This window comes from Acinetobacter lactucae, assembly GCF_001605885.1.
GTDB classification, from domain to species: Bacteria; Pseudomonadota; Gammaproteobacteria; order Pseudomonadales; family Moraxellaceae; genus Acinetobacter; species Acinetobacter lactucae.
In genome coordinates, this window is sequence record NZ_LRPE01000002.1 from 1 (window position 1) to 95652 (window position 95652).

Annotated in this window: 87 protein-coding genes and 2 pseudogenes; 63 read left to right on the forward strand and 26 right to left on the reverse strand. The window is 37.3% G+C overall.

Going from position 1 to position 95652, the window contains the following annotated elements:
- Positions 1–327: 327 nt before the first annotated feature.
- Both gmtZ and gmtX read left to right on the forward strand, forming a co-directional pair.
- The gene (gene gmtZ / locus AWW73_RS18270; RefSeq protein ID WP_205630317.1) at positions 328–4221 is read left to right on the forward strand and encodes a gamma-mobile-trio integrase GmtZ; all 3894 of its coding nucleotides are present in this window, start codon (positions 328–330) and stop codon (positions 4219–4221) included.
- Between the two features lie 2 nt (positions 4222–4223).
- The gene (gmtX, locus tag AWW73_RS00550; RefSeq protein ID WP_062848422.1) at positions 4224–4892 is read left to right on the forward strand and encodes a gamma-mobile-trio protein GmtX; all 669 of its coding nucleotides are present in this window, start codon (positions 4224–4226) and stop codon (positions 4890–4892) included.
- 110 nt (positions 4893–5002) lie between these two features.
- Here gmtX and AWW73_RS00555 read toward each other — a convergent pair whose 3' ends face one another.
- A complete protein-coding gene (locus AWW73_RS00555; RefSeq protein WP_062848423.1) occupies positions 5003–5851 on the reverse strand; it encodes an acetoacetate decarboxylase family protein in 849 nt (282 codons plus the stop codon).
- 329 nt (positions 5852–6180) lie between these two features.
- On the opposite strand from AWW73_RS00555, the gene AWW73_RS00560 reads away from it, so the two are divergent.
- The 3 genes from AWW73_RS00560 to AWW73_RS00570 all read left to right on the forward strand — a co-directional run bounded on the left by AWW73_RS00560 (position 6181) and on the right by AWW73_RS00570 (position 9495).
- Positions 6181–7011 carry an alpha/beta fold hydrolase gene (locus AWW73_RS00560; RefSeq protein ID WP_062848424.1) on the forward strand — a complete coding sequence of 277 codons (831 nt, stop codon included), beginning with the start codon at positions 6181–6183 and terminating at the stop codon, positions 7009–7011.
- Between the two features lie 162 nt (positions 7012–7173).
- Entirely contained in the window at positions 7174–8412 is a 1239-nt protein-coding gene (locus AWW73_RS00565; protein ID WP_062848425.1) for an NADH:flavin oxidoreductase/NADH oxidase family protein, read from the forward strand.
- A gap of 15 nt (positions 8413–8427) precedes the next feature.
- Complete coding sequence (locus AWW73_RS00570) at positions 8428–9495, forward strand: saccharopine dehydrogenase family protein (protein ID WP_062848426.1); 1068 nt, start codon at positions 8428–8430, stop codon at positions 9493–9495.
- A 62-nt stretch (positions 9496–9557) separates the two neighbouring features.
- Here AWW73_RS00570 and AWW73_RS00575 read toward each other — a convergent pair whose 3' ends face one another.
- Together AWW73_RS00575 and AWW73_RS00580 are read right to left on the reverse strand one after the other, a co-directional pair.
- Positions 9558–10364: a type 1 glutamine amidotransferase domain-containing protein gene (locus AWW73_RS00575; protein WP_062848427.1), complete on the reverse strand. Its 807-nt coding sequence runs from the start codon at positions 10362–10364 to the stop codon at positions 9558–9560.
- Between the two features lie 76 nt (positions 10365–10440).
- Positions 10441–10857 (reverse strand): MerR family transcriptional regulator, encoded by a 417-nt coding sequence (locus tag AWW73_RS00580; RefSeq protein ID WP_062848428.1) that lies wholly within the window; start codon positions 10855–10857, stop codon positions 10441–10443.
- Positions 10858–11013: 156 nt separating this feature from the next.
- Here AWW73_RS00580 and AWW73_RS00585 point away from each other — a divergent pair, with 156 nt between their 5' ends.
- Complete coding sequence (locus AWW73_RS00585; RefSeq protein ID WP_062848429.1) at positions 11014–11706, forward strand: type 1 glutamine amidotransferase domain-containing protein; 693 nt, start codon at positions 11014–11016, stop codon at positions 11704–11706.
- A gap of 93 nt (positions 11707–11799) precedes the next feature.
- On the opposite strand, the gene AWW73_RS00590 is transcribed toward AWW73_RS00585, so the two are convergent.
- A complete protein-coding gene (locus AWW73_RS00590) occupies positions 11800–13005 on the reverse strand; it encodes an NAD(P)/FAD-dependent oxidoreductase (RefSeq protein ID WP_062848430.1) in 1206 nt (401 codons plus the stop codon).
- A gap of 158 nt (positions 13006–13163) precedes the next feature.
- Positions 13164–13712 carry an RrF2 family transcriptional regulator gene (locus tag AWW73_RS00595; RefSeq protein ID WP_062848431.1) on the reverse strand — a complete coding sequence of 183 codons (549 nt, stop codon included), beginning with the start codon at positions 13710–13712 and terminating at the stop codon, positions 13164–13166.
- Between the two features lie 402 nt (positions 13713–14114).
- Between AWW73_RS00595 and AWW73_RS00600 the strand changes: the two genes are divergently transcribed.
- The gene (locus tag AWW73_RS00600) at positions 14115–14483 is read left to right on the forward strand and encodes a hypothetical protein (RefSeq protein WP_031948407.1); all 369 of its coding nucleotides are present in this window, start codon (positions 14115–14117) and stop codon (positions 14481–14483) included.
- Positions 14484–14546: 63 nt separating this feature from the next.
- Here AWW73_RS00600 and AWW73_RS00605 read toward each other — a convergent pair whose 3' ends face one another.
- The 6 genes from AWW73_RS00605 to AWW73_RS00630 form a co-directional block, all read right to left on the reverse strand.
- Positions 14547–15566 (reverse strand): MBL fold metallo-hydrolase, encoded by a 1020-nt coding sequence (locus AWW73_RS00605; RefSeq protein ID WP_062848433.1) that lies wholly within the window; start codon positions 15564–15566, stop codon positions 14547–14549.
- Positions 15567–15707: 141 nt separating this feature from the next.
- On the reverse strand, positions 15708–16277 hold the full coding sequence (locus AWW73_RS00610) for a TetR/AcrR family transcriptional regulator (protein ID WP_062848434.1): 570 nt from the start codon (positions 16275–16277) through the stop codon (positions 15708–15710).
- Between the two features lie 100 nt (positions 16278–16377).
- Entirely contained in the window at positions 16378–17376 is a 999-nt protein-coding gene (locus tag AWW73_RS00615) for an NADP-dependent oxidoreductase (RefSeq protein WP_062848435.1), read from the reverse strand.
- A gap of 42 nt (positions 17377–17418) precedes the next feature.
- On the reverse strand, positions 17419–18222 hold the full coding sequence (locus tag AWW73_RS00620) for an oxidoreductase (RefSeq protein WP_062848436.1): 804 nt from the start codon (positions 18220–18222) through the stop codon (positions 17419–17421).
- 349 nt (positions 18223–18571) lie between these two features.
- A complete protein-coding gene (locus AWW73_RS00625) occupies positions 18572–19006 on the reverse strand; it encodes a winged helix-turn-helix transcriptional regulator (RefSeq protein ID WP_031948403.1) in 435 nt (144 codons plus the stop codon).
- 106 nt (positions 19007–19112) lie between these two features.
- A complete protein-coding gene (locus AWW73_RS00630) occupies positions 19113–19472 on the reverse strand; it encodes a winged helix-turn-helix transcriptional regulator (RefSeq protein WP_057106672.1) in 360 nt (119 codons plus the stop codon).
- A 126-nt stretch (positions 19473–19598) separates the two neighbouring features.
- On the opposite strand from AWW73_RS00630, the gene AWW73_RS00635 reads away from it, so the two are divergent.
- Positions 19599–20456, forward strand: coding sequence for an SDR family oxidoreductase (locus AWW73_RS00635; protein ID WP_062848437.1), 858 nt, complete (start codon positions 19599–19601; stop codon positions 20454–20456).
- A gap of 52 nt (positions 20457–20508) precedes the next feature.
- Here the strand turns inward: AWW73_RS00635 and AWW73_RS00640 are convergent, their stop codons facing one another.
- The gene (locus AWW73_RS00640; protein WP_062848438.1) at positions 20509–21576 is read right to left on the reverse strand and encodes an AraC family transcriptional regulator; all 1068 of its coding nucleotides are present in this window, start codon (positions 21574–21576) and stop codon (positions 20509–20511) included.
- Positions 21577–21682: 106 nt separating this feature from the next.
- Here AWW73_RS00640 and AWW73_RS00645 point away from each other — a divergent pair, with 106 nt between their 5' ends.
- The 5 genes and pseudogenes from AWW73_RS00645 to AWW73_RS19110 all read left to right on the forward strand — a co-directional run.
- Entirely contained in the window at positions 21683–22486 is an 804-nt protein-coding gene (locus AWW73_RS00645; protein WP_062848439.1) for an SDR family NAD(P)-dependent oxidoreductase, read from the forward strand.
- On the forward strand, positions 22483–23229 hold the full coding sequence (locus tag AWW73_RS00650; RefSeq protein WP_062848440.1) for an acetoacetate decarboxylase family protein: 747 nt from the start codon (positions 22483–22485) through the stop codon (positions 23227–23229). Before AWW73_RS00645 ends, AWW73_RS00650 begins: the two co-directional genes overlap by 4 nt.
- A gap of 14 nt (positions 23230–23243) precedes the next feature.
- On the forward strand, positions 23244–24098 hold the full coding sequence (locus AWW73_RS00655) for a metal-dependent hydrolase (RefSeq protein ID WP_062848441.1): 855 nt from the start codon (positions 23244–23246) through the stop codon (positions 24096–24098).
- Positions 24099–24126: 28 nt separating this feature from the next.
- Positions 24127–25356, forward strand: coding sequence for an NADH:flavin oxidoreductase/NADH oxidase family protein (locus tag AWW73_RS00660; RefSeq protein ID WP_062848442.1), 1230 nt, complete (start codon positions 24127–24129; stop codon positions 25354–25356).
- A gap of 1 nt (position 25357) precedes the next feature.
- Positions 25358–25630 (forward strand): annotated as a pseudogene (locus tag AWW73_RS19110) (TetR/AcrR family transcriptional regulator); the annotation flags it as partial.
- Here AWW73_RS19110 and AWW73_RS00665 read toward each other — a convergent pair.
- On the reverse strand, positions 25584–26966 hold the full coding sequence (locus AWW73_RS00665) for an amidohydrolase (RefSeq protein WP_062848443.1): 1383 nt from the start codon (positions 26964–26966) through the stop codon (positions 25584–25586). The pseudogene AWW73_RS19110 and the gene AWW73_RS00665 sit on opposite strands and share 47 nt — an antisense overlap.
- Before the next feature lie 521 nt (positions 26967–27487).
- On the opposite strand from AWW73_RS00665, the gene AWW73_RS18875 reads away from it, so the two are divergent.
- The 8 genes from AWW73_RS18875 (at position 27488) to AWW73_RS00700 (ending at position 31937) form a co-directional block, all read left to right on the forward strand.
- Positions 27488–27775, forward strand: a complete 288-nt coding sequence (locus AWW73_RS18875; RefSeq protein ID WP_155860455.1) for a hypothetical protein — start codon at positions 27488–27490, stop codon at positions 27773–27775.
- Positions 27776–27876: 101 nt separating this feature from the next.
- Positions 27877–28434 carry a TetR/AcrR family transcriptional regulator gene (locus tag AWW73_RS00675; RefSeq protein ID WP_050589413.1) on the forward strand — a complete coding sequence of 186 codons (558 nt, stop codon included), beginning with the start codon at positions 27877–27879 and terminating at the stop codon, positions 28432–28434.
- Between the two features lie 128 nt (positions 28435–28562).
- Positions 28563–29600 (forward strand): hypothetical protein, encoded by a 1038-nt coding sequence (locus tag AWW73_RS00680; protein ID WP_062848446.1) that lies wholly within the window; start codon positions 28563–28565, stop codon positions 29598–29600.
- A gap of 99 nt (positions 29601–29699) precedes the next feature.
- Positions 29700–30017 (forward strand): hypothetical protein, encoded by a 318-nt coding sequence (locus AWW73_RS00685; RefSeq protein WP_031948392.1) that lies wholly within the window; start codon positions 29700–29702, stop codon positions 30015–30017.
- Between the two features lie 279 nt (positions 30018–30296).
- Entirely contained in the window at positions 30297–30437 is a 141-nt protein-coding gene (locus AWW73_RS18285; protein ID WP_081409434.1) for a hypothetical protein, read from the forward strand.
- A 156-nt stretch (positions 30438–30593) separates the two neighbouring features.
- Positions 30594–30776, forward strand: coding sequence for a hypothetical protein (locus AWW73_RS00690; protein ID WP_062848447.1), 183 nt, complete (start codon positions 30594–30596; stop codon positions 30774–30776).
- Positions 30777–30985: 209 nt separating this feature from the next.
- Complete coding sequence (locus AWW73_RS00695) at positions 30986–31444, forward strand: hypothetical protein (protein ID WP_062848448.1); 459 nt, start codon at positions 30986–30988, stop codon at positions 31442–31444.
- A gap of 256 nt (positions 31445–31700) precedes the next feature.
- On the forward strand, positions 31701–31937 hold the full coding sequence (locus AWW73_RS00700; protein WP_016140926.1) for a hypothetical protein: 237 nt from the start codon (positions 31701–31703) through the stop codon (positions 31935–31937).
- A gap of 251 nt (positions 31938–32188) precedes the next feature.
- Here AWW73_RS00700 and AWW73_RS19010 read toward each other — a convergent pair whose 3' ends face one another.
- Positions 32189–32365 (reverse strand): hypothetical protein, encoded by a 177-nt coding sequence (locus AWW73_RS19010; protein WP_171254625.1) that lies wholly within the window; start codon positions 32363–32365, stop codon positions 32189–32191.
- Between the two features lie 352 nt (positions 32366–32717).
- On the opposite strand from AWW73_RS19010, the gene AWW73_RS00705 reads away from it, so the two are divergent.
- The 6 genes from AWW73_RS00705 to AWW73_RS00730 all read left to right on the forward strand — a co-directional run bounded on the left by AWW73_RS00705 (position 32718) and on the right by AWW73_RS00730 (position 42956).
- Positions 32718–32933 (forward strand): hypothetical protein, encoded by a 216-nt coding sequence (locus tag AWW73_RS00705; RefSeq protein ID WP_016145359.1) that lies wholly within the window; start codon positions 32718–32720, stop codon positions 32931–32933.
- Between the two features lie 217 nt (positions 32934–33150).
- Positions 33151–33510, forward strand: coding sequence for a hypothetical protein (locus AWW73_RS00710; protein ID WP_171254626.1), 360 nt, complete (start codon positions 33151–33153; stop codon positions 33508–33510).
- A gap of 99 nt (positions 33511–33609) precedes the next feature.
- Positions 33610–33795, forward strand: a complete 186-nt coding sequence (locus AWW73_RS00715; protein ID WP_031948387.1) for a hypothetical protein — start codon at positions 33610–33612, stop codon at positions 33793–33795.
- A 446-nt stretch (positions 33796–34241) separates the two neighbouring features.
- Entirely contained in the window at positions 34242–35981 is a 1740-nt protein-coding gene (locus AWW73_RS00720; protein ID WP_062848449.1) for a ShlB/FhaC/HecB family hemolysin secretion/activation protein, read from the forward strand.
- A 24-nt stretch (positions 35982–36005) separates the two neighbouring features.
- Positions 36006–42416 (forward strand): two-partner secretion domain-containing protein, encoded by a 6411-nt coding sequence (locus tag AWW73_RS00725; protein ID WP_081409435.1) that lies wholly within the window; start codon positions 36006–36008, stop codon positions 42414–42416.
- A 24-nt stretch (positions 42417–42440) separates the two neighbouring features.
- Entirely contained in the window at positions 42441–42956 is a 516-nt protein-coding gene (locus tag AWW73_RS00730) for a hypothetical protein (protein ID WP_062848450.1), read from the forward strand.
- Positions 42957–43027: 71 nt separating this feature from the next.
- Here AWW73_RS00730 and AWW73_RS00735 read toward each other — a convergent pair whose 3' ends face one another.
- Entirely contained in the window at positions 43028–43945 is a 918-nt protein-coding gene (locus tag AWW73_RS00735; protein ID WP_016138057.1) for a LysR family transcriptional regulator, read from the reverse strand.
- 96 nt (positions 43946–44041) lie between these two features.
- On the opposite strand from AWW73_RS00735, the gene aptA reads away from it, so the two are divergent.
- The 3 genes from aptA (at position 44042) to AWW73_RS00750 (ending at position 48545) form a co-directional block, all read left to right on the forward strand.
- Positions 44042–45424 carry an omega-aminotransferase AptA gene (aptA, locus tag AWW73_RS00740; RefSeq protein ID WP_155860456.1) on the forward strand — a complete coding sequence of 461 codons (1383 nt, stop codon included), beginning with the start codon at positions 44042–44044 and terminating at the stop codon, positions 45422–45424.
- 55 nt (positions 45425–45479) lie between these two features.
- Positions 45480–47045: a CoA-acylating methylmalonate-semialdehyde dehydrogenase gene (locus AWW73_RS00745; RefSeq protein ID WP_062848452.1), complete on the forward strand. Its 1566-nt coding sequence runs from the start codon at positions 45480–45482 to the stop codon at positions 47043–47045.
- Between the two features lie 108 nt (positions 47046–47153).
- Positions 47154–48545 carry an amino acid permease gene (locus tag AWW73_RS00750; protein WP_061875140.1) on the forward strand — a complete coding sequence of 464 codons (1392 nt, stop codon included), beginning with the start codon at positions 47154–47156 and terminating at the stop codon, positions 48543–48545.
- A gap of 101 nt (positions 48546–48646) precedes the next feature.
- On the opposite strand, the gene AWW73_RS00755 is transcribed toward AWW73_RS00750, so the two are convergent.
- Positions 48647–49540: a LysR family transcriptional regulator gene (locus AWW73_RS00755; RefSeq protein WP_061875141.1), complete on the reverse strand. Its 894-nt coding sequence runs from the start codon at positions 49538–49540 to the stop codon at positions 48647–48649.
- Between the two features lie 154 nt (positions 49541–49694).
- Between AWW73_RS00755 and AWW73_RS00760 the strand changes: the two genes are divergently transcribed.
- The 5 genes from AWW73_RS00760 to AWW73_RS00780 all read left to right on the forward strand — a co-directional run bounded on the left by AWW73_RS00760 (position 49695) and on the right by AWW73_RS00780 (position 54803).
- Entirely contained in the window at positions 49695–50732 is a 1038-nt protein-coding gene (locus AWW73_RS00760; protein WP_016145351.1) for a cupin domain-containing protein, read from the forward strand.
- A gap of 27 nt (positions 50733–50759) precedes the next feature.
- Positions 50760–51980 (forward strand): 3-hydroxybenzoate 6-monooxygenase, encoded by a 1221-nt coding sequence (locus AWW73_RS00765; RefSeq protein WP_062848453.1) that lies wholly within the window; start codon positions 50760–50762, stop codon positions 51978–51980.
- Positions 51977–52615, forward strand: coding sequence for a maleylacetoacetate isomerase (gene maiA / locus AWW73_RS00770; RefSeq protein WP_062848454.1), 639 nt, complete (start codon positions 51977–51979; stop codon positions 52613–52615). Before AWW73_RS00765 ends, maiA begins: the two co-directional genes overlap by 4 nt.
- Positions 52616–52646: 31 nt before the next feature.
- Positions 52647–53348, forward strand: coding sequence for a fumarylacetoacetate hydrolase family protein (locus AWW73_RS00775; protein ID WP_062848455.1), 702 nt, complete (start codon positions 52647–52649; stop codon positions 53346–53348).
- A gap of 111 nt (positions 53349–53459) precedes the next feature.
- Positions 53460–54803: an MFS transporter gene (locus AWW73_RS00780; protein ID WP_062848456.1), complete on the forward strand. Its 1344-nt coding sequence runs from the start codon at positions 53460–53462 to the stop codon at positions 54801–54803.
- A 77-nt stretch (positions 54804–54880) separates the two neighbouring features.
- On the opposite strand, the gene AWW73_RS00785 is transcribed toward AWW73_RS00780, so the two are convergent.
- Both AWW73_RS00785 and AWW73_RS00790 read right to left on the reverse strand, forming a co-directional pair.
- The gene (locus AWW73_RS00785) at positions 54881–55966 is read right to left on the reverse strand and encodes an HlyD family secretion protein (protein ID WP_062848457.1); all 1086 of its coding nucleotides are present in this window, start codon (positions 55964–55966) and stop codon (positions 54881–54883) included.
- Positions 55963–57540: an MFS transporter gene (locus AWW73_RS00790; protein WP_062848458.1), complete on the reverse strand. Its 1578-nt coding sequence runs from the start codon at positions 57538–57540 to the stop codon at positions 55963–55965. The genes AWW73_RS00785 and AWW73_RS00790 overlap by 4 nt, the downstream gene beginning before the upstream one ends.
- 167 nt (positions 57541–57707) lie before the next feature.
- Between AWW73_RS00790 and AWW73_RS00795 the strand changes: the two genes are divergently transcribed.
- Complete coding sequence (locus AWW73_RS00795; RefSeq protein WP_062848459.1) at positions 57708–58328, forward strand: TetR/AcrR family transcriptional regulator; 621 nt, start codon at positions 57708–57710, stop codon at positions 58326–58328.
- A gap of 80 nt (positions 58329–58408) precedes the next feature.
- Here AWW73_RS00795 and AWW73_RS00800 read toward each other — a convergent pair whose 3' ends face one another.
- From AWW73_RS00800 to AWW73_RS00810, 3 genes are all read right to left on the reverse strand, one after another.
- Positions 58409–59986 carry an aldehyde dehydrogenase (NADP(+)) gene (locus AWW73_RS00800; RefSeq protein WP_062848460.1) on the reverse strand — a complete coding sequence of 526 codons (1578 nt, stop codon included), beginning with the start codon at positions 59984–59986 and terminating at the stop codon, positions 58409–58411.
- Between the two features lie 16 nt (positions 59987–60002).
- The gene (locus AWW73_RS00805) at positions 60003–61790 is read right to left on the reverse strand and encodes an IlvD/Edd family dehydratase (RefSeq protein WP_062848461.1); all 1788 of its coding nucleotides are present in this window, start codon (positions 61788–61790) and stop codon (positions 60003–60005) included.
- 87 nt (positions 61791–61877) lie between these two features.
- Positions 61878–63053 carry a fumarylacetoacetate hydrolase family protein gene (locus AWW73_RS00810; RefSeq protein WP_062848462.1) on the reverse strand — a complete coding sequence of 392 codons (1176 nt, stop codon included), beginning with the start codon at positions 63051–63053 and terminating at the stop codon, positions 61878–61880.
- A gap of 111 nt (positions 63054–63164) precedes the next feature.
- Here AWW73_RS00810 and AWW73_RS00815 point away from each other — a divergent pair, with 111 nt between their 5' ends.
- The 9 genes from AWW73_RS00815 to AWW73_RS00855 all read left to right on the forward strand — a co-directional run bounded on the left by AWW73_RS00815 (position 63165) and on the right by AWW73_RS00855 (position 73606).
- Positions 63165–64100 (forward strand): LysR family transcriptional regulator, encoded by a 936-nt coding sequence (locus tag AWW73_RS00815; RefSeq protein ID WP_062848463.1) that lies wholly within the window; start codon positions 63165–63167, stop codon positions 64098–64100.
- A 212-nt stretch (positions 64101–64312) separates the two neighbouring features.
- Entirely contained in the window at positions 64313–65284 is a 972-nt protein-coding gene (gene denD / locus AWW73_RS00820; RefSeq protein ID WP_062848464.1) for a D-erythronate dehydrogenase, read from the forward strand.
- Between the two features lie 33 nt (positions 65285–65317).
- On the forward strand, positions 65318–66694 hold the full coding sequence (locus tag AWW73_RS00825) for an MFS transporter (RefSeq protein ID WP_016145337.1): 1377 nt from the start codon (positions 65318–65320) through the stop codon (positions 66692–66694).
- Positions 66694–67566, forward strand: coding sequence for an NAD(P)-dependent oxidoreductase (locus AWW73_RS00830; protein ID WP_062848465.1), 873 nt, complete (start codon positions 66694–66696; stop codon positions 67564–67566). The genes AWW73_RS00825 and AWW73_RS00830 overlap by 1 nt, the downstream gene beginning before the upstream one ends.
- Positions 67567–67921: 355 nt before the next feature.
- Positions 67922–68542: a TetR/AcrR family transcriptional regulator gene (locus AWW73_RS00835; protein ID WP_062848466.1), complete on the forward strand. Its 621-nt coding sequence runs from the start codon at positions 67922–67924 to the stop codon at positions 68540–68542.
- 307 nt (positions 68543–68849) lie between these two features.
- Positions 68850–70244, forward strand: coding sequence for a hypothetical protein (locus AWW73_RS00840; protein ID WP_062848467.1), 1395 nt, complete (start codon positions 68850–68852; stop codon positions 70242–70244).
- A 137-nt stretch (positions 70245–70381) separates the two neighbouring features.
- Positions 70382–72331, forward strand: coding sequence for an alkyl/aryl-sulfatase (locus AWW73_RS00845; RefSeq protein ID WP_062848468.1), 1950 nt, complete (start codon positions 70382–70384; stop codon positions 72329–72331).
- Between the two features lie 179 nt (positions 72332–72510).
- On the forward strand, positions 72511–73047 hold the full coding sequence (locus AWW73_RS00850) for a DUF4468 domain-containing protein (protein WP_062848469.1): 537 nt from the start codon (positions 72511–72513) through the stop codon (positions 73045–73047).
- 349 nt (positions 73048–73396) lie between these two features.
- The gene (locus AWW73_RS00855) at positions 73397–73606 is read left to right on the forward strand and encodes a cold-shock protein (RefSeq protein ID WP_005040451.1); all 210 of its coding nucleotides are present in this window, start codon (positions 73397–73399) and stop codon (positions 73604–73606) included.
- A 44-nt stretch (positions 73607–73650) separates the two neighbouring features.
- Here the strand turns inward: AWW73_RS00855 and AWW73_RS00860 are convergent, their stop codons facing one another.
- Complete coding sequence (locus AWW73_RS00860) at positions 73651–74133, reverse strand: winged helix-turn-helix transcriptional regulator (RefSeq protein WP_062848470.1); 483 nt, start codon at positions 74131–74133, stop codon at positions 73651–73653.
- Positions 74134–74195: 62 nt separating this feature from the next.
- Here AWW73_RS00860 and AWW73_RS00865 point away from each other — a divergent pair, with 62 nt between their 5' ends.
- The gene (locus AWW73_RS00865) at positions 74196–74423 is read left to right on the forward strand and encodes a tautomerase family protein (RefSeq protein WP_062848490.1); all 228 of its coding nucleotides are present in this window, start codon (positions 74196–74198) and stop codon (positions 74421–74423) included.
- A gap of 103 nt (positions 74424–74526) precedes the next feature.
- Here AWW73_RS00865 and AWW73_RS00870 read toward each other — a convergent pair whose 3' ends face one another.
- Entirely contained in the window at positions 74527–75585 is a 1059-nt protein-coding gene (locus AWW73_RS00870; protein ID WP_062848471.1) for an AraC family transcriptional regulator, read from the reverse strand.
- A 113-nt stretch (positions 75586–75698) separates the two neighbouring features.
- Between AWW73_RS00870 and AWW73_RS00875 the strand changes: the two genes are divergently transcribed.
- Positions 75699–76925 carry an oxygenase MpaB family protein gene (locus tag AWW73_RS00875; RefSeq protein ID WP_062848472.1) on the forward strand — a complete coding sequence of 409 codons (1227 nt, stop codon included), beginning with the start codon at positions 75699–75701 and terminating at the stop codon, positions 76923–76925.
- Positions 76926–77105: 180 nt separating this feature from the next.
- Here AWW73_RS00875 and AWW73_RS00880 read toward each other — a convergent pair whose 3' ends face one another.
- Complete coding sequence (locus tag AWW73_RS00880; protein ID WP_062848473.1) at positions 77106–77993, reverse strand: AraC family transcriptional regulator; 888 nt, start codon at positions 77991–77993, stop codon at positions 77106–77108.
- Between the two features lie 284 nt (positions 77994–78277).
- Here AWW73_RS00880 and AWW73_RS00885 point away from each other — a divergent pair, with 284 nt between their 5' ends.
- Both AWW73_RS00885 and AWW73_RS00890 read left to right on the forward strand, forming a co-directional pair.
- Complete coding sequence (locus AWW73_RS00885; protein WP_062848474.1) at positions 78278–79330, forward strand: NAD(P)-dependent alcohol dehydrogenase; 1053 nt, start codon at positions 78278–78280, stop codon at positions 79328–79330.
- Positions 79331–80015: 685 nt separating this feature from the next.
- Positions 80016–80570, forward strand: coding sequence for a TetR/AcrR family transcriptional regulator (locus AWW73_RS00890; RefSeq protein ID WP_062848475.1), 555 nt, complete (start codon positions 80016–80018; stop codon positions 80568–80570).
- An 81-nt stretch (positions 80571–80651) separates the two neighbouring features.
- On the opposite strand, the gene AWW73_RS00895 is transcribed toward AWW73_RS00890, so the two are convergent.
- A complete protein-coding gene (locus tag AWW73_RS00895) occupies positions 80652–81995 on the reverse strand; it encodes a PepSY-associated TM helix domain-containing protein (RefSeq protein WP_062848476.1) in 1344 nt (447 codons plus the stop codon).
- A gap of 323 nt (positions 81996–82318) precedes the next feature.
- Here AWW73_RS00895 and AWW73_RS00900 point away from each other — a divergent pair, with 323 nt between their 5' ends.
- The 10 genes and pseudogenes from AWW73_RS00900 (at position 82319) to AWW73_RS19265 (ending at position 90859) form a co-directional block, all read left to right on the forward strand.
- A complete protein-coding gene (locus AWW73_RS00900) occupies positions 82319–83338 on the forward strand; it encodes an ABC transporter substrate-binding protein (protein ID WP_062848477.1) in 1020 nt (339 codons plus the stop codon).
- A gap of 2 nt (positions 83339–83340) precedes the next feature.
- Positions 83341–84351 (forward strand): FecCD family ABC transporter permease, encoded by a 1011-nt coding sequence (locus tag AWW73_RS00905; protein ID WP_081409437.1) that lies wholly within the window; start codon positions 83341–83343, stop codon positions 84349–84351.
- On the forward strand, positions 84348–85112 hold the full coding sequence (locus tag AWW73_RS00910) for an ABC transporter ATP-binding protein (RefSeq protein ID WP_062848479.1): 765 nt from the start codon (positions 84348–84350) through the stop codon (positions 85110–85112). The genes AWW73_RS00905 and AWW73_RS00910 overlap by 4 nt, the downstream gene beginning before the upstream one ends.
- On the forward strand, positions 85109–85600 hold the full coding sequence (locus AWW73_RS00915) for a GNAT family N-acetyltransferase (protein WP_062848491.1): 492 nt from the start codon (positions 85109–85111) through the stop codon (positions 85598–85600). Before AWW73_RS00910 ends, AWW73_RS00915 begins: the two co-directional genes overlap by 4 nt.
- A 7-nt stretch (positions 85601–85607) precedes the next feature.
- A pseudogene (locus AWW73_RS18880) lies at positions 85608–85703 on the forward strand (sulfite exporter TauE/SafE family protein); the annotation flags it as partial.
- Between the two features lie 180 nt (positions 85704–85883).
- Positions 85884–86768 (forward strand): phosphoribosyltransferase family protein, encoded by an 885-nt coding sequence (locus AWW73_RS00920; RefSeq protein WP_062848480.1) that lies wholly within the window; start codon positions 85884–85886, stop codon positions 86766–86768.
- Positions 86769–86779: 11 nt separating this feature from the next.
- A complete protein-coding gene (locus AWW73_RS00925) occupies positions 86780–88273 on the forward strand; it encodes a nicotinate phosphoribosyltransferase (protein WP_062848481.1) in 1494 nt (497 codons plus the stop codon).
- Between the two features lie 60 nt (positions 88274–88333).
- The gene (ntrR, locus tag AWW73_RS00930) at positions 88334–89101 is read left to right on the forward strand and encodes an ADPR responsive transcriptional repressor NtrR (protein ID WP_062848482.1); all 768 of its coding nucleotides are present in this window, start codon (positions 88334–88336) and stop codon (positions 89099–89101) included.
- A gap of 73 nt (positions 89102–89174) precedes the next feature.
- Entirely contained in the window at positions 89175–90569 is a 1395-nt protein-coding gene (locus tag AWW73_RS00935; protein ID WP_062848483.1) for a methylenetetrahydrofolate reductase C-terminal domain-containing protein, read from the forward strand.
- Between the two features lie 167 nt (positions 90570–90736).
- Positions 90737–90859, forward strand: coding sequence for a hypothetical protein (locus AWW73_RS19265; RefSeq protein WP_000737387.1), 123 nt, complete (start codon positions 90737–90739; stop codon positions 90857–90859).
- Between the two features lie 182 nt (positions 90860–91041).
- On the opposite strand, the gene AWW73_RS00940 is transcribed toward AWW73_RS19265, so the two are convergent.
- Positions 91042–91590 carry a hypothetical protein gene (locus tag AWW73_RS00940; RefSeq protein ID WP_062848484.1) on the reverse strand — a complete coding sequence of 183 codons (549 nt, stop codon included), beginning with the start codon at positions 91588–91590 and terminating at the stop codon, positions 91042–91044.
- Between the two features lie 158 nt (positions 91591–91748).
- Here AWW73_RS00940 and AWW73_RS00945 point away from each other — a divergent pair, with 158 nt between their 5' ends.
- The 4 genes from AWW73_RS00945 to iaaH all read left to right on the forward strand — a co-directional run bounded on the left by AWW73_RS00945 (position 91749) and on the right by iaaH (position 95289).
- Positions 91749–92429 carry a hypothetical protein gene (locus AWW73_RS00945; protein ID WP_062848485.1) on the forward strand — a complete coding sequence of 227 codons (681 nt, stop codon included), beginning with the start codon at positions 91749–91751 and terminating at the stop codon, positions 92427–92429.
- Between the two features lies 1 nt (position 92430).
- Positions 92431–92835, forward strand: a complete 405-nt coding sequence (locus AWW73_RS00950; protein WP_062848486.1) for a hypothetical protein — start codon at positions 92431–92433, stop codon at positions 92833–92835.
- Between the two features lie 182 nt (positions 92836–93017).
- Positions 93018–93737 (forward strand): helix-turn-helix domain-containing protein, encoded by a 720-nt coding sequence (locus AWW73_RS00955; RefSeq protein ID WP_062848487.1) that lies wholly within the window; start codon positions 93018–93020, stop codon positions 93735–93737.
- Positions 93738–93828: 91 nt separating this feature from the next.
- Positions 93829–95289, forward strand: a complete 1461-nt coding sequence (gene iaaH / locus AWW73_RS00960) for an indoleacetamide hydrolase (RefSeq protein WP_062848488.1) — start codon at positions 93829–93831, stop codon at positions 95287–95289.
- Positions 95290–95652 lie beyond the last annotated feature (363 nt).

The following is a 95652-nucleotide window of genomic DNA, read 5'->3' on the forward strand; positions in this document are numbered from 1 at the left end:
AATGTAAACCTGTTAATTCATGATATTCAAAATAATTTTTTTAAATATTCTGATCTATTAGGAATTATACAACTTAGATGGAGTGAGAGATTTAATTATAATACAAATCATTTATGCAATTTTATTAACTGGATTTTAGGAAGGAATATTAATAGCTTAAAACTTAAAAGAATTGAAATTGAATCATTAAATTTTAATTGGGTTTTAATAGATTATGGAAGAGAATGGTTAGGTTGGGTACTTTTAGCTGAGAGATGGTTAGAAATCTCTAAAGAGAACTTATCACATAAAAAACGTGTGTTAAAAACATTTTTTATTAATTATTTAGTGAAAACACCAACTTATGGTGATGTTGAAATGTTGTTTAAAGGTACTCAAAATTGGTCGATGAATGAGAAAGATCTTATACAAAAGTTAGGTAATGTTAGTCCAGGTTCACTTAAGCATAAAAGATCATATTTTACTACATTAGTAACATTCTTGGACTGGGTCGCTGATAATGTTTTATCGAGTAAAATATTAAATCCTATAAGTAAAAATATTTTTAAGGATAATGAGCCAATTTATTTGCTAATTTCTACATTAGGTCCAATGTGGAGTGAGTGGGGAATATTAATAAAAAAATGGATGATAGATGATCCAAAGGTTAGCCATCGAAAAATAGTGTCACCGATGAAAGTATTTTTTAATTATTTAAAAAATATTGAAAAAAATAATGGCTGTATTTCAGATATATTAGATATAAATATTAATATAGGTAAAATTAATCGTGAAAAATATTACAATTATCTAAATAATTTAGGTTATACCAAGTCATCAATTAGGTTTTACGTTAAGTGGCCTAGTAAATTTTTTGATTATCTAGTTAAAAAAGAAAAGAATACCAATTATATGAATCCATTAGCTGTTACTTCGAGAACAGGTAATTTAAGAAAATGGTTTGTTCATACCCATGGCATTGAATGGAAGATTTGGTGTAACTATGCGGAGGAATGGCTATCAAATCATAAGCGAAGATCAGAACGAACCTCTATTGTTATTTTTTTTGAAAATTATTTATTAAATAGACCTTGTAAAAGTAATGTTATAAATTTCTTTCGAGGAATAGATAAATGGACAGTAACTAAAGAAGATCTTACTGATGTTCTAAAAAGTTGTACAATTCAAACCCTTAAAACTTATTTTCATAATATTAAAAAATTCACATTTTGGGTTTTTAATCGTTATTATTCTGAATTACGTTATGAAAGTATATTTCCACCATTTGGTGGAGTTTATAGAGTTTTATGTAGGGAAAAGAATAAATTCCAATGGCTAATAGATGAGTATGGTGAAAAGTGGACTGATTGGGCCAATTTAGCAAATGAGTGGGTCCTATCAAATCAGGCAAATCAAGGGCGTTATATAACTAGTTTAAGCCGTTTTTTTGAGTATTATTTGGTTTCCTTTGAAAAAAGTTATTTAATTGATAACGTTATCCTTTCAAAGGAAGGAGTATTAATTGATAAAGATTTATTTACTAAAATATTGGATGCTGTGCATGAAAGTAATACTACTCAATCAATTAATGCAGATTGTTTGAGGTTTTTTAATTGGATTATTAAAAAAAATTATATAAATTTAATAAATAGAATTTCAAACCCTTTTGGTATATTACGTCCATACGATGGTAGAACTACAGATATTGAATTTAAATGGGTTGTAAATTTATATGGTAATGAATGGGAAGAGTGGAGAGCATTAGCAGCAGGCTGGATATCTACTCATACCGGAAGTTTATCTCAAAGAATGAGATCAATTGCGATTTTTATTGAGAGTTTTCTTATTCAAATCCATCCTGGTGCTTACTCAGTAGAAAAATTACTTTCTGGTAGTTTAGAAATTTTTCCTAAAAATGAAGATTTATTTATTGCAATTAAAAACTATACAAATATTAGTATAGAGAATAATATAAATAATATTATAAATCATGTGGTTAAGTTTATTGATTGGATCCTTTTTAATCATTTTTCAGTAGAAAATAACCATGGTTTTATTGTCCCAAAATATATAAATCCTTTTGATAAAGCAAAAACACCAAAAATATGGAATGAAAGTGTACATAGCCCTTTACCGTATAACTATGTTCGTGCATTGATAAAAAAGATCTGTCCTCATGATTTCGGTAGTTTTAGAGATTGGAGTTGGGCATATTCTTCAACAAACTCAAAAATAGGCGGTGGTTGGTATGATGTTCCTAAAGAATTAATAGATTTTGATGATACTGATTGTGTTTGGCGAAAGTTGACTGTTAAAGGCAAATATCCATTTAAAAATACTGAAAAGTATCAACTATGGTCACCAGCTGCTGCTATTGGAGTACTTTTAAAGTTACATTTACCTTTAAGGACTTTTCAGGCAAGAATGCTTGATAGTGGTGAGGCTGACTATGAAAGATATGAAAAAGGCAAGTGGATAAAAAATCCAAATCAATATGCTAGGCCTAACCTATCACGGGGAGTTTTTAAAAAAATAACTGAATATAATAATAATGAAATTTATACTGGTTTTTATATTAATACCAATAAAACAGCTGATATAAATAAAATGCAGTCTGAAAAAGGATATATAATTCCTTGGGAAAACAAAATAGTTTTATATTGGCTTGAAAAGCTTCGTAACTGGCAAGAAAAATATAATCCATCACCTCATCCTATTCCTTGTACTGAATTAGATACTTCTCATTTTGGGCAAATTATTGCTGAGGAAACTTTAAAAAACATGGGTAGTATATGTTTTCTTTTACGGCATGCTGCAGCTAAGAATAAAGCCGATCGATTAAAACCTGTACTTGACAGAACGTTAAATAGTTTATGGCTAAAATTATTAATAGATTTTGAAGAAGATATTGCTAATGAAGGACAAACATTTTCAGATAGTTCAAGAATTAAATTTGTAGAAATTTCGCCTAATTCCAAAAGGAAGAGATATTTACCTTTATTTCCACTACATAGTTTACGAGTATCTTTTATTACAAGCTATTTGCAAGATGGAAAAGTTCCATTGCCTATTTTGTCGAAACTTCTTGCTGGCCATTCAAGTCTTTTAATGACTTTGTATTATGCAAAAATTAGTCCAAATCATATGCAAACTATTATTTCTAATGCACAAGATAAAATGGAAAAAAATAAAGAAGAAGATTTGAGATTATTTTTGAAGGACCATGATATTAATGAAATTAATAAAAAAATGGTATTTCAAGATAAAGTATCGATAGCTGCTATTTTGCAAGGTAGAAATATCCTAGGTTGGGAACAAAAACACCACGGAATTTGTTTAGCTGCTGGAAATACTCTTGATATACGGGATAGTTATGATAATACTAGAAATGCTGGTTGCTGGAATGGTGGTAGACCTTCTGAGATAGAGGATAAGAATCAACGTTTAAGTGAATTTGAACCAGTTCCACATGGGGCTGGAAATTGTGTAAGATGCCGTTGGTTTATCACTCATGCAAATTATATTCCCCAATTAATCGCACATTTTAACATTCTTAGCTATAAAGCAAATCTCTCTGCAGTTGCTGCTAGAAAAGCGAATGAGGCTGTGATCGAATTAGAAAAGAAAAAGCAGAATTGCTTACAAGAGAAAAAGTTATTCAATGAGGATAAAGAGTTAGAACGCTTACTTAAAGAATATAAATTAGAATTATCAGAGGCTGATGAATATTGCAAAGATATTATTGCTACACTAAATATTATTGAAAGGATAAATGCTCAAGAAAGTAATAGAGAGACTAATGATGAGAATCAAAAAGTTATTGCTGTAGGTAATAGGGAAGATGTTGAGTTTGCATTTCTAGAAACTAAATCTGAGTTACTCCATCTATGCATTCTGTGTGATGATGCTGAAATATACCCAGACTTATACAATAAATTAAATAAAACACCAGCCATTGAACGTAGAACAAGAATAATTAGTAAGATGATGTTAAAAAAGGGATATCAACCACATTACCTTTTTCTATCTGAAGAAGAACAATTTAAAGTTATAAACTCAATGATTAGAGAAATGTCTAAACATATGAATAAATTAAACAGATTTGATTCCTTTAGATTATTAGTAGAACGTTTAGAGCAAGAAAACTCAAATTCTTTTAAAGGTATATTAAATGATTTTTTGGATAAAAATGAAAATAGATTTCTAAAGCTAACAGATATTAATGATAGGGAAGAGGATTGATTATGAATGATATTAAAAAGAAAATTGAAGAGCTTCAAAATGGTAAGTCATCTAGAGTGGTGCAGTCTTTGAAAAAATTAAATGAACTCTTAGAAACACTTTTTTTAGAAGGTAATAGAAATTTTTCAATTGCTCATATTGGTCGTCTTTCCAAAGCTTCAGGAGGAGTTTCGGAGATTTCTATTAGAAACAAAAGTGGCGAGCATTATCGTCATTTAATTGAATTTTGGAAGAATAAAGCTGAATTGAAAGTAAGTATGGATCCTATTTCAGATTTGAATAAATTTGCTGATAAAGAAATAGATATAATTAATAAAAATATCGAAAATATAGCTGCAAGAAATTATATTTATACAATTATTGCTGAAAGGAATAAGTTAAGAAAAGTTGTAAAGACTCAGGAAAAGATTATAAAAGCTAATGTAACTATAACATCAAAAGATCTATGGAGTAACATTCCAATTTCCTCACCGGAGGAGAATAGTTTTAAATTAGATCTAATGGAAATCAATGTCTTAAAGGATTCTATTGAGTTCCAGTATAATCTTGTAAGAAAATTTTGGGAGATTATGAATGATGGATCAGTCCTCGATGAGCATGGAGACCAAATTTATAAAGCTGGCTATATAGATGTAATAAAAAAAATTCTTAAATTTGTTACAGACGACTGATTATATAAAAAGTTAAATTTTATATATTTTTTTAAGATATTTTAAAAAATGAATAATTATTTAAATTGTTGAAATATATAATTTAATTATTATTTTATATATTATCTATACTAGATAAAGCATCTTCTTGAGACACCTAGCTCATTTAGCAATGTAGTTAAAGGCCCTTCATTTCTCTCGAGTTGAACATTCTTTGGAAAAAGCTTTTGAGCGAAAGAAAGAATATTGGATTGAACTTCTGTTTGATGCCATTTCCCATCAACAACATGTAACATAATAGCTTTGTTGATATGTGTTTCAGAAGCGACATGTTTTAAAGTCGGTACTAAGGTTTTCAAGCTTAAATCTAATTTTCCATTAACATCGAAAATTTTAGCTTGAACCTCTTTTGAATTAATATTGACGTCAATTTTAGTCAGCCATTTTGGTAGCTGGTAACCATATACACCACGCACTCTGGCAATTTCTGTATCGACAGGTAAAGCTAAAACATGCGCATAAAAATGACGTTGACGCATTGATTTCACCAACTCTGCAATGTGTGGCCCACGAGCATTAGGTTGACGTACAACAATCGCAATCGACACTTCGTTATAAGGGTCATTATCACAAACTGAATAGTTAAAGAACGTGACGGCGACCAAGCCATAACCCGGAAATGGTTGTAATGGTGTTAAAGCAGCAGGAAGTTTTGCTTTAATGAGCTTAATTGGAGCAAGCATTAAAAGCTGTACATTTGCACTACGATAATAAAAGTTGGGTGCCCAGACAGGACCTACACGTGACTCTACAATTTTTTTAGGAATATGGCGGAAAAAATTGATGTTGCCCGCAGCAGGGTCTTGAGCGACTTCATTGAGATCAGGGTTCATTCTAAAACGGTCATAATAACCATCTTTGGGTACTTTGACTTTTTGTTGCCCAAACTCAACCTCAGTAAACTGTTGTTTTATATTCATGAGAGTTCACCTTTAATATTTAATGACCGAGTAGCTACTGTTATCCATATCCAGACATGTTAATTAATAGCCAATGTGGGCACTATAAGATTAAAGCTAACTTTAAGGTCAAGGCTTTAATTTTGATATGTCAAATCTTTGACATTTAAAAGAAATAAAATAAAAACAATTCAAGATTAAAAAGATACAAAGTTGAGTAGAGTCTTCATATAAATTTTATTCTTAAAATATGATTTAAGATGATTGACCTTAAAGTTAACTTCAAGCTTAGTATAAATATTCAAACTTTTATAACGAATCTATAAACAGTTTTCAGCAGGAGAACAAAGATGGGATATGTAACGACAAAAGACGGCGTAGAAATTTTTTATAAGGACTGGGGACCACGCGATGCCCAAGTTTTATTTTTTCATCATGGTTGGCCTTTAAGTTCAGATGATTGGGACACACAATTGCTTTTTTTCCTTAAAGAAGGCTTTCGTGTAGTTGCTCATGACAGACGTGGGCACGGGCGTTCAAGTCAAGTGTGGGATGGTCATGATATGGACCACTATGCGGATGATGTTGCAGAAGTGGTTAAACACCTGAACATTAAAAATGCAATTCACATTGGTCACTCAACGGGTGGTGGTGAAGTAGCTCACTACATTGCGCGTCATGGTGAAGAAAATGTTGCGAAAGCTGTACTTGTCAGTGCAGTACCACCGCTTATGGTTAAAACTGAAAATAATCCTGAAGGTTTACCAAAAGAGGTTTTTGATGACCTGCAAAATCAAGTTCTCACAAACCGTGCGCAATTTTTCCGTGACCTTCCATCAGGTCCGTTTTACGGTTTTAACCGACCTGATACGAAGCCATCTGAAGGCATCATTTCTAACTGGTGGCGTCAAGGCATGACAGGTAGTGCAAAAGCACATTACGATGGTATTGTGGCATTCTCACAAACCGACTTTACTGAAGATTTAAAGAAAATCACGGTTCCTGTTTTGGTATTGCATGGTGATGATGATCAGATCGTGCCTTATAAAACTTCCGGCGTCAAATCTGCTGAATTACTTCAAAACAGCCAACTCAAAATCTATCCAGGTTTTTCACATGGTATGTTAACTGTTAACCATGAAGTGATTAATGCTGACTTATTGGCTTTTATTCGCGAATAATTAAAAGCATTTAAACTTCAAAAAAAGAGGCCTAATGAGTGCCTCTTTTTTTTATATAAAAATTAATAAATTCAAAATATTAAATATAGAAATACTAAAAGGTATTGACATTAAAGTTAGCTTTAATCTTAAAGTAAAGCCATATTGAATGAGGTCATTCCAATGAAAGTGTTCGAAAAATTAGTATTTCCAAATGGCTCATATGTTCCTAACCGTATTGCTAAAGCGGCAATGGAAGAAAACATGGCTGATTTAAACCATGCACCGTCAGAAGAGTTGATGCGTCTATATCAAGCTTGGGCTAATGGTGGCGTAGGTTTAATCATTACTGGAAATGTAATGGTAGATCGTCGAGCAATGACTGGACCGGGTGGTGTCGTGCTGGAAGATGAAAAACATCTAGATACTTTCAAAAAATGGGCACAAATTGGTCGTTCAAAAGGCGCTCAGGTTTGGCTTCAAATCAATCATCCTGGTCGTCAAATGCAGTCAAATTTAGGGCAACAAACATGGGCGCCTTCAGCTGTTGCTTTAGATTTAGGAAAAATGTCAGACCGTTTTAATACGCCAATCGAAATGACTGAATCTATGATTGCAGAGGTGATTCAGCGTTTTGCAAACACTGCGCGGTTAGGTGAAAAAGCAGGTTTTACTGGTGTAGAAATTCATGCAGCGCATGGTTATTTATTAAGCCAGTTTCTTTCTCCACTGAGTAATAAACGCCAAGATCAATGGGGTGGTTCCTTAGAAAACCGCGCTCGTATCTTAATTGAAATTGTGGATGCAGTTCGTAAAGTGGTTTCACCTGAATTTACTGTGGCGGTAAAACTAAATTCAGCTGATTTTCAGCGTGGCGGGTTTAGTGCTGAAGACGCTCAACAAGTGGTTAAAATGTTAAATGAGCATGCAGTCGATTTGGTGGAGCTTTCAGGCGGTAGTTACGAAGCGCCAGCAATGCAAGGTCAAGCGCGTGATGGTCGAACACTTGCCCGTGAAGCTTACTTTTTAGAGTTTGCACAAGAAATCCGAAAAGTTTCCAAAATGCCTGTTATGGTAACAGGTGGCATACGCCGTAAGCAGGTAGCAGAGCAAGTGGTTGAAAGTGGTGTAGATATGGTCGGTATTGCTACAGCACTCGCAATTGAACCTAATTTGCCAAATGCTTGGAAACAAGGCCACAATGTCACACCAGAGCTAAAACCAATTACTTGGAAGAATAAAACACTCGCTTCACTTGCAAATATGGCTGTGGTCAAATTTCAGTTACGTAATTTAAGTTCTGGCAAAAAAACAAAACCAAATGTTTCACCAGCTTGGGCTTTAATTTTGCAACAATCAGCGATGTCATGCCGTACCCGCCAATACAAAAAAGGTATGCGTGTTTATTCATTTGCTTCTTAATAAAAGAGTAGTGTTATGACAAATCCTAACGATTCAAACTGGATAATCTATGGAGCAAATGGCTACACGGGTGAGTTAATCGCCCGTGAAGCGGTGCGTCAAGGTCTAAAACCAACTTTGGCTGGTCGTAACAAAGCCAAGGTTGAAACACTCGCTCAAGAGTTGGGGCTCAACTATAAGGCTTTTGGACTTGATAGCGTAGATGCAGTAAGTGAGCAACTCCAAGGCTTTAAACTGGTGATGCACTGTGCAGGACCATTTTCAGCGACCTCGAAACCCATGATGGAAGCTTGTATAAAAGCAGGAGCTCACTATCTCGATATTACGGGTGAAATTGCGGTATTTGAATTAGCGCAGTCACTTAACAGCCAAGCCGAAAAAGCCGATATTGTGCTTTGTCCGGGTGTTGGTTTCGATGTGATTCCGACAGACTGTGTGGCAGCTGCCTTGAAAGAAGCACTGCCAGATGCGACCCATTTAGCACTTGGTTTCGACTCAAGAACTGGACTTTCACCAGGTACGGCCAAAACAAGTATAGAAGGTATGGGTGAAGGTGGAAAAATTCGTAAAAACGGAAAAATTACTACAGTTCCATTAGCGCACTACGTCCGGACTATTGATTTTGGGGATGGTAAAAAAAGTGCTATGAGCGTTCCGTGGGGAGACGTATCTACAGCGTTCTATACAACAGGTATTCCAAACATTGAAGTGTTTGTACCCGCATTTCCCAAAATGATCATGGGTGCGAAAATGATGAACTATGTACGCCCAGTATTAAAACTAAAAGCAGTACAGAAGTTTATTAAGTCGCGTATTGAAAAAACGGTCGTTGGACCAAATGAGGAACTCCGTGCGAAAGTACCGACCTATGTTTGGGGGGAAGTAAGAAATGCACGTGGAGAACTAAAGACTGCCCGTATCCAAACTGAAAATGCGTATAGCCTTACCGTAAATGGTTCACTAACTGTGGTGAATTATTTACTCAAAAATACCGTTAAAGGTGGTACTTATACACCAGCAAAACTGATGGGTTATAAGCTAGTGACCGAACTGCCGGGTTCTGGTCCACTGATCATTACTTAAAACAAAAAGCCAATTAGAGAGTTAATCTATAATTGGCTTTTCAATTTGAATGTTTTATCAATTTATTGAGTCGTACTTAAACGTTTAACAACTGCCTCAGCAATTTCTTTACTTGACTGAGGGTTTTGTCCCGTAATAATTCTGTCGTCTGAAACTACATACGACGTAAATGGAACAAATGCTTGTTTGTAGTTTGCTCCACGTTCAATGAGTCCATTTTGTAGTGAAAACGGAACTTGAGACTTAATGCCAGACAGCGTTTCTTCAATATTTGCGAAACCAGTAACGGTTCTACCTGCAATTAAAGGTTTGCCATTTTCATCTTGCAAAGGTAATAAACCACCCACGCCGTGACATACTGCTGAAACGATCCCACCTTGGCGATAGATCTGTTCACTGATGTTCTGCAAGGCTTTATTGGTTGGGAAATCCCACATGGTGCCGTGGCCACCAGTATAATAAATGGCTTTGTACTGCGAAGGATTAATCATATTTGGAGCTAATGTTGTTTTTAACCGCTGCATAAATGCTGGATCGGCTAAGTGATCTCGTGCTGATTTGTCTAAATAAATAGACTTTAAACTACGTTCATCTAGAGGAACCTGACCGCCTAAAGGACTTACAAAATCCATATCATAGCCAGCAGCCAAAGCGACATCGTAAAAATGAGTGAGCTCGGTCAGCCAAAGTCCTGTTTTATCTGAACGGGAAGGGTAAGCCGAGTGATTGGTCATCACGACTAAAATTTTTCCATTTGCTTTAGTAGGGCTCTGAGCTTTATCTGACTCTGCGGCATGTGCCACATTGGTAGTCAAAAAAATAGCAAAAATAATTGTTAACCAACGCTGAAAATCCCAAACTTTAAACATCACAGGTTCCTCATCTATCACCTGAGATCCATCGTATGTTTAAAGTGTACTTTAAGGTCAATAGTCGTCTAAGAAATTACGGTGTTTTTGCTTTGTCGTAATAGAGGTTTATGAGTCGTTCTGCATTTTCTTCGCAAGTAATTTCATCTGGTTTGTTATTAATCGCTTCAACCATGGTTCGTAAATTTTGCTTACTCACTTTTAGTTTTTGTTCTAAAAGTTCAATTTCCTGAATTTTTGATTCAAGTGTTTGGATGAGTGCGTCATGGTTCCAAGTAGCAACTTTTGAAGGCAAGAAGGCTTTAATTTCTGCTAAAGAAAATCCAACTTGCTGGGCTTGCTGAATTAAAGAAAGTTGCTTTAAATCGTTGTCGGTATATTCACGGTAGCCATTCGATTTTCTTTTGGCTTTAGGCAAGAGTTTGATTTGCTCGTAGTAACGAATGGTAGGGGTACTTAAACCGCTTAGTTTAGATAACTCGCTAATATTCATAACCACATACTCTATTGACTTTCAAGTTAACTTTAGACTTATCGTCATGTAAAAGCAAGGTTCATAACTTTACCAAGCGCACACTTTCAGTAACAGCTTTCTATGTTTTGATAGATGAAAGATAGAATTATAAATATGGAAAAATGAGGTGAGGAAATGGCTAAACGTATATTACATGTCGTGACCAATGTTTCACGCTACAAGGATGTCGATGAACCAACAGGACTATGGCTAGGCGAGCTTACTCATGCCTATGACGAATTTGAAAAGCAAGGTTATGTACAAGATATTGTTAGTCCCAATGGCGGAAAAACACCGATTGAACCAAAATCACTAGGAGCTTTGGTTTCTGACAAATCTGTAAAAGTAAGGGAAGATGATCAAGCTTTTATGACTTTATTGGCCAATACTTTTAAACCTTCCGATATTAATTGGCAAGATTATGATGTGATTTATTACACAGGCGGTCACGGTGTTATGTGGGATTTTTTAGATAATCCTGAACTGCAAGAAATCACCAAAAATATTTATGAAAAGGGTGGCATTGTTTCGAGTGTTTGTCATGGGTATTGCGGCTTGCTCAATGTACGGCTTTCAAATGGCGAACGACTGATAAAAGACAAAAAGTTAACGGGCTTTGCATGGAGTGAAGAGGTTCTGGCAGGAGTCGCAAAAAAAGTTCCATATAATGCCGAAGAGTTAGCCAAAGAATATGGTGCACATTATGATAAGGCCTTTATTCCATTTGCACCGCACGTAGTTCAAGACGGCAATTTAATTACAGGACAAAACCCGTTTTCTGCTAAAAAAACGGCTTTAGCGATAATAGAAGAGTTAGAAAAGTCATAACTTAATGACTCAAAATAAACCTAAAAGCAAAACCAGCAACGGCTTTGCTTTTAGGGTATCTAAATAAAGTAATTTGTTCTAGAAAAACTAATATTAAGGAACAATTACAAAATCAGGGTTTGCGATTGCAAAAATTGCTTCACGATCTGCAACTGGTGGATAAATCCAGACCGTATTAATTTCTTGTTTAATTTTTTTCGCATCAATACGCACAAATTGAACTTTTCGATCCCAGCCTTCAGTATAGAGGGCGCCCCATGGGCCTAAGTCGACACAAGTCACATACTTTGGTTGGCTATAAGCATGTAATGGTAAATCAACCAATTCTGCGGCAGCATTGTAACCAGCTACACGGCCTAAGCTCATAGCGTGCTGACATGACATCACGTTAAAATTACCTAAATCGTCAGTTGGAACTTTTACCGTATCACCCGTCACAAAAATATTTTTTGCCTCAGGTGCATGTAAATAAGCATCACCTAAAATACGACCTAAATTATCTTTTACACCTGCAATTTGAGAGGTAAGCGAGTTCGCTCGCATGCCCGCAGTCCAAATGACAGTTTCTGCTTCAATTCTTTCGCCGTTAGAAAGGGTTACGCCAGAAGCATCAAGTGCAGTAACGCGTAGCCCAGCTTTACCTTCAACACCAAGTTCCTCGAGAGCTTCACGAATGACAGCCGCAGCTTCGTCACCCAAGGCTGCACCAATTTCTGCGGATGAATCGACTAAAACCACACGAATATCAGTTTCACCTAAAATGCTACGCAGACGTTCAGGCATTTCGGTAACCGTTTCAAGCCCAGTCAGGCCGCCACCAGCAACAACTACAGTATTACGAGCTGCATTTGCAGGTTTATTGGCTAAGTTCTTAAGGTGCTGGTCTAATTTTTCAGCATCTTCTAATGTACTTACGCTAAATCCATACTCGGTAAGCCCCGGTATAGGTGGCATAAATGTCGTACTTCCAGTTGCCAGAATAAAACGGTCATAGTTTAAAGTCTGTTTATCGCCTTGAGATGTGGTAATCACAAGATTTTGGGCAGCAGCATCAATTTCATTTACCCAGCCGGCTACATATTTAACGTCAACTACGCTTAATACTTCTGAAATATCAGGGTACATATTTTCAAGTACAGCTTCATAAAGGCGAGGACGAATATCCACATTTGGACTAGGGGAAACCATTACCACTTCAATGTTTTGTTCTTGCGATGCTAAGTGAATTGCCCGTTGTGCAGCAAGTGCAGCCCATAAACCAGCAAAGCCAGAACCTGCAATAATAATACGCTTACTCATTTGATTATCCTTTTGATCGATTTTTCGGACAACACATTCCAGCTCATCACAAAATTTTGGGTGAGCGAATCCATTCTCTGATTGTCCGAAAAAATCTGAGAAGGCGTTTAAAAGGATTAGGGGGAGTTTACTTTAGGGCGCGGAGCCCTATCAGCTTATTAGTCGGGTGTATCCCGTGATATTTTACTTTTTCGCATTTTTGCTGTTCTTCCTTCAATGCGTTTACTGATCCAACCATTTACATCACTAAAAAATACGTCGGGTGCATAACGGCCAAAACGGTCTGCAATATCGCCAAGTGTATGAGCACTTAAAGCGTCTCGCATGGCTTTTTCAGCCTGAAGCATGACTGCATGCACTGCGCACACACCACTGGTTGCCCAATCGGGTGGGGCATTGTTAAAGACTGCACATTTTCCACGGACTTCTTGGCATTCAAAAAGCGGTTTTTCACCCTCAATTGCATTCACGATATCTAAAAAACTAATTTCGTGCGCAGAGCGAGCCAGTAAATATCCGCCGCGAACACCTTCTTGTGCTACAACAAGTCCAGCCTTTTCAAGTTTAGGAAAAATCTTAGCCATAAAACTTGGAGAGACTCCTTGTAATTCGGCAAGATCCTTACTACTCAAAGGTTTGTCTTCATTGTTCACAAGAAAAAGAAGACAGTGAATCGCATACTCGACGCTACTAGTGATATAAGCCATTTAATTTCATAATTGATCAACTACAAACACAGACTAATGTAGTCTGTGTTTTAAGTCAACAATAAAACTAAGACAAAGTTGGTCCTAGTTTTAAGTGGGCTTTGTTAAAGTGTTAATTATTAGTCTATCTATTTGAATAATATAAATTTTAATAAAATAAAAATTTAAGAATTTATAAAAATTAATTATTTCTCTTGAGCGTAAAAATATCTAATAGTTGTTTGATGAGACAGTTCACAACTTATAAGTAAGATAGATGAAAGAGGGGATAGGCATTTATCATTTATTTATAGAGTCTTTTAAATTATATTTATATAGATTGTTTCAATTAAAATATTGAATAGCTTTAGCTGAATAAAAATATTTTTTTATATAGCATGATGAATGAATAAGAGAGTTGTTTTGAAAACTGAATTTATTATTAGATGTATTTATGCGCTTTGTCTTATAGGTGCAGGGTTCAACCATTTACAAACAGTTCTAATGTACGGTTTGTTTTGGGATTATAACAATGCACCACTATTTACCTGTATTTATTGGACATCTTTAACGTTTATTGATCCAATTGCAGCAATTCTTCTATTTTATAGGCCACGTATTGGCTTAATTCTAACTTTTCTTATTATATTTAGTGATGTCATTCACAACACTTGGATTACATTAAAAGTGGGCCGAGACTTGCTCAACTATATGTATATTTCCCAATTTTTATTTCTGGTTTTTGTTTTGTGCACAATTAAGTTCCCTTGGAAGGCACATAAGACAAGTTAAAATTTTAAGAGTGGAGAGTAAAAGCATTCTTTTACTCTCCAAATACAAATAATTGTTTCAAACTTACGAACGCCACCAATAATTTTCAACATTTGGCTCGTTTAAGTTTAAGAGTTCACCCATTTGCGGGGTACTAATTGCTAACTCGTTTTGTTGAGCCAACGCCACGATACGTTCAAACGGGTCGTCCCAAGCATGCAGTGCCAAGTCAAAAGTACCATTATGTACAGGCAGCAAATGGCGACCTTTTAAATCGATATGTGCTTGTAAAGTTTGCTCTGGCTGCATGTGAACATCGGGCCATTCAGGATCATAAGCACCTGTTTCTAACATGGTGAGATCGAAGGGACCATAACGGTATCCAATCTCTTTAAATCCATCGAAATATCCCGTGTCACCGCTAAAAAATACACGTAAGTCATTATCAATAATCACCCACGAAGCCCAAAGTGTTGCATTGCTATCGCCCATACCGCGGCCTGAAAAATGATGAGCCGGGGTAGCCACCAATTTTAATCCATCCACATGAGTAGTATCCCACCAGTCGAGCTGCTGAACCTTTTCTGCTGGAATTCCCCATTTAATGAGCGTATCACCCACACCAAGCGGTGTTAAGAAATGCTCAACTTTATCGTTAAGCTGCATGACTGCATGGTAGTCGAGGTGGTCGTAGTGGTTATGCGACAACATCACGCCTTTAATGGGTGGTAATTCGGCAATACTAATCGGTGGCTGGTGGAAACGTTTTGGTCCAAGCCATTGAAAAGGTGAGGCACGCTCCGAAAAAACAGGGTCGGTTAACCAAAATTCATCTTGCAGTTTTAACAAGATCGTTGAATGCCCCAAACGAAATAAAGAACGGTCAGGCGCACTCAAAAGTTGTTCTTTCGACAAACTTAAAACAGGAATTTCTCGGTTTGGAACGGTGTCTTTTGGTTTGTTAAAAAGAAACTTCCACATGAGTTGAAGCGTTTTGCCAAAAGAAGGCTTGTGTTGGTTTGGACGCGTATTTCTAAATTTGCCATTGTGTTGCTGAGATGACGTTAAGGGAGCAGGCAAGTCAGTTGTGTTTGAAATAGTCATTTTGTTTTTCCTTATTGGAACAAACCTATATGTACAAATAAGAACTTGGGCTAAGTACTTATTTTGATTTATTTAAATGAGTATTTACTCACTCATTAATTGCTTTAAAAATAAGGACGCCATACATCCTTACTCTTTAATCTATATTGAAACTGCATGCCAAAACGCTTCAAAACCAGATTTGCGATAACGCTCGGTTTGAGAAGGGTCTTGGGCAATAAAATTGAGTGTAACTTCGGCAAGTGCACCTAAAATTGAAGCAATAAATAACGGTGGGTAATCTCTTAGTTTGCCATCGTTAATTCTTTCTTGAATGTTTTGGGTGAGGTCACAAAAGGTTTGCATACCAATTTGTTTGCTTTGCTCGGTAATTTGTTCCGAGGTTGAAAGCTGCGCCATGACTTTACGTTTCAGAGGAGCTTTTAAACTCCAGTCTAAATAGCTTTGCCAGATATGCGACATTTGTGTTTGTAAGTCGGAGTTAGCAGAGTAACCAAGCATCATCACCTGACGTAGTTCGGCCTTTAATGAAAGATATAACTGGTTCAGCAGCTCTTCTTTACTACTAAAATAGGTAAATAAAGTACCTTCTGCCACGCCAGCAACTTTGGCAATTTTTGAGGTAGACGCACGTTCGCCAAGCTCTGCTAATGTTTCAATAGCAGCGCTTAAAATCGCATTACGTTTATCTTCACTACGAGGACGAGCCATATACAAACATATTAATTGAGTGATTACTCAATCATACATAAAAATAATGAGAGAGTAATCAAATTTTGAATAAAGCTTAATAATAAGGTGAAAAGAAATATTACGAGTCAAATTGTAAAACGACTTTCCCTTTTGATCGGCCCGTATTTACATATTGTAGCGCTTCTTTGATTTGAACAAAGCCATAGGTCTGGTCTACCACAGGTTTAATTTTTCCAGCCTCTACCAGTTCGGTAATTTTTGAGAGCTGTTGACCATTAGGCTGCATAAATAAAAATGAATAAGTAATATCGCGTTTTTTTGCTTTATGTCGAATTGACCAACTTAACATCGGGATGACACATTTTAAGAACCAGTTCGGATTAATTGCCTCTGCAAAAGCTTGGTCAGGTGGCCCTGAAATACTAATAAGACATCCACCGCGTTTAAGAACATTTACTGATTTTTCTAAGATTTTGCCACCTTGTGTATCTAAAACAACATCGTAGTCTTTAAGCTCTTGCTCAAAGTCCATTGTTTTATAGTCAATGATAATGTCAGCGCCTAGCTCTTTCACCCAACCACTGTTTTTGGCACTGGTTGTGGTCGCAACCGTAGCACCAAGAGACTTGGCAAGTTGAATTGCAATTGAACCCACACCACCTGAACCTGCATGAATAAGTACTTTTTGACCAGCTTTAACTTTTGCAATTTCAACTAGTGCTTGCCATGAAGTTAGCGCAACTAAAGGGAGAGCAGCTGCCTGATCCATCGAAATATTTTGCGGTTTAAGTGCCAGAGAAGATTCTTGAACAACGGTATATTCAGCAAATGCGCCGTTTAAATCGGTCTTGGCATAGACTTCATCTCCGACTTTAAACTGGGTAACCTTCGAACCTACTTCTACAACTGTACCTGCAAAATCATTACCCAAGATAAAAGGAAATGAAACGGGCAGAATTGCCTTAAATTCACCTTCTAAAACTCTTAAGTCTAGAGGATTAATACTGGCAGCATGCACTTTAACAAGTACTGAATTTTCGGTTAGAGAGGGTTTGGCTTGTTCATTGATTTGTACATCATCAATCTTGCCATAACGGCTTATGTAGGCTGCTTTCATTTTAAACCTCTATTTTTTAATATTTTAATTTTTGGTTCTGCACTATATCTTCATGTTTCGCTGAATTAACTTGTCAAAGACTTTGACAGGAGCAAAGCGTCGAAGAGCTTTTAAGTTTCTTGCAGTTTTACCTGCTGTATAGCGAGGTACGACGTCTTGACTGTCAATGACATTTAAAATGGTATGGGCAACTACGCTCGGGTCATCTGACTTATTAATTGAATGAATCATTTGTTTGTGTAGCTTTTCACGCGTTTTATCGTAAAAAGAAACTTTATTGTCTGCTTCGAGTAAGTTTACTCCTAAAGAAGTATTGGTATAAGCAGGTTCAATCAAAGACACACGAATACCTTGTGATCTAAGCTCATGGTCTAAAGATTCAGAATAACCTTCAAGTGCATGTTTAGACGCAGAATAAAGAGCACTAAAAGGCATAGGCACAATTCCAAGAATTGAACTGATATTTAAAATAAGTCCTGAGTTTTTCTGACGCATGTGCGGAATAACTGCGCGAGTCATTCGAACAGCACCAAAGAAGTTAGTATCAAAAATGGCCTGTGCTTGTTGCATTGAGCTTTCTTCAGCACCAGCAGGTGATATTGCAAACCCGGCATTGTTAATTAAGACATCAATTCGGCCTTCATTTGCAATTACTTTTTCAACGGCTTGAGTAACGGAATCATCTTGATTTACATCTAATTCAATCAGATGAAATTTATGCTGTGATGAGTTTTTTGCTTGGCGGCTTGTGCCATAAACAATAAATCCAGCCTCATGTAAAAGGTTTGCTGTTGCTAAACCAATACCCGAAGATGCGCCTGTAATCAGAACTACTTTACTGGTCATATGATGTTCCTTACTTAAATTTTGATGCCTGAACGAATGAATTTAGGCTTGATTTTTTCATCATAATCTAAAAATAAAATAGTTACTACTAAAAAGATAGTTACTATTTAGTCTGTTAGCTTGTTGTTAGTATTGTTTTGATAGTAACTATCTGTTTATGTTGAATATAGGCTTTAGAAAAGATTGAATATAATTTTTAAAAAATATTTAGTTTTTGATTTTTAAGAGCTTAATTTGGTAATAAAAATTCATTTTAGAAAACTGAATCTGTATAGACTGTCCGATTTAAAGCACTATAAACATAAAAAAAGCACTCCAGTTGAGTGCTTTTTTTCTATTGAGTAATTCGCTATTTTTGACTAATCGGGCGGGTACCAATTTCGGCGCCAGTCATTTGATCAATCACAATAGGCTTAATTTCAGTACCTTGTTCTGCATCAATGAAAGTCACCATTTTCTCAGGCTGTTCATAAGGTTTATATTTTCGACCCCATGCGCCAATCACAAATAAGACAGGTAGAAAATCTTTACCAGCTTGAGTTAATACATATTCTTCACGAGGAGGGTGTTCAGAATATTGTCTTTTTTCGAGCAATCCTTCATCTACTAAAACAGACAAACGTTTTGTTAGCATTGTAGGTGCAATACCCAAACTTTTACGAAACTGATCAAAACGAGTAAAGCCCGCATGAGCATCACGTAAAATCAACATACTCCATGCATCACCTAGAACAGAAAGACTTCTAGCGATGGGGCAGACTTCAAGATTGCTATTTTTACTCATATCGAATTAATAAACTCAATAGTAACTACTAAAAAAATACTAACACAAAGTGGTGAATGAAGCGAGTTTGATCGCGTAATATACGATAATACTTTTATTTCCCGAGTCAATTTTGAACGATGTCTGCACTCGGCTGATTTTCTAATAAATTGGATAAATTATTTTCAAGCCAAGTGGTTAAGTCAAAAAGTCGTTCGGAAGCTTCTCGTCCAAAGTCTGTTAATTGATAATCTACACGAGGAGGTATTTCTGCATAATCTTGACGAACGATAAAACCATCTTGCTCAAGCGTTTTTAAGGTTTGTGCCAACATTTTTTCGCTAATGCCATCAATAAGTTTTTTTAATTCACTAAAGCGCAAACGTTGATCTCGCAGTGCAACTAAAATTAAAACACTCCAACGGCTAGTGAGTGTCAACAAAATTTTCCGAGAGGGACAATCTGCTGAAAAAACGTATCCTTTCATCATGCACACCTTAATTACAAAACTTTACATTTGTTTCTAAACTTACTTTTAGGTAAGTACTTACTTTTAGTAAGTTAAGGTACTACGATGATTGAAAGATATCAACTACATCAGATGGAGATCATCATGCGTATTGCAGTTACTGGTGCATCAGGTCAACTTGGCCAACTTGTTATTTCTCAATTACTCGAACGTACTGAGGCAAAAAATATTGTGGCATTAGTCCGCAGCCCTGAAAAAGCATCAGACTTAAGCGCAAAAGGGGTAGAGGTTCGTGCTTTTGATTATGTTCATGATGCAGATAAACTTTCAGCACAATTGGCTGGTATTGATAAGCTTTTATTAATCTCGTCAAATGAAATTGGTCAACGTACAGTACAACACCAAAATGTGATTAATGCGGCAAAACTTACGCAGATAAAATTTATTGTTTATACGAGTTTATTAAACGCAGATACAACGCCGCTTCTATTAGCAAAAGAACATGTTGAGACTGAACAATATTTAAAAACGTCGAATATTCCACATACAGTATTACGTAATAACTGGTACAACGAAAACTATGCGATTGGACTTGCCCAAGCAGTTGAGCACGGCAAAATTTTAGGGGCAACGCATCACGGGAAAATTGCTTCTGCTTCACGCTTAGACTATGCGACTGCTGCCGCTGTGGTATTAACTCAAGAAGGACATGAAAATAAAGTTTATGAACTGGCAGGTGACACGAGTTATACCCTTGATGATGTTGCAAAATGGGCAAGTGAACACAGTAAAAAAGAGGTAATTTATCAAGACTTATCAGAAGAAGAATATAAAGCGATTTTGATACAATTGGGTATCTCAGAAGGGTTTGCTAATATCTTGGCAGATTCAGATGAAGGTGTATCTAAGGGCGGCTTATATAGTGATCGCAAAGACCTACACCAGTTAATTGGTCGTGCCACTACGAGTATGCAAGAGACGATTAAAGAATTTTTATCTTAAGTCGATGCTATAACTCTTATCTAAAAAACAAAAAGGTTTAAATCATTAGTGTTTAAACCTTTATATTAGTTTTTATATATGTCTTTCGAAATTGGATTGGTGTCATTCCCGTCCATTTCTTAAAAGCCCGTGTGAAATTTGTAGGTTGTATATAGCCGAGATAAAGTGCAATTTCTTGTATGTCCATATCACTATGAAGTAACAAATGCTCAGCTTCTTTCTGCTGAACTTCTTCAAGCAATTGCAGATATGAAGAGCCGACTTGGTTTAAGTGGCGCCGTAAGGTTCGGCTAGACATGTTTAAGCGAGTTGCAATTTCATCAAATGAGGGATAACCCACCTGTGGTTTTAGGTTTAATTCCGCTCTTACGGTCAGGCATATATCCTTAATTTGCTCGGAAAAACGGATTTGTTCAGCTTCACACTGTGCTAGAGCTTGTTTAAAAGCAATTGGATCTGCCATTTTAATGGGTAAATCTAGAAGCTTTTGGTTATATCGAATTTGATTAGTTGCTTGGTTAAATCGAATAGGCGGTAATAGATGTTGATACGCTTTGTGATAGCTAGGTTCGGGCCAATCTACCCATAACTCAATTTCGGCAAAGTCATGTTCTATCAAAAATTGGCCAGTTTGAATCACGCCAATCATCAAACATTCATAAAAAAATCGTCTAAGTGTTTCCGCTTGTTCGGGTTGATTGCTGATAATCGGATGAGTTTCGTTAATTTCAATAATAGAAAAATCATTATTTTCATGTAAAGCAATACGATAATCTTTTAATCGCATGTTAAAGAATTGCGTTGAAACCTCAATGGCCTGCCGTAAGTGTGGACTACTCATGAGGGCATATCCCATAGGGCCATGAGCAGTTAAACGTAGTTTTAGACCATATTCATATCCCAAGCCAGAATCTTTTGCCAAGACCAAGCTTTCCCACGCCAGTTTAGACCACTGTACAGGGGTAATTCGTGCATCTAGTTGATCTAAAAGGTTTAAAGGAATTTTACTTTTTTTCAAAATTTCAAGCCCAGAAAATCCTTTATCGACCATGATTTCTAATAACAAATGCGCATAAGAAATGGGAATGCTGGCTTTGGAAAGCCCATACGGATCTTTCATATTGATTTTATTGTGGCCGAAAATGATTAGTAGTATGTCTGAACTACACCTCACGCTCAAGTTAAAAGTTCGGAATAATCAATTTAATGTATTTTGAGCATGAATTATGAGCTTACCCATTCCACTATCTTCATCACGAGTTGTGATTACAGGTGCTTCATCAGGCATTGGTGAAGAGTTAGCAAAACAGTTTGCTATACGAGGTTATTCATTGGTTTTAGTCGCTCGCCGTATAGAAAAATTAGAGGCTCTCGCTGAAAAATTAAAAGCTCAATATCAAATATCAGTAGATTTATATCCATGTGATTTGGGTCATAGAGAAGCCAGAACTAAATTTCGTCATTATTTAGAAAATATTGATGTTGCCATTCTTTGCAATAACGCAGGATTTGCGACTTTTGGTTGCCTGCAAGATTTAGATGCAGACCGTGAACGTGAAGAAGTAGAAGTCAATGCTGTGGCAATTCACGACCTAACCTTAGCTGTGTTGCCACAAATGATTAAAAGAAAAGCTGGGGCAATACTGATTGTAGGGTCTACTTCTGGCCATCAGCCGACACCTGCAAATGCAACTTATGCAGCAACAAAAGCATTTGCAAACTCATTTGCTGAGTCGTTACACAGCGAGCTCATAGGGACGGGTGTGAGCTGTACTTTGCTTGCTCCAGGGCCGACTAAAACTGGTTTTAATGAGGTTGCTGGTATTACAAAAATTGATGGTGTTGGAGGAGGACTTGTTTGGGTAACAGCAGAACGAGTAGCTAAAGAAGCTATTCAAGGAATGGATCGTAATTGTCGAATTGTGATTCCAGGTTTCGTGGCACAGGCCCAAACCTTGGGAGGACGTTACACGCCGCGCATTATTTTGCTGCCTATTCTTAAGCAAGTTTTTTCGAGATTAAGCTCATGAAACAGTTAATTAATGACTTACGTGTGCCTGTGGGTTTAGCCAATCTTGGAAATAAGCTGTATCACAATGCCCACTATTTGACTGCTGTAGTTGAAGTCGATGAAAAAGCGATGGCGCGTTGGTTACCGTCTGGAATGACACTCGTTAAACCTGCCAGAGCCGATTTGTTTTGTGCTTATTTCCCCGAAAATGTCTATACGGGCGCTTACCATGAAGCGGGTCTATTTGTTCATATTAAAGTTGGCAACAAAACTGGAATCTTTTGTCCTTGGATGATTTTGGACGATGACCGCGCCATGATTATTGGCCGTGAGTTGCTCGGCTACCCTAAAAAGATGGGTGAAATTAGCTGGGAAAACGATGGCAAACGCATTTTAAGCAAAGCTTCACGCCGAGGCACCACACTTATTGAAATGGAAGCCACGCTGGGTGAAGTCATTAATGATGCACCTCCAATTTTAGGATTACCGCATCGAAATATTACGGGTGGACTAGGAATTGGTTTACCACGTGAAGTTCGATTTACCCCCAAAGAGCATGCTGTTGAAGTGCGTCAGGTTGAAATGAACCTACGTTTTACCGGCACTGCAAACGATCCTTTACACGATATGGGGTTAGGCAAGATTGTTGAGGCCAGATTACATCGCGTTGATTTGTCGGGAGGGCTAATTCCACCGATTCAAATACCTAGGTTACGCACGCCGTTATTTTTATTACGTCAGTTTAATCCACGTGTTTTATAACTGGAGAATAAAGAATGAATGCTTTTTTTCAGTCACAGCCAACCCAAGATTTTTCTAAAATTTCAGCATCAATTGATATTACAGTGCGTCAATTAGACTTATCTTTTCCAGATGAAATACCAGAGTTTTGGTTTAAAGATAACCCTTTGCTGACTATGTTGTTTACTGCCTTATCGAGTGCATTTCCAGATGGTGAACGGCAGTTTATTTATAGTGTGCGTAATTATCAGGACAAAATTAGCGACCCTGTTTTGCTTAAACAGGTCCGAGCTTTTATTGGCCAAGAAGCACATCACGGTAAAGAACATGATGCACTAAATGCTGTGATGCTTAAAAAAGGTTACCCAGTTGAACGCATTTATAAACGTTTTAAAAAGATGAACCGTATGTTGCAGCAACGATTTTCTATAGAACATCAATTGGCTTGCACGGTATGTATGGAACATCTAACAGCAATTTTAGCGGACTATTTTATTCGTATCGCGCCTGAAGATTTAGAGTTGTTTGATGTTCATTTGCGAAAAATTTGGGCTTGGCATGCCATTGAAGAAACAGAACATAAAGCTGTGGCGTTTGATGTTTATCAATCTTTAGTGAACAGACCTTACTTCTTGCGGTTAGTGATGTTAGAAACCACGCTTTCTTTTCTCATAATTACCACCAGAGGAACAAAAGAGCTTTTAAAGGCTTCGGGTAAGAATAAAGATTTTCAAAGTCTATACGTGGGTTTGAAATATTTGCTTGGCAGACAAGGGGTTATTCGAAAAATTAGTCGAGCATATTTAGATTTTTATTCGAAAGATTTTCATCCTTGGCAGCACGATAACCGTGAGCAAATGATGAAATTAAAAGATCAATATCTGCATTAATTATTTTATAAATTTAGGAAGAAAGAAAATGACAAAATCTAGTCCGAAGCCCACATTAGCCAGCCCTTTAACTTTAGCGTGTGGCATTACCATTCCAAACCGGATCACTAAATCTGCCATGAGTGAGCAACTTGCCGATCGATATGGTTCGCCGACCACTGACTTGCAACAGTTGTATGCAGCTTGGGCCAAAGGTGGAGCAGGGTTACTGATTACAGGCAATGTCATGATAGACAGTCGTGCTTTTGTAGAACCAAGAAATGTGGTTCTAGAGTCGGCAAAGTTTTTGCAAGCAAATAAGTTATGGGCTCAGGCTGCTCAAGCACATGGCGCTAAAATTATTATGCAGATTAACCACCCAGGTCGTGTTGCAGTTTTACCCCTTTTGAAAAAACCTATAGCACCTTCGGCAGTTGGGCTTGATTTACCAGCCATGAATATTATTCGCATACCACGTGCAATGACCGAACAGGAAATACATGAGCAGATCAATCGATTTGCTCAAACTGCTCGACTTGCCGTTGAGGCTGGTTTTGATGGGGTACAGGTGCATGCAGCCCATGGCTATTTACTCTCACAATTTTTGTCACCACTCTCAAATGTTCGAAACGATCAATGGGGAGGAAGCCCTGAAAATCGACGCCGTATGTTGATTGAAACAGTTCGGACTGTACGAGCTGCAATCGGCAAAGACAAAATATTAAGTGTAAAACTCAACTCTGCCGACTTTCAAAAAGGAGGTTTAAGTCAGGAAGAATCTCTCCAAATTGCATTAGCTTTAGACGCGGAAGGTATCGATCTATTAGAGATTTCAGGGGGGAATTATGAGTCTCCAGCTCAGCTTGGATATGCGCCTGATCGTTCTATTCAGCGTGATGCATATTTTATTGATTATGCCACTGCACTTCGCAAACAAAGCAAATTACCACTCATGTTAACTGGAGGGTTACGTAACACTAGTTTCATGAACCAGATTGTATCCGATGGTATTGTTGACCTAGTAGGCATGGCGCGACCATTTGCAATCGAACCAGATTTGGCAATCAAACTATTGGCTGGAAAATCTATCGCTGAAACAGTAGACGTTCCATCAGTGGGGTATAAACCCGTAGATGCATATTTACAGCTTGCATGGCATTTAGCTCAATTCAGCCGTATTAGCCGAGGGCAACCACCTAAACCAATTAAAGGGTTGTTACGAACAGTTATGTCATTTGGCCCGCGAATGGGCTGCAACATTTTAACTCAGAAATCATGATATTGTTTTATATGTGTATTTTAATAGCTTGTATCATCTATTGCTGAAAGCCATTTTTGAAATTAAACAGATTTACTCTCAGGCCTACCGTATGGCAATTGAGTATAGAAAATGGCTGCTTTCAGAAATTTTTGATCTGTTGTTTAGTTTAGAATCTCATGCATTAAAACCCAATGCCATCATAGTTTTAAACCTAATTGATGGCTTGATTTTCCAGATTTTAATTATTATCTATCGCCATTTTTCCAAGCGGATTGTACGTGATTGGCAATAGTGGGATAGTCCATAACGAAACGTACATGAGTCTCAACACCTGTTTTTAAGGTCGTATCATCTACAATAAATTCTGGACTATGATTTGGAGCTGCTTTACTCATGTCTTGATCTTTAGGGGTAGCACCCAGTGAGATATAAAGAGATGGCATAAGTTTGCCATAATGTGCAAAGTCATCACTCGCACTGGCATTGGTGTCCATTCGATGCAAATGATTTTTACCTACTGTATTTTCTAAAGTAGGTAAAATTAATTGAGTGAGCATCTTATTGTTATAAGTTACAGGGGCATAGGGAGAAAGTTCAATGTCTGCTTTAACATTATTTGCCAGCGCAGTATGTGTGATCATGTCAGGTAATTGTTGAAGAATATTTTGACGGATCTCTTCGCTATTTGTACGAATGGTTCCTTCCATATCAACTTCTTTGGGAATAATGTTGGCAGCAGTTCCGCCAGAAATATGTCCTACTGTCACTACGGCCATACCTTTAGTTAGATCAGAACGGCGACTAACCATGGTTTGAATATTGTTTATAATAGCAGCAGAAGCAACAATTGGATCTCGACCAGCCCATGGCATAGAAGCATGCACTTGTTGTCCGGTCAGTTTAATCCGAAATTCATCGGCACTATTTAGCATAGCTGCATCTTTATAGAAAATACTGCCACTTGGAATACCTGAAACAACGTGAATACCAAACATAACTTCAGGTTTTGGGTTTTTTAATGCACCATCCGCAATCATCTTTCTCGAACCAATTTGGTCACCTTGACTAAAACCTGCCAAATCAGCAGCTCCTTCTTCGGAGGGTTGAAAAACAAAAACAACAGTGCCTGCAAGTTTATTCTTATTTTCTGAAAGTATTTTTGCTGCACCCAATAGCATAGCCGTATGTGCATCATGACCACACGCATGCATTACGGGTTGCAGCTCTCCTTGATATTGTGCTTTTACTTTGCTTGCATAACTCAAATTTGTTTTTTCTTCTATTGGTAAGGCATCCATATCTGCTCTTAATGCCATGACAGGACCGGGCAGATCGCCTTTTAAGATTCCAATAATCCCTGTTTTGGCAAATCCTTTTCGAACTTCGACACCATAAGACTTCAACTCATTTTGCACTAATTTTGAAGTGTTAAACTCCATGTTGCCAAGCTCAGGATGTTCATGAATATGATGACGAATTTGAATGGTTTTTGATTCATTTTTAGAAACAGAATCTTTAATCCAATCGGCAAAACTGGTCTGAGTGGTAATGAGTAGGGGTGCCACCAATACTAATTTATGAAATCCTTTCACCGTCTTTTCAAAAGATTTATTCAATAAACAATCCATGTTTTGCCTCAGTAGTCAGTTCTTATTCAGAGGAGAACAAACGGTCAATATGCCCAGTTCTCAATATTAAATTTTGTGATAAAGCGTATTTAGCGTTATGGCTATACATGGTTTAAATGCGTTAAATGTATAATCACAACCTAACATGTATATACAACTTTGTGCTGGTAAAATAGCTTATTTTCTAAAAAGAAAGCAATAATTATCTCGTCCATCTTAGTATTTTTATTAAGTTAAACTTATAGACATGTACAGGAACTGATTCATATAACATTTGAAAAAATAGAGGAGGAAGCTTGTATTTCTAAAACAGTGTTCAATATTACTTTATATAATGTTAAGTTGAATTACCTAATACGATGAAAAACAATAATTAATTAAATATTTTCTAGCCAATTTCACATTGACACTTCAAATATTGAAGATTACCATTTGCGGGCTGGCCTACATTGCCAGTCGGTTTTGACGGACCGAGTTTGTAAGACCACATCAGAGTTATTCCTTCTGAGGAATACTTATATGTGCACACCCCGTTCCCTCCCGTAGCGGTAGGACGGGAGTGGGACACCTTCGGGTGTGCTGGAGTCTTACCCAGTCCGTCAACCTGCTTCCGTTCTGCCACCATAATTTATAATGTTTCGGCAGAACTCCCAATAGAAGGAGTTGGCTATGCACATTCATCATTTATTGGCAGACATTGCCAAGGTCTACAACGACACAACTTAAATCACTTTAAAGCAGCTCGATCGCCGTTAGGCTTTTCAGGCTTTAAATCATTACGTCTAAAACTTAGCAACAATAAAACTTGAGATGTGCCAAGCACAGTCTTTACGGCTTTGCTATGCCTTTTTTTCTCCCAAAAAAGTATCTCATTTATATACAACAAAAATTTATTTATAACGGTAAAACTATGCCAACTTTAGAAAAATCTTCAAAAAAATTACAAGTCATCCATACCGCAATAGAGCTATTCAACAACTATGGATTTCACAATACGGGCGTGGACTTAATCGTCAAAAAATCCAAAATACCTAAAGGCACTTTTTATAACTACTTTCACTCAAAAGAACGCCTGATTGAAACGTGCATATCTTTTCAAAAAAGCAAACTTAAAGAAGAAGTGCTGGCAATTATTTACTCAAGCCGTTACCGAACTTCAAGCGATAAAATCAAAGAGATTATTGTTTTACATGTCAATTTTAATAGCCTGTACCATCTATTACTGAAAGCCATTTTTGAAATTAAACAGATTTACCCTCAAGCCTATCGTATGGCAATTGAGTATAGAAAATGGTTACTTCGAGAACTTTTTGATCTAGTGTTTAGTTTAGAAACTCATGCATTAAAACCAAGTGCGGACATGATTATAAATCTTATTGATGGTTTGATGTTCCAGATTTTAAGCTCAAAGAGTTTGGAGGAAAGGGATGTGGTGGTGGAGAGGTTTTTGGGTGGGATGGGCCGTTAATAGTTTTTTATTATCACGTCTGCTATTAAAGATAGTTAAAACTGAGAATTAATTATTTCATATAATAAAATTTTAAATTATTATATTTAAAAGCATTTTATACCAGTCGATAAAAAAGAGTAAATTTGATGACACTTAATAAAACTATTTTTCTTTTTCTACTTTCAGGTCTTATAGTGGGCTGTGGTGGTGGAGGAAGTAGCGATACTGTTGTCACAACAAAAGATGAAATTCTTAATACAGAGTTTGATAATACTACTTCTTACAAATGGGGATCTATTCAGTTTGATACAACATTTGTTGAGATTACAAAGAATTCAAGAAATGGAAATATTTGGTATGCTGATTATCCTAAGTTAGATAAAGGTACAGAACCAGATATTGGACGCTTAATGTTAAGTACAGATGGCCTTTATAGACCTGATGAGACGAAGTATCCATTGGGTTATAGACGTTATATTTTGAGATCTACTTCACAAGATGGAACGACACTTAGAAAAACTCCTTATAACAAAGATGGTCTAAAAAATATTGTTATAGAAGAGAAAGGACGCTGGGTTGATTTAAAAAATGTCAGGATAAGTGACAGAACCGCTGTATATTGGAATCTTCTTGCAGAGAAAATTCCTACAAGTGTATTTTTTCATCCAGAACTTATTGGTGATCAGTTTAAAGATTTTTTAGCTTTAACTAAGAAAAATATATTTCCAGCAGGAGCGAAATGTTTTCAGGTTGAAAGAACAAGCTATTCAGTACCTTATTATGTAATCACAAATACGGACAGCTTGGCTTTTGTTAATGGTGTTAGTGTTAATAACCTTTCAAATTATATTTCCTTAGCCGGAAGTAATGCCGTTACTGGAAAATGGGGCAATGTACAGTGGGCTTATTTAAATACTGAGGCAAATGATCCTAAGTATTATACGATTTCGGTTTATATGAATATAGACAATAAATTAGCTTCAGGTTATTGGCAAAAGAATCCTAATACTTCAATTGAGACTTTAGTTGCAGGTTATGAAAGATCACTTGATTCAATTAATAATAATATTGATGTAATTTCGTTCCAAAGTGCGATTGAAGAAGCAAAAAATGAATGTACTTACTATAATTCAGTTGCTTCTCAAAAAATTGAATCATTGATTAATCAGACTTTATTGAATTAATTTCAGATGTTTTTATTCTCAAAAATGAGAATTTAATTATTGAAATTATATTCTCATTTTAAACTTTATTGTGCTTAATTATTTTTGAAGATCATTTAAATGAAAAAGACCAAATTAATAACTATTCTGGGCATAGTTTCCTTCATGTTGTCAGGCTGTCTACAAATGTTTCCTCCTACCGTAGCTGAGATAAATCCTGGAATTTATCAACTTCATGCTCAAAGCAATGCATTTGGTTCAAGAGATGCTTTACGATCAAAGCTCATCAATAAGGCGGAAGAAGTATGCAAGAATAAAGGTTTTGATGAGTTAGATAGTAATAACAAAATTGTAAATCATCACACTGCCTACAATTCAGGAATGATTATTCCGGTGAATACAAAAGCAGCGATTTTGAAAGTTAAGTGTAAAGAATGATGTAAAATGAAGTTAATCTATTTGGAAACATCTTGTTTTGAAAGGATGCTCTCTTATAGAGCCTATTTTCTGTGTAGGTTATTATAGGAGGGGGAATTAATATGGTCTGGAATAATATAAAGATATTCTCATTCTGAAGCTTAAAAAGCTCACAAAGATGTGATTCTTTATATTACACACTGCTTAAAAAATATACAGAAACCTCCCTAAAACGAGTTGGAACGCTACAAACACGAATGATACTTTAAGTTTCACTCTTCCCAATAAGTGAGGTGAGCAATGAAATTGTTAGCTTTGATTAGTATGGGAGTTGCAGCGAGTTATTGGTATAAAACTATAAAAGATAGCAAGCCAACTCTTCTGAAACCTAATTTTGATGAAATAGTAAAAAACTTTGTATTAGCAGAATTTAAAGGCTAATGCATTTAATAATCCTAATTGAATAAAAAGCTCATCGGAAGATGGGCTTTTTTATTGTTATGGATCTTAGAATTTCTTTTTAGAAAAAACACCTTAAGATACTTGTTTATTTAGTTGTACTGAACTAACAATGCATTAAAACAGGAGTGTCAAAGTATGAAAACAAGAATTGGCTACATTCCTAATGAGGAAGATGAAGAAGAATCTTTAATTACCGCAAAGATTGACTCAGAAATTGGAAAATTAAGGAAAAAAAGGGATGAACAAACACTAACCTATACGGATGAGGGGAAAGATATTCAGCATAAAATTCAAATAGAATCTTCATTGAAGAGTTGAGATTAGATGTTCACCAATTATATTGTTAATTAATTATAAAAAACCTTAAATTTTAAAGGGTATTAAGAGCTATATTTACATAGCAACTATAGTGATTACATTTGATCATATTATTGTTTCATTTTTTGACGTTAAATTTATCATAATTTCATAAAGAGGGATCTAAGCGTAAGAAGACTTTTAAATCTCATAACTATAAGGAGATGGAGATGCCAAGATATTTAGCTATCGCAGATAAGGTATATAAAAAAATAAAAAATGATAAGTTATATACGGAAAATACAGTTGAGAACTTAAATTGTTTAATCAGTGAAATCCGTAAAGCTATTAAAGATACTGAGTTTAAACTTAAACATAATTTTATCAATTTTGAAGAGTGTCTCTCAAAACCATTAGCTGAGTGTGAAGTCAAAATTGATCTGTCTCTTATGCCTAGGTTTCAAAATGAAGATGAGTTCATTTTGTGGCTAGCAGGCTTTATTGAAAGAATAACAATCGGTGGAAAGCCAAAACTTCCTCCTATATCTCAGATGATACCAAAAGGTTTTGAATTTAATAAAGACATTAAATCTGTACCAACCACCCCACAAAAAGAAGAAAGTGTTGAAATGATAATAAATTATTTTAAATCTGAGGATTACCTTAAAAAAACAAAAATATCTTCGTGAGAAGCATATGGAAGTGTGTGCATCATACTTCTATATACTGCTGAAAATATTACAGCAACCGCCTCTGGGGCGGTTTTTTAATTTAATTTTTTAGCTTCAAATAGAGCTAAATCATTTAGGACGCTGAACAACATGGGAATTAACCACAGAGTGAAGTCGCAAAAGTAGATGACCAATTTTTATCATGAAAAAAATAATACAGCTCAAAGAACGGCGTGATATGGTATGTGAACACCTCCAAAAATAAGGATTAGATATGTCAGACAATACAACGAAATGGCTTTGTGTAGGTGGTGCACTAAGTGGAGAGTGGAGAGAGCAGCAATTAGAAGCTTTTGATGTTGATCCCAATGATTTAAATACTCATAGTTATGAACCAATGAAACTTATTAATCCTGTTACCAAGGCAGAACAGCATTTCTATGTATATACGGAGTTACAGGAACAGGCATATGATAGGGCCATAAATTTTGCCTTATATAAAAATCAATAAGGATGAGAGAGCACTGAGGTGCTCTTTTTTATGAGAAGATAAGGACTGGTTAAGTGGAAAAACAATTAAAAAAGCCCCTCATATCTGAGAGACTAGTCATATCAATTTTCTGGGATGAATGGCTGCAATTTCTTAAATAACTAAACAAATCAAATTGATAAAAGTAGTTAATAGTATAATAAATCAGTGCACTAATTTATTCTTAATAGTAGCAAAGCCTTAAAACAACTTAAGGCACTGTTAATAAGAAATTATTTGTTGTTCGGATCAGGTTGATCATTATTCTCTGGCAGATCTTTTACGGTGCCAGGAACTTCTGATGGTTGAGTTTCAGTAGGGGGTGTGGTTGCAGAATGCTTTTTTATTTGAGCTTTAATGATATTAGCGTGGTTAGTTGTATTTTGAGAAAAACTTTTAAAACCTGACATTTTTATCTTCTTATCTTTACTAGGGAAAGCCCATAGTACGCTTTAAATGCCTTTACATTGCGGTAGTTTTAAGACTGATATGTGTTGATATGTCATAGAAATAGGCTTTATTTCGACTATATATTTCATAAATAAAATCAATTATATACAACTCGTTGAATCCTTTCCTTTAAAACTTGGAATTATGCTATCCATATTTCAAGTAGGGGTACATAAAGCACACATATATAAATTTTTTCAAAGTAGTGAATGGATAAATTTTAAAAAATCACTCAATCTAATTGTCTACAAAATATTGATAGTATAAAAATTTTGTTAAGCATACTATGTCTGATTAAATTGGAGCATATTAATGCTAAAAGACATTACCATTATTGATTATCAAGGAAAGGAACTAAGAGCACAGGCAAGCTATAAAGAAGTAAATACTAATAAAATCAATTATTCATCTAGAGTTCAAAGAACCACTGTTGAATATATTTTGTTAAGAGGGGAATTTATTTACCCTACTTCAAATATGGTTTTCAACAGTTCCGATGGCAACAGCTATTATATAGAATATAAATGACTCACTTAGGTGGGTTTTTTAATAGTTGATTTTAAAAGGATAATGATGCGTTCTACTTTGATCCAAAACCGAATTTTTTTAATTTTGCTGAGTTTTGATAGATATAGATGAAAACAGTAATGCAAAAGTAGAAGTAAGCATTAGATAGAGTAATAATTTCTCTTCTTTAACTCATGATATATTGATAGCAAGTGGATAATTAGAAAATTTAAAAGATATGAAAATATATATTTGTGTTGGTCTCTTGATAAGTCTGCTCTCAGCTTGTTCAAATAATAAATTAAATTCTGAGATTCCTAAACAAGTTCAAGGAAAACAACAAGATCAAAAACTTAAGCCACCAGGCACTAGCACAAGTAAAGAATGGGACTCGTCTTTTGATTGTGATCCTATTAAAGTTAAAAATCTTATTGGTAAAACTGGCTTAACAGACAAACAAGTTCTGTCGATGACAAATGCGAGAGTTTATCGAAGTGCTTACGTTGGAGAACCAGTTACAGAAGAATTTCGCCCAGACAGAGTTACTATAGTAATCGACCCAAAAACAAAAAGAATAGTGGCTAGTTCATGTGGTTAATTAATTAAGAATACCTAAAAACTAAAGTATTGATAACAAATTCTTGATTGTAAAAAGCTCTAACTAATTTTATTTTTGAAGAGAAAAAAGGAGTTAATTATGAAAAATCTTTTATTGATTTTGACTGTGTTGAGTGGGTTGAGTTTAACAGCTTGTGCTGTACATACTCGTGAAGGAAGTGTTGTGGTTGATCCAGATGGTCGCTTGATTGACGGTGGCTATCATGATGGACGAAGTCATGGCCGTTTTTGTCCTCCTGGACAAGCGAAAAAGGGGAATTGCTAAAACTTAAAATAATTACAGTATGAGTTAGGTTTTGCTTGGAACCTCCTTTTGGGAGGTTTTTTGTGTTTAAGTCAATTAATAATAAAATTCCGCTAGTACTTAGCTGTTAAGCACCCGCTTCTCAAGCATTTCCATAAAGGTTTTTAATAATTCAGCTTTACATTCAGATGTAGAAATTGCTACATCGTTCTCAATGAAGTAGGAAAAGTAATTGATTTTTAAAATTAATTTATATTGTAGTAGGATTTAATAATCTTGTAGACGTTTTCCTATCTAAGATTATCTAGATGCTAACAAGATCCTCAATAATTCTAATTAATATGGCTTAAATAGAGGAGGATATCTTAATTCTGATAAATTTTATTTTATGCAAATATAAAGAAAAATTGAATAATATGTTTTTTTATGTAAAATAAAGTTCTTATACGTACTTTTCTGTATATGTGATGTTAACTAGAAATTTTATAACTTCTTCCCTTATTCTTTTTGCAGGTTTTCACCAATATGTTTATGCAGTCGAAGATGTATCTTTGCCTAGTCAGGTGCTTCAAGATCAACGTTTAAAAGAGCTTAATCAGCAACTACAAGACCAGCTTGCCCAGCAAGCACCTTATCAAAACACAAAACCCTTACAGGATTTTAAGCGTCTGATTGTTGAAGAAAGCCCATGCGTAACGGTTAAAAAAATTAGTCTTGTCCCTTTAAATGATCAGTCTGAGTCTGACTTACATCAATTTAACTTTGTGGTTAAGGCCATAAAAAAACACCCACAGAATATTTTGGGTAGATGTATTGGAACCAAAAGCTTACACAACATTGTCAACTATGCCCAAAACGAACTTTTAAAAAAGGGTTTTATTACCAGTCAAATTGTTGTGAGTCCGCAAGACTTAAATCAGGGTAATTTAAACCTGAGTATACAAATCGGACGCTTGAATAAAATCATAATTCAAGAAGGGAAAATCTCGTCATTACAGCTTAAGACTGGCTTGCCCTTTAAAGCGGGTGACATTGTAAATTTAAAAAGACTTGATCAGGGTCTGGAAAACCTAAAACGTGTCTATGCGGTAGATATGCAAATTACTCCCGCAAGTGCTCAAGATAAAGAATTAACGGGTTATAGTGATTTAATACTCAAACTTCAACCACTACAAAAAGTTAATTTCAATTTAAGTATAGATGACTCGGGTAATCAGGACACCGGTACCTACATGGGAAATATCGGGTTAGGCGTCAATAATCCATTTCATTTAAATGATATTTTATCGTTAAACGTGAGTCATTCATTAGATGACTTTCATGAAGACTTAAACCGAAGTTACTTTGTTAGTTATCAGTTACCTGTTGGTTATTATGATTTAGGTCTTAGCTATAATGACTACCAATATAAGCAAACAGTCTTAGGTGCGAACGGTCCACTGCTTTACCATGGCAACAGCCAACAAGCCAACCTGAATTTGTCTCGTGTGATTAGCCGTAGCGGACAACATAAAACCAGTATTTACGGGAAGATTTATCATAAAGAAAGCCAAAGTTTTATTGATGATATTGAAATTAGCGTACTACACCGTAAAACATCAGGCTGGAATTTAGGCGTTCAACACCGTCAATATTTAGGAAATGCGGTATTCGATAGCAGTATTGATTACCGTCGTGGGATGGGGACAAATGCTTGGACAGCACCTGAAGAAAATATTACAGATAATAAGGGAAATCATCTTCCTGTTGAAGGTTACTCCCGTGCTCCACTTTTAAGTGCCGATTTACGTTTTAGTACACCATTTCTTTTGCTCGAAAAACCTGCTCAATATCGCTTTAACTGGCGTGGACAATATGCACCGAAAATTTTAGTACCTAACGACCGCTTTTATATTGGCGGGCGCTATAGCGTGCGTGGCTTTGATGGTGAACTCATGCTTTCCGGAGATAACGGACAGTATGTACAGCAAGAAATCAGCTTGAATGCACCAATTCCTAATACCCAGTTTTATATGGCAGTCGATCAGGGCTGGGTCAATGGTCACAATAGCATACCGGGTCAACGTTATTTACTCGGAAGCGTCTTAGGGCTACGCACCTATCAAAATAGTTTTTATCTGGATGCCTTTACAGGTCGGGGGCTAATTGCACCTGACAGCATAAAAAAAGACTGGGTTACCGGTTTTAGTATCAACCTTTCTTATTAATTTACTTTAGAAAAGACTTTATTCATGAACAAGAATAGTTATCGCATTATTTATAGCAAAGCACGTCAAATGTTTGTGGCTGTGGCTGAAAATGTACGAAGCCAAACCAAGACATCGGGTCAAAGTGAAGCTAGCTCCCAGAACCAAATTAATAATACTGAATCTCAGGCATTTCATCAGCTCTGGCAAGTGAAAGCACTGGTTGCCAGTATAAGTTTGTGGATGCCTTTAGCACCAGTTTATGCAGGTATTGTAGCAGATAGTGCTGCAAATGCTGCGAATAGAGCAGTCATTGCTGCGGGTAAGAACTCAGCAGGTACAGTTGTTCCTGTCGTTAATATTCAAACTCCAAAAAATGGGATATCCCATAATATTTATAAACAGTTTGATGTACTGGCAGAAGGTGCTGTACTGAATAACAGCCGTCAGGGTGCTACAACAAAAACAGTAGGAAACGTTGCAGCCAACCCGTTTTTAGCTACAGGTGAAGCACGAGTTATTTTAAATGAAGTAAATTCATCAGCGGCTTCACGCTTTGAGGGCAACTTGGAAGTTGCAGGGCAAATGGCTGATGTGATTATTGCCAATCCATCTGGTATTAACATTAAAGGTGGTGGCTTTATTAATGCCAATAAAGCAATTTTTACCACAGGGAAGCCTCAGTTAAATGCCGATGGCAGTATCAAGCAGTTTACGGTTGATCAAGGAAAAATTACGGTTTCAGCAAATCCTAATTCTAAATTTGGACTAGGTGGAAATAATAACGATGCAAATTATGTAGACCTCTATGCCCGTGCATTAGAACTCAGTGCTGAACTTCGTGCTAAAAATGATATTCAGGTCATTGCCGGGGCAAATAATGTCAGTGCAGATTTACAGGATGTTACGGCTAAAACTGGTACTGGAACCGCACCGACATTAGCGGTAGATGTTAAAGCGCTTGGTGGGATGTATGCCAATAATATTTACTTGATGGGAACTGAAAAAGGTTTAGGCGTGACTAACGCAGGGACTCTTCAGGCAGTCAACAATCTGGTGATTACCAGTGCCGGAAAAATTGAACACAGTGGCACAATCAGTTCGACCAGTAAAACCCAGGGTTTAGTAAACATACAAACAACGGGTACTGGTGCAGCTGCCGATATCAACTCATCAGGCAGTATTAACAGTAATAGCATGCTAAATATCGATTCAGGCAATAACCTGAATGTAAATGCTAAAGAAATTATTATTAATAACGGTAGCTTGGCTTCCTCTCCTTTAATGATCAATACTAAAGGTAATTTAAATTTAGCGGCGAATAGTCGAATTTTTAATGATGCGCAGAGCGGGGATGTATATGTTGATGCAGCGAACATCAATCTGGCAACTAACGCAGGCATCACCAGTAACCGTGGTACAGCAAGCATACAGGTACAAAAAGACTTGGTTGCAGCAAAAGACGCAAAACTGATTGCTGCCAAAGATTTAAATGTTTTAAGTAATGGTAAGTTATCACTTACAGAGAACCATATACAGGCATCTTTAGGTTCAATCAACTTACAAGCAAATTCGGCTAATACCCAAAATATCATTGATCTTCAAGGTGGAACGATTTATGCGGGTAAAGATTTAAACCTCTATAGTTCAGGAGATTTAAATCTAAAGAATCTTGGATTTTCACTTGAAAACGCTGCGACACGTGTCAAAAACATTAAAGCCTACAGTGGACGTGATCTGGTCTGGAACAATGCTGACAAGGCACTTCCACTTATTACAGGCATGGTTCAGCTGGATGCAGCCAATAATTTAACTGTTACAGCAAAAGAAATTTCTAACAAAGACAGCATTCAACTCCATGCCAATCAAATAGCACTCAATAGTGCACTGACCTCACAAAAAAATATTGATGTGAGTTCTGAAATTGCTGATCTTGTTTTAAGTCAGGCACTCAAGGCTCAAGGTGATATTAATCTTACCGCACTAGCTGGTGGAGTTACTGCAAATAGCTTAAAGGCCACATCTTCGGCTGGAAAGATTTCTATACTTGCGAATAAAAATATAAATTTAAACTCGACCCAGACAAGCAAGGCGATGCCTTCAGCTGATAAAGATGAACTAACAACTGATCAGTCCATTATTAGTGGTTTAAAAGGAGTAACGCTTGGTTCTATTGGTGATGGCACAGTGAACTTGCAATCAGTACAAGTTAATGCGAGTCAGGGCGATATATTAGTTTCAAGTAATAATGGAATAAATTTAAAGGCGAATACTGATGTAGTTGTTACTGCAAATAAGGGCCAAGTTAAAACGGTAAATAATATTCTAAAGGGACAAACCGTTTCGATAGAAAATAGCAAATCCGATATTAAAATACAAAATACAGATCTAAGCTCAACGGTTGGTAAACTTGCGATCAATAGTAGAGCAGGCATGAGTACAATTATCGACAGCGTATTAACGTCAAAAGGTAATACTGAACTCTATGCAAAAGATTTACTGACTTTACAGGGTGTGAATGCTACATCAGACCAGCATCTGGCGGTAAGTTCTGGTCGTACGGTTTATAGCAATGCTGAGTATACGCCAGCGACCAAATGGATTGCGGATAAAGTCACTAACTTAACATCTAAGGGTGTTACCTCTGTAACCGCTACAGGAAACCAGGTATTACAAAATACAAATTTAACCGGCGGGGCTGTTTTATTAGAGGCGGGCGGGTTTATTACAGGCCAGACTGGATTGAACTTAAATGCGGTTGGAAGTGAGTTACTCAAGAATGATACAAAGTTAAATAGCCTGAATGGTGACCTAACAATTCAAACCAATTCTAACTTAACCATTGATCCTAAAGTTTATAGTTTAAAAGCAGTGGGTGATATTGAACTTGTTTCTAAAAACGGTAATCTGACTTTAATTGGACATAGTGGAGAAGATGGGATTGGTTCTGAACGAGTTGTTAAGCTTAGTACACTAACCGGAGGAATTAGTTTAGAAGGAACAAGGGTTGAATTACAAGGTTCTGAGTTGGTTGCACAAAAAAACATTAAAATTTTAGCAAATAATGATGATGTTCAGGTAAGTGCTATTAAAAATAAACTCAATAATAATAAGTTGTCAGATGGCAATAAGTTGTTGGTTGATTTAATGGAAATAGATAATAAATTTAAGAAAATAAGTATTAATAATAAATATACAGAAAGTTTTCTTGCTGACGTTAAAATTCTTGAAAATGCGTATGATATAGCTTTTCATTTTAATCCTTCTGCTTATGAGCAAGATGCTTCTTATCGAAAAGGAACTGATAAAGATATACAATTTTTTAATGAGTTTTATGATGGTTTTGTGAAAAAATATAGTGATATTATTGAGCCCAATATATCTTCTCAGCAATTAAATGGAACAAAATATTCTACTCAAATTTCAATAGCTGTTCCATTTGGTGATGGAGATTATGCTCGCAAGGAAGATATTTTAAGCCCAAATGGTTATTTTAAATATAAATATAATCAAAATGAGATTAGAAGTGAAATTGATTATTTATCAAAATTAAATGGATACGAGCACTTTAGCTCCAAATTAGTTAGTAACATAGGGGATATTGATATTAATTCATCAAAAGGTATTTCTATTTCTGGTTCTGAATTAATGTCTAAAAAAGGACTAGTGAATATCGAAGCACTTGGAGCATTATCTCAAAATTATACAAGTACAGTACAAGGGAAGGATAAAAAACCTAAGACTCTTGGAGCAAGTGTTATTATTGATGGTTCACAGGATTTTTATGATAAAGGCAATGAAAATGATGAAAATTATAGTATGAGAACACTAGTTATCCCTACCATTATTAATGGAGATAAAGGAGTTAACATAAGAGCGGTAGGGAAAACTAAGGATGATAATTTGGTTTTACAAGCTACTGGTATTATTGCAAAAAATGGTGATGTAAAAATAGAATCAAATAAAAGTATTTTATTTGATGCCGCAGTTGAACAAAGTTATGACCGTACAATAACTACTGAAAAGAAAAAATCATGGGGTGGTTTAAAGAAAAAATATATTACTACTGTTTCTGAAAATAATGAAACAAATGCGGCATCAGTTGATATTTCTGCAAAGAATATTTCGATTGAAACGAAGAAACTAGATCCCTCTGTAGATGCTAAGACACCAGATAATAATATTGATATTTACTCAGGTCGTTTCACTGCTAATGGTGGAAAAATTTCGATTAACTCTGGTGGTGATCTTAATTTTTACACAGTAGAAGAGAGTTCTAGCAGTAATGTAGATATTACAAAAAAATCATCATTTGCTAGTATTAAATACAATACCTCTAAAACTAATGCAACACGTACTCAAGTTAGTGAATTACCTGCAACCTTAACAGCAGATTATATTGGTACACAATCTGTTGGGGGAACACGATTGGTAGGAACTGAATTTGATTATTTAAAAGATATAACAATAAAAACAGGAGGAACACTAGAGTTAATTGCTGCTAAAACTTCTATTACAGAGTTGGTGAAAAAAGAAAAAAATTCTGTAGTTTGGCAGTCAATGCAAGATAAAGGCTCAATTACTGAAACTGCTCAATTACCAAGTTTTAACGGTCCAGTTTTACCTACCTTTAAAGCGGCAGGTGGTTTAAGTGTACAAGTTCCAATTAGTGAAAAAGACGCTAATAAAGTAGAGCTACGTGATGCGATTCTTGATTTATCTAAAAAACCAGGGAACGAATATTTAAAAGAATTAGTAAACCGAAAAGATGTAGATTGGCAAACAGTTTTATTAACTCAAAAAGATTGGGACTATAAACAGCAAGGTCTTACTGCTGCTGGTGCTGCAATTATTGTGATTATTATAACGATTGTAACCATGGGTACAGGAACTGCTGCAGCGGCAGGTGCGGCTGGAGGAACAGCAGCAAGTGGTACTACAGTTGGTCTAGGCGCAAGCATGATTGGAACTGCTGGTGTGACTACGACTGCAGCAGGTGCAATCGTTCCATCAGCTCTAGGTGCTATGGCGAATGCAGCTGTTACAAGCTTAGCAACACAAGCAGGCATTAGTTTAATTAATAATGGCGGAGATATTGGTAAAACACTAAAAGATTTAGGAAGTAAAGATTCAATTAAGAATTTGGCAGCTTCAGTTGTTACAGCAGGATTAATGAGCCAAGTTAGTACTGCTTTAAATTTAAAACCAGATAGTACAGTTTTATCAGATAGATTATTAAATAACTTTACAAGTTCAGTCGGTTCTACATTAGTGCAAACTGCTATTAAGGGTGGAGACTTAGAGGAGAATCTTAAAGTTGCTCTACTTTCAGGACTTGCGGGTGCTTTACAAGGTGAGTTGGCAAGCCAAATAGGTGATAAATTAGATAAAGTAGACCCAAATGTATGGGAATATACTATTCATAAGATTGCCCATGCAGCAGTGGGGTGTGCAACAGCCGCTGCAACCAAGCAAAGTTGTGAAGCTGGTGCAATCGGAGCTGGAGTGGGAGAAATCGTTGCTAGTTTAATGCCAGGTCCAGTCAATGGTATAGAATACAATGAAGAAGAAAAATTAAAAATTAGAAATACTGGAAAGATTGTTGCTGGAGTTGTTTCTGCATACTCTGGTTATGATGTGAATACAGCAGCTAATTCTGCAGATATAGCAATACAAAATAATTCATTAGTAAAATTAGCTTCTACTGCTGGTAAGATTTTAGTTAAATCATTAGATGAGTTAAATGCTTTTAGAAAAGCAGGAAAAAACTTTACAGTTAATGATCTGAAAGCTTCTATTAAAAAGCAAGGTGCAGATGAGCTGCTTGGTATGGCAGATGATTTATATAGTATCTTTGCAAGAAATACCTCAAATTTTGATAGGGTTATGGCAGCTATTGATTTAGTTGTTGGAACTGATTTAAAGAAAAGTAATGGTATTGCTTCTAGAAAAGTAGAAGAATTGATTCGCGATAAAGCATTTGTCCAAAGTTTAGCTGGAAAAAATGTCAATACGCCAGCTCTGCCTAACACACCATATCATCCAGACATGGTATCTCTTAGAGCATTAACCCAAGCAGAAAAAAATGCGTGGATTACTCAGTTACCTCAAACTATAGTTAAGCAGAAAGTTACTGTAGGTGGTAAAGCAATAGATGTCGATCTAACAACAACATTAAATCGTATTGTTAATAATAAGCCTTTAAATAGTCGTGATGGAATAAAATATCAAAATATTTCAAAACCATCTATACCTTATAAACAACCTGGTATGCCTGTTTCAACAGGTAAAAATTTTGAAGAGTGGACTGTACCAACACCCGGAGTTGCTAGTAGAGGTAATCAACGAATTATCATAGATAGAGATACTGGAATGTTATATTACACACCTAATCATTATGGCACTGCACAAACAGGAGCAGCCAATACTTGGCGTGTATTAGGAAAATTACCTTAATATTTTTAATATAGGAGTTGTGGTGTGAAAAGTATAAAATTGCAAGATGATATGTGTCATTTTTTTTCTGAAATAGATAATAGTGATAAGCTAATTATTAATATTTCCTTTGATATTTCTGATTTTGAATCTGAACAAGAAGCTTATAATTTGTTTGGTGAAAATATATATGGTAATGGTCGGGAATATTTAAATGATATTCTTGTTAATACAAAATGTTTTGGAGGTAATTTATCTTCATTTCATGATTATTTAAGAGGTTATTTAATTGGTATTTTCTCTGAAAAAAGAAATGAATTATTATTAGTTACTATTACTAATAATAATAATAAAGATATCGATGAGGATTGGTTGGCTTTTTTTAATATTTTGGTACAGACTTTTTTTGATTCAAGTCGGGATGTAAAGTATGGGGATTATATGAGTTTAAGGTTATCAAGAAATATAGTTGTTAATATGATGGACTATTTTTCATTTTTAATTTCTGATTATAACAATAGACCAAAAGATGAAGTAGATGCTGATGGTAACTATTTATAATATTTTTAATTTTATTAATTTATTTAGAGTAAATTGCTTAAAAAAAAGAGGCCAGTTAATGGTCTCTTTTTTTAACTCCCCACGATCCGCTTCTCAAGCATTTCCATAAAAGTTTTTAAAATAATATTGTGGTTTTTGCCTTTGTGAGTAATTAAGCAAATGGGCGTGCTGTAATGCATTTTTTCCTTTGATACAGCTTGCATAAAACCATCTTCTACCCATTTTTTTGCATAGTGGTCGGGTAAAAAACCTAAGAATTTTCCAGTTAAAATTAGAAATGCGATTCCTTCACGGTCACTTGCTGTCGCTTTACAGTCTAAAAGCTGGTGCAACTTTGCCGCTTCAGGTGTGATTGCATAATTGGGAAGTACCGCTTGCCATTTTTTTAATTCATCTAAATCCATCTTGCTACATTTGCCAAATAAGGGATGGTTTTTGCCGCAATATAAAAATGAACTTTCACTATATAAATCAAAATAGTCTAGGCCAGACAGCGGAGTAACAAGAGGAATTGCTCCCGCATGTAAACGGTTGTCTAATACACGGCACTCAATATCTGAAAGTGTACTCATACTAATGTTAATAATTACTTCAGAATGTTCTTCGGCGAGTTGTGCCAGCGTATTGGTAATATAGCCACTTGGCATGGTCACAAGGTTATTAATAATACCTATATTAAACTCGCCTTTTAGACGGTTATGCATTTGATTGACTTTAGAGCGAAAGTCTTCGATAGAAGCGGTGAGCACTTCTATATATTCTAAAATTTCACGTCCTTCATCAGTCAATGCAAACCCTGCGCGGCCACGTTGGCATAGCCGAATGCCTAAACGATTTTCTAAATCGCTCATATGCAAACTAATTGCAGAACGACTAATACCAAGAATACTTTCGGCAGATGTAAAGCTGTGACAGTCACAAACCGTTTTAAATATTTTAAGTAATTTAATATCAAAATCAGTGACTTGATTTAATTTTTTAGGTTTCATTTAGGTTTGTTTTTTTAAATCTAAACTCAAGATAATTTGAATTTATCAAAACTATATCGCTCTGTACACTCAAAAAATAGCCTCAAAACAAGAAGAGTGATTATGTTTGATATCGACAAATTAACTGATGACGACGACGCATCGGAAACCGTTCAATCAAATGCTCAGATGAGCTTAAATTATCAAGCGCATTGGATGCCATTTTCTGCAAATCGTAATTTCCATAAAGATCCGCGCATGATTGTCGGTGCTAAAGGATCATATTTAATTGATAGCGCAGGCCGCGAAGTCTACGACTCATTATCAGGTCTGTGGACTTGTGGTGCTGGGCATACGCTTCCTGAAATCCAGCAAGCCGTGAGTACTCAGTTGTCAAAGCTGGATTACTCACCGGCATTTCAGTTTGGTCATCCGTTGTCGTTTCAATTGGCTGAACGAATTATTCAGCATATGCCTGAAAAATTGCAGCATGTGTTCTTTACCGACTCAGGTTCAGAGTCTGCCGACACCGCAATTAAAATGGCACGTGCCTATTGGCGAATTAAAGGCAAACCAAGCAAAACCAAGCTGATTGGGCGCGCACGTGGCTACCATGGTGTAAACGTTGCGGGGACAAGTCTTGGAGGTATCGGTGGTAACCGAAAAATGTTTGGTCAGCTTATGGATGTAGACCACTTACCACATACTTTACAGCCCGATTTAAGTTTTACCAAAGGCTGTGCAGAAACAGGTGGGGTCGAGCTTGCCAATGAAATGCTTAAGTTAATTGAGCTACATGATGCTTCGAATATTGCTGCGGTCATCATAGAGCCTGTTTCTGGTTCGGCAGGATGCATTGTGCCGCCGACTGGTTATTTAAAACGCTTAAGAGAAATTTGCGATCAATACGATATCTTACTTATTTTTGATGAAGTCATTACTGGTTTTGGGCGAATGGGTAAATGGACGGCTTCAGAGTATTTTGACGTTACGCCAGATATTTTAAATTTTGCCAAACAAATTACCAACGGAGCTATTCCGCTGGGTGGCGTGGTGGCCAGCCATGAAATTTATGATGCCTTTATGCAGCAAGATTTACCTGAACATGCGGTTGAGTTTACCCATGGCTATACCTATTCGGCGCATCCGGTAGCTTGTGCGGCGGCCTTAGCGACGCTCGATGTTTTAGAGAAGAAAAATTTAATTCATCAATCGGCTGATTTGGCTCCAAGCTTTGAAAAACTTCTACATGAGTTAAAAGGTGCTCCAAATATTATCGATATACGCAACTGCGGGCTGATTGGTGCTGTGCAATTGGCACCCCGTGATGGCGATGCGACGATTCGTGGTTTTGAAATTGGCATGCAGCTTTGGAAAGCTGGCTTTTATGTGCGTTTTGGGGGAGATACGCTTCAATTTGGCCCAATGTTTAATAGCACAGAGACTGAATTACAGCGGCTCATGAATGCCGTGGGTGAAGCAATTTATCAAGTGAAATAACGGTGATTTATTTTGAGATTTAACTGGAAAAGATGAGTAGATATAAGGAATAAAGATGAACACTTTAGAGAATTTTGATAGCAACACTAGTGCTAATACAGATACAGATTCAAGCCAGCAAGCCATTAAAGTGGTAGGACATTTTATTGATGGTGGGCTCATCACTAAAACCACCAAGAAACAGCCTGTTTATAATCCTGCTACTGGTGAAAGTACCAAAGAAGTTGCACTTGCAGATGTTGAGTTGGTCAATCAAGTGGTTCAAATTGCAGAACAGGCTTTTCCATCATGGCGTGATACACCAGTGATTAAACGCGCACGTGTCATGTTTAAGTTTAAGCAACTACTCGAAGAAAATGCTGACAAGCTTTGCCAGCTGATTGGCGAGGAACACGGAAAAATTTGCCACGATGCTAAAGGTGAATTACAGCGTGGCATTGAAAATGTTGAATATGCATGCGGAGCGCCTGAGTTCTTAAAAGGTGAATATTCAAAAAATGTGGGTCCAGATATTGATTCATGGAGCGAGTTTCAACCATTAGGTGTGGTTGCTGGGATTACGCCTTTTAACTTTCCAGCAATGGTTCCGTTGTGGATGTTCCCGATGGCAATTGTTTGCGGTAATTGTTTTATTTTAAAACCTTCAGAAAAAGCGCCTTCTGCTGCCTTATTTTTAGCGGAGCTTCTAAAACAAGCTGGATTGCCTGATGGCGTTTTTAGTGTTGTAAATGGTGATAAAGAGGCAGTTGATACTTTGCTGCATCATCCTAAAATTCAAGCGGTTAGCTTTGTTGGGTCAACGCCTATTGCGGAGTACATATACCGCACGGCAACGGCGAGTGGTAAGCGCTGCCAAGCTTTAGGCGGAGCAAAGAACCATGCGATTATTATGCCTGATGCCGATATTGATAATGTCGTGACTTCCTTGTTAGGTGCTGCATTTGGTTCATCTGGTGAACGTTGTATGGCATTATCAGTCGCAGTTGCAATTGGCGATGAAGTTGCCGATGTGGTGATTGAAAAATTAAAACAAGAAATGAAGCAATTAAAGTTTGGTCACTATGCAGATGAACGTAATGACTTCGGACCGCTCATTACGCAAGCACATAAAGACAAAGTACAAGCTTTTATTCAAAGTGCAGAGCAACAAGGTGCTAAAATTGTTGTGGATGGTCGTGATGCAAAACCGGTAGGTTATGAAAACGGTTTTTTTGTTGGGCCGACTTTAATTGACCAAGTTTCACCAGACATGACAAGTTACCAGCAAGAAATATTTGGTCCTGTTTTACAGGTCATTCGTGTACAAACTATGCAAGATGCAATGCAGCTCATTAATGACCATGAATATGGCAATGGAACGTGTATCTATACTCGTGATGGCGAGGCTGCACGTTATTTTACCAGCAATATTCAAGTCGGTATGGTTGGGGTCAATGTGCCATTACCTGTACCAGTTGCATATCATAGCTTTGGTGGTTGGAAGCGTTCATTGTTCGGTGATTTATATGCGTATGGCCCAGATGGTGTGCGTTTTTATACACGCCGTAAAACTATTACCCAACGTTGGCCTTCAACGCAGGTCCGTGAAGCCAAACAATTTGCTATGCCTACATTAAATTAATCAATAAAAGGGAAAACTCTGATTTTCCCTTTTTTGTTTTGTACAAGTTGGAGAAGTACATTTTTAAGACGGTTTTGAAATCAGTTTGTCAATTTGAAGGAATCGAATATGAACAATGAGAAAACAATAAAATTAAGTGAAGGACTTTCTAATCGACATATCACCATGATTAGTATTGGTGGTGTTATTGGTGCAGGTTTATTTGTCGGCTCTTCTGCGGCAATTGCAAAAGCAGGGCCTGCCGCCGTACTCGCTTATATCATTACAAGTATTTTAGTTTTTCTGGTTATGCGCATGCTGGGTGAAATGGCGGTCGCCCAACCTGATACAGGTTCATTTTCTACATATGCCCGTAAAGCCATCGGTCCTTGGGCAGGCTTTACCATTGGATGGTTATATTGGTGGTTTTGGGTGTTGGTGATTCCAATTGAAGCGATTGCGGGAGCTGAAATTTTACACGCATGGTTCCCGCAAATGTCCAGTGCTGTTTATGCGCTTGCCTTTATTATTTTACTTAGCCTAGCCAATTTTTTTAGTACCAAAAGTTTTGGTGAGTTTGAGTTTTGGTTTGCACTCATTAAAGTTATTGCGATTGTAGTGTTTATTATTATTGGAGCAATGGCTGTATTTGGAATTTGGCCTTTAGCAACAAATGTCAGTGGTGTTGGCAACCTATTTTCAAATGGTGGTTTTATGCCACACGGAATGGGCGGTGTTTTATCAGCAATTTTAATCTCGGCATTTTCATTTTTTGGAATAGAAATTCTTTCTATTGCTGCCGCAGAATCTAAAAATCCAGAAGAAAAAATTAAACGTGCTACAAATTTAGTGCTTTACAGAATTATTTTATTCTTTGTAGTTTCGATTTTTCTTGCGGTTGCTTTGGTCGATTGGCGTTCGCCAGACTTACAAAAATTTGGCACCTTTCAGTTTGTATTAATGAGTCTGAATGTTCCCGAGACTAAACTCATTATGGACACGGTTGTTTTTATTGCGGTTGCAAGCTGTATGAATGCCGCAGTTTATACCTCGTCTCGAATGTTATTTGCCTTAGGTACACGTCAGGAAGCACCGAGTGTTGTGACAAAAATTAATAGAGCAGGTGTACCGACTTCTGCTGTGTTTTTGTCTACTTTGATTGGTGTGGTCTGCTGTGCGGTGAACTATATGTTTCCTGGGCAAGTCTTTGGGTTCTTGTTATCCACCACAGGTTCAATCGCATTACTGGTTTACCTAGTGATCGCATTTTCACAACTACGTTTAAGACATAAATTGGAAAAAGAAAGAGCAGCAATATCTTTTAAAATGTGGTTGTTCCCGTGGTTAACGTGGTTTGTAATTTTAGTGATTATGACTGTTTTAGGTTATATGTTCTTGTCACCAGCCTATAGTTATGAAACCACTTTATCTTTAGGCGTAACTTTATTGGTGGTGATTTGCGGGTTGTTTGTCACGCGAAAGCGTAAAGCAACCCGATCGGTTGCCATGAATTTAGATTAATTAAGAAAGTTTTTATAAAGACTTTGTGTAGTGAAATCTCGTTCACCTATGCAAAGTCTTTTTGTTTTTATTAGATTTTTAATGGTGTCTGTTTAAATATTCTATTCAGAAAAAAGCTCAAAACATACTCTTCTTAACCATTGGTTACTGGGTGTTTGATGAACCCGTGCATGCCAATGCTGCTTTACACTATAAGTTGGAAAATGATAAGGCGGTTCTAAAACTTTTAAACCACCTCTGACTAAAAGCACCTGACTTAAATAATGAGGAATAGTCGCAATCGCGTCTGTGTCTTGAACAACCAAGCCAACTCCTAAATAGCTTGGCAAACGAACCAGGATATTTCGGTTTACTCCCAGTTTTTGTAACTCATGCTCCAGCACATAGTGTCCACCGGTTGCAAAAATATCGACATGTAACTCTTGGCGAAATTCTTGGTCTGAAAGCGTTGTGCCTGTAAGCCTCGGGTGTTCTTTACTGGCAATGCAAATATAACGTTGCTGGAAAAGCGTTTGTTGATAAAAACCTGCTTCGAGCTGAGGCAAAAAACCAATGGCTAAATCAATATCACCGTTTGACATCATGACTGGTGTATTGGCATCAATTGGGACAATTTCTAAGCGAATATTAGGGGCATGGGCACGTAAATAATTGATCAGTTTAGGTAATAAAACCAAATGACTAATATCAGTCATGCTGATTTTAAATTGATAATTTGAAGTCTGTGGATCAAATTCAATATTGTAGTTTTGAACCAGTTTTAGTCGGTTCAGAATTTCTACAACCAGCGGATATATTTGTTGAGATAACTCAGTAGGTTGCATCTTATTTTCAATACGGACAAAAAGTGGGTCTTGAAAATGCTCACGTAATTTATTTAACGCAATACTTAAAGTTGGTTGTCCAATTTCAAGCTGTTCGGCAGCTTTAGACACACTGCTATGTTTATAAATTTCAAAGAAAATTTGTAAAAGCCGAGTATCAAGATCAAACACTTTAATTTCCTTGTATTGATTTTATCAATACAGACTATTGTTTTTTGTGCATGGATTCAACAATTTTCGATTGTTACATTGATGATCAAGGAAGAATAGGTCGTAAAAGTACAAAGCATTCTTGTACCAATCGGCCATAAATAGAGGATCTGAAATGGAACAGTTAGCAACGTTAGATGACTTACCGAAACGTTATCTTGGTCAACTTGAAGAATCAAATTTAGTCCCTTTATGGCCAAGTTTACGTAATGTATTACCTCCGCATAAACCGATGCCGCAGACCGTAGCCACCGCTTGGTATTTCCAGAATATTAAACCTTTATTGCTCGAAGCAGGTGAGTTAACACCGATTGAAAAAGCTGAACGCCGTGTATTGGTTTTAGCAAATCCCGGACATGGTCTGGAAAATATGAAAGCCAGTTCAGTCATGTATCTTGGCATGCAGCTTTTGTTGCCAAAAGAATGGGCACCATCACATCGACATACCCCAAATGCAGTACGTCTGATTGTTGAGGGTGAAGGTGCATATACGACGGTTGAAGGTCAAAAATGCATGATGGAGCATGGGGATTTAATCCTTACACCATCAGGGCTTTGGCATGAACATGGACATGATGGCGATGAGCCTGTGATCTGGTTAGATGTGCTGGATTTACCTTTGGTTTATTACATGGAAGCTTCTTATGTACAACCGGGTGAAATCCAAAAAGTGACCAGTGCCGGAAATGCCCATCATTATGGAACTGGCATTGTGCCAACTGCACATTTTACCCGTGAAAATGCCTCGTATCCGATCATGCGTTACTCTTGGAAAGAAACCAAAAAAGTTTTGCATGCACTTGCAGATGATAAAAATCATCAAGCTCCAATTCAGGTGACTTACATCAATCCTGAAACTGGTGATGACTGCCAAAATATTATTGGTTACTCAGCTTTAATGCTCAGACCAAATGAAACTTTACAGCTCCAACCGCGCTCTACTGCCCAAATTTTTCATGTGATTGACGGTCAGCTCCAAGTCAAAATTGATCAGAAAGATTTCAATTTAAATAAAGCTGATACGGCATGTGCGCCATGTTTTTCTCATATTGATTTAATCAATACCTCAGATCAACCATGTTATTTGTTTATTGCAGATGAAGCGCCCTTACAACGGAAACTGGGTTTGTACTCTGTGCGTGAGCGCCAGTAAATAGGATATTTTATAAGGATATAAATCATGTCAAATACTCAACAACCGATATTAATTGCTGGTGGCGGCATTGGCGGGTTTGCAGCTGCACTCGCTTTGGCAAAACAAGGTTTTAAGGTACAAGTTTTTGAACAAGCCCCTGAAATTGGTGAGATCGGCGCAGGAATTCAACTAGGGCCGAATGCATTTCATGCCTTTGATGCATTAGGAATTGGGGAGATTGCTCGCAGTAAAGCGGTCTATACCGACTATATGGTTATGCATGATGCGATTGATGAATATCAGGTCGGCAAAATTCCAACCGATGAAAAATTCCGTGAACGTTTTGGTAACCCATATGCGGTGATTCACCGTGCCGATATTCATGGTTCATTGGTCGAAGGCGCTAAGCAATACGGCAACTTGGAAATTATCACTAATTGTCATATTCAAAAAGTTGACCAGGATGATGCCGGCGTAATGATTACCGATCAAAACGGTACGCAATATCATGGTCAGGCACTTATCGGTGCTGATGGGGTTAAATCTGTTGTGCGTGATACCTATGTAGGTGACCCTGCATTGGTTACAGGTCATGTGGTTTACCGTGCTGTAGTACCTGAAAGCGAGTTTCCTGAAGACTTGAAATGGAATGCAGCCAGTATTTGGGTAGGGCCAAATTGCCACCTTGTACATTATCCACTGCGCGGCGGAAAGGAATATAACGTTGTGGTGACGTTCCATAGTCGTGAGCAAGAACAGTGGGGCGTAACCGATGGTTCTAAAGAAGAAGTGCTGTCTTATTTTCAAGGAATTTGTCCGAAAGCTCGCCAATTGATTGAGTTACCTAAAAGCTGGCGCCGCTGGGCAACCGCAGACCGTGAACCGATTGAAACATGGACTTTTGGCCGTGTGACATTACTTGGCGATGCAGCACATCCAACTACGCAATATATGGCGCAGGGTGCATGTATGGCAATGGAAGACGCCGTAACTTTAGGCGAAGCGTTACGTATTACCGACCATGACATTTTAAAAGCTTTTGATATTTACCAAAAAGCACGAGTGGCACGTACAGCACGTATTGTTTTGTCTTCACGTGAAATGGGCAAAATTTACCATGCCAAAGGTGTACAACGCTTGGTTCGAAACGATTTGTGGCGTGGACGTCCTACTGAGCGTTTTTATGATGCAATGGAGTGGTTGTATGGCTGGAATGTCAATAACTGCCTTGATGCAGTGAAAAACTATCAAGGAAATGTTGCATGAAACTTTATAGCTTTTTCCGTAGCGGTACATCACACCGAACCCGCATTGTGTTGAATCTAAAAGGCTTGGCCTATGAAGCGACTTATATCTCGCTCGCTAAAAACGAGCACCATCAAGCTGCTTTTAAAGCTTTAAATCCGCAAGGGTTTGTACCCGTACTTGAAACTGAGTCGGGAAACTTGTTGCAAAGTCCAGCCATTATCGAATGGCTAGAAGAACAATATCCCGAACCCGCTTTATTACCTACAGATGCGTTGGGTCGTGAAAAAGTCCGCGCCATTGCGGCTTTAATTGGATGCGATGTTCACCCCTTAAACAACAGGCGTGTTCTTGAATATTTACGCCAGACCTTAGGGCTGGATGAAGCACAAATTAATGCATGGTGTGCCAAGTGGATTCAGGATGGATTTGCTGCTTTAGAGCATATTTTGGAACAAGACCAGAATCGCGAAAAGTTCTGCTATGGCAAGCAACCGACCATTGCAGATGCCTATTTAGTTCCACAAGTAGTTTCTGCCGAGCGTTTTAAAGTCGATTTATCGGCTTATCCACACATTAATGAAATTTACCAACATTGCATGACCTTAGAAGCATTTCAAAAAACGGCACCTGAACAGCAGGCCGACGCATTTTGAGTCGTGATTAACTTAATAGAAGGAATTTAACATGTCATTTATTTTTGAACCAATGACCACTGCGGGTCTATTTATTCACGGCTCAGCGCATAAATTTCCAGTACGCCGTGTGTATTGTGTTGGCCGTAACTATGCTGCTCATGCACGTGAAATGGGTTTTGACCCAGATCGTGAACCACCATTTTTCTTTTGTAAGCCAAATGATCTTGAGTCGGTTGTTCCAGTAAATACAGATGCGGTTGATATTTCATATCCATCTGAAACTTCAAATTTTCATTATGAAATCGAGTTGGTTGTTGCGATTGGTAAAGATGCCAAAAATGTTTCGGTTGAAGATGCGGTGAATTATATCTATGGCTATGCCGTTGGTTTAGATATGACACGCCGTGATTTACAGATGGCAATGCGTGAAAAAGGCCGCCCATGGGAAATTGGTAAAGCTTTTGATTTTTCTGCGCCAATTGGCCCAATTCACCCGATTACTCAAACGGGTGAAATCAATAGTGCCGATATTCATTTAACGGTAAATGGTAAAACCGAACAGCACAGCGATGTCAGTCACCTGATTTGGTCTGTGGCTGAAACGATTGCCAATTTATCGACGCTATTTGAACTCAAAGCAGGTGATTTGATTTTTACAGGAACTCCAGAAGGCGTGGGTGCGGTAGTGAAAGGTGATGTTATGCGTGCAGACATTACTGGACTGACTGGAATTACGGTGAATGTGAAATAAATCAAATTGATCTGATTTATTGAAATAGGTGCTCAACCTAAATAAAAAATACAGTTGGGCACTTTTGCTAAGGATTGCATATACGCCAATGTATTGGCGAAAGGAGCTATCATGTCTCAAAATTCTATAGACGTACAAAGTTTCATTGATGAAATACCGCTATCGTCTTTGCAAAAATTAATTATGTGGCTATGTTTTTTGATTGTTGCGATTGATGGTTTTGATACCGCGGCAGTTGGGTTTATTGCACCTGCTTTAAAGGCAGAATGGGGGTTGCAAGCAACCGATTTGGCACCTTTATTTGGTGCTGGCTTGTTTGGACTGATGGCTGGTGCACTCATTTTTGGACCGTTATCCGATAAATTAGGCCGTAAACCGATTTTGATTGGTTCGGTCATTATGTTTGGAATTGCCAGTGTTTTTGCCTCTTTTTCAGCAGATTTACAAACCCTGATTATTTGGCGATTTCTCACTGGTTTGGGCTTAGGCGGGGCTTTACCCAATGCAATTACTTTAACCTCTGAATATGCGCCTACATCTCGCCGTTCTAATTTAGTGACGATGATGTTTTGTGGTTTTACCATTGGATCTGCTCTTGGGGGTATCCTGTCTGCTCAGTTACTTCCTCATATAGGTTGGCATGGTATTTTGCTCATTGGGGGAGTGTTGCCGTTAGCGACCGTACCTTTTTTATATTTCTTATTACCTGAATCTATTCGTTTCTTAGTACTTAAAAAGAAGGGCACCGAGAAAATTGAAAAGATTATTCACCGTATCGCACCGCATTTAAATAGCACGCCGACCTTGGTGCCAACAGTCAATGAAGTCGAAAAATCAAGTTTGAAAGATTTGTTTAGTAAAGGCTTTGCTCTAGGCACTTTTTTGATTTGGTTTACCTTTTTTATGAGCCTTCTCATTATTTATATGATTTCAAGTTGGATGCCTACTTTATTGACCAATGAGGGCTTTAATTTATCCAACGCATCATGGCTGACTTCAATTTTCCAAATAGGGGGAACTATTGGTGCCATTGTCCTAGGCCTACTGATGGATAAGATGGATGCAACCAAAATTTTAAGTACGGCTTATGTTTTTGGTGGTTTTTTCCTGATTTGTTTAGGATTTGGAATTGAACAGGCAAATACGGTTTTATTGATGTTTGCTATGTTTGGGGTAGGTGCAGGAATTAGTGGTTCGCAAGTAGGAGCAAATGCTTTTGCATCTAGTTTTTATCCAACACATTGCCGTGCAACAGGGGTAAGTTGGGCCAATGCAGTAGGGCGCTCAGGGTCGATTGTTGGATCAATTATGGGTGGTTGGTTAATGTCATTAAATCTCTCCAGTTTTGAAATTCTAAGCATTTTAGCGATACCTGCATTTTGTGCAGCGGTTTCGTTGTTACTCATTAAACACCTCAAAAAAGAACACCACCAAGTTTTAACTAACCTAAGCTGAACAGTCTTATAACTCCATAATTAAAAAAGAGACCGTAAATGGTCTCTTTTTTCTCTCATATTTTAAAATCAGACTATCTATTTATTCGTATCTATCGATACTAAAACCGATAAACCTGGACGTAATAATTTAACGTCTTTTTGATTTTCAATGAGCTTGATTCGTAAAGGAAGGCGCTGAACGATTTTAGTAAAATTACCAGTTGCATTGGTCGCTGATATTGGAGAGAAAAATGCGCCAGTAGAAGGAGAAAAGCTGTCTACCACACCTTTTAATTCAACGTTATAAGCATCTACATAGACATTAACAGGTTGTCCGATCTTGATCTTTTTTAACTCAATTTCACGGAAGTTGGCTTCTACATAAACCTGATCTAAAGGAACAACCACCATGAGTGGATTACCAGCACTCACAAAGTTACCTACGTTAGCTGACTTTTGACCAATCATGCCATCAATAGGTGCACGAACCTCTGTATAGCTCAAATTCAGTTTTGCTTTATCAAGCGCTGCTTGGGCTTGTTTAAGGACTGCTTGTTTGGCTTGTACCTGAATCTTGTATTGGTTGAGCTGATACTGTGCATCAATCACTTTTTCTTTACTGCTGTCTAAGTCAGCATATTGTTCAGTCAAAGTAGTCTTAGATTGCTGTGTAATTAATCTAGACTCAGCTCCAAGTGCCTGTAGTTGCTCATAACGCGCCGTATTGTCTTTTGTGAGTTTGATTCCAGCTTCTACTTTTCTCAGCTGTGCTTCAGTTTCTCGAATAACAGTGGGTTGTCTATCCACTGCGAGCATTGCTTCACTCACATCAGCTTGTGCTTTTGCATAATTAGATTCAGCCTCAGCCAAAGCAGCTTGATAATCACGTGCATCAATTCTTGCTAAAAGTTGGCCTTTTTTTACGGTCTGATGATCTTTAATATAAATTTCTTCAATATTGCCAGATACTTTAGGGGCAATGGTTGAATACTCTACATCCACACGCGCATCGTCTGTTTCAATAATCGAAGATGGCAAAAATATAAGTTTTAAAACCCACAAAATAGATGCTAAGACAATAATGAACGCCATAGCCATAACCCAATGCTTTTTGAGAAATTGCACCTTGGTTAACTTGGGTGGTTCGGTATGGGTGGTGTCTTGGGCTTCGAGAGTACTCATAAAGATTTTCCTGAGTTATGACTATTCATTAACTTAATGAGAGCAATACGTGGCGGATAAGTTCGAACTGGCAAAATCAACATCACAATGAACAAAATAGCGGTAAGGCCAGCTAAGATGAGATATTGATCGCTAATAACTAAAACAGATTGTTGCGCTTGAATCGCAGAATTTAGGGCAGATAAACCACCTGAAATACGATCTGCACCATTTGCGTTAAGCACAGGGGGAGTAAGCGGATTAATAACAGGGCCTTGAATATTTTGGAAAACATGTTGGGCAGTATTTTCAATCAGCCGTGTTGAATGGTATTCACCGCGTACTCGGTTTATCCAATCCAAAATACAAACACCCAGTACACCGCTAATGGCACGCGGGGTGTTAATCATCGGTGATGCATAAATTGCCATAGTTGGGTGAACACTGTTTGTTCCCATCATTAAGAGCGAGAGCACGACACAGGTTTGCCCCAAACATGAGATTGCATGCCAAAAATAAAACTGATCTTGATTCCATGTGGTATCAAGTTGGCTTGCACCTAGGCAGCCCGCAATGACTAGAAGTAAACCAAACCCATGCACATATCGGCTATCCATCCAAGCCTGATTTAAAAGCTTCACAACAATAGGAATATAGATAAATTGCAATGCCGCAATTTGTAAGCCAATCCACATGGTCTGGGTCGGTTTATAGCCATGCACAGTACTGAGATAATTCAGTGGTAATGTGCTGGTAGACATACCAATAATGACAAAGCAAAATAAAGCAAAAATTGCATACGCAAAATTTCGAATTTCGAGCATTTGCGGTTTAATTAATGGGGTTGGATAACGCCATTCATGTATAAAAAACCAAGGTAAAGTAACGGCAGTGATTAAAGCCAAGACACAAATTAATTGAGAATGGAACCAGTCTAAATGATTGCCATGCAACAACATTGTACTCAGGCTCGCTAAGCTAATAATCGCTAAAACGGCACCCATCCAATCGTAAGTTTTTATTCTTGAATAATTTAATTGGTCTTGTGGAATCCCAAAATACACCAGAGCAGCACTTAGCGCACAAAAAGGAATGGTTTGGAAAAATATCATTTTCCAGCCAATCACATCTAAATAAAAAGCAGCGAGTGCAGCACTTAAGTTCGGAAAGAATGTTGCGGTTAATGCATAGCAAGCGAGACCCCATAGCCGGATATCAGGTCCTAAAAATCTAAGTGCACAGGCCATGAGCAAAGGAATGGTTAAACCATTGGCGAGACCTTGTAAGCCACGTAATAAATAAAATATTTCGATATTGGGACTAAATGGAATCAAAACGCTAGAAACAAGGCAAAGTCCTATCGCAAAAAGCAGAACTCTTCGCATAGAAAAAATAACGGCCCAACTCGTGGACAGGATCATGCCAATAATCATGGTGCTGGCATAAATACTGTTGACCCAATAACCGGCGTCAACACTAATTCCCATCGCGCCGCGTATGTCGACTAAGGTAATACTGGTAATTCGGTTGTTAAATTCAACAGTCATTGCAGCAAATATTGCGCCTGCCAAACCGATGAGTGGCTTTATATTCATCTTTTACCTTAAATCTTAAACATGAATTTAGTGCAGAAGGCAGATATTGAACTCAACTGTACCGATCGGTACTCTACTCTTTAATTAAATTCCCGTCAATTCTCGATTTTGAACTTTTCGATGAGTTACACTTAGGACGAAATCGCTAAAATTTTTATAAGGTCAATATGTCAGGTTCAACTAAAACTAATGAAAAAAATCAAAAAATTCTGGATGCAGCTACCAAATTTTTTCTGACCCATGGTTTTAGTGGCACAACAACAGACATGATTCAAAAGGAAGCGGGCGTTTCAAAAGCAACCATGTATGGTTGTTATAAAAATAAAGAAGTGATGTTTGCTGCTGTCATTGAAAGACAATGCACGAGCATGCAAGAGCAAATTATTTTAGTCGAGACAAAAGCTGAAAATTTACGGTCAGCTTTAACCGAGATGGGAAAAACCTATCTGTGTTTTATATTGTCGCATTCAGGCTTGGCATTTTTTAGAGTTTGTATTGCAGAAGCAGTTCGCTTTCCAGAGTTATCTGAAAAATTCTTTGAAGTAGGGCCACAAAAGCTTGCAAATATTATTGCGGGTTATCTTGAAAAATCTCAAAAAAATAAAGAAATTGAATTGAATTCTTCTGCCGCTATAGCAGCAAATATATTTTTAGCATTATTGCGAAGTGATGCGCATCTAAAATGTCTAACACATCCTAATTATACAATTTCTGATAATGAAATTAGTACTTGGGTTGAGTATGCAGTTGATTTATTTTTAAAAAATATAAATTACAAACCAAGTTAATTTAGGAAATTTTTTCCTACCAAGTTCTGAATGTAGAAATTTAAAAAAGAGACCAGCTAGTGGTCTCTTTTTATTCTTAATTAGATCGCTTCTCTAGTCATTTCACCATTTACAAGTCTTAAAATCTGGAATGGGTTGCTGTCTTTTAAGGCTTCCGGCAACAAACTTTGTGGATAGTTCTGGTAACACACAGGACGCAAATAACGGTCAATTGCCAAAGTTCCAACTGATGTACCTCTTGCATCAGAAGTCGCTGGGTATGGCCCACCGTGCACCATGGCATCGCACACCTCAACACCCGTTGGATAACCATTTATAAGTAATCGACCGGCTTTTTCTTCTAATACAGGAACCACATCCGCAAACTCGGTTAAGTCTGCTTCATCGGCGATTAAAGTTGCAGTGAGCTGACCATTCATACTTTGTAGCGCTTGCACAAGTTGGACTTTATCTTCAACCTCAATCACCACTGTTGCTGGACCAAAGATTTCTTCTTGTAAAAGCTGGTCACCTGCGAGTAATAGCTCAACATCAGCTTTAAATAGTTGTGGCTGTGCCTGATTGCCTTGCTGGGCTTGACCTGCCAAATGTTCAATGCCTTGATGCTCGGTTAAATGCTCAAGACCAGCGATATAGCTTTTTAAGGTTCCGGCATTCAGCATAGTTTGTGCAGGCTTAGCGCCCATAATTTCGGTTAGGTTGCGAATGAGCTGGCTAAATTCAGCTGATTTAATACCTAAAATTAAACCTGGATTGGTACAGAACTGACCACAGCCTAAAACAACTGAGTCGGCTAAGTCCTGTGCAATTTTTTCACCACGGTTTTTCAAGGCTTCCGGTAACATCAGCATCGGGTTAATACTGCTCATTTCCGCAAAGACTGGAATCGGTTGTGGACGGGCTGCGGCCATGTCACATAAAGCACGGCCACCGCGAAGAGAACCTGTAAAGCCTACAGCCTGTATTAAAGGATGCTTAACCAGTGGTTCACCCACGCCATTACCGTAGATCATGTTAAATACACCTTTAGGCATATTTGATTTTTCTACGGCACGTTCGATTGCCTGAGCTACAAAGTCTGCTGTCGCCATGTGACCACTATGCGCTTTCACCACTACAGAGCAGCCTGCGGCGAGTGCCGAAGCAGTATCGCCACCCGCAGTTGAAAAGGCTAAAGGGAAGTTACTTGCGCCAAAGACTGCTACAGGGCCAACACCAATTTTAATCTGGCGCAAGTCTGGGCGAGGTAAAGGCTGACGCTCAGGCAAAGCTGTATCAATACGGGCACCTAAAAAGTCACCACGACGTAACACTTTAGCAAACAGGCGCATTTGTCCACTGGTACGGCCACGTTCACCTTGCAAACGGGCAAGTGGCAAAGCGGTTTCCTGTGAGATGATTTCAAGAAAATCTGCACCCAAAGCATCAAGCTCATCGGCAATATTTTCTAAAAAGGCAGCACGCTGTTCAGGTGATGTATGACGATAAGTCTTAAAGACTTGGCTAGCCACTCCACAGGCCTGATTAATTTCCTGTTCGGTTGCATGGTGAAACTCATAAGGCAAAGCCTCACCCGTTGTTGCATTCACACTTTTCAATAAAGTTGTACTTTGTGCACTACGTGAACCGCCAATAAAGTTGTGTCCGATAATGGTCATAACAAATATCCTGAAATTAATGAGAGTGTCTTGGAAGGTTGTCTTGATTTACGACTCGCATATATAAAGTTGCAGGTTCCAAACAACCACCAGTAGATAATTGGCCAACCATATTGCGATACATTTCTTGCCAAGGCGTTTGAGAGGCAGAGACAGTTGGTTTCCATTCACGGCGGCGTTGTTCTAACTCTTCGTCAGAAATGAGTACGTTAACGGAGCGTTTATTGAGATCAATGCGTAAACGGTCATTGGTCTTTAATAAAGCAATTCCACCGCCTACCGCCGCTTCGGGTGACATATTTAAAATAGAAGGGCTGGCAGACGTACCACTTTGGCGGCCATCTCCTAAGCAAGGCAGTGAATCAATCCCTTTTTTAATTAACTCCGCTGGAGGAGCCATATTGACGACTTCTGCGCTACCCGGATAACCAACAGTACCAGCACCACGGATGACCAAAATACAATGTTCATCAATGTTTAAAGCAGGGTCATTAATTCGTGCATGATAGTCCTCAGGACCTTCAAAAACGATCGCACGTGCTTCAAAGCTATTTTCACTATTTGGGTCAGATAAATAGGTTTTCTTAAATGCTTCACCCACGACAGACATTTTCATAATGGCGCTGTCAAAGAAATTGCCGCTAAGCACAATAAAACCTGCACCATGTTTCAATGGTTGTTCATAAGGGAAGATGACATCTGCATTTGAAGTTTTTGCATTTTTAGCAATTTCCCCAATTGTTTTACCGCTGACTGATGCACAGTCTTCATGTAAAACGCCTGCTTTTTGTAATTCATGCAAAACAGCAGGAACACCGCCAGCACGGTGGAAACCTTCACCCAAATATTTGCCCGCTGGCATACAGTTTACAATGAGCGGAATGCTTTCCCCAACGCGTTGCCAATCTTCTAAACTCAGCTCAATCCCCATATGACGAGCAATTGCAATGAGGTGAGGAGGGCAATTACTTGATGCACCTAATGCTGAAGCTACCGCAATGGCATTTTCAAATGATTGTTTGTTCATGATTTTAGAAGGGCGTAAATCTTCTAGAACCATTTCACAAATTCTTTTGCCTGTCATATAGGCCATTTGCCCACGTTCACGATACGGCGCTGGAATACTTGCACATGTCGGTAAAGACATGCCCAAAGCTTCTGCCAAGGCATTCATAGAAAGTGCAGTGCCCATAGTGTTGCAATGTCCGACCGAAGGCGATGCTGAAGTGGTCATTTCCATGAACCCTTCATAATCAATTTCACCGGTGGCAAGTAAATTTCTGGCATGCCAAAGCACAGTACCAGAACCAATTAACTCACCTTTAAAATGACCATCTAGCATTGGTCCACCAGACAACACAATGGCTGGTATATCTGTTGTTGCGGCAGCCATTAAACAAGCAGGTGTAGTTTTGTCACAACCTGTGGTTAGCACCACACCATCAAGCGGATAGCCATGTAATATTTCAACTAAGCCTAAGTAAGCTAAATTTCTGTCTAAGGCAGCAGTAGGGCGACGGGTTTGTTCTGCAATCGGGTGAACGGGGAATTCCATGGGAATACCACCCGCATCTCGAATACCTGCTTTAACCCGTTCAGCAAGTTCTTTGTGATGACGGTTACATGGAGTTAAATCACTGCCCGTTTGTGCAATACCAATAATCGGGCGACCTGATTGTAGTTCGGCACGGGTCAGGCCATAATTCATATAACGCTCAACATAGAGTGCTGTCATGTCGGCATGTTCAGGATCATCAAACCATTCTTGGCTACGTAAAAAAATCCGTTTATTTTGATCATTCATTTTTTGATCCCTTCACTCATACTTTTTGAAATTTAGTTTATTCACGAGATGAATCTTACAATTCAGCCGATCGATAATACGTGAAAATTACAGTAATTCACGTTGCTTTAAATTACGCATCAAAGCATTTATTCCAAAATTCCACGGCGTTGCTTTGTCGCTGGTCATAACCGTGTTGTATAAAGTACCAAGTTTAGGTGAATGAATACGGACGACATCTCCGACTTTATGGGTAAAGCCAGCCCCAGCTTGTTCACGATCTTGAGTAGGCGCAAATAAAGTTCCCAAAAACAGAACAAAACCGTCTGGATATTGATGATTTTCATTGAGGGTTTGTTGAATTAAATCTTCTGGGTCACGGCTAATTTGAGACATGGAACTCACACCATTGAGCACAAAGTTATCTGTCCCTTCAATTTTCAGTTCAACATCGCAAGCACGAATGTCATTTAAAGTAAAAGTATTATCAAAAAGGCGAATAAACGGTCCGATTGCACACGATGCGTTATTATCTTTGGCTTTACTCAACAGTAAGGCGCTACGGCCTTCAAAGTCCCTTAGATTCACATCGTTTCCTAAAGTTGCGCCTAAAATTTTACCGTGGCTATTTGCAACCAATACAACTTCTGGTTCCGGATTATTCCATTCAGATTTCGGGTGAATACCAATATTTTGGCCAGTTCCCACAGCCGCTAAAACGGGTGCTTTAGTAAAAATCTCAGCGTCGGTACCAATGCCCACCTCAAGATATTGAGACCACATTTTTTGCTCAATTAAATATTCTTTGAGTTGAAGGGCTTTTTCCGAGCCGGGTTCGATTGTTTTTAAATTATCACCGATTACCCCTTGTACCACTTCACGGATCGATTGAGCTTTTTGTGCATCGCCACCAGCTTGTTCTTCAATCACACGCTCTAACATGCTTGCTGCAAAAGTAACACCAGCCGCTTTAATCACTTGTAAATCGATAGGGGCTAAAAAATATGCCTTGTTTGTATCTGGCTCAGCGACTGTATTGGCAAATAACTCATCAATTGATCCAACTAATTTTCCTTCAATTTCAGATAAAGCTTTTAAAGGATCAGTGCTTTCAAGCAACTGAGAAATCGTGTGGAACTTTTCAGAAATATCAAAAACCTGATCGCCTTTTAAAAGAATCGGAGATGGACCGGAAATTTGATTTGGAATCCACGCACGGCCAATTAAACATCCTTGAGTAGCATCGTCTGGTAATGAGTTCTGGGAATTTAAGGTAAAGTTCATTTAAAGCATCCTTCTTTTATTTGAAATCATGATATGTTTCTTATTTAATAAACACCAATCGTAATAATTTAATTATTAATAACGAAAAGTTATCGAAAAGGATTTTTTTAAATGGCAGATTTGACATACTCAAGCTTAAATAATTGGTTGAAATTCAAACATTTGGTTCTTCTTGAAACTTTAGCAAGAACCAATAACATGCATTCGGCCGCCGAGCAGATGAACTTAAGTCAGCCTGCGGTGAGTAAAATGCTAAAAGAAATTGAGAGTCTTCTGGGGTTTCAGGTCTTTGAGCGACTGCCTCGAAATATGCCAGTAACAGCTTTGGGCGAGCACGTGATTCGATATGCGCAGCGAGTTTTAAATGATGCAAAGCATTTTGTCGAAGACATAGAAATTTTACGGTTGGGCGGTCACGGTTTTTTAAAAGTAGGTGGTATCTTTGCCGCAACCGCAGTGGTGATTCCAAACTCCATTATTGAGATTAAGAAACAATGGCCCTTACTTTCTATCGATGTTGTTGAACAAACCAGTGACCATTTAATGGAAATGTTAAGTGAGCATACTCTAGATTTAGCCATAGGCCGTTTTACCGATGTGACACAAAGTCAGTTTTTTGATTTTCAACCTTTAGGCCCAGAGCCGTTTTGTATTGTAGTTAATCATGCTCATCCATGTGCCCAGAAAAAGTTTTGTACATTAGAAGAATTACTAAATTGGCCATGGGTACTCTATCCTAAAGGAACGCCAATTCGAGAACGTATGGAAGGTGCATTTGCCAGAGCAAAAGTCAAAATTCCTTTAAATACGGTCAATACCATGTCGATGCAGACCTTTTTGCAGATCTTGAAAGGCGCCCCTATGGTGGGAATGTTGCCCGAAGCGATGGTGATTGATCAGGTAAAAGAAGGGCAATTACAGATTTTAGAAACAGATCTAATTTTAGATGCGCAGGATTATGGAGTTTTGACGCGCAAAGATGAGCCAGTATCTGATATTGCAGCAGCATTTATTAATATCTTACTTAAAAATGCAAAACGTAAATAAAGTATTCAGCCTCAAGCAGGGTTCGGTTTGAAGTTTTAAAACTAAAAGACAACTTGCTTTGTTTAGTAAATTTATAAACATAAAACTGATATTAAAAAGTTATCAATATTTAGAAAATATTCATTGGAAATTATTGAAAGGACTCCTTATCGTTTAATTCACGACAATTACAAAAGTTTTTAAGTGAATAAAAACTAGGAAAGGACCTCTATATGAATGTGCTAATCACTGGTGGAACAGGTTTTATTGGAAAGCAAATTGCCAAAGAGATCTTAAAAGCTGGCAGTTTAACTTTAGATAACAATAAACCTGAACCCATCGATAAAATTATTCTATTTGATGCATTTGCTGGCGATGATTTGCCACAAGATCCAAGAATTGAAGTGATTGTAGGTGATATTACCGATAAAACTACAGTTGCTCATATTACAGAAAATATTGATGTCGTTTGGCATTTGGCCGCTGTGGTGAGTTCAGCAGCAGAGGCTGATTTTGATTTAGGTATGGATGTTAATTTGTATGGACTCCTAAATTTATTAGAAGAATTAAGAAAGAAACAAACCACGCCTCGAGTTATTTTTGCTAGCGGCTGTGCTGTATTTGGTGGTCAATTACCAGAAGTTGTGACAGATGAGACAGTGGTTACACCAAAGTCTTCTTACGGCATGCAAAAAGCAGTAGGAGAATTACTTGTTTCAGATTACTCAAGAAAAGGCTTTATTGATGGCCGTATTTTAAGACTACCGACGATTGTAGTTCGTCCAGGCAAACCCAATAAAGCGGCATCGACATTTTTTAGCTCAATCATCCGTGAACCGTTAAAAGGTGAAACGGCCGTTTGCCCAGTACCGTCAGATACTCCAGTTTTTGTTACTTCACCGCGACGTTGTGTTGAATCAATGATTAAAGCGGCATCAATTTCTTCAGATGTACTTCAAGACAACCGAATCATTCCTCTACCGGGATTAACAGTCACGGTTAAAGAAATGCTTGAGGCACTAGAAAAAGTTGCGGGTAAACAAGCAACTGATTTAGTGCAATGGCAAGAAGACAAAACCATTCAACGTATTGTTAAAAGTTGGCCTGTTCAGGTGAAAGCTGAATATGCCGAATCTTTAGGTTTCCAAGCAGATAAAAATTTTGAAAGCGTGATTCAGGCACATATAGAAGATACCCAAAATTAATGGCAGTGATCGCCAGTTGATGTGAGAGTTATTATGGAAGATATCAAAAATGTAACTGCTCTCGAAGAGCAGACAATCAAACGTATTTCGAATCGAATTATCCCGTTTCTCATTATTCTTTTCATTATGGCATTTCTAGACAGGACCAATATTGGTTTTGCTGCCCTACACATGAATGATGCACTTGGAATTACTCAAACCATTTTTGGTCTAGGTGCAGGTGTATTTTTTCTAGGTTATTTTATTGCAGAAGTTCCAAGTAATATTTTGCTTCATCGTTTTGGAGCACGAATCTGGATTGCCCGAATCATGATTACTTGGGGCATTATTGCTGCACTGATGGGCTTTATTCATAGCGGTACGCAGTTTATTGTTTTACGGTTTTTACTCGGTATTGCAGAAGCGGGTTTCTTTCCGGGTGTTATCTTTTATTTAACCTTATGGTTTCCTGCAAAATATCGTGCCCGTGTCTTTGCAACGTTTTATCTTGGATTGCCAATTGCTCAAATTATTGGAGCACCAATTTCAGTAGGTCTTATGCAATGGGGTAATAGCATTGGCTATGAAGGCTGGCGTTTGATGTATGTGCTAGAAGGTATTCCATCCATTATTTTGGGCTTAGTTTGTCTTAAATATTTAACCAATAACCCAAAAGAAGCAGAATGGTTAACGGCTGAACAGCGTCAGTGGTTAATGACTACACTAGAGCGTGAAGAAAGAGAAAAAGAGCAATCTGCCGATGCTGCTTTAACCAAAGGTGAACTCATTAAACAAGTGTTTAAAAACCCTTTAGTGTGGATTATGGCAATTGTGTATTTTGGAATTACCTCTGGTTCAAATGCAATGTTCTTCTTCTTACCAAGTGTTTTAGAATCATTCCGTAATACATTTGGTATGCAAATTAGCCTTATTCAAAATGGTTTACTCACTGCAATTCCATATGCATTTGCAGCTATTGGTATGGTTTTATGGAGCCGCCGCTCTGACCGTAAACAAGAGCGTTATAAACACGGTGCGTGTGCTGCACTTATGGCTGCATTAGCAATTGCGATTGCACTACTTGTAAATCAACCGTGGGCTATTATTGCGGGCTTTATCTTTCTTGCAATTGGTGTGTTTAGCGCAATTAACATTTTCTGGACCATTCCTGGGCAAACTTTAACGGGAGTGGGGGCCGCAGCCGGAATTGGATTAATTAACTCGGTAGGTAATTTAAGTGGTTTTACTGGCCCATATTTAACTGGATATTTATATACGACCACAGGCACCTATACAGTCGCATTCCTTGCCATTGCAGGCTTTGTAGCGATGGGCGGCTTAGGACTATTGCTATTAGCAAAGTTAAAATCGAATAGCTTAAAAGTAGAACAACAGCAACTTAAAGTTCGAACAGCTACGGAGATGAAATAATGGCGACCATCGGATTTGTGGGAACAGGCATTATGGGCATGCCGATGGCTATGAATTTACTGAAGGCAGGTCATCAACTTAAGGTCTGGAATAGAACTTCCTCTAAAGCAGATAGTTTAAAAGAGGCGGGTGCCCAAGTTTGCTCTGAACTTGAACAAGTCGGAAAAGATGTAGAGTTTCTAATTTGTATGCTTAGCGACGGGAAAACCTGTGATGAAATTCTGTTTAAAAAACACGGTGCAATTTCACAGCTAAAACCTGAAAGCACGGTTATTGTCATGAGTTCAATACCGGTTGAAGTTGCAAAGACACAAAGTGAAAAGTGTAAAGAAAGAGGACTTAGATACTTAGATGCTCCTGTTTCTGGCGGTGAAAAAGGTGCCCAAAATGCAAGTCTCGCCATTATGGTGGGCGGTGACGCTAAAACGTTTTCACAGGCTGAAACTATTTTAAGTGCAATGGGCCGACCAATTTTAGTGGGTGGGACTGGCTGCGGAATGCTCGCAAAACTTGTAAATCAAATGATTGTAGCCACCACTATTGCAACAGTAAGTGAAGGTTTATTGCTTGCCAGTAAAGCGGGCGCCGATCCTATTAAGCTAAAACAAGCACTCACAGGAGGCTTTGCCGATTCTCCAATTTTACAGCAGCATGGCGAGCGTATATTAAATCGAGATTTTAAACCTGGTGGCACTGCTCGAAACCAGCATAAAGATATTCATACAGCCGTTAGCTATGCTAAATCACTTGAATTGAATTTGCCTATCGCCCAACAAGTGAGTCAATTGTTTGAAAATATGCTTGCTGCTGGAGACGGTGAGTTGGATCATTCTGGTTTAATTCGTGAACTTGAGCGAATGAATCACGTTTAATCATGTTTAAATATCTTAATAGGTAATTGATTGATGCAGCAGAACTATTGCTGCATCAATCGCTCTATCAATTAGAGCACTATTTAACTTCGATAACGATTGCTTATTTACAACAAATTAGGAGGCTAAAATTAAGCTGACAAACCCCAATTCCTCCAATAAAAAACTTGCTATTTAATCTATATGGATTATTATTTTTCTTTTAAAGATGAACGCTCTTAAACAAAATAGTTAGAAATTTTTGAATTCATCTTTGATTGTTTGACTTACTTATAAGGCCAATATATTAAATTTTGGTTTATTTATTATGTCTATGCCCTTAAGGAATTTAATTTTAACTGAATTGTGGAATCTAATGAGTAAACAGCAGACTAAAGAAAAATTGATAGAAGCAGCAATCATTCTTTTTTCACAAAATAATATTGAAACGCTATCAGTGCAAAAAATTAATGAGACCGCAGGCGTAGCAAACAAATCAGCACTTTATTACCACTTTAAGTCTAAATGGGGCTTAGTAGAAGCGGCCTTAGATCATGTTATGCAGCCATATATGGCTGACAGCCTTGAATTACTAAATGCTATTCCTCCAGATAACGTACAGGTTTCTGATGTGGTAGATGCGTTAATGAAGCCAATGGTAAAAATACTTTTACAGGATAATGGAATTCATTACTTAAAGTTTTTCTCTAAAACGATTAGTGCCGGAGATGAAGGACGAGTTATTGTTGCGAAAACCTTAGTGCCGATTGCAAATAAAGCTGTAGCTTTATTAAAACAGGCTTTACCTGATGCTGATTCTAATGCGATTTCACTTAAAGTTCTTTTTACTTTTAATATCATTTTAAATGTGATTAGTGATATTGGGCTTGAGCATTTTTGGCCAACAGATGTTAAGGACCATAGATTATTAGGAAAATATTTAAAAGACTATATTGAAGGGGGAATTCGTTTTAAAGCTGAACATTTTTATAAATAAAGAAAGAAGTTCGTCTAATTTCACAAAGATAATTTTAGAGTGTCTCATTTAACATTTTTAGAGTATCTGCATATTCACTATGCCTCAAAACAACATGTTTTGTTACTTATCATTTTGATATTAAAATAATTTTATTGATTTGACGCAAGAAAATAATTTTCTTCATGGGTGATAAAAATAGCTTGATATTTAATCTAGTTGGATTATTATTTTAATCTAAATGGATTAAGTCTCGGAAAAAATTCGAGATTAAGAAATATAACAAAGAGATCAAGTTTGTATCACTTGGTCAAAATGGAAAAGTATTATGGAAAAATTTAATCAGTTAAGGATTGCAATATTATTGACGGTTATTGGCTCTGTGGGTTTGAGTGCGTGTAATGATAGTGATGATTCTACTCAGGTAAATAAACCAACAAACCCAGAAACTGAGTTAACAGATTGCATGTGGCAAGATTCTGTAACAAGTAAACAGCATACTGGAGAAGACCCGTTAAATTATGCGTTTCCTGATTCTAATGTAACGTATTGGTCATCAGAATTTACTGTACCTGAGGGTGCAAAAGTGATGATTGATGGTGATTATCCTTATTCAAGACACTTTTCATTGGTGAGCTATACTGCTAAAGGTGAGCGGGTTAACTCATTATTAGACGCTACTATTTTGCCTAACCAAGGTTCAGTTAACCCGTTTGTAGTCGGCAATAACCGTCTAGGTAAAAACCGCGCTTATTCAGCGCAATTACAATTGGGAGACCTACCACATAGTCCTTTAAGTAATACTTTGTATGCGCCTAAAACAGCAGACGGTAAAGTTGCCATTTTATATCGTGTATATGTACCCAACAAAAATATGGATATTAAAGGAAATGTGAGTTTTCCTCGATTTAAAGTTCAACTTGCAAATGGGGAAGTTAAAAAGGGTCAAGATGTTTGTAATGTTCTACAAGTAAAAAAAGCACCGATTGATCGTATATCAACAATGCCATTAAAAAATACTGTAGATGCATTTAACCAAAACAGATATGAGGGTTTTCCTGCACAACAGGAACCAAAATGGTACAAAGCCTTTAGTGCTTTAGATAGCTTTAAATGTATTTATAAATTCGATCCTATTACAAAACAGCCGATTGATAAATGCGAAGGTTTGGCGGTCACACCTAAACTTGGTTATTGGGCTACGCCTGACAATGAATATGTTTATGCGGCGGTAAGTAGACGATTAGGCAAAGTGATAGAACTTCGAGGTAAAGTTCCAACTACAGAAAAAACCTTTAATAATGATCCGTTTGTTCAAAAAATAGATGTACGTTATTGGTCAATTTGTACAAATGAAGTGATTTCAACCGCGACAAATTATTGTCTTTATGATGAAAATATTCAAAAAGTAGACAAAGACGGGTTCTATACCATTGTTGCTTCGTTACCAGAAGATCGACCAGCGAATGCAAGAGAAGAGTGTGGCGTATATTTCCTTGAGCTAAGCCCTCGTGGTTCAGGTTATACAGCCGAAGATGGTAAAGCTTTCGGTCACTCAGACTTTGGTTTATTTATTATGCGTAATTTATTACCTGATAATGCCTTTGCTCACGCCGTTCAGAAGGTGAAAGTACCGGGTGAAGAAAAAGCAGTAATGGGCGACTATTTACCAGATATTCATTACACCTCGAAAGACGCTTTTGAAACAAAAGGATGTTCTTAAAATCCAGGTTCAAACTAAACCAATCTTTTGATGAAAGATTGGTTTTTTGTTAGCTCAATAAGAAAGTTTAATTCAATAAAAATGACTCCCAAATATGATGGGATACAACGTCTATAGAACATAAATAAGGAAATTTTATGAAACTTAACGTACTCACTACTTCATTGTTATGCGCTTTAACTTTCAATACATTTGCAGAAACTAAAGTAGAAAAAGCAGTTATTGATTCAAACGCTTCTTATACTAGTAAATACAATCTCCAAAATGCCGATGAGTTTAATAACGCCGCAAGAGGTTTTATTGCTAAACCCAGTGGGCAAATAAAGAATGAGCAAGGAGATGTGATTTGGGATTTTGATGCATTTAATTTTATTAAAGATCAGGCCCCTGATACTGTAAATCCGAGCCTTTGGCGGCAGGCTAAATTAAATAATAATGTGGGTTTGTTTAAAGTTGCAGACCGTGTTTGGCAAGTTCGCGGTTTTGATCTGGCAAACATGACCATTATTCAGGGCAAGAGCGGCTGGATTATTGTTGACACGTTAACGTCAAAAGAAACTGCCCAAGCTGCTATTAAATTTGCAAGACAGCATCTAGGTGACCAAAAAATCTCAGCGATTATTTTCACACATAGCCATGTTGACCATTTTGGGGGAGCGCTAGGTGTTATCTCTACCGAAGAATTAAAGCAAAAGAAAATACCGATTATTGCACCCGAAGGCTTTATGGAAGAAGCGACCAGCGAGAATATTATGGCTGGCCCAGCAATGACTCGGCGAGCAACCTATATGTATGGAACATATTTGCCTAAAAATACCGAAGGTTTAGTAGATAATGGTTTAGGTAAGGCTGTAGCAGTCGGACAAATCGGGATTTTAGCACCCAATCAGTTAATTACCCAGAAAGAACAAAAATTGAATATTGATGGGGTAGATTTCGTATTTTATAACGTTCCGAGTTCTGAAGCTCCTTCAGAATTAACCTTCTCAATTCCCTCAATGAAACTATATAACGGCGCAGAGATTCTCTCCCATACGCTACATAATCTTTACACTCTAAGGGGTGCTAAAGTACGCGATACGTTAAAGTGGGTCGGTTATCTTAACCAAGCTTTAGTGCAAACCCAAAACTCAGAAGTTTTTATTGCCCAACATCACTGGCCAGTTTGGGGGCAACAAAATATTCAAGACTTTATTAAGACACAAAGAGATGTCTATAAATTCATTCATGATCAAACTGTTCGTTATATGAACTCTGGTTTAAATGGTGCTGAAATTGCCGAGAAGATTAAACTGCCACCTGAGTTAGACCAAAAGCTATATGCTCACGGCTATTATGGAACCTTAAAACATAATGCAAAGGCTGTATATCAATACTACATGGGTTGGTTTGATGCCAACCCGTCAAATTTAGACCCATTACCGCCTAAAGATGCTGCAAAGAAATATATTGAACTGGCAGGTGGCGAGGCAAATGCTTTAAAAAATGCTCAGCAAGCTTACGACAAGGCTGATTACAGATGGGCTGCGGAAGTTCTAAAACATTTAGTATTTAATAACCCAAAGAATTTTCAAGCCAAAGAATTGCTGGCAAAAACTTATCGACAATTAGGATATTCAGCGGAAGCTTCGACTTGGCGTAATTTCTATTTATCGGGCGCACAAGAATTACAAGGTGTTACCCCAGTTAAGAATACCTCGGGACGTTTAGGTTTACTTATTCATACGCCGACTGAAAGATTTCTTGAAGCGATGGCAACCAATCTGGATGTTGAAAATTTAAAAAATGAAAATCAGTGTATGAACTTAGTATTGACCGATACACAAGAAAATTTTTCATTACGGATTGAAAACTCGGTCATGCTCTTTGATAAATATGACAGCAGTAATCTACCTACAAACTGCCCAACGTTGAAGCTGACTAAACTTTTATATTTAAAGTTAATTACAGGTGAAGTGGATGCTTCGAAAGTTTTATTTTCTAAGGACAGCGAAATAAAGGGCAATCCTTTAAAAATTGGAAAATTCTTTTCTTCATTTAAAAAGTCTAGCAATGGGTTTCCAATAGTGACTCGTCCAGAAAATTAAAACGATCAAAGATAGATTCCTAGGAAACTTAAGCTAAAGCATCCTTCTAGATCTGGCAGTACCTGATACACCTGACAATCAGATACTGCATTTTTAACTTTATATAAACCAAATTATCAGATGTGCTGGTGTAAATTTGGAGGTTCTAACTTCTAGTCTCTTTAAAAAGTGAGCGTTACGTGAGAAGAGTAATTTTAGCTGCTACATTAAGTTTTGCCGTACTAGGTATGCAAGGTTGTCTTTCTTTGCCTAATAAAGTTGATGAAAAACCTGCTGAAAAGGAAAACGAGTATTTTTCAGAAACTGTTAAGTTCAAAGGATTAAGCCAAACGCAAATTTATGATGCTTCTAAAAACTGGCGAAACAATGTGGTGGATTATGTTTCAAGTCGAAAGATTATTCAGGCAGATGAAGTAAATAAAGTACTGACCATTAAAGGACATGCAGGGCTAAAATTTGATAATTGTATGGACTGTCTAAGCAGAAATATGATTAAGGTAGCGGATGATTCTTTTAATTATATTTTGAAAATAGAAGTTAAAGATCATCAAGCTAAGCTTACTTTTAGCAATATAGAACCTCGTGACAACCGTAATAATCATTTTTATAAAGATAAAAATGCAGCCATAAAAAATCAATTAAAGAACATTGTGGAAGGTTATAAATTTCATATTTTACATCCGAATGCTCAGCCTAAAGGTGCAAGTCCAATGTAGTTTTCTTATATATTGGGTTTTAAAAAAGTATAGTTGAAGGGGCCCAGCTTAGGCTCGTGAGAGATAAATGTCTAAGTAAAATAGGCATTTATCTTTACTCCATAGATGAGGTATTTTTCCTTAATATAAAAAAAATAAATATTGCATATAAATATCTTGAATAAATATTGGTTTCCTGTATGCTTAACTTAACTAGAAAAAAGACTTGTAGTAAATCTTCTTTAAGTATCGCAGTTTTAGTCATAATCCTTCGTTTTTTTCAGATCTTAAGCTCAATTCGTTATTATTTTTTCAAAGTTATATTTGTCATTTTAAAATGACTCAAATTATTAAAATCAAAGGATATATTATGTCTAATACAAGTAATGGTACAGTAAAGTGGTTTAACGAAACTAAAGGTTTCGGTTTTATTCAACAAGAATCTGGTCCAGATGTGTTTGCCCATTTTAAAGAAATCGCTTCTTCTGGCTTCAAAACTTTATATGAAGGTCAGCAAGTAACTTTTAATATCGCTCAAGGCCAAAAAGGTCCAAGTGCTGTGAATATTATTCCACAGTAATAAGCGATAAATAAAAAAGCCCTGAATATTCAGGGCTTTTTTATTTATTCTGAATCAACTTTTACCTGACGATGAATTAATCTTAATTCTAAATTTTCTAAGCTAACGACCTGATCATTTGAATCAACCAGCTTTAATTTAAGTAAATCATTTGTATTTTTGTGGAAAACCTTAACCACATCTTTATCAGCTTCAATAAAGTTGCTGCCAGACTCAAGCATTGCAAGTAATACAATATTTAAGCTTCTACCTTTTGGTGTGAGTAAATACTCTTTGCGCTCTCTAACGCCGATTTCCTTATAAATAGATAATTCAAATATTTCTAATTGAATAAGATGTTTTAGTCGATTAGATAAAATTTGCTTTGATATGCCTGTATTTTCTAAAAATTCATTAAATTTGGTTACCCCATAAAAAGCTTCTCTTAATAAGAGGATGGTCCACGTGTCATTCAATATTTCAGCAATTTGAAAAATTCCACACGCATCTGCCGAGAATCTAATATTTGGAATAATTTGATTTGACATTCAGTGGGGCTCCAATTAGCATGAGTCTACAATTTAGACCTAGGGTTAATTCAGGTAGCATTATGCCATTTATAAATATACAAACAATAGAAGGCTTACTAGATAAAGAAAGTAAGGCTGAGCTTTTTAAGCGAATAACAGATTTATTTGTAGAGATTGAAGGAAGGGGAAATGAGGCTTTTCGGGAGCATGTCTGGATACGAATTGATGAATATCCTCCTGAACAGTGGCAATTAGGTCACTTGCGACCAACAAAAGAGATGATTGAAATAATATCTAAAGCTAATTAATTATTATTCTTCCAGTGGTGTTCGGTGTAGAAATACCGACATAACAAACCTGAATTATTTTAGGGTAATTCAGGTTATTAAATAAATTTTAACTGTTAGAAAATTACTTCTGAAAGTTAATTTTCCTGTACTGATGAGGTGTTAAACCAAATTGCTTTTTAAAAGCCCTAACAAAGTTAGTAGACTCTTCATATCCAATCAAGGTTGCAATATCTTGAATTTTATATTGTTCTTTTGCTAAAAGTTTTTTGGCTTCTTTGAAACGAATCTCATTGAGAATTTGAAGAAAGCTTGTTCCTTGTGTCTGTAAATGGCGTTTAATCGTTCTTTCAGACATATTTAAACGTTTAGCAATCTCGGGAAGAGATGGATAGTTTTTATTGAAATTATGTAAGAGTTCCATTCTTATCGAATTTTGTAAATGATATGTAGCATCTTTTACTATTAAACTTTTATCTTTTTCACAGTATTGAATAGCTTGTTGGAAGGCAACTAAATCACCTTGCGGATTGGGATGTTTTAAATATTTTAAAGGAAAAGCTATAGCATTCCGCTTACTATTAAAATGAATCTTTATATTTTTATTTAAAACCTCTTCATAATCTGAAGATTCACTCCAATCTAGAAAAATTTCACAGTTCTCTAAATTTTCTTGAATGAGCAGTTCTAATAAATGAACTCCACCAAATAAAAGACTTTCAATTAAAAATGCTCTTAATTGTTGAGACTGCTGTTCATCACCTAATTTTACTGGGTGAGTATCATCAAGATAAATGTATACAAGCTTTTCGTCGAAAGTCCAAGTTGGTATGAAAGTTTGAATACGTGTACAGAAAAAATGTTGGCAAAGATTGAGTGCTGCTTCTATATCAACACAGCTCAAAAAAGCAAAACCTAATGAACCATGAGCAGTTGGCCATAAAGCATATCCATATTCTATTCCTAGACGATAGTTACCAGTCAGCCGAAGCGCATTGGCTACTAACTTAGACCATCGATGTGCACTAATTTTTGCATCATGTTGCTTAATGTCTAATAAGGTTAGTCCCGTATTTTCCAGAAGAGTCACAGCACTAAGATCGTATTTTTCGCAAATCTCTAATAAAAGACGGGCATAAGAGATCGATATGGTCTCATGAAATAAACCAAAAGGATCTTGCATATATTATTTAGTCCCGGCCTAAATTGATTATTAATATGGCATAACTCCACCTACTGTGTGAAGGAGTTTTTGAATAATTTATAAACTAATCTTTGATTATTTTGAGTTCCCAGATGTTAGCTAAATATTCTTATGCAGTTGTTGAAAATCCAATCGCGATGAAACGATTTCCTTTCAATGTAGCTTCTAGATTTTTTAATAAAGATGCACCGAACGCAACAGAAGCACAAATAGCTTCCTTTAATTGCTTTAGACACATTGGTGATCCTGTAGCCGATAATTTAGTTGAATGTATGCATAGGGTTGGAGTTTCATCTAGACATATGTTTAATCAAGCGCTTGAATATGGAATTGAAACAGTTGATAACCCACCTCAAGAACTCATAGATTTTTTTGCTGTAGTGGATGACTTCCCATATTGGGTAGATCATAAAAGGATGGAAAGAGCTACTTGCTTTTATCAATTACTAGGTAAAGAAGCTTTTGCTATTTTTATTCCTGGATTGGCGATAGGTTATATTGCTCCTCTTGCTAATCATGTTTTACTAAGATCAGGAGATCTTTATAAAAAAGCAGGGAAGCGTGCTGTAGAAACCTTAAATTGGTTTAATGCTGTCACTGCTCCAAATGGTATGAGCAGTCGTTTTAGTCCAGGATATAAAGCATGTATACGAATAAGAATGGTTCATGCGCATATGCGAAAAGCAATGAAATCCAGAAATGACTGGGATTTTGAACAGTGGGATGACCCTATCCATCAAGTTATTTACACCGCAACAATTGTACCATTTGCCTTAGTTGCAATTATGGGGGCAAATGTTTTAGGAGTGCTTTATGGCAAAATGGAGCGGGAAGATATTTTTCACCTTTGGCGTTTCATTGCATATGTTGTTGGAGTACATCCTTCACTTGTTCCAACGAATGAACGAGATATTTGGCGTTTAACTTGGATGGAATTACATCAAGTTTTTATCCCTGATGAGACATCTGCTATGTTGGGTGGCGCTCTCTGGCAATCATTAGATGAAATAATACGTTTCGATCAGAATAAACTTGTAGATCGTATTAAAAGAAAAATGACTCAAGATTATATTAGTACTCTTACTCATTTAATGCTTGGTAAAGAGATAGCTAGCTCATTAACTTTTCCTAAAAAAACAATTACTGGCACCGCATTAGTCGGGGGGACTTTTGCTAAGAACTTTGTTCTCACTTCAGTTGCACGCATTCTACCTAATGGTATTGATCGTTTAGGTAAGTATAAAGCTAAACAACAAAATGAGTTTATGCAACAAATCATCAAAAATACTCAGGCCGATCTTAGTTATGAGAGGGGGTAAGGTAATATATTGAATAAAAGTATGGAATCTATTTAATAAAAAACTGCTGAAAGCAGTTTTTTATATTTAGGAGCAAATTCTAAATAATTAGCTTATAAATTTTGAAGATGCTTAATATAAGATTCATATTGGATTGAACTTTTTTCTTGCAATGAAATCTGCAAATGAAAGGTTCTTTTTTTATACGCTCTTTATATCCACCGACGGCGGCACCCCAAAAAAACGTTTATATTCTCTGGAAAATTGGGACAAGCTTTCATAGCCGACTTGCATGCTTGTAGATGAAATATCATATTCTTCGGTCATTAATAAACGCCGTGCTTCGGTCAACCGCATTCTCTTTTGATACTGTAAGGGACTCATTGAGGTTATATCCCTAAAATGTTGATGAAAACTTGATGCACTCATCCCCATTCTGCTTGCCAGTTCTTCAATACTAAATGGTTTTGCAAAATTTATTTTCAGCCATTCAATTGCTTTCACAATTCGATGGCCTGTAGTTCCTGCCGCTACAATACGTTTAAGGCGATCGCCTTGCGGACTCATCAATAAACGATAAAAAATTTCTTTAATAATAAGAGGAGACAAGATTGGGATGTCTTGTGGTGTGTCTAGTAGTTTTAATAACCGTATAAAAGCATCATTCAGTTCCGAACTCACCACTCCAACAGCCATTCCTTTTTTTTCATTATTTGTATCTTTAAAAGGAATATGCGCTTCAAGCATGATTTGGGCAAGCACATAGGGATCTAGTCGTAAGACTATTGATAAATAAGGTTGTTCAACCGAAGCCTCAAGAACTTGGGCAATTACAGGCAGGTCAATTGCGGTAAAAAGGAAATGGTTAGAGTCGTAGGTATAGGTTTCTTCACTAAGAATCACCTGTTTCTTCCCTTGAGCAATCATACATAGACTCGCATCCATCATGCTGCTATTTGGCTGGGTCAGTGTTTCTGCACGAAATAAGGTCAGTCCCATAATAGGTGTTTCGAATGTACCTTTTTCTTTAGTCCATCGATCGACAAGTTGAGCTAATTCTTGATTAGGGTTTAGAGACCTATTCGCCATTCAGATTCCACCGTTTACCCTCTGTGTTTTTATTGTAGGCATTTCAAAACAGAAAAATAGAGAGAAGTGCAACAATTCGGAGGATTAGGCAAATCTGTAAGAGGAATAGAACAACGCCTGTCGACTTTCATTTTTATACTGAGAAACATGGCGAAAAGACGATGAGTTGCAACCTATTGAGCCAACACCTTTTAAAACACAATGATGAGTTTAAAAATCTGTAGCCCTTGCTGAGTTTTCAACGAAAAATCGTCTTTATTTACATTAAACATGAGAGAAAAAATATGACAATTGAAGTTCTAGGATATGCCGCGCTGTCATCAGAAACTCCTTTAGTTCCATTTAAGTTTGAACGTAGAGCTCCACGTGAAGATGATGTCGTTATTCAAATTGAATATTGTGGTGTTTGTCATTCAGATCTACATCAAGCTAAAAACGATTGGGGATTTAGCACTTATCCGTTAGTTCCGGGTCATGAAATTGTAGGGCGTGTCACCTCAATTGGCCCCAAAGTCACAAAGTATAAAGTTGGTGATTTGGTGGGCATTGGTTGTATGGTCGACTCATGCCGTACTTGTTCAGCTTGTCATTCCGGACTAGAACAGTATTGTGAACAAGGCAATATCCAAACTTATGGTGGCGTAGACCGTCATGACCAACGACAAACACAGGGCGGATATTCTCAAACCATTATTTGTAGTGAAGATTTTGTATTAAAAGTACCTGAAAATCTGGATGTGCAAGCTGTACCGCCGTTACTTTGTGCTGGGATTACCACATGGTCGCCACTGCGTCACTGGAATGTTGGAAAGGACAGTAAAGTCGCTGTAGTCGGTTTAGGTGGTTTAGGACACATGGCGATTAAACTTGCCAATGCTCTAGGTGCGGAAGTGACCTTATTTACTCGATCAGCCAACAAAGAACAGGATGCAAAACAACTTGGTGCGCATCATGTTGTACTCTCAACAGATGAAGCTCAAATGAAATCAGTGTTAAATCAATTTGATTTAATTATTGATACTGTGCCTTATGACCACGATCTTAAACCTTATATTCCAACTCTAGCTTTAAATGGAACCATTGTGTTGGTCGGATATTTGGGTGAAATTAGCGCAAATTCAATCCCAATGATTTTGGGTAGAAAATCCATTGCAGGTTCGGTGATTGGTGGAATTAAAGAGTCACAAGAGCTACTCGATTTTTGTGGTGAGCATAATATCGTTTCTGAGGTCGAGATGATTGATATGCAAAATATCAATGGAGCTTTTGAGCGTATGTTAAAGAGTGATGTGAAGTATCGTTTTGTGATTGATATGAAAACTTTATCTGATCATTAAGTTTGTTCGATTTGAGCTGTGCATTCTACCTTAGGGTGCACAGCTCAAAAAAAGCCTCTAAACGAGACAGTATTATTAAGTTGATATTTAAGAATTTCCTTAATTATGTAATTAAATGAAAAACAATAATTATTTAAATATTTTCTAGCCAATTTCACATTGACACCTCAAATATTGAAGATTACCATTTGCAGGCTGGCCACATTGCCAGGCAGTTTTGACAGACTGCTCATGAACTTTCACATCAGAGTTATTCCATCTGAGGAATACTCTTGTGTGGTGAAACACTCGTTCCCTCCCGTAGCGGTAGGACGGGAGAGGGACACCTTCGGGTGTGCTAGTTTAAGTTCATGCTAGTCTGTCAACCCTCTTCCGTTCTGCCACCATAATTTTGATGTTTTGGCAGAACTCCCAATAAAAGGAGTTGGCTTTGTACATTCATCATTTCTTGGCAGCTATTGCCAAAAGCTATAACGACACAACTTAAATGATTAAAGCAGTTTGATCGCCAATAGGCTTATCTGACTTTAATTCGTCACAACTAAAAACTTAAGCAACAATAAAACTTGAGATGTGCCAAGCACAGTCTTTATAGGTTTTGCTATGCCTTTTTTCTCCCCAAAAGAGCAGTGGCTTTTATATCTCATTTATATACAACAAGAATTTATTTTATAACGGTAAAAATATGCCACATTCAGATCTCTCATTTCGTGCTTTAAGCGTGCTTCACACTTCCCGTTATCTTTTTAATAAATACGGTTTTCATAAAGTTGGGGTAGACCGAATTATTGAATCAGCAAAAATCCCCAAAGCCACTTTTTATAACTACTTTCATTCAAAAGAAAGACTGATTGAAATGAGCTTAACTTTCCAAAAAGATGGACTTAAACATGAGGTCATTTCGATTATCTATGTTCAAAAAGATTTAACATTAATTGAAAAACTTCGCAAAATTTACTTCTTACATGCAGATTTAGACGGGCTTTATCATTTACCTTTTAAAGCCATTTTTGAAATTTCGAAAACGCATCCAAAAGCTTATCAAGTTGTGATTGACTATCGAAACTGGCTCATTAACGAAATCTATAAGTTACTTTTACCCACCAACGAGAATGCTTCAAAGCCAGATGCACATATGTTCTTATTTGTGATTGATGGAGCAATGGTTCAGCTTTTGGATGTAAATAGTGTGGATGACAGGGAAAGGCTGCTGGATTATTTTTTGGTGCAGATTGAGTAGTTTTTTCACTTTTAATTTGGGGTTTTTATTAAAAAGGAGTTAGACAAAGCTTAAGTCTAACTCCTTACACAAATGAAAAATTTATGATTTAGAAGGAATATATTTACGCATAGCAAAGATAAATAGCGTAAATAAAATACTAAAACCAAAAACAGGTAAGCTGAGCCCTAATACGAGACTCACCAATATTAACCCTAATTTTTGTGGGCCAGTTGCACGACTCCAAATCAATAAGCTTTGACCAACAAAGTGGGTGGTCATGTGTTTTAAATTCGAGTTTTTAAATGCAGCTTTATATGCATAAATAATCATGATACACAGGGCAAGCGCGTAAAGCGCCAGTACCAGTTGGTTTATCCAGCCAAATAAAACCCCAATATGCGCATCAACTCCCCAACGAGTGAGCTTTGCTACCAGCGAATAATCTTTAAAAGCAAGTTGATCGATAACTTTGTGTTGTTCCATATCAATAGCGATACTGTCTGCTTGAGTTGGCCATTTGCGCTGAATCTCGGCTACGGTCCAAGCTTGATTTCCACTGGTTGGTGGCTTGATTTGTATTTGTGCTGCATCAATGCCATGTGCTCTGGCTATTGAAAGAGCGCTATCGTACTCACTGGAAACGATATTTAAATTGAGATTTTCACTGTGTGGCATTTCGTGATGTTCATGGTGCATCACTGTAGGTAAATTATCTTCTTGAAGAGAAGTTGCTAATGTTGGAGTTTGCCAGTTCAGCCATTGACGAGCAACTCGAATATTATCTCCAGCCCATTCAGACCATGTAAGACCCGTAATGGCGATGAATAATAAGAGTGGAAATAAAGTTAAACCCAGTGTGCTATGCCATCTCAATAATTTATTTTTTTGTGTTTGTCGGATTTTAAGGTTTTGACGACGTTTTAACCAATTATATAGTCCAGTTAAAGTCAAAATAGCTAACCAGCTTGCTGCCAGTTCACTATAAAAGCGGCCCCATTTTCCGAGCAATAAATTGCTATGCAGTTGATCCAGCGTAGTACGAAACGGTAGCACTCCACTCGTACCATAGACCGCTAGGTGACCGTGGGCTTTAAGCGTAAAAGGATCAATAAAAACGGCTTCATTTGTAAAATCATGGATAGGGTCTGAAAAAATGACACGAGTTGTCTGGTCAGTGCTAGGGGCTGGTCTAACTTCAATCACCTGTGCAGACTTAGGCATTACTTGCTTTGCGGCTTCAATTTGCTGGCTCAGTTTATGTGGTGTTTGATTCAATGGCTGAACGTATAGAACATCTTTATAAATGGCTTGTTCTAGTTGAGGCGTAATGGCATAGAGTAAACCGGTAATTGCAGCAAACAAGATTAATGGTGCAATAAAAATACCAGCATAAATATGAATTAAACGGTAAAGACTACGCCAGAAAGATGATTGGGTCAGCATCGGAAGATAATGTCTATCAGATTTTGGGCTGGATTATAACGAGTTATTTATTTTAATGTTGATTGAGCTGTAAACATGATTAAATTATTTGACTCGCTTTTGTGTAGGGTTTTTAACCCAATCATTCAATATTTTTTATTACTTGATAAATTTGGCGTTTTTTTTGCTTAGTATCTAAGATCTTATCTAACATACTCAATTTGATTGTTATATTAATGATGATTCAAATTTTCTTGCTCCCTTATGGTGTTTTTTCACATGAAAAATGCACTAAATAGGCACATCTTTTTATTTTGCACTGTATTTGTGCGCGAAGTGCCGAAATGAGATTGCTGATTTCAATACTCACTTTATTCATCCTGTACGGATGCTCTTCATCTGAACAAAATAGAAAAACTCAAGAAAACTTAACAACTCATTCGATATGTGTTTTTGATAGTACAAATACAAAAGTCTGTGTAGACAAACCAGCACAAAGAATTGTTTCTTTATTTGAGTCGGGTTTAGATGGCTTATATATGTTAGGGCAAGGTCACAAAGTGATTGGTATACCAGCCGAAGTATATATCCAACCTTTATTATTTAATGCCTATTCAAAAATAGATAAGCGTATTGCTAATAAGCAGCTTGCGACACCTTCACAAGGTGCTAATGCAACCAATATTGAAAGTCTCGTGTTGTTAAAACCAGATCTGGTGATTGTAGGGAGCGGGCAAACCCAAACAATTGAACTATTACGGCAGTTTGGTATTGCTGTATATGTGATGGAGTCGGGTACTTACGAGCAAGTGAAAGAGGAGTTATCTGAAATTGCTGTTCTGAGCGGTGCCCAAAAGCGTGCTCAGGAAATTTTAAACTTTTCGGATGAAATTGTGGCGGAAGTTGCAGCCAAAACTGCACGTCAACCCAATAAGCAATCAATTTACTATGCATGGTCAGGCGGACGTATTTTTTCTACATCGGGACGTCAGTCAATTACCAATGATTTTATTGAGCTGGCGGGTGCGTACAACATTGTTCAGACCGATGCCAATCAACCTAATGTAAACCCAGAGACCCTCATTGAATGGAACCCTGACAATATTGTGCTTTGGAATACCAACCCCCAACTGATTTATGAACGAAAAGAATTACAAGGTTTAAGCGCTGTGCAAAACCGTAAGGTATTTAATTTGAGTCCTGCATTTATATATAACCCCCATACCATCAAAATTATTATTACGGCGATTTATCTAAATCACAGTATTTACCCTGAACAGTCCGATTTACCAGTAAGTGCTTTACAACAGCGTATTTTAACTAAGTTGTATGGTGAGCAGCTTGCCAAAGCGTTGGTGCAATGAATATGGAAAAACTGAAATATTATTGGTTTTATCCTTTACCTTTCCTCATGATTTTTATCTCGCTGCTTATTGGGCCAACGCAGACGTTGAGTGCATGGGACTATATACTATGGGGCGTACAAGCGGTCTTTGGTACGCCATATTTTGATGCGGAACAATTTGGACTGATGCAAAACATTATTGTGAATGTCAGATTGCCTAGAATTTTACTGACCTTTATGGTGGGAGCTGCGTTAGCAACTGCGGGTAATGGCTTGCAAGCATTGTTTCGTAATCCTTTAGTTGACTCATATGTGCTCGGTATTTCATCTGGTGCTGCGTTCGGTGCAGCTTTAGCGCTTTCTTTAAGTTGGATTTCGCCCAATCTATCAGCCTTTATTTTTGGTGTGTGCGCTGTTGGCTTAACATATTTATTTGCACATCAAAAACATGAAAGTCAGACGTCTTTAGTGATGGTGATTTTATCGGGCATGATTGTTTCGGGGCTGTTTTTGGCAGGACTTACAGTTATTCAATACTTAAGTGATCCATTTAAACTGCAAGCCATTGTGCAATGGACCATGGGTAACTTACATCAAGCTTCTTGGCAAAAGGTTCAATACGCCGTGCTACCGATTTGTATTGGCCTTGCTGGATTATTTGCAATGCGTTGGCGCCTAAACTTAATGGCACTCGGTGCTGAAGAAGCACAAGCTGTGGGCGTTAATCCGCGTTGGGAACAGCTTCTTTTAATTGTACTAGTAACTGTATGTACTTCCACATCTGTGGCTGCGGCGGGCATTATTAGTTTATATGGGCTGTTTATGCCGCATATTGTGAGAATGTTGGTTGGGCCAGATCACCGCTATAGTATTCCTGCCAATATGGTGTTGGGTGGCAGTTTTTTACTATTGATTGATAACTTTTCTCGAGTTTTACTGACATTTGAAATACCGATTGGTATTTTTACCATGCTACTTGGCGCGCCATTTTTCTTATTATTAATGAAAACACAGAGGACTCATTGGGCATGATTCAAATTGATCAGTTAAATTATGCTTATGGGCACAAACAGGTTCTTAAAAATATTCATCTGGAGTTTCCTGAAAATCAGTTTTCCGTCATTTTAGGGCGCAATGGCTGCGGCAAATCGACACTTTTTAAATTGATGGCGGGCCTAGAACCCGTAAAAGATGGGTTGATTCGTTACTCTGGAAAACCATTATCGGACTTTAAAGGAAAAGATCGGGCTGCCTTGCTCGGCTTTTTACCGCAGTTTCATAAAACCGTATTTCCATTTTTGGTTAAAGATGTGGTGATTACGGGACGTGCAGCTTTTAGCCGATATCGTCCTTTAAAATCAGACTGGGAACGTGTAGACCAAGCTTTGCTTGATTTAGACATTGAACATTTACGTGACCGTCCTTATACCGAGTTATCGGGTGGTGAAAGGCAATTGGTTATGATTGCCCGCATTTTAGTGCAAGCCCCAAAAGTTATTTTGCTTGATGAACCAACCAATCATCTCGATGTTTATTATCAGTCTTATTTAATGAAAAAATTGCGTCAGTTGTCGCGGCAAAATTTTACGGTGATTGCGATTATGCATGATCCTAACTTGGCTTTTTTATTTGCAGATCATCTGTTTTTTATGCGACAACATGAGGTGGTTAAGCCTGAGTCAAAAACACGAATCACCGATCCGAAGTTTTTAAAAAGTATTTACGATGTCGAGTTTCATGAGGCCATGATTCAAGACAAAACTATTGTTATCCCTGATCATTCTTGGCTATAAATATGTTTGATTATCAGTTGGTTGGAAAATCTGACCACGATTCTGCGGTAGAGTTTGCGCTTTATACAAGACAGTTGCTATTCCCAGAAATTTATCATGGGCAAGTCCCCAAAGATTTACAAAATTTTGAGCAATATTATGTTCAGGATCCATTGGGCTGCTTCATTACCGTAAAAGATCAAAACCGTATTATTGGCACCATTGCATATCGGGCATATGACCATCGTTTTGATTTAAATTTAGCGTCCAATACGGTGGAAGTGGTTAAGTTATTTGTATTACCTGAATACCGCCGTAAGGGCATCGCAACCAAGCTATGTGACATGTTGTTTAGCTATGCAAAAAACAATGGCATTACTCGCTTGTATTTGCACACACATCCTTTTTTGCCGGCGGCTGAAGAATTTTGGACTCTACAAGGGTTTGACGTTATCAAACGGGAATGGATCGAGACCTATGACACTATACACATGAGTAAATCTTTATAGTCTGTTAAAAAAATTTATTTCAAAACTACCTGATTTATGGCGTGCAAAGTTGTATCCGCTACTTTTAATAGTAGTTTTACTCGTCATGATTTTTATAAATTAATTATTTTTTCAAAAGCTTGAATAATAATTTCTATTAAATAACTAATTTACAAACGCTCCCAAACAGCAAATTTTATGTCTTAAATTAGCTTGAAAAAAGTTTGAAAAATAGACTTGAAATATATAGTGGCTTTATGCCACTATATATTCATCGAAGGTCATCAGACAAAAAGAGGATGATATGGCTATCCAGCTTTTAGATGCGGCAAGAAATGAAATTCCAGTGAAATTTTCGCAGTTTTCTGGTGGAGAGCGTCATGTTCAAATTGATGAGACAACGTTAGGTTCACTATCTGGCAACGTATTGGTCCGCGCGCAAATGGCCTCAAGTCACGATGTGATGGATTATTTGCTACTTGAAAATATATTGCTGAATCAGGGCTTAACTGTTGACCTAGAAATTCCGTATTTTCCATATGCACGTCAGGACCGTATTTGTGCAGTAGGCCAAGCATTTTCACTTGATGTGATGACGAAGCTACTTAACATCAACGCAGACAAAAAAGCAGGTAAACAAGGCAAAATCACTGTTTGGGACTGCCATAGTGAAGTAACAACAGCCTTGCTTGCTGCCAATACTTCTTTTAACGAAGTTGTAAATGTCAGTTCAGTCGACATCATCGCAAAGAGTGAAGCGCTAAGCACATTGTTAAAAGATGAAAAAACAGTACTGATTTGCCCAGACAAAGGCGCAAAAGCACGCACACAAATGGTTGCAGACGCTTTTAATCTGGAGCGCAAACAACCAATCACTATTGTTCAGTGTGATAAAAAACGTGACCCAGTGACTGGCAAAATTTTAGGTACGCATGTACATGCTACTGATTTATCAGGCCTAACAGCGGTCATTACCGATGACATTTGTGATGGCGGTGCAACTTTTATTGGTATTGCCAAAGAACTCCGTCGTCTCAATTGCCATAAGGTCGTTCTATACGTGACCCACGGTATTTTCAGTAAAGGAATAGAGGTTTTTGATGGGCTGCTTGACCAGCTATTTACCTCGGACAGCTTTCCACAACAAGTAACAGACAAAATTTCAGTAATTGCTTTTGCAGCAAAATAAAGAGAATAAAGATGACTATTAAACTTAATCCATTAAACGCTATCGATTTTTATAAAGCTGACCACAGACGTCAGTATCCGGCAGGCACAGAGTATGTATACGCCAACTTTACGCCGCGTTCATCTCGTCTCGCAAAAATGTTGCCTGACTTTGACGATAAAGTTGTGTTCTTTGGGCTTCAGGGTTTTATCAAACACTTTTTAATAGATACATGGAATGAAGGCTTTTTCAAGCAACCTAAAGACAAAGTAGTGGCTGCTTATAAACGCCGTATGGATAGTTCATTAGGTGAAGGTGCTGTGCCGGTTGATCACATTGAAGCATTACATGACTTGGGCTATTTACCTTTACGGATTAAAGCATTGCCAGAAGGCAGTCGCGTCAATATGCGTGTACCCGTGCTTACCGTAATTAATACCGACCCGCGTTTCTTTTGGTTAACCAACTATATTGAAACTGTGTTAAGTGCTGAACTTTGGAAAAGCTGTACTACGGCCACAATTGCCTATGAGTACAAACGTTTATTAACTCAATATGCCGTAAAAACTGGCGCACCACTCGATTTTGTACCTGTGCAAGGACACGATTTTAGTAGCCGTGGTATGAGCGGAATTTATGATGCCGCACAATCCGGTGTAGGCCACTTAACCAGTTTTATTGGAACAGACTCGGTTGCTTCAATTGACTACGCAGAAGAATATTACAATGCAACAGGTGTGATTGGGGTCTCTGTACCAGCAACTGAACACAGTGTGATGTGTATGGGCACAGAAAACAGTGAGCTAGACACATTTAAGCGTTTAATCTGCGAGCTTTATCCGTCTGGTGTGGTTAGTGTTGTGTCTGATACATGGGATTTTTGGCGAGTGATTACCGAGTTTACGGTGGCTTTAAAACCTGAAATTTTGGCAAGACAACCCAATGCTTTGGGCTTGGCTAAATTGGTTTTTCGTCCAGACTCTGGCGACCCTGTCAAAATTATTTGTGGTGACCCAGACGCCGAAGTCGGCAGCCCAGCATACAAAGGCGCGGTTGAATGTTTATGGGAAGTATTTGGCGGTACAACGACTGACCAAAGCTATAAAGTACTGAATGAACGTGTCGGTTTAATTTACGGTGACTCAATTACTTTAGACCGCGCACAGCGTATTTTGGAAGGGCTAGAAGCCAAAGGTTTTGCATCAAACAACTTGGTGTTTGGTATCGGAAGTTTTACTTATAACTACTTAACTCGCGATACTTTTGGATTTGCTGTGAAAGCGACTTGGGGGCAAGTAAATGAAGTAGGCCGTGAGCTGTTTAAAGACCCAATTACTGACTCAGGTGTAAAAAAATCTGCGAAAGGTCTGTTACGCATCGAAGAAAGTGAAAATGGCTTTACTTTGTTTGATGAGCAAACAGCCGAACAAGAGCAAGGCGGAGCACTTAAAACAGTCTTTGAAAATGGTAAACTTCAATATGAGTGTACTTTGGATCAAATACGTGAGCGTTTATCTATCGTATAACTGAGCTTAGATGAGTCGTTGCGTGTGTATCGGCTCATCATTTTTATTGAGAGGCTGAACGTGACTATTCAAACTGAACAAGAATTCCTTGCCAGTTATGATCGCCGAGATTATGACGCACCTTTACTCACTGTAGATATGGCTATTTTCTCGGTATTTAATGGTCAGTTGCAGGTATTACTCATTAAGCGACCCAACTTTCCAGCCAAAGACCAATGGGCTTTACCGGGTGGTTTTGCCGATTTAACCCATGATCAAGACTTGATGGCCACGGCTTATCGTAAGCTGGTCGAAAAAACAGGAATTGTTTCACCTTATTTGGAACAAGTTGCTTCTGTGGGTAATGCCAAACGTGACCCGCGTGGTTGGGCCGTGACTATTTTGTATTTTGCATTAATTGATTTTAATGCCTATCAACAACAAGCATTAGCTGAGTACAGCGAATGGGTGCCTGTAGCAAAAGCACAAGATTTCGCATTGGCTTTTGATCATAATGAATTGCTCACTTTGGCTTTAGAGCGTTTAACCAATAAAACTCGCTATACCGCACTGCCAGCTAGTCTTATGCCCGAGTTATTTACGCTAACTGAGCTACAAACTATTTATGAAATTATTCTTGGGCAATCTTTAGATAAAAAAGCGTTTAGACGTCGTATGATAGAAGCGGGCGCAGTTGAAGAAACCAACCACAGTAAAACCGTGGGTAAACGACCAGCTCAGCTTTACCGCTATGCACTCGATTCTTTTGATTTTATATTTCCTCGTTCACTCGAATTACCCAGAAATAAAGAGGGTGAAGATAAGCAAAACAATGAGCTTTCTGACTAGCGCATCTTGATGCACTTTTGATTTATAATGCCGCGCTTATGATTGATGTCATGTTTTGATCAGCACTTTGCCTATGTCACACGTTTCTCCCTGCTTCCAGCAAAACCAGTTTTTTGTGTTGGTGGAATATCTCACTTCACTGCATGAGATTTATCCTGTGAAACATGAGCTTGCGGGATTTCCGGCTGCAATGACATTGGCAGATCGCGTACATTCAGATCATGATATTGCGCCACTTGAAGCCAGCAAAAGTTATCCCGACTCAATCGATAAAGTCTTACACTTTTCAGGTAAGGCCCGAGACATACAAGACTTTGAGTGCTTTTTAAAGCAAGCCAAGTCTGCCAATATTCAAAACTTGTTATTGCTTACAGGTGATAAACTTAAAGAACACCATAATGGGCGAGATGGACAACCTCGTAGTCGATACCTAGAGTCGGTAAACGCCGTAATGGCAGCCAAGCAACACGGCGGGTTTCGTATTGGGGCTGCCTTTAACCCATTTAAATATGTTGAAGCTGAGCGTGATGCACAGTATTTAAAACTGCATAAGAAGATTAAAGCAGGTGCTGACTTTATCATTACCCAATTGGGTTATGACATTGAAGCCTTAAAGCAAGCCAAATCATTTTTAACCAAGAACCATTATTCGCAGCAAATACTGGCTTGTGTCATGCCTCTAACTTTGGGCCGAGCCAATTTTATGGTGAAGCATAAAGTCGCGGGTATTGTAATTACCCCACACATGTTAAAAGTTTTGGCAGATGAAAAACAGGCAGGGCATACAGACCGCGTTTATTTACGCTGTGCTTTACAGATTTTGATATGTAAACATATAGGATTTGCGGGTATTCATTTATCTGCTTGTCATAAGCCAGAAGAGCAAATGCTGCTTGAAAGCTACGTCGAGCAATACAGACATTTGGAGCTTAAAGTTTTAGAAGAGCTTTGGAATTCACTTTGGCAAGTCACGACGGGCAAAGAGTTTTCACCTGAAATTACTCGTTTTTCGCGTCAGCCGACCTCCAAACAAATCATTAAATATCGCCAATTGCATGTTATGCATGAAGCAATGTTTGGATCAAAAATTGCCAAGGGGCTTGGACGCTTTATTTTTAAAGCATCTTTTTGGGAAAATGCTGTGGTCGCTAAGGTATTAATTAAAACAGAAGTGCTGAGTAAACATAGCTTAGTGGGCTGTGAAAGCTGTGGTCAGTGCCGTTTAGGTGACACTTTATATATTTGTCCTGAAACGTGTCCAAAAGGTTTAGCCAACGGGCCCTGTGGCGGAACAACTTTAGACCGCTGTGAATTTGGTGACCGTGAATGTATTCACTCAGTCAAAGCAAGACTTGCAAAAGCAGTTGCACAAACTGAAATACTAAAAGAGAAATTGATTCCAACGGTACAACTTGAAACGAGAGGGACCAGTTCTTGGAAAAACTGGTATTTAGCAACAGAAGCTTAAGTTTTGTATTAACCCTTGATTTGAACTTGTTAAAAAATCAAATGATATGCTAAAGAATGGCAATAATTTAAAAATAACAATCGTTTGCCTTAATTATGTCCAATCAAAGTGATCACCGAGGAGTATAATTAAAGCAAATCTTTTGCGTTAAAAGAAAGGCTGTCTCAATGAAAAAGTTGGTTGCTGTACTTACTGTAATTGTTGTTTTAACTGGATGTGTTTATGACCCTGTTAATTACAACAAAATACACGACCAAGAGTTCCAAGATCACCTCAGGCAAAACGGTTAGTAATAAAAAAACCCACTCAATGAGTGGGTTTCATTTTTAGTTCTGGTAATCTCTTTACCTTCCCGTGAAACAAATACGGCCAAAAGTGGAAGCTGCTCTCTTATGGCTCAATTTATTCTTCGTTTATACATTTAAATCTGATTTCAGTTTTAGGAAAGTTACCCAAAATATAGGGTGCTTTTTTAGTTGGGTAAACAATTCTGTATCAGTTCAATAATTCTTTTATCAGGTTTAACTAAAATCCTTTCACCAGTGGTAAGAGCTATAATTATTTTCCATTTATTGATAGCTTTCCTTTTTATACCTTGATTTATTAAATCTGGTGCCCATATGTTTTTAACCGCATTTACTTCAATTGCCCATCTAGCTACTTCACCATAATTAAGCATTTTAGGAAGAGGAGTGTTAATAAGATTAGGATTTATAGGAACTACAAAAGCTTTTTTCTTATCCATACGCCAGCTTACACTTTGAATAGTTACTGGTCGATTTCCATTATTTGTAATTTCAATATGGATATAATGGTCATCATCATTATATCCATGATTAGCGCTAAATAAAAAAATTAAGTTGGAAGTAACTAACAAATTTACTTTTTCATTCTTACGAGCTAAATATAGTGAAGTAATTACTGCCGCTAAAGTTCCAATAGAGGCTAACCAAGTGCCAATCATTGACCAAAAAGAAAGATCAATATTTGTTAATCCAAAATAAGTGGTTTCTATAGCCATTAATTTAAGCCTTTAAGAATAACTCATAAATCTAATCTAATTTAGCTGATATAAGTATTAACTTAACTGATAATTCATGAAGATTACATTAATATTTTTATGTGACAATTAGTAACCAGTTTGTTAGATTATGTGAACTTTATAAAACTGGTTAAATCATGAAAAAGAATATTAGTTTACTAATTTTAAGTATTGGTATAGTTGGTTGTGCTTCTCCAGCCTACAACTATCAAACCGTCCCTAAAAATATAAGCAAGCCACCAATTGGCTCAGTTAATAAAGCATTTGTAGGGGATCAAATGCTTGAACAAGGTATAGTGGTTGATCGTGAAGTTCTAAATGTACCTGAAAATATTAAAATTAGCTTTGCCTATTCACTTACTTCGGGCATTTACTTAAAAACAGGCCAAAATGAAAAAGGGCAATATTTTCAGCCATTCAATACTGTAAGCGGTGGGGGTATGGTTCAGAAAAACCCTTTAGCTGACCCATTTAAAGTAGTTATGCTTGATAATGAAAGTAAGCTCTGTGTAGTAACAGTATTTAATGCAAAAAACTGTACTGATAAACATCAAGCTATCATGAAGACTGTAGCAATTGCATCAGATAATTCCTTCCAACAAACATTAATTTATAGTGGAAAATTTGGAAATAAAATTAATGTAGGCTACCGTGAATTTTCAAGTAATCAAGCACGTCCTGCATTCAATAATGATGTTGAATATGATTTAAGCCAATCTAAACAAATAGGATATAAAGGCGCTTTATTAGAAGTAATTGACGCTACTAATCAAGATATCACTTACAAAGTTTTGAAGAATTTTAACAAGGTGGATTGAGGTGAAGAAGATAATTTTATTAGTTGCCATAGTGTTGATACCTAAAATTTGTCTCGCAAATACAAATATAGAGCTTCCTTCCAAGGAAGAGCTTATTAAGATGATTGATCAAAAATACGAAATACAAACAAGAGATAGTAAATGTAAAACTCTTTCTGAATTAGCAAAAGCAATCATGGAAGGGAGACAAAATGGACTGTCTTTTGACTATGTATATAAAACAGCAGATGAAGGAAGTCTTCCTGAAGATATGAAAATGAAGCAACGACAAATAGTTCTTCAGGCATATGAATACCCCCTATATTCTAGCGATGAAGATAAACTTAAAGCGATTGGAAAGTTTCATTTAAAATCTTTCTTGGAATGTAGAAATAGAGGGGTAGAGCAAGATTGGGATTTAAGATGAAAATAGTGACTTTTATATGGGATGGCGGGAGTTGAACCCGCGTCTTTAACTTATAACTACTATTTACCTACCAAATCAAAAAATAGATATGTTATAGAAAAGGATGGGGTTGGTACTAAGCTCAAAGGAAGCGCTTAACCGATCTTCTTAAAATTCGATGGATTTCGTTAAATAGGTAGACGATGACCGCACTTTTAGAAAAGGATTTCAGCCCATCTGAGTTTACGTTGTTTTCCGAAATATTATGGAAACTTGGCTCAGGAAAAGGGCAATACAATTTACGTGAAAATATCATTGCAGATATTGCCATCTTGTTGCGGGCTGATTTTGCCGCATCTTATATTTGGGATTCAACGCTTAACTTATCGAGAGAAGGTGTGATATGGAAAATCGACCCAAAAGCAATGGAGGACTATGAGTGTGTTTGGCAATTTGATGACCCCATTACTGCACAACTTCATAAACTCAAGAAACCAACATTTGTAAACGAAGTCATGCCTCTGGCAGACCTGAAAAAAACAGACTATTACAATGAGTTTTTAAAAACCTATGGTTTGTATCACGGTATAAATATTTATTTTGTCCGAAATGGTATGGATATTGGTGATTTACGCATTTGGCGTGCTCAAGATGCTGACATGTTTGGTGAGCGTGAAAAAAGAATATTAAATCTGCTTGAACCTTATTTTACTCAAGCCTTACCAGCCGATTTGTCAACACAATATGGTCTGACTCCACGAGAACAAGAAGTGGTTCATTTGGTCTCTAAAGGTTTAAGTGATAAAGAGGTGGCAAGTTTACTTGGTATTGGTTTTACCACATTAAGAACCCATCTGAATAATTCTATGAGAAAAATAGGCTGCAATAATCGCACTGAAATGGCCTTACTCATTCAACATTAAAACAAAGCAATCCTCAATTTTGAGGATACGAATTATTGAGCAATTTGTACTAAGTTCTTAAGATCACAACTTAAATGGATTTTAAGTCACCATGTCAAATGCAGTTGAAAAAAATAATTGGATTGAATCACAGGGTTTATCAAATGCTTCAGTTGATGTCATCACTCAACTGATTCATGAAAGAAAAGTGTCTTGTGAAGAACTCGTGCATCATTACTTCGACATTATTGAAAAACAACAGTCTTTAAATGCTTTTATTAGCACAGATAAAGCTTCAGCAATTCAACAAGCTCAATATTGGGATAGATACCTGCTTAGTGGAAAACTATGTCCAGCTTTAATGGGCATTTTAATTGCGGTTAAAGATAATATTCATGTTGCTGGTTTCTCAAATAGTGCAGGCACACCAGCTTTAGCCCAATTTAAACCTCAAAATTCCGCACCGATTATTCAAAAGCTTATTGATCACGGTGCGATCATTGTTGGTAAAACCAATATGCACGAATTGGCCTTTGGGGTAACAGGTTATAATACTGCTATGCACATTAAAGGAGTTGTGGGTACAAGAAATGCCGTAAATCCATTGCATATTGCTGGCGGGTCTTCGTCAGGTAGTGCTGTGGCTGTTGCGGCGGGAATGGTTCCGATTGCGATTGGTACAGACACTGGTGCATCAATACGTTTGCCAAGTGCATTAAATGGTTGTGTCGGCTTTCGTCCAACAATAGGAAGATACTCACAAGACAGCATTACCCCAATTTCACATACGCGGGATACTGCTGGTCCTATTGCACATACAGTGTCTGACATTATTTTAATTGATCAGCTTATTACCCAAGAGCCAAAGAAAGAACCATTACAGCCTCATCAAATTAGGCTCGGTATCAATCCATATTTTTGGAATCATTTAGATGAAGACGTTCATCAACAGGCACATATTGCGCTTGGGCTGTTAAAAGAGGCGGGAGTCGAAATTATTCCTGTCGAGATGCCGAATTTAGAACAGCTCAATCATGCTATCTCATTTCCTGTGGTCATCTATGAAGGCAAATATGACCTTATTCAATATTTAAAACATCATCATGTAAATTTGACTTTAGAGGATGTAACTGATCAAATCTCAAGCCCAGATGTACAGGCAATTTTTAAACAGAATATTCTTCCTCAATTAATTCAAGATCAGACGGGTCAACTTGTTCCTGTTTTACCTTTCTATGAAAAGGCCATCAGTGAATCTCGTCCACAATTGCTTGAACTCTACCAAAACACATTTAAAGCGCATAACTTACATGCTTTATTACTACCGACATCACCGATTGTTGCACCGCTAGCAAACGAACAAGTCAGTTCAATTGAAAATTTCCAGACACTCATTCGAAATACAGATCCTGGAAGTAATATCGGAATACCGGGGCTGAGTTTACCGATTGGGAAGGGCGTGAAATCGAAACTACCAATTGGATTGGAAGTCGATGGTTTACCTCATCAGGATAGTGAAATACTTGCGATTGGAGTAACTTTAGAAGAAATTTTTAGTGCTTTAAATCAGTAAAAAATGATCCGTAAATTCACTAATTCCTGAATAAAAAAGAGTTAAAAGTAACTCTTTTTTAACATTAATTTTGTTTTTTAATAATATTGGGATTCTTAGGTGTATGTTGGGTTGGGGTTGGGCGATTCTATATTATTTTACTTAATATAATTAATCAAAAGTTGTCGGAATAGTCTTTTTATAAGCGCTTTTTTACTATTTTGACTAAGCCAGAATAGTTATATTTTATCCTTCTATTAATATTATAAAATTTCTCCATAACTATTTAGCGGTTACATAGATCTTTAAATAATTCTACTTAATTAATACAAATGGAAAGTTAATCTTTAATACTAGTGAAATAAATCTCTTTATATGTAAGAT

Coding starts and splice junctions, on each gene's coding strand:
- gmtX (WP_062848422.1), top strand. CDS start 4,224: ATGAATGATATTAAAAAGAAAATTGAAGAGCTTCAAAATGGTAAGTCA.
- AWW73_RS00555 (WP_062848423.1), bottom strand. CDS start 5,851: ATGAATATAAAACAACAGTTTACTGAGGTTGAGTTTGGGCAACAAAAA.
- AWW73_RS00560 (WP_062848424.1), top strand. CDS start 6,181: ATGGGATATGTAACGACAAAAGACGGCGTAGAAATTTTTTATAAGGAC.
- AWW73_RS00565 (WP_062848425.1), top strand. CDS start 7,174: ATGAAAGTGTTCGAAAAATTAGTATTTCCAAATGGCTCATATGTTCCT.
- AWW73_RS00570 (WP_062848426.1), top strand. CDS start 8,428: ATGACAAATCCTAACGATTCAAACTGGATAATCTATGGAGCAAATGGC.
- AWW73_RS00575 (WP_062848427.1), bottom strand. CDS start 10,364: ATGTTTAAAGTTTGGGATTTTCAGCGTTGGTTAACAATTATTTTTGCT.
- AWW73_RS00580 (WP_062848428.1), bottom strand. CDS start 10,857: ATGAATATTAGCGAGTTATCTAAACTAAGCGGTTTAAGTACCCCTACC.
- AWW73_RS00585 (WP_062848429.1), top strand. CDS start 11,014: ATGGCTAAACGTATATTACATGTCGTGACCAATGTTTCACGCTACAAG.
- AWW73_RS00590 (WP_062848430.1), bottom strand. CDS start 13,005: ATGAGTAAGCGTATTATTATTGCAGGTTCTGGCTTTGCTGGTTTATGG.
- AWW73_RS00595 (WP_062848431.1), bottom strand. CDS start 13,712: ATGGCTTATATCACTAGTAGCGTCGAGTATGCGATTCACTGTCTTCTT.
- AWW73_RS00605 (WP_062848433.1), bottom strand. CDS start 15,566: ATGACTATTTCAAACACAACTGACTTGCCTGCTCCCTTAACGTCATCT.
- AWW73_RS00610 (WP_062848434.1), bottom strand. CDS start 16,277: ATGGCTCGTCCTCGTAGTGAAGATAAACGTAATGCGATTTTAAGCGCT.
- AWW73_RS00615 (WP_062848435.1), bottom strand. CDS start 17,376: ATGAAAGCAGCCTACATAAGCCGTTATGGCAAGATTGATGATGTACAA.
- AWW73_RS00620 (WP_062848436.1), bottom strand. CDS start 18,222: ATGACCAGTAAAGTAGTTCTGATTACAGGCGCATCTTCGGGTATTGGT.
- AWW73_RS00625 (WP_031948403.1), bottom strand. CDS start 19,006: ATGAGTAAAAATAGCAATCTTGAAGTCTGCCCCATCGCTAGAAGTCTT.
- AWW73_RS00630 (WP_057106672.1), bottom strand. CDS start 19,472: ATGAAAGGATACGTTTTTTCAGCAGATTGTCCCTCTCGGAAAATTTTG.
- AWW73_RS00635 (WP_062848437.1), top strand. CDS start 19,599: ATGCGTATTGCAGTTACTGGTGCATCAGGTCAACTTGGCCAACTTGTT.
- AWW73_RS00640 (WP_062848438.1), bottom strand. CDS start 21,576: ATGAAAGATCCGTATGGGCTTTCCAAAGCCAGCATTCCCATTTCTTAT.
- AWW73_RS00645 (WP_062848439.1), top strand. CDS start 21,683: ATGAGCTTACCCATTCCACTATCTTCATCACGAGTTGTGATTACAGGT.
- AWW73_RS00650 (WP_062848440.1), top strand. CDS start 22,483: ATGAAACAGTTAATTAATGACTTACGTGTGCCTGTGGGTTTAGCCAAT.
- AWW73_RS00655 (WP_062848441.1), top strand. CDS start 23,244: ATGAATGCTTTTTTTCAGTCACAGCCAACCCAAGATTTTTCTAAAATT.
- AWW73_RS00660 (WP_062848442.1), top strand. CDS start 24,127: ATGACAAAATCTAGTCCGAAGCCCACATTAGCCAGCCCTTTAACTTTA.
- AWW73_RS00665 (WP_062848443.1), bottom strand. CDS start 26,966: ATGGATTGTTTATTGAATAAATCTTTTGAAAAGACGGTGAAAGGATTT.
- AWW73_RS00675 (WP_050589413.1), top strand. CDS start 27,877: ATGCCAACTTTAGAAAAATCTTCAAAAAAATTACAAGTCATCCATACC.
- AWW73_RS00680 (WP_062848446.1), top strand. CDS start 28,563: ATGACACTTAATAAAACTATTTTTCTTTTTCTACTTTCAGGTCTTATA.
- AWW73_RS00685 (WP_031948392.1), top strand. CDS start 29,700: ATGAAAAAGACCAAATTAATAACTATTCTGGGCATAGTTTCCTTCATG.
- AWW73_RS18285 (WP_081409434.1), top strand. CDS start 30,297: ATGAAATTGTTAGCTTTGATTAGTATGGGAGTTGCAGCGAGTTATTGG.
- AWW73_RS00690 (WP_062848447.1), top strand. CDS start 30,594: ATGAAAACAAGAATTGGCTACATTCCTAATGAGGAAGATGAAGAAGAA.
- AWW73_RS00695 (WP_062848448.1), top strand. CDS start 30,986: ATGCCAAGATATTTAGCTATCGCAGATAAGGTATATAAAAAAATAAAA.
- AWW73_RS00700 (WP_016140926.1), top strand. CDS start 31,701: ATGTCAGACAATACAACGAAATGGCTTTGTGTAGGTGGTGCACTAAGT.
- AWW73_RS19010 (WP_171254625.1), bottom strand. CDS start 32,365: ATGTCAGGTTTTAAAAGTTTTTCTCAAAATACAACTAACCACGCTAAT.
- AWW73_RS00705 (WP_016145359.1), top strand. CDS start 32,718: ATGCTAAAAGACATTACCATTATTGATTATCAAGGAAAGGAACTAAGA.
- AWW73_RS00710 (WP_171254626.1), top strand. CDS start 33,151: ATGAAAATATATATTTGTGTTGGTCTCTTGATAAGTCTGCTCTCAGCT.
- AWW73_RS00715 (WP_031948387.1), top strand. CDS start 33,610: ATGAAAAATCTTTTATTGATTTTGACTGTGTTGAGTGGGTTGAGTTTA.
- AWW73_RS00720 (WP_062848449.1), top strand. CDS start 34,242: ATGTTAACTAGAAATTTTATAACTTCTTCCCTTATTCTTTTTGCAGGT.
- AWW73_RS00725 (WP_081409435.1), top strand. CDS start 36,006: ATGAACAAGAATAGTTATCGCATTATTTATAGCAAAGCACGTCAAATG.
- AWW73_RS00735 (WP_016138057.1), bottom strand. CDS start 43,945: ATGAAACCTAAAAAATTAAATCAAGTCACTGATTTTGATATTAAATTA.
- AWW73_RS00745 (WP_062848452.1), top strand. CDS start 45,480: ATGAACACTTTAGAGAATTTTGATAGCAACACTAGTGCTAATACAGAT.
- AWW73_RS00750 (WP_061875140.1), top strand. CDS start 47,154: ATGAACAATGAGAAAACAATAAAATTAAGTGAAGGACTTTCTAATCGA.
- AWW73_RS00760 (WP_016145351.1), top strand. CDS start 49,695: ATGGAACAGTTAGCAACGTTAGATGACTTACCGAAACGTTATCTTGGT.
- AWW73_RS00765 (WP_062848453.1), top strand. CDS start 50,760: ATGTCAAATACTCAACAACCGATATTAATTGCTGGTGGCGGCATTGGC.
- maiA (WP_062848454.1), top strand. CDS start 51,977: ATGAAACTTTATAGCTTTTTCCGTAGCGGTACATCACACCGAACCCGC.
- AWW73_RS00775 (WP_062848455.1), top strand. CDS start 52,647: ATGTCATTTATTTTTGAACCAATGACCACTGCGGGTCTATTTATTCAC.
- AWW73_RS00780 (WP_062848456.1), top strand. CDS start 53,460: ATGTCTCAAAATTCTATAGACGTACAAAGTTTCATTGATGAAATACCG.
- AWW73_RS00785 (WP_062848457.1), bottom strand. CDS start 55,966: ATGAGTACTCTCGAAGCCCAAGACACCACCCATACCGAACCACCCAAG.
- AWW73_RS00790 (WP_062848458.1), bottom strand. CDS start 57,540: ATGAATATAAAGCCACTCATCGGTTTGGCAGGCGCAATATTTGCTGCA.
- AWW73_RS00795 (WP_062848459.1), top strand. CDS start 57,708: ATGTCAGGTTCAACTAAAACTAATGAAAAAAATCAAAAAATTCTGGAT.
- AWW73_RS00800 (WP_062848460.1), bottom strand. CDS start 59,986: ATGACCATTATCGGACACAACTTTATTGGCGGTTCACGTAGTGCACAA.
- AWW73_RS00805 (WP_062848461.1), bottom strand. CDS start 61,790: ATGAATGATCAAAATAAACGGATTTTTTTACGTAGCCAAGAATGGTTT.
- AWW73_RS00810 (WP_062848462.1), bottom strand. CDS start 63,053: ATGAACTTTACCTTAAATTCCCAGAACTCATTACCAGACGATGCTACT.
- AWW73_RS00815 (WP_062848463.1), top strand. CDS start 63,165: ATGGCAGATTTGACATACTCAAGCTTAAATAATTGGTTGAAATTCAAA.
- denD (WP_062848464.1), top strand. CDS start 64,313: ATGAATGTGCTAATCACTGGTGGAACAGGTTTTATTGGAAAGCAAATT.
- AWW73_RS00825 (WP_016145337.1), top strand. CDS start 65,318: ATGGAAGATATCAAAAATGTAACTGCTCTCGAAGAGCAGACAATCAAA.
- AWW73_RS00830 (WP_062848465.1), top strand. CDS start 66,694: ATGGCGACCATCGGATTTGTGGGAACAGGCATTATGGGCATGCCGATG.
- AWW73_RS00835 (WP_062848466.1), top strand. CDS start 67,922: ATGAGTAAACAGCAGACTAAAGAAAAATTGATAGAAGCAGCAATCATT.
- AWW73_RS00840 (WP_062848467.1), top strand. CDS start 68,850: ATGGAAAAATTTAATCAGTTAAGGATTGCAATATTATTGACGGTTATT.
- AWW73_RS00845 (WP_062848468.1), top strand. CDS start 70,382: ATGAAACTTAACGTACTCACTACTTCATTGTTATGCGCTTTAACTTTC.
- AWW73_RS00855 (WP_005040451.1), top strand. CDS start 73,397: ATGTCTAATACAAGTAATGGTACAGTAAAGTGGTTTAACGAAACTAAA.
- AWW73_RS00860 (WP_062848470.1), bottom strand. CDS start 74,133: ATGTCAAATCAAATTATTCCAAATATTAGATTCTCGGCAGATGCGTGT.
- AWW73_RS00865 (WP_062848490.1), top strand. CDS start 74,196: ATGCCATTTATAAATATACAAACAATAGAAGGCTTACTAGATAAAGAA.
- AWW73_RS00870 (WP_062848471.1), bottom strand. CDS start 75,585: ATGCAAGATCCTTTTGGTTTATTTCATGAGACCATATCGATCTCTTAT.
- AWW73_RS00875 (WP_062848472.1), top strand. CDS start 75,699: ATGTTAGCTAAATATTCTTATGCAGTTGTTGAAAATCCAATCGCGATG.
- AWW73_RS00880 (WP_062848473.1), bottom strand. CDS start 77,993: ATGGCGAATAGGTCTCTAAACCCTAATCAAGAATTAGCTCAACTTGTC.
- AWW73_RS00885 (WP_062848474.1), top strand. CDS start 78,278: ATGACAATTGAAGTTCTAGGATATGCCGCGCTGTCATCAGAAACTCCT.
- AWW73_RS00890 (WP_062848475.1), top strand. CDS start 80,016: ATGCCACATTCAGATCTCTCATTTCGTGCTTTAAGCGTGCTTCACACT.
- AWW73_RS00895 (WP_062848476.1), bottom strand. CDS start 81,995: ATGCTGACCCAATCATCTTTCTGGCGTAGTCTTTACCGTTTAATTCAT.
- AWW73_RS00900 (WP_062848477.1), top strand. CDS start 82,319: ATGAGATTGCTGATTTCAATACTCACTTTATTCATCCTGTACGGATGC.
- AWW73_RS00905 (WP_081409437.1), top strand. CDS start 83,341: ATGGAAAAACTGAAATATTATTGGTTTTATCCTTTACCTTTCCTCATG.
- AWW73_RS00910 (WP_062848479.1), top strand. CDS start 84,348: ATGATTCAAATTGATCAGTTAAATTATGCTTATGGGCACAAACAGGTT.
- AWW73_RS00920 (WP_062848480.1), top strand. CDS start 85,884: ATGGCTATCCAGCTTTTAGATGCGGCAAGAAATGAAATTCCAGTGAAA.
- AWW73_RS00925 (WP_062848481.1), top strand. CDS start 86,780: ATGACTATTAAACTTAATCCATTAAACGCTATCGATTTTTATAAAGCT.
- AWW73_RS00935 (WP_062848483.1), top strand. CDS start 89,175: ATGTCACACGTTTCTCCCTGCTTCCAGCAAAACCAGTTTTTTGTGTTG.
- AWW73_RS19265 (WP_000737387.1), top strand. CDS start 90,737: ATGAAAAAGTTGGTTGCTGTACTTACTGTAATTGTTGTTTTAACTGGA.
- AWW73_RS00940 (WP_062848484.1), bottom strand. CDS start 91,590: ATGGCTATAGAAACCACTTATTTTGGATTAACAAATATTGATCTTTCT.
- AWW73_RS00945 (WP_062848485.1), top strand. CDS start 91,749: ATGAAAAAGAATATTAGTTTACTAATTTTAAGTATTGGTATAGTTGGT.
- AWW73_RS00955 (WP_062848487.1), top strand. CDS start 93,018: ATGACCGCACTTTTAGAAAAGGATTTCAGCCCATCTGAGTTTACGTTG.
- iaaH (WP_062848488.1), top strand. CDS start 93,829: ATGTCAAATGCAGTTGAAAAAAATAATTGGATTGAATCACAGGGTTTA.